This window comes from Inquilinus sp. CA228 (genome assembly GCF_052078665.1).
GTDB lineage: Bacteria > Pseudomonadota > Alphaproteobacteria > DSM-16000 > Inquilinaceae > Inquilinus.
In genome coordinates this window covers 1-93348 of sequence record NZ_JBQJIK010000025.1, presented here as the reverse complement: position 1 = coordinate 93348, position 93348 = coordinate 1, and the positions used below count along the sequence as shown (strand labels likewise).

The 93348-nt window shown below is 70.4% G+C and carries 102 protein-coding genes; 42 read left to right on the top strand and 60 right to left on the bottom strand.

Going from position 1 to position 93348, the window contains the following annotated elements; translation table 11 throughout:
- Window positions 1-1345: calcium-binding protein (locus tag ACTOWL_RS14750; RefSeq protein WP_441321998.1), on the top strand; the 1345-nt coding region annotated here is incomplete at its 5' end.
- Window positions 1346-1409: 64 nt separating this feature from the next.
- Window positions 1410-2972, top strand: coding sequence for a calcium-binding protein (locus tag ACTOWL_RS14745; RefSeq protein ID WP_441321997.1), 1563 nt, complete (start codon window positions 1410-1412; stop codon window positions 2970-2972).
- 49 nt (window positions 2973-3021) lie between these two features.
- On the opposite strand, the gene ACTOWL_RS14740 is transcribed toward ACTOWL_RS14745, so the two are convergent.
- The 10 genes from ACTOWL_RS14740 to ACTOWL_RS14695 all read right to left on the bottom strand — a co-directional run bounded on the left by ACTOWL_RS14740 (window position 3022) and on the right by ACTOWL_RS14695 (window position 12155).
- Window positions 3022-4023 (bottom strand): ABC transporter substrate-binding protein, encoded by a 1002-nt coding sequence (locus ACTOWL_RS14740; protein WP_441321996.1) that lies wholly within the window; start codon window positions 4021-4023, stop codon window positions 3022-3024.
- A 30-nt stretch (window positions 4024-4053) separates the two neighbouring features.
- The gene (locus tag ACTOWL_RS14735; protein ID WP_441321995.1) at window positions 4054-5007 is read right to left on the bottom strand and encodes an ABC transporter permease; all 954 of its coding nucleotides are present in this window, start codon (window positions 5005-5007) and stop codon (window positions 4054-4056) included.
- A complete protein-coding gene (locus tag ACTOWL_RS14730) occupies window positions 5004-5924 on the bottom strand; it encodes an ABC transporter permease (protein ID WP_441321994.1) in 921 nt (306 codons plus the stop codon). The genes ACTOWL_RS14735 and ACTOWL_RS14730 overlap by 4 nt, the downstream gene beginning before the upstream one ends.
- 13 nt (window positions 5925-5937) lie before the next feature.
- Window positions 5938-6759 carry an ABC transporter ATP-binding protein gene (locus tag ACTOWL_RS14725; RefSeq protein ID WP_441321993.1) on the bottom strand — a complete coding sequence of 274 codons (822 nt, stop codon included), beginning with the start codon at window positions 6757-6759 and terminating at the stop codon, window positions 5938-5940.
- 3 nt (window positions 6760-6762) lie between these two features.
- Window positions 6763-8013: a Zn-dependent hydrolase gene (locus ACTOWL_RS14720; protein ID WP_441321992.1), complete on the bottom strand. Its 1251-nt coding sequence runs from the start codon at window positions 8011-8013 to the stop codon at window positions 6763-6765.
- A gap of 27 nt (window positions 8014-8040) precedes the next feature.
- A complete protein-coding gene (locus ACTOWL_RS14715) occupies window positions 8041-8562 on the bottom strand; it encodes a hypothetical protein (protein WP_441321991.1) in 522 nt (173 codons plus the stop codon).
- A gap of 98 nt (window positions 8563-8660) precedes the next feature.
- Window positions 8661-9941 (bottom strand): NAD-dependent dihydropyrimidine dehydrogenase subunit PreA, encoded by a 1281-nt coding sequence (gene preA, locus ACTOWL_RS14710; RefSeq protein ID WP_441321990.1) that lies wholly within the window; start codon window positions 9939-9941, stop codon window positions 8661-8663.
- 71 nt (window positions 9942-10012) lie between these two features.
- The gene (locus ACTOWL_RS14705) at window positions 10013-10468 is read right to left on the bottom strand and encodes a PIN domain-containing protein (protein WP_441321989.1); all 456 of its coding nucleotides are present in this window, start codon (window positions 10466-10468) and stop codon (window positions 10013-10015) included.
- A complete protein-coding gene (locus ACTOWL_RS14700) occupies window positions 10465-10758 on the bottom strand; it encodes a type II toxin-antitoxin system Phd/YefM family antitoxin (RefSeq protein WP_441321988.1) in 294 nt (97 codons plus the stop codon). The genes ACTOWL_RS14705 and ACTOWL_RS14700 overlap by 4 nt, the downstream gene beginning before the upstream one ends.
- Window positions 10759-10796: 38 nt before the next feature.
- Window positions 10797-12155: an NAD(P)-dependent oxidoreductase gene (locus ACTOWL_RS14695; protein ID WP_441321987.1), complete on the bottom strand. Its 1359-nt coding sequence runs from the start codon at window positions 12153-12155 to the stop codon at window positions 10797-10799.
- 256 nt (window positions 12156-12411) lie between these two features.
- Between ACTOWL_RS14695 and ACTOWL_RS14690 the strand changes: the two genes are divergently transcribed.
- Window positions 12412-12963, top strand: coding sequence for a putative glycolipid-binding domain-containing protein (locus tag ACTOWL_RS14690; protein ID WP_441321986.1), 552 nt, complete (start codon window positions 12412-12414; stop codon window positions 12961-12963).
- 7 nt (window positions 12964-12970) lie between these two features.
- Here the strand turns inward: ACTOWL_RS14690 and ACTOWL_RS14685 are convergent, their stop codons facing one another.
- Window positions 12971-13552 (bottom strand): CGNR zinc finger domain-containing protein, encoded by a 582-nt coding sequence (locus tag ACTOWL_RS14685; protein ID WP_441321985.1) that lies wholly within the window; start codon window positions 13550-13552, stop codon window positions 12971-12973.
- A 76-nt stretch (window positions 13553-13628) separates the two neighbouring features.
- Here ACTOWL_RS14685 and ACTOWL_RS14680 point away from each other — a divergent pair, with 76 nt between their 5' ends.
- From ACTOWL_RS14680 to ACTOWL_RS14670, 3 genes are read left to right on the top strand one after another with little or no spacing between them, the layout of a single operon-like run.
- A complete protein-coding gene (locus ACTOWL_RS14680) occupies window positions 13629-14255 on the top strand; it encodes an EamA family transporter (protein WP_441321984.1) in 627 nt (208 codons plus the stop codon).
- A complete protein-coding gene (locus tag ACTOWL_RS14675; RefSeq protein WP_441321983.1) occupies window positions 14252-14515 on the top strand; it encodes an EamA family transporter in 264 nt (87 codons plus the stop codon). Before ACTOWL_RS14680 ends, ACTOWL_RS14675 begins: the two co-directional genes overlap by 4 nt.
- A gap of 39 nt (window positions 14516-14554) precedes the next feature.
- On the top strand, window positions 14555-15241 hold the full coding sequence (locus ACTOWL_RS14670) for a TetR/AcrR family transcriptional regulator (RefSeq protein ID WP_441321982.1): 687 nt from the start codon (window positions 14555-14557) through the stop codon (window positions 15239-15241).
- On the opposite strand, the gene ACTOWL_RS14665 is transcribed toward ACTOWL_RS14670, so the two are convergent.
- Complete coding sequence (locus ACTOWL_RS14665; protein WP_441321981.1) at window positions 15242-15487, bottom strand: hypothetical protein; 246 nt, start codon at window positions 15485-15487, stop codon at window positions 15242-15244. It lies immediately after the preceding gene.
- Between the two features lie 95 nt (window positions 15488-15582).
- On the opposite strand from ACTOWL_RS14665, the gene ACTOWL_RS14660 reads away from it, so the two are divergent.
- Window positions 15583-16188, top strand: coding sequence for a hypothetical protein (locus ACTOWL_RS14660; RefSeq protein WP_441321980.1), 606 nt, complete (start codon window positions 15583-15585; stop codon window positions 16186-16188).
- A gap of 6 nt (window positions 16189-16194) precedes the next feature.
- Here the strand turns inward: ACTOWL_RS14660 and ACTOWL_RS14655 are convergent, their stop codons facing one another.
- Window positions 16195-17214, bottom strand: a complete 1020-nt coding sequence (locus ACTOWL_RS14655; protein ID WP_441321979.1) for a S1C family serine protease — start codon at window positions 17212-17214, stop codon at window positions 16195-16197.
- 181 nt (window positions 17215-17395) lie between these two features.
- Between ACTOWL_RS14655 and ACTOWL_RS14650 the strand changes: the two genes are divergently transcribed.
- From ACTOWL_RS14650 to ACTOWL_RS14635, 4 genes are all read left to right on the top strand, one after another.
- On the top strand, window positions 17396-17875 hold the full coding sequence (locus tag ACTOWL_RS14650) for an Lrp/AsnC family transcriptional regulator (protein ID WP_441321978.1): 480 nt from the start codon (window positions 17396-17398) through the stop codon (window positions 17873-17875).
- Window positions 17876-17959: 84 nt separating this feature from the next.
- Complete coding sequence (locus ACTOWL_RS14645) at window positions 17960-18199, top strand: type II toxin-antitoxin system VapB family antitoxin (protein ID WP_441321977.1); 240 nt, start codon at window positions 17960-17962, stop codon at window positions 18197-18199.
- Window positions 18199-18594: a type II toxin-antitoxin system VapC family toxin gene (locus tag ACTOWL_RS14640; protein ID WP_441321976.1), complete on the top strand. Its 396-nt coding sequence runs from the start codon at window positions 18199-18201 to the stop codon at window positions 18592-18594. The genes ACTOWL_RS14645 and ACTOWL_RS14640 overlap by 1 nt, the downstream gene beginning before the upstream one ends.
- 141 nt (window positions 18595-18735) lie before the next feature.
- The gene (locus ACTOWL_RS14635; protein ID WP_441321975.1) at window positions 18736-19224 is read left to right on the top strand and encodes a peptidylprolyl isomerase; all 489 of its coding nucleotides are present in this window, start codon (window positions 18736-18738) and stop codon (window positions 19222-19224) included.
- Window positions 19225-19297: 73 nt separating this feature from the next.
- On the opposite strand, the gene ACTOWL_RS14630 is transcribed toward ACTOWL_RS14635, so the two are convergent.
- The 5 genes from ACTOWL_RS14630 to ACTOWL_RS14610 form a co-directional block, all read right to left on the bottom strand.
- Complete coding sequence (locus ACTOWL_RS14630) at window positions 19298-20002, bottom strand: hypothetical protein (protein ID WP_441321974.1); 705 nt, start codon at window positions 20000-20002, stop codon at window positions 19298-19300.
- 77 nt (window positions 20003-20079) lie between these two features.
- Window positions 20080-21048, bottom strand: a complete 969-nt coding sequence (dmeF, locus tag ACTOWL_RS14625) for a CDF family Co(II)/Ni(II) efflux transporter DmeF (RefSeq protein ID WP_441321973.1) — start codon at window positions 21046-21048, stop codon at window positions 20080-20082.
- 17 nt (window positions 21049-21065) lie between these two features.
- Window positions 21066-21251 (bottom strand): hypothetical protein, encoded by a 186-nt coding sequence (locus tag ACTOWL_RS14620; protein ID WP_441321972.1) that lies wholly within the window; start codon window positions 21249-21251, stop codon window positions 21066-21068.
- 16 nt (window positions 21252-21267) lie between these two features.
- Window positions 21268-21531 carry a metal-sensing transcriptional repressor gene (locus ACTOWL_RS14615; protein WP_088153075.1) on the bottom strand — a complete coding sequence of 88 codons (264 nt, stop codon included), beginning with the start codon at window positions 21529-21531 and terminating at the stop codon, window positions 21268-21270.
- A gap of 119 nt (window positions 21532-21650) precedes the next feature.
- A complete protein-coding gene (locus tag ACTOWL_RS14610; RefSeq protein WP_441321971.1) occupies window positions 21651-22577 on the bottom strand; it encodes a TauD/TfdA dioxygenase family protein in 927 nt (308 codons plus the stop codon).
- Window positions 22578-22760: 183 nt separating this feature from the next.
- On the opposite strand from ACTOWL_RS14610, the gene ACTOWL_RS14605 reads away from it, so the two are divergent.
- Window positions 22761-23450 (top strand): phosphatase PAP2 family protein, encoded by a 690-nt coding sequence (locus tag ACTOWL_RS14605; protein ID WP_441321970.1) that lies wholly within the window; start codon window positions 22761-22763, stop codon window positions 23448-23450.
- Window positions 23447-24334 carry an AEC family transporter gene (locus tag ACTOWL_RS14600; protein ID WP_441321969.1) on the top strand — a complete coding sequence of 296 codons (888 nt, stop codon included), beginning with the start codon at window positions 23447-23449 and terminating at the stop codon, window positions 24332-24334. The genes ACTOWL_RS14605 and ACTOWL_RS14600 overlap by 4 nt, the downstream gene beginning before the upstream one ends.
- 42 nt (window positions 24335-24376) lie before the next feature.
- Here the strand turns inward: ACTOWL_RS14600 and ACTOWL_RS14595 are convergent, their stop codons facing one another.
- Window positions 24377-24550 carry a hypothetical protein gene (locus tag ACTOWL_RS14595; RefSeq protein ID WP_441321968.1) on the bottom strand — a complete coding sequence of 58 codons (174 nt, stop codon included), beginning with the start codon at window positions 24548-24550 and terminating at the stop codon, window positions 24377-24379.
- 95 nt (window positions 24551-24645) lie between these two features.
- Between ACTOWL_RS14595 and ACTOWL_RS14590 the strand changes: the two genes are divergently transcribed.
- From ACTOWL_RS14590 to ACTOWL_RS14555, 8 genes are all read left to right on the top strand, one after another.
- Complete coding sequence (locus ACTOWL_RS14590) at window positions 24646-25242, top strand: SCO family protein (RefSeq protein ID WP_441321967.1); 597 nt, start codon at window positions 24646-24648, stop codon at window positions 25240-25242.
- Between the two features lie 80 nt (window positions 25243-25322).
- The gene (locus ACTOWL_RS14585; RefSeq protein ID WP_441321966.1) at window positions 25323-25805 is read left to right on the top strand and encodes a hypothetical protein; all 483 of its coding nucleotides are present in this window, start codon (window positions 25323-25325) and stop codon (window positions 25803-25805) included.
- A 171-nt stretch (window positions 25806-25976) separates the two neighbouring features.
- Window positions 25977-26726, top strand: a complete 750-nt coding sequence (locus tag ACTOWL_RS14580) for an electron transfer flavoprotein subunit beta/FixA family protein (protein WP_441321965.1) — start codon at window positions 25977-25979, stop codon at window positions 26724-26726.
- Between the two features lie 17 nt (window positions 26727-26743).
- Complete coding sequence (locus ACTOWL_RS14575) at window positions 26744-27682, top strand: electron transfer flavoprotein subunit alpha/FixB family protein (protein WP_441321964.1); 939 nt, start codon at window positions 26744-26746, stop codon at window positions 27680-27682.
- Window positions 27683-27952: 270 nt separating this feature from the next.
- Complete coding sequence (locus ACTOWL_RS14570) at window positions 27953-28729, top strand: GNAT family N-acetyltransferase (protein ID WP_441321963.1); 777 nt, start codon at window positions 27953-27955, stop codon at window positions 28727-28729.
- A complete protein-coding gene (locus tag ACTOWL_RS14565; protein WP_441321962.1) occupies window positions 28726-29991 on the top strand; it encodes an aldo/keto reductase in 1266 nt (421 codons plus the stop codon). The genes ACTOWL_RS14570 and ACTOWL_RS14565 overlap by 4 nt, the downstream gene beginning before the upstream one ends.
- Window positions 29988-30749, top strand: coding sequence for a cytidylyltransferase domain-containing protein (locus tag ACTOWL_RS14560; RefSeq protein ID WP_441321961.1), 762 nt, complete (start codon window positions 29988-29990; stop codon window positions 30747-30749). Before ACTOWL_RS14565 ends, ACTOWL_RS14560 begins: the two co-directional genes overlap by 4 nt.
- Window positions 30750-30757: 8 nt before the next feature.
- Window positions 30758-32041 (top strand): aminotransferase class III-fold pyridoxal phosphate-dependent enzyme, encoded by a 1284-nt coding sequence (locus ACTOWL_RS14555; RefSeq protein ID WP_441321960.1) that lies wholly within the window; start codon window positions 30758-30760, stop codon window positions 32039-32041.
- 103 nt (window positions 32042-32144) lie between these two features.
- Here ACTOWL_RS14555 and ACTOWL_RS14550 read toward each other — a convergent pair whose 3' ends face one another.
- The 8 genes from ACTOWL_RS14550 to ACTOWL_RS14515 form a co-directional block, all read right to left on the bottom strand.
- Window positions 32145-32651, bottom strand: a complete 507-nt coding sequence (locus ACTOWL_RS14550; RefSeq protein ID WP_441321959.1) for a PRC-barrel domain-containing protein — start codon at window positions 32649-32651, stop codon at window positions 32145-32147.
- Window positions 32652-32770: 119 nt separating this feature from the next.
- Window positions 32771-33931, bottom strand: coding sequence for a DUF4167 domain-containing protein (locus ACTOWL_RS14545; RefSeq protein WP_441321958.1), 1161 nt, complete (start codon window positions 33929-33931; stop codon window positions 32771-32773).
- A 148-nt stretch (window positions 33932-34079) separates the two neighbouring features.
- Entirely contained in the window at window positions 34080-34970 is an 891-nt protein-coding gene (prmC, locus tag ACTOWL_RS14540; RefSeq protein WP_441321957.1) for a peptide chain release factor N(5)-glutamine methyltransferase, read from the bottom strand.
- Window positions 34967-36046, bottom strand: a complete 1080-nt coding sequence (gene prfA / locus ACTOWL_RS14535; RefSeq protein WP_441321956.1) for a peptide chain release factor 1 — start codon at window positions 36044-36046, stop codon at window positions 34967-34969. The genes prmC and prfA overlap by 4 nt, the downstream gene beginning before the upstream one ends.
- A gap of 77 nt (window positions 36047-36123) precedes the next feature.
- Window positions 36124-37263: a flavodoxin-dependent (E)-4-hydroxy-3-methylbut-2-enyl-diphosphate synthase gene (ispG, locus tag ACTOWL_RS14530; RefSeq protein ID WP_441321955.1), complete on the bottom strand. Its 1140-nt coding sequence runs from the start codon at window positions 37261-37263 to the stop codon at window positions 36124-36126.
- A 106-nt stretch (window positions 37264-37369) separates the two neighbouring features.
- Complete coding sequence (locus tag ACTOWL_RS14525) at window positions 37370-38521, bottom strand: helix-turn-helix domain-containing protein (protein WP_441321954.1); 1152 nt, start codon at window positions 38519-38521, stop codon at window positions 37370-37372.
- 158 nt (window positions 38522-38679) lie between these two features.
- A complete protein-coding gene (gene ptsP, locus ACTOWL_RS14520; RefSeq protein ID WP_441321953.1) occupies window positions 38680-40962 on the bottom strand; it encodes a phosphoenolpyruvate--protein phosphotransferase in 2283 nt (760 codons plus the stop codon).
- A gap of 13 nt (window positions 40963-40975) precedes the next feature.
- The gene (locus ACTOWL_RS14515; RefSeq protein WP_441321952.1) at window positions 40976-42196 is read right to left on the bottom strand and encodes an aspartate kinase; all 1221 of its coding nucleotides are present in this window, start codon (window positions 42194-42196) and stop codon (window positions 40976-40978) included.
- 161 nt (window positions 42197-42357) lie between these two features.
- Here ACTOWL_RS14515 and ubiG point away from each other — a divergent pair, with 161 nt between their 5' ends.
- The 4 genes from ubiG to ACTOWL_RS14495 are packed head-to-tail and all read left to right on the top strand — an operon-like array spanning window position 42358 to window position 46241.
- Window positions 42358-43107, top strand: a complete 750-nt coding sequence (ubiG, locus tag ACTOWL_RS14510; RefSeq protein WP_441321951.1) for a bifunctional 2-polyprenyl-6-hydroxyphenol methylase/3-demethylubiquinol 3-O-methyltransferase UbiG — start codon at window positions 42358-42360, stop codon at window positions 43105-43107.
- Window positions 43104-43991 (top strand): NAD-dependent epimerase/dehydratase family protein, encoded by an 888-nt coding sequence (locus ACTOWL_RS14505; RefSeq protein WP_441321950.1) that lies wholly within the window; start codon window positions 43104-43106, stop codon window positions 43989-43991. Before ubiG ends, ACTOWL_RS14505 begins: the two co-directional genes overlap by 4 nt.
- A complete protein-coding gene (locus ACTOWL_RS14500; RefSeq protein ID WP_441321949.1) occupies window positions 43897-45255 on the top strand; it encodes a glycosyltransferase family 4 protein in 1359 nt (452 codons plus the stop codon). Before ACTOWL_RS14505 ends, ACTOWL_RS14500 begins: the two co-directional genes overlap by 95 nt.
- Window positions 45243-46241, top strand: coding sequence for an NAD-dependent epimerase/dehydratase family protein (locus tag ACTOWL_RS14495; RefSeq protein ID WP_441321948.1), 999 nt, complete (start codon window positions 45243-45245; stop codon window positions 46239-46241). The genes ACTOWL_RS14500 and ACTOWL_RS14495 overlap by 13 nt, the downstream gene beginning before the upstream one ends.
- On the opposite strand, the gene ACTOWL_RS14490 is transcribed toward ACTOWL_RS14495, so the two are convergent.
- From ACTOWL_RS14490 to ACTOWL_RS14480, 3 genes are all read right to left on the bottom strand, one after another.
- The gene (locus tag ACTOWL_RS14490; RefSeq protein WP_441321947.1) at window positions 46211-47167 is read right to left on the bottom strand and encodes a Wzz/FepE/Etk N-terminal domain-containing protein; all 957 of its coding nucleotides are present in this window, start codon (window positions 47165-47167) and stop codon (window positions 46211-46213) included. The genes ACTOWL_RS14495 and ACTOWL_RS14490 overlap by 31 nt on opposite strands.
- Window positions 47164-48546, bottom strand: coding sequence for a hypothetical protein (locus ACTOWL_RS14485; protein ID WP_441321946.1), 1383 nt, complete (start codon window positions 48544-48546; stop codon window positions 47164-47166). The genes ACTOWL_RS14490 and ACTOWL_RS14485 overlap by 4 nt, the downstream gene beginning before the upstream one ends.
- Before the next feature lie 218 nt (window positions 48547-48764).
- Window positions 48765-49199 (bottom strand): DUF1178 family protein, encoded by a 435-nt coding sequence (locus ACTOWL_RS14480; RefSeq protein ID WP_441321945.1) that lies wholly within the window; start codon window positions 49197-49199, stop codon window positions 48765-48767.
- Window positions 49200-49293: 94 nt separating this feature from the next.
- Between ACTOWL_RS14480 and ACTOWL_RS14475 the strand changes: the two genes are divergently transcribed.
- The 3 genes from ACTOWL_RS14475 (at window position 49294) to ACTOWL_RS14465 (ending at window position 51624) form a co-directional block, all read left to right on the top strand.
- Window positions 49294-49848: a class I SAM-dependent methyltransferase gene (locus ACTOWL_RS14475; protein WP_441321944.1), complete on the top strand. Its 555-nt coding sequence runs from the start codon at window positions 49294-49296 to the stop codon at window positions 49846-49848.
- An 82-nt stretch (window positions 49849-49930) separates the two neighbouring features.
- Window positions 49931-50935 (top strand): Gfo/Idh/MocA family protein, encoded by a 1005-nt coding sequence (locus ACTOWL_RS14470; protein WP_441321943.1) that lies wholly within the window; start codon window positions 49931-49933, stop codon window positions 50933-50935.
- Window positions 50932-51624 carry a gamma-glutamylcyclotransferase gene (locus ACTOWL_RS14465; protein ID WP_441321942.1) on the top strand — a complete coding sequence of 231 codons (693 nt, stop codon included), beginning with the start codon at window positions 50932-50934 and terminating at the stop codon, window positions 51622-51624. The genes ACTOWL_RS14470 and ACTOWL_RS14465 overlap by 4 nt, the downstream gene beginning before the upstream one ends.
- Before the next feature lie 5 nt (window positions 51625-51629).
- Here ACTOWL_RS14465 and ACTOWL_RS14460 read toward each other — a convergent pair whose 3' ends face one another.
- Window positions 51630-52073 carry a hypothetical protein gene (locus tag ACTOWL_RS14460; RefSeq protein WP_441321941.1) on the bottom strand — a complete coding sequence of 148 codons (444 nt, stop codon included), beginning with the start codon at window positions 52071-52073 and terminating at the stop codon, window positions 51630-51632.
- A 186-nt stretch (window positions 52074-52259) separates the two neighbouring features.
- On the opposite strand from ACTOWL_RS14460, the gene ACTOWL_RS14455 reads away from it, so the two are divergent.
- Window positions 52260-52820, top strand: a complete 561-nt coding sequence (locus ACTOWL_RS14455) for a methyltransferase family protein (protein ID WP_441321940.1) — start codon at window positions 52260-52262, stop codon at window positions 52818-52820.
- 33 nt (window positions 52821-52853) lie between these two features.
- Here ACTOWL_RS14455 and ACTOWL_RS14450 read toward each other — a convergent pair whose 3' ends face one another.
- The 8 genes from ACTOWL_RS14450 to ACTOWL_RS14415 all read right to left on the bottom strand — a co-directional run bounded on the left by ACTOWL_RS14450 (window position 52854) and on the right by ACTOWL_RS14415 (window position 61746).
- A complete protein-coding gene (locus ACTOWL_RS14450) occupies window positions 52854-54086 on the bottom strand; it encodes a calcium-binding protein (RefSeq protein ID WP_441321939.1) in 1233 nt (410 codons plus the stop codon).
- Between the two features lie 200 nt (window positions 54087-54286).
- Window positions 54287-56041, bottom strand: a complete 1755-nt coding sequence (locus tag ACTOWL_RS14445; RefSeq protein WP_441321938.1) for an ABC transporter ATP-binding protein — start codon at window positions 56039-56041, stop codon at window positions 54287-54289.
- Window positions 56042-56314: 273 nt separating this feature from the next.
- Complete coding sequence (locus ACTOWL_RS14440) at window positions 56315-56989, bottom strand: DUF2278 family protein (RefSeq protein WP_441321937.1); 675 nt, start codon at window positions 56987-56989, stop codon at window positions 56315-56317.
- 10 nt (window positions 56990-56999) lie between these two features.
- On the bottom strand, window positions 57000-57851 hold the full coding sequence (locus ACTOWL_RS14435; RefSeq protein ID WP_441321936.1) for a carbon-nitrogen hydrolase family protein: 852 nt from the start codon (window positions 57849-57851) through the stop codon (window positions 57000-57002).
- Window positions 57852-57871: 20 nt separating this feature from the next.
- A complete protein-coding gene (gene grxC / locus ACTOWL_RS14430) occupies window positions 57872-58141 on the bottom strand; it encodes a glutaredoxin 3 (protein WP_441321935.1) in 270 nt (89 codons plus the stop codon).
- 96 nt (window positions 58142-58237) lie between these two features.
- The gene (locus ACTOWL_RS14425; RefSeq protein WP_441321934.1) at window positions 58238-59002 is read right to left on the bottom strand and encodes a double zinc ribbon domain-containing protein; all 765 of its coding nucleotides are present in this window, start codon (window positions 59000-59002) and stop codon (window positions 58238-58240) included.
- Between the two features lie 9 nt (window positions 59003-59011).
- On the bottom strand, window positions 59012-60907 hold the full coding sequence (gene ggt / locus ACTOWL_RS14420) for a gamma-glutamyltransferase (protein WP_441321933.1): 1896 nt from the start codon (window positions 60905-60907) through the stop codon (window positions 59012-59014).
- Window positions 60908-60993: 86 nt separating this feature from the next.
- Window positions 60994-61746 (bottom strand): SDR family NAD(P)-dependent oxidoreductase, encoded by a 753-nt coding sequence (locus ACTOWL_RS14415; RefSeq protein ID WP_441321932.1) that lies wholly within the window; start codon window positions 61744-61746, stop codon window positions 60994-60996.
- A gap of 78 nt (window positions 61747-61824) precedes the next feature.
- On the opposite strand from ACTOWL_RS14415, the gene ACTOWL_RS14410 reads away from it, so the two are divergent.
- From ACTOWL_RS14410 to dcd, 3 genes are all read left to right on the top strand, one after another.
- A complete protein-coding gene (locus ACTOWL_RS14410; RefSeq protein ID WP_441321931.1) occupies window positions 61825-62733 on the top strand; it encodes a methyltransferase domain-containing protein in 909 nt (302 codons plus the stop codon).
- Window positions 62734-62968: 235 nt separating this feature from the next.
- Window positions 62969-63229: a hypothetical protein gene (locus ACTOWL_RS14405; RefSeq protein WP_441321930.1), complete on the top strand. Its 261-nt coding sequence runs from the start codon at window positions 62969-62971 to the stop codon at window positions 63227-63229.
- Between the two features lie 12 nt (window positions 63230-63241).
- A complete protein-coding gene (gene dcd, locus ACTOWL_RS14400) occupies window positions 63242-63784 on the top strand; it encodes a dCTP deaminase (RefSeq protein WP_441321929.1) in 543 nt (180 codons plus the stop codon).
- 4 nt (window positions 63785-63788) lie between these two features.
- Here dcd and rimI read toward each other — a convergent pair whose 3' ends face one another.
- The gene (rimI, locus tag ACTOWL_RS14395) at window positions 63789-64238 is read right to left on the bottom strand and encodes a ribosomal protein S18-alanine N-acetyltransferase (RefSeq protein WP_441321928.1); all 450 of its coding nucleotides are present in this window, start codon (window positions 64236-64238) and stop codon (window positions 63789-63791) included.
- Window positions 64235-64906: a tRNA (adenosine(37)-N6)-threonylcarbamoyltransferase complex dimerization subunit type 1 TsaB gene (tsaB, locus tag ACTOWL_RS14390; RefSeq protein WP_441321927.1), complete on the bottom strand. Its 672-nt coding sequence runs from the start codon at window positions 64904-64906 to the stop codon at window positions 64235-64237. The genes rimI and tsaB overlap by 4 nt, the downstream gene beginning before the upstream one ends.
- Before the next feature lie 66 nt (window positions 64907-64972).
- Here tsaB and ACTOWL_RS14385 point away from each other — a divergent pair, with 66 nt between their 5' ends.
- Window positions 64973-65605 carry a hypothetical protein gene (locus ACTOWL_RS14385; RefSeq protein WP_441321926.1) on the top strand — a complete coding sequence of 211 codons (633 nt, stop codon included), beginning with the start codon at window positions 64973-64975 and terminating at the stop codon, window positions 65603-65605.
- 6 nt (window positions 65606-65611) lie between these two features.
- Window positions 65612-65887: a type II toxin-antitoxin system RelE/ParE family toxin gene (locus ACTOWL_RS14380; protein WP_441321925.1), complete on the top strand. Its 276-nt coding sequence runs from the start codon at window positions 65612-65614 to the stop codon at window positions 65885-65887.
- Between the two features lie 3 nt (window positions 65888-65890).
- On the opposite strand, the gene ACTOWL_RS14375 is transcribed toward ACTOWL_RS14380, so the two are convergent.
- From ACTOWL_RS14375 to mutY, 5 genes are all read right to left on the bottom strand, one after another.
- A complete protein-coding gene (locus ACTOWL_RS14375) occupies window positions 65891-66478 on the bottom strand; it encodes a malonic semialdehyde reductase (RefSeq protein ID WP_441321924.1) in 588 nt (195 codons plus the stop codon).
- A gap of 21 nt (window positions 66479-66499) precedes the next feature.
- A complete protein-coding gene (locus ACTOWL_RS14370) occupies window positions 66500-66640 on the bottom strand; it encodes a hypothetical protein (protein WP_441321923.1) in 141 nt (46 codons plus the stop codon).
- Window positions 66641-66642: 2 nt separating this feature from the next.
- The gene (locus ACTOWL_RS14365) at window positions 66643-67440 is read right to left on the bottom strand and encodes a glucosaminidase domain-containing protein (RefSeq protein ID WP_441321922.1); all 798 of its coding nucleotides are present in this window, start codon (window positions 67438-67440) and stop codon (window positions 66643-66645) included.
- 122 nt (window positions 67441-67562) lie between these two features.
- Window positions 67563-68114, bottom strand: coding sequence for a NifU family protein (locus ACTOWL_RS14360; RefSeq protein WP_441321921.1), 552 nt, complete (start codon window positions 68112-68114; stop codon window positions 67563-67565).
- A gap of 210 nt (window positions 68115-68324) precedes the next feature.
- Window positions 68325-69404, bottom strand: a complete 1080-nt coding sequence (gene mutY, locus ACTOWL_RS14355) for an A/G-specific adenine glycosylase (RefSeq protein WP_441321920.1) — start codon at window positions 69402-69404, stop codon at window positions 68325-68327.
- Window positions 69405-69505: 101 nt separating this feature from the next.
- On the opposite strand from mutY, the gene ACTOWL_RS14350 reads away from it, so the two are divergent.
- Genes ACTOWL_RS14350 through ACTOWL_RS14340 form a run of 3 tightly spaced genes read left to right on the top strand, consistent with a single transcriptional unit; the run spans window position 69506 to window position 74115 of the window.
- On the top strand, window positions 69506-69952 hold the full coding sequence (locus ACTOWL_RS14350) for a DUF721 domain-containing protein (RefSeq protein WP_441321919.1): 447 nt from the start codon (window positions 69506-69508) through the stop codon (window positions 69950-69952).
- A 40-nt stretch (window positions 69953-69992) separates the two neighbouring features.
- On the top strand, window positions 69993-70619 hold the full coding sequence (locus ACTOWL_RS14345) for a DsbA family protein (RefSeq protein ID WP_441321918.1): 627 nt from the start codon (window positions 69993-69995) through the stop codon (window positions 70617-70619).
- Window positions 70620-70635: 16 nt separating this feature from the next.
- Entirely contained in the window at window positions 70636-74115 is a 3480-nt protein-coding gene (locus ACTOWL_RS14340; protein WP_441321917.1) for a chromosome segregation SMC family protein, read from the top strand.
- A 66-nt stretch (window positions 74116-74181) separates the two neighbouring features.
- Here the strand turns inward: ACTOWL_RS14340 and ACTOWL_RS14335 are convergent, their stop codons facing one another.
- From ACTOWL_RS14335 to ACTOWL_RS14305, 7 genes are all read right to left on the bottom strand, one after another.
- A complete protein-coding gene (locus ACTOWL_RS14335) occupies window positions 74182-76338 on the bottom strand; it encodes a phosphocholine-specific phospholipase C (RefSeq protein ID WP_441321916.1) in 2157 nt (718 codons plus the stop codon).
- An 88-nt stretch (window positions 76339-76426) separates the two neighbouring features.
- Window positions 76427-76810, bottom strand: coding sequence for a type II toxin-antitoxin system VapC family toxin (locus ACTOWL_RS14330; RefSeq protein ID WP_441321915.1), 384 nt, complete (start codon window positions 76808-76810; stop codon window positions 76427-76429).
- Window positions 76807-77040, bottom strand: a complete 234-nt coding sequence (locus ACTOWL_RS14325) for a type II toxin-antitoxin system Phd/YefM family antitoxin (protein WP_441321914.1) — start codon at window positions 77038-77040, stop codon at window positions 76807-76809. Before ACTOWL_RS14325 ends, ACTOWL_RS14330 begins: the two co-directional genes overlap by 4 nt.
- A gap of 78 nt (window positions 77041-77118) precedes the next feature.
- Window positions 77119-78417, bottom strand: coding sequence for a hemolysin family protein (locus ACTOWL_RS14320; RefSeq protein ID WP_441321913.1), 1299 nt, complete (start codon window positions 78415-78417; stop codon window positions 77119-77121).
- 161 nt (window positions 78418-78578) lie between these two features.
- The gene (gene folE, locus ACTOWL_RS14315; protein ID WP_441321912.1) at window positions 78579-79217 is read right to left on the bottom strand and encodes a GTP cyclohydrolase I FolE; all 639 of its coding nucleotides are present in this window, start codon (window positions 79215-79217) and stop codon (window positions 78579-78581) included.
- 66 nt (window positions 79218-79283) lie between these two features.
- Window positions 79284-79676 (bottom strand): Co2+/Mg2+ efflux protein ApaG, encoded by a 393-nt coding sequence (gene apaG / locus ACTOWL_RS14310; protein ID WP_441321911.1) that lies wholly within the window; start codon window positions 79674-79676, stop codon window positions 79284-79286.
- Between the two features lie 47 nt (window positions 79677-79723).
- The gene (locus tag ACTOWL_RS14305; RefSeq protein ID WP_441321910.1) at window positions 79724-80227 is read right to left on the bottom strand and encodes an OmpA family protein; all 504 of its coding nucleotides are present in this window, start codon (window positions 80225-80227) and stop codon (window positions 79724-79726) included.
- A gap of 146 nt (window positions 80228-80373) precedes the next feature.
- On the opposite strand from ACTOWL_RS14305, the gene ACTOWL_RS14300 reads away from it, so the two are divergent.
- Window positions 80374-81762: an FAD/NAD(P)-binding protein gene (locus ACTOWL_RS14300; RefSeq protein ID WP_441321909.1), complete on the top strand. Its 1389-nt coding sequence runs from the start codon at window positions 80374-80376 to the stop codon at window positions 81760-81762.
- Between the two features lie 129 nt (window positions 81763-81891).
- Here ACTOWL_RS14300 and ACTOWL_RS14295 read toward each other — a convergent pair whose 3' ends face one another.
- From ACTOWL_RS14295 to glpD, 7 genes are all read right to left on the bottom strand, one after another.
- On the bottom strand, window positions 81892-83670 hold the full coding sequence (locus tag ACTOWL_RS14295) for an extracellular solute-binding protein (RefSeq protein ID WP_441321999.1): 1779 nt from the start codon (window positions 83668-83670) through the stop codon (window positions 81892-81894).
- 81 nt (window positions 83671-83751) lie between these two features.
- A complete protein-coding gene (locus ACTOWL_RS14290; protein WP_441321908.1) occupies window positions 83752-84030 on the bottom strand; it encodes a DUF2160 domain-containing protein in 279 nt (92 codons plus the stop codon).
- Window positions 84031-84040: 10 nt separating this feature from the next.
- Window positions 84041-84844 carry a carbohydrate ABC transporter permease gene (locus ACTOWL_RS14285; RefSeq protein WP_441321907.1) on the bottom strand — a complete coding sequence of 268 codons (804 nt, stop codon included), beginning with the start codon at window positions 84842-84844 and terminating at the stop codon, window positions 84041-84043.
- Window positions 84841-85713 (bottom strand): carbohydrate ABC transporter permease, encoded by an 873-nt coding sequence (locus ACTOWL_RS14280; RefSeq protein WP_441321906.1) that lies wholly within the window; start codon window positions 85711-85713, stop codon window positions 84841-84843. Before ACTOWL_RS14280 ends, ACTOWL_RS14285 begins: the two co-directional genes overlap by 4 nt.
- 2 nt (window positions 85714-85715) lie before the next feature.
- Window positions 85716-86801: an ABC transporter ATP-binding protein gene (locus ACTOWL_RS14275; RefSeq protein ID WP_441321905.1), complete on the bottom strand. Its 1086-nt coding sequence runs from the start codon at window positions 86799-86801 to the stop codon at window positions 85716-85718.
- A 4-nt stretch (window positions 86802-86805) separates the two neighbouring features.
- A complete protein-coding gene (locus ACTOWL_RS14270) occupies window positions 86806-87888 on the bottom strand; it encodes an ABC transporter ATP-binding protein (RefSeq protein WP_441321904.1) in 1083 nt (360 codons plus the stop codon).
- On the bottom strand, window positions 87885-89408 hold the full coding sequence (glpD, locus tag ACTOWL_RS14265) for a glycerol-3-phosphate dehydrogenase (RefSeq protein ID WP_441321903.1): 1524 nt from the start codon (window positions 89406-89408) through the stop codon (window positions 87885-87887). Before glpD ends, ACTOWL_RS14270 begins: the two co-directional genes overlap by 4 nt.
- A 298-nt stretch (window positions 89409-89706) precedes the next feature.
- Between glpD and ACTOWL_RS14260 the strand changes: the two genes are divergently transcribed.
- The 4 genes from ACTOWL_RS14260 to ACTOWL_RS14245 form a co-directional block, all read left to right on the top strand.
- On the top strand, window positions 89707-90711 hold the full coding sequence (locus ACTOWL_RS14260; RefSeq protein ID WP_441321902.1) for a sulfate ABC transporter substrate-binding protein: 1005 nt from the start codon (window positions 89707-89709) through the stop codon (window positions 90709-90711).
- Window positions 90674-91549 (top strand): sulfate ABC transporter permease subunit CysT, encoded by an 876-nt coding sequence (gene cysT / locus ACTOWL_RS14255; RefSeq protein WP_441321901.1) that lies wholly within the window; start codon window positions 90674-90676, stop codon window positions 91547-91549. Before ACTOWL_RS14260 ends, cysT begins: the two co-directional genes overlap by 38 nt.
- Window positions 91537-92427: a sulfate ABC transporter permease subunit CysW gene (gene cysW / locus ACTOWL_RS14250; RefSeq protein ID WP_441321900.1), complete on the top strand. Its 891-nt coding sequence runs from the start codon at window positions 91537-91539 to the stop codon at window positions 92425-92427. Before cysT ends, cysW begins: the two co-directional genes overlap by 13 nt.
- Window positions 92427-93348, top strand: a 922-nt coding sequence (locus ACTOWL_RS14245; protein WP_441321899.1) for a sulfate/molybdate ABC transporter ATP-binding protein, incomplete at its 3' end; no start/stop codon positions are given. The genes cysW and ACTOWL_RS14245, both read left to right, overlap by 1 nt.

The following is a 93348-nucleotide window of genomic DNA, read 5'->3' as shown; positions in this document are numbered from 1 at the left end:
CGACCTCGCCAGCCTGACGCCCTTCATGGAGCAGAGCGGCGACGACACCATCATCCGCCTCGGCTACGACAGCGACGACGAAGTCATCGTCCTCAAGAACGTCAACAAGGGCAGCCTGACCGCCGGCAACTTCGTCTTCTACACCGCGGCCACTGCGGTCACCGCCACCGGCACCGGCTACAACGACTTCCTGTTCGGCGGCAGCGTCAACGACACCCTCTCCGGCGGCAACGGCAATGACACGCTCGTCGGCGGCGCCGGCAACGACACGCTTCGCGGCGGCACCGGCGGCGACCGGTTCTTCGGCGGCACCGGCAGCGACACCGTGACCTATTCCGGCACCACCGGCCCGGTGACCGTGAACCTGCAATCCGGCGTCGGCAGCGGCGGCGAGGCGCAGGGCGACACCTATACCGGCATCGAGAACGCCATCGGCAGCCTGGGCGGCGACAGCCTGGTCGGCAACACCTTCGCCAACACGCTGCAGGGGCTGGACGGCAACGACGTGCTCCGCGGCGGCGCCGGGGCGGATGTGATCGACGGCGGCGCCGGCAACGACACCGCCAGCTATTACTACGCCACCACCGGCGTCTCGATCGATCTGGGCGCCCACACCGCCAGCGGCGGCGAAGCCCAGGGCGACGTCCTGACCGGGATCGAGAACCTCACCGGCGGCCAGGCCAACGACACCCTCGCCGGCGACGCCGGCGCCAACACGCTGGCCGGCTGGAACGGCAACGACGTGCTCCGCGGCGGCGCCGGGGCCGACAGGCTGGACGGCGGCGCCGGCACCGACACCGCCAGCTACTACAGCGGCACCGTCGGGGTCGTGGTCAGCCTTGCCAGCGGCCTCGGCGGCGGCGGCGAGGCCCAGGGCGACACCCTGACCGGCATCGAGAACCTCTCCGGCGGCCAGGGCTGGGACAGCCTGTACGGCAATGCCGGCGCCAATGTCCTGCAAGGGTGGAACGGCAACGACCTCCTCGTCGGCCGGGCCGGCCAGGACACCCTCACCGGCGGCGCCGGGGCGGACCGTTTCCAGTTCACCGCCGTCGGCGACAGCGTGGTCGGGGCCAATGCCGACCGGATCACCGATTTCAGCCATGCCCAGGGCGACCGGATCGACTTGGCGGGGATCGACGCCAACACCGGGGTTGCCGGCGACCAGGGCTTCGGCTTCATCGGCTCCGGCGCCTTCACCCATCATGCCGGCGAGCTGCGCGCCGCCGTCACCGCCCCCGGCGTCACCACCATCGCCGGCGACCTGAACGGCGACGGCGTCTCCGACTTCCACATCCAGCTCACCGGCGCCTTTGCACTGCAGGCGGCCGACTTCGTACTGTAGCGGTCAGGAAACCAGTGCCGGCCCCGCCGGCACTGGTCTTCTTCACTCAAACAGGAGAGGAAGCATGCCAAGACGCATCGACGGGGACGCCGGCAACAACATCATTCACGGATCGGACGAGGCCGAGCAGATCTATGGCTACGCGGGGCTCGACCAGCTGTACGGCTACGGGGGCGACGACCTCCTCGACGGCGGCACCGGCTTCGACAACCTCTTCGGCGGAGCCGGGAACGATAGCCTTTCCGGCGGCGACGACGACGATGACCTCTTTGGCGGAGACGGGAACGATACCCTTTCCGGCGGCGCCGGCTTCGACAGCCTCGATGGCGGAGCCGGGAACGATACACTCTCCGGCAGCACCGACACCGACCGCCTCTATGGCGGTGCCGGGACCGACAGCCTATCCGGCGGCGACGGCGACGATGACCTCTATGGCGGAGCCGGAGCCGACACGCTTGCCGGCGGTGCCGGGAACGACCTGCTCTCGTATCAGGAGAGCGGCGCAGCCGTCACGGCGACCCTCGGCGGCACCGGCTCCGGCGGCGATGCGCAAGGCGATCTCGTCGCCGATGACATCGAAAACGTGACCGGCTCGCTCTTTGCCGACATCCTCACCGGCAACGACGTGAGCAACAGGCTCTTGGGCCTGGATGGCAACGACACGCTCTCGGGCGGCGCCGGGGACGACCGGTTGGAGGGCCTGGGAGGCGACGACGCGCTTTCGGGCGGCAGCGGGAACGACCAGCTGACGGGGCTGGACGGCAACGACACGCTTTCGGGCGGCGCCGGGGACGACCTGCTGGTCGGCGGGGCCGGGGCCGACGCGTTCTCCGGCGGCGATGGGGTGGATACCCTCAGCTACGAGGGCAGCCTGGTCGGCGTGATCGTGATCATCGGCGGACCAACGTGGAGCGGCCAGGCCCAGGGCGATACCGTCGCCAACGACATCGAAATCCTGGAAGGGTCCCTGGGCGCCGACAGGCTGACCGGCGACGCCGGCGACAATGAGCTTTATGGCGGCGCCGGCTACGACATCCTTCGCGGCGAGGGCGGGGCCGACCGCCTCGATGGCGGCGACGATACCGATCTGGTCACCTATTGGGGGTCGTCCATCGCCGTCACGATCGATCTCGGGACCGGGATGGGCGGCGGCGGTGCCGCAGGCGACGTCTTCATCTCGATCGAGGACGTCAATGGCAGCATGGCCGGCGACACCCTCACCGGCTACGCCGGCGACAACAGGCTGAACGGCTTCGAGGGCGACGACGTGCTGTTCGGCGAACGCGGCCAGGACACGCTGAGCGGCGGCACCGGGGCCGATCGCTTCGTCTATTCCCACCGCATCCAGAGCGGTGTCGGAGCGGCCGACCGGATCACCGACTTCAGCCGCGCCCAGGGCGATAAAATCGACCTGTCGGCGATCGACGCCGACCCCTTCACCGCGGGCGACCAAGCCTTCACCTTCATCGGCACAGCCCTCTATTCGGGCGTGGCCGGACAGCTACGCTACCACTCGGACGGCACCGTCACCACCATCGGCGGCGACATCCAACGCGACGGCATTTCCGACTTCCACATCCAGATCACCGGCGCCATCGGCCTCGTCGCCAGCGACTTCGTGCTGTAGCGGCGGGTCGCGGCGGGGACGGTCTTCGCCGGCCCCGCCGCTGCCATGCCTACTTGGCCATCGCCTTGTCCCAGGCGGCGTGGGTCCAGGCCGCGTCGCCCGGGTCCTTGGTGATCACCGGGTCGCTCTTGCTCGACAGCAGCACCTGCACCGTGCGCTTGTACGCCTCGGGGTCGAGCCAGCCGATCTTGTCGTCCGACGCGGTGATCAGCTTGGCGATGTTCTCGGCCTGCCGGGTCTGCACCGCATCGGTGGTGGCGCCCGACGCATCGGCCTCGGCCACGATCTTGCCGGCCTCGTCCGGGTGCGCCTTGGCATAGGCCCAGCCCTTGACCGACGCCTTGATGAAGCGGCCCAGCCGGTCGACAAAGGCCGGGTCCTGGAGCTTGGAGTCGAGGGCGTACAGCCCGTCCTCCAGCGTCGCCACGCCCTGGTCCTCGTAATAGAAGGTGATCAGGTCCTTCTCCGGCACGCCGGCGTCGATCACCTGCCAGTACTCGTTGTAGATCATGGTCGAGATGCAGGCCGCCTGGTTCTGCAGCAGCGGGTCGACGTTGAAGCCCTGGCGCAGCACCTTGACGTCCGGGTTGGAGCCCGAGGTCGACAGGCCCAGCTTTCCCATCCAGGACAGGAACGGATATTCATTGCCGGCGAACCAGACGCCGAGGGTCTTGCCCTTGAAGTCGGCCGGCGAGGTGACGCCGCTGTCCTTCTTGCAGGTCAGCATCATGCCGGAGCGGTTGAAGATCTGCGCCACATTGACCAGCGGCACGCCCTTCTCGCGCGCCGCCAGCGCCGCCGGCATCCATTCGATGATGACGTCGGCGCCGCCGGCCGCGATCACCTGCGGCGGGGCGATGTCCGGCCCGCCAGGCTTGATCGTGACCTCCAGCCCCTCGTCGACGTAGTAGCCCTTCTCCGCGGCGACGTAATAGCCGCCGAACTGCGCCTGGGTGACCCATTTCAGCTGGATGGTGAAGGGGTCCGCCGCCTGTGCCGGGCCGAAACCCAGCGCTGCGATCGCGGCCAGTCCCAGAATGGTTTTTTTCATGTGAAGCCTCTCCCGTTCGTCAGATCTTGTTCAGCGTTCCGCTTCCCGCATCGAAGGGTGCCAGAAGGTGGTCGCCCGCTCCACCAAAGCGAGCAGCCCGTAGGAGGCGGAGCCGGCGACGGCCGCGACCAGGATGGTGGCCCAGACCATGTCGACATTGAGCCGCGCCACTTCGGTCGAGATGCGAAAGCCCATGCCGTAGATCGGGGTGCCGAAGAACTCGGCCACGATGGCGCCGATCAGGGCCAGGGTGGCGTTCAGCTTCAGCGCGTTGAAGATGAAGGGCAGCGCCCCCGGCAGCCGCAGCTTGCGCAGCGTCTGCCAATAGCTGGCGGCGTAGGAGCGCATCAGGTCGCGCTCCATCGCCCCGGCCGCCTCCAGCCCGGCCAGCGCGTTCACCAGCATCGGGAAGAAGGTCATGACCACGACCACGGCGGCCTTGGAGTGCCAGTCGAAGCCGAACCACATGATCATGATCGGCGCGATGCCGACGATCGGCATGGCCGAGACGGCGGAGCCGAGCGGCAGCAGGCCGCGCTGCAGGAAGGGCGACCGATCGATCGCCACCGCCGTCAGGAAGCCGGCGCCGGAGCCGATCAGGAAGCCCGGGATGGCCGAGCGGATGAAGGTCTGGACGAAGTCGACCCATAGCGTGTCGGTGCTGGCGGCGAAGCGGCCCGCGATCTGCGACGGCGCCGGCAGCAGGATCTGCGGCACCTGGAACCCGGTGACCAGCACCTGCCACAGCCACAGCAGCGCGGCGCCGAACAGGACCGGCACGGCGATGCCGGCGGCCCGGCCGGGCACCGGCGACAGGCCGTGCAGCGCTGCCCAGGACGCGGCCACCGCCGCGACGATCGGCAGGGCGATCCAGGCGGTGCCGGACGCGAACACGCCGCCGGCATCGATCCACCACAGGACGAAGCCGGCGAGGACCACCGCCAGGAGCAGCCAGCCGAAGCTGCGCAGCACCCGCGCGCTCATCCCCGGCCTCCGCGGCTGGCGATCACGGCGCGTTCGGTCAGGGTCACCGCGTAGACGCAGAGCAGGGCCAGGATCGCCGCCATCACCAGCGCCGACCACAGCTGGATCATCTGGCCGAAATAGGAGCCGGTCAGCAGCCGCGCGCCGATGCCGGCCTGGGCGCCGGTCGGCAACTCGCCGACGATGGCGCCGACCAGGGCCAGCGAGATGCCGATCTTCAGGCTGGGGAACAGGAACGGCACCGCCGCCGGCCAGCGCAGCTTCCAGAACACCTGGGCGCCCCGGGCGGAGTAGGTGCGCATCAGGTCGAGCTGCAGCGGGTCGGGCGAACGCAGCCCCTTGACCATGCCGATGGTGACCGGGAAGAAGCTGAGATAGGCTGAGATGATCGATTTCGGCACCACGCCGGTAAGGCCGATATTGCCGAGCACGACCACGATCATCGGCGCGATCGCCAGGATCGGCACGGTCTGGCTGGCAATCACCCAGGGCATCAGCGACCGGTCGAGCGTCGGCACATGGACGATACCGACGGCGAGCCCGATGCCGAGCAGCGTGCCGAGCACGAAGCCGACCAGGGTCGAGCTCATCGTCACCCAGGCGTGGTAGACGAGGCTGCGGTTGCTGGTCACCGGGCGGCCGACGGTGCTGCCCCACAGATCGGTCGCGACCTGGTCCGGCGTCGGCAGCAGCGGCCGGTCCAGCTTCCAGATCGCGTCGAAGAACTGTGCGGTGGTCCAGTCCGGCCCGGCGCGGTTCAGCCGCTCCACCGCCGCCGGCGCGTTCAGCCAGAACGAGCCGAGATACCAGAGGATCAGGAAGGCGCCGAGCACGGTCGCCAGCGGCAGCGCTCGCCCGCCCTTGAGCCGTGCCCAGGTCCCCGGCCGGGCCGGAAGCGATTCGGCGAGCGCGGTCATGGGCGCGATGCCCTCACTCGTAGGAATGCCCGGCCCGCAGGCCTTCGCGGACCTGCTGGGCGATGGCGAGGAATTCCGGCGTCTCGCGGATGTCGAGGTCGCGCTCGCGCGGCAGGTCGCTGTCGATCACGTCGAGGATCCGGCCCGGCCGCGGCGACATCACCACGATCTTGGAGGACAGGAACACCGCCTCGGGGATCGAATGGGTGACGAAAATCACGGTCAGGTTGCTGCGGTTCCACAGGTCCAGCAGGTGGACGTTGAGGTTGTCGCGGGTGATCTCGTCGAGCGCGCCGAAGGGCTCGTCCATCAGCAGCAGCTTCGGCTGGAAGCCGAGGGCGCGGGCGATCGACACGCGCTGCTGCATGCCGCCGGAGAGCTGCCAGGGGAACTTCTTCTCGAACGGACCGAGGCCGACGGTGCCGAGCGCCGCCCGCGCCCGCTCCTGCCGCTCCGCCGCCGGCACGCCCATGATCTCGAGCGGCAGCTCGACATTGCGGCGGACATTGCGCCAGGGGTACAGCGCCGGCGCCTGGAACACATAGCCATAGGCGCGGGCCAGCCGCGCCTGCTCCGGCGTCATCCCGTTCACCGTGACCGAGCCGGCGGTCGGCCGCACCAGGTCGGCCACCACCCGCATCAGCGTGGTCTTGCCGCAGCCGGACGGGCCGATCAGCGACACGAACTCGCCCTCGCCGATGGTCAGGTCGACATCCTGCAGCGCCACCACCGGCGCATCGGCGGTCTGGAAGGTCAGGCCGAGGCGCCGGGCCTCGACCACCGGCGGGGCGGCGGAATCCGTCCGCGGAGACTGTCGGACCGCCGACACCGCCATGCCTCAGGCCGCCTTCTGTTCGAGCGAGCGGTCGTAGTCGAGCACGGCGCGCAGCAGCACATTGGCCCCGGCGGCGGCGTGGTCGAACTCGATGCTCTCCTCCTCGTTGTGGCTGATGCCCTCGCGGCACGGCACGAAGATCATCGCGGTCGGCGCCACCCGGGCGATGTAGGCCGAGTCATGCCCGGGGCCGGAGACGATGCGGCGATGGGCGAAGCCGTTCGACCGGGCCGCCGCCTCGACCGCATCAATGCAGGCCGGGTCGAACTTCACCGCCGGCGAATCCCAGATCGCCTCGACCTTGACCTCGAGCTTCAACTCGGCTGCGATCCGGTCGATCGCCGCCCGCGCCGCCGCCTCCATCACCCCGATCTTCGCATCGTCGGGGTTGCGGTAGTCGATGGTGAAGAACACCTCGCCGGGGATGACGTTGCGGCTGTTCGGCCGAACCTCGACCAGGCCGACCGTGGCGACCGCATCGGCGGTGGTGTCGCCGACCGCGATCACCGCCTCGATCATCCGGGCGGCACCGCGCAGCGCGTCGCGCCGCAGCCGCATCGGGGTCGACCCGGCATGGCTCTCGCGGCCGGTCACCGTGACCTCGTACCAGCGCATGCCCTGCACGCCGGTGACGACGCCGATCACCTTCTCCTCGGCCTCGAGGATCGGCCCCTGTTCGATATGCAGCTCGAAATGCGCGCCGAGCCGGCGCTGGCCGACCGGGACCGGGCCGCGATAGCCGATCCGGTCCAGCTCGTCGCCGAAGCGCTGGCCGTCGCGGTCCTCGCGGCTATAGGCGTACTCCTTGGTGAACACCCCGGCGAACACGCCGGAGGCCAGCATCGCCGGGGCGAAGCGGGAGCCTTCCTCATTGGTCCAGTTGATCACCTCGATCGGCGCGTTGGTCTCGTAGCCGGTGTCGTGCAGCGTGCGCAGCAGCTCCAGCCCCGACAGCACGCCCAGGATGCCGTCGAACTTGCCGCCCGTCGGCTGGGTGTCGAGATGGCTGCCGACGCAGATCGGCGGCAGCGCATTGTCCCGGCCCGGCCGGCGGGCGAACATGTTGCCGACCTCGTCGACGGTGACGGTGCAGCCGACCGCCTCGCATTGCCGCCGGAACCAGTCCCGCACCTGCTTGTCCAGGTCGGTCAGGGTCAGACGCTTGACCCCGCCCTTCGCGGTCTTGCCGAACTCGGCGGTCTCCATGATCGCGTCCCAGAGGCGCTGCGGGTCGATCTGGATGTTCTGCTGCATCGTCAATTCCTTAGGCCCGATCCCCGATCAGGCCGGCTTGCGGATGAACTCGGCCTCGATGGTGGAGGCCGGCTGGCCCGCCACCTCGCGCGTGTAGGCCAGCTTCAGATGGGTGGTGTCGACCAGGGTGCGGCGATAGAGCTGGCGCTCGACCTTGCCTTCCTTGGTGGCGCCGACGACCTCGACCGTCAGGGTCGGGCCTGACAGGCTGGCGGTGGCATAGGCGCGGTCGGCCGGAACCGTGGCGGTCCAGAAGTTCGGCCGGGTCGAGGGTTGGAAGGCCAGCTCGCGCTCCCGGAACTCCAGCCCGTCGGCGCCGTCGCCGGCCTGGACATTGCGCCAGAACAGCCGGAAGCCGCCGTCGGTCCGCGGCTCGACGATCACCGCCGAGGCCCGCTGCACCTCCTCCTGGCTCGAGCCGATCCAGGAGCCGGCGAAATCGTCGATCTTCGCCTCCGCCACAGGTCCGGAGGCCGGCTCCTTGCCGGCACATCCGGCGAGCGCCGCGGCCACGATCCCCACCAGCACCGCGCGTCGCATGACAGCCATTGTACCCCTCGCTTCTTTTCGTATCGAATGATCGGAAGGGCGCCATCATGACCGATCACTTCCGAGCCGACGATGCCAAATTGCATCAAAGTAAGGGGTTATTCGGCAGCGTCCTTGCGCATCGGGTTGTTGGGGTGGTGCTGCCAGTTGAGATAGGGCCGGCCGGTGTCGACCGTCTGCATGGTGATGCAGTTGTCGACCGGGCAGACATGCATGCACAGGTTGCAGCCGACGCACTCTTCCTCGTTGATCTCGTAGCGGCGGCCGCCCTCCGGCGTGCGCAGCGCGAAGATCGACTGGTGCGAGGTGTCCTCGCAGGCGATGTAGCACTTGCCGCACTGGATGCAGGCGTCCTGGTCGATGGCGGCGATCGACTTGAAGTTGATGTTCAGATCCTGCCATTCGACGAAGTTCGGCACCGCCAGCCCCTGGAAGGCGCGGGTGTCGGCATAGCCCTTGCCGTCCATCCAGTTGGCCAGGCCGGACGACATGTCCTCGACGATCTTGAAGCCGTGGGTCATCGCCGCGGTGCAGACCTGGACGTTGGCGGCGCCGAGCGCCATGAACTCCGCCGCGTCGCGCCAGGTCGAGATGCCGCCGATCGCCGAGATCGCCATGCCCTGGCATTCCGGGTCGCGGGCGATCTGGCCGACCATGCGCAGCGCGATCGGCTTCACCGCCGGGCCGCAATAGCCGCCATGGGTGCCCAGGCCATCGACCGTCGGCGTCGGCGCCATCAGGTCCAGGTCGATCGACACGATCGACTGGATGGTGTTGATCAGCGACACCGCGTCGGCGCCGCCGCGCTTGGCCGCCCGGGCCGGCCCCAGGATGTTGGTGATGTTCGGCGTCAGCTTCACGATCACCGGCATGCGCGTGTACTGCTTGCACCAGCGCGCGACCATCTCGACATATTCCGGCACCTGGCCGACGGCGGAGCCCATGCCGCGCTCCGACATGCCGTGCGGGCAGCCGAAGTTGAGCTCGATGCCGTCGGCACCGGTGTCCTCGACCAGCGGCAGGATCGACTTCCAGCTCTGCTCCTCGCAGGGCACCATCAGCGACACGATCATCGCCCGGTCCGGCCAGTCGCGCTTGACCTGCTTGATCTCGCGCAGGTTGAGCTCGAGCGGCCGGTCGGTGATCAGCTCGATGTTGTTGAGGCCGGCGACGCGGGTGCCGTTGTAGCTGACGGCGCCGTAGCGGGACGAGACGTTGACCACCGGCGGGTCCTCGCCCAGCGTCTTCCACACCACCCCGCCCCAGCCGGCGCGGAAGGCGCGGACGACGTTGTACTCCTTGTCCGTCGGCGGCGCCGAGGCCAGCCAGTACGGGTTCGGGGAGCGGATCCCCACGAAGTCGTTGCTCAGATCGGCCATGACAGCCTCCAGCTGGTGTTCCTCGGCTCTGCGGCCGTTTGCATCTCGTCCGACCGGCGGCGCCGGTCGGGTCAAACCGTCAACAGCGTCTCGATCTCATCCGGCAGCCGGTCGCCCCGGAACGGGTTGCGCACGGTGACGCCGCCCAACGCCACGCCGTCCGCCATGTCCTCGCTCAGCAGCGTGGTGCAGCCGGCTTCGGCCACAGTTGCCACCAGCATCGCATCCCAGAACGACACCTGCCCCTGCTCGGCCAGCTGCAGGGCCTGGGGCAGCAGCTTCGGCGTCGACGAGACGATCGGGAACAGCTCCGACCATCTTTGCGTCTGGACCGACAGCAGAGACTTCTCCCGCAGCCGTCGCCGTGACGCGGAATGGAAGAACTCGCCCAGCGCCTGCAGCGAGACGACGCAATCCACCATTGCCGAGCGGCCGACCAGATCAAGCGCGCGGCCCTGTTTCACCAAGTCCCTTCCATCGATGGCGTAAAACAGGACGTTGGCGTCGAGGGAGAAGCGATGACTCATTTCTCGCCACGCCTGCGAGCCAGCTCATCCATTCGCTCGTCGTAGATCGCGTCGCGGCCCGGCCAGCCGCCGAGGTCGAACCCGCGAGCCGCCAATTCGCGGGTTCGCTCCAGTGCTTCCTGCTGGGATGGGGTCAGGACGCGCCGGCGCGACACCGGCACCACCCGCGCCACCGGCTCGCCGCGGCGGGTGATGACGAATTCCTGGCCGGATTCGACCGCGCGGATCATCTCGGCGAAGCCCTGATTGGCCTCGCGCAACGTGATGGTGGTGCTGGACCCGTCGCTCATGGCATCGCTCCTCCGAATGCACTACTTATGTAGCACATTCAGCGCCGCAGCGCCCGGTCGATCGACAGCGCCGCCAGCTTGCCGTCCTGCACGGCGCTGACGGTCAGGTCCTGGCCCGGCACGCAGTCGCCGCCGGCCCAGACGCCGGACAGCGAGGTCTGCCGCTCCTCGTTCACGGCGATGCGGTTGCCGGCCATGTCCAGCGTCTCCGCCTCGTTGGCGAAAGCAGACGGCACGAGGTACTGGCCGATGGCGGTGAAGACTTGGTCGGCCAGCACGGTGAAGCGGTCGCCGGTGCCGGTCAGGCGGCCCTGGGCGTCGAGCTGGGTGTGCTCGAACTCGACCTCCTTGACCGACGGGCCGCGTCCGTTGGCCGGCCAGCCCAGGATACGGCGCGGCTGGGCCCAATGCCGGACGGTGACGCCGTTGACCTGGGTCCAGTCCTGCTCCTTCCAGGTCGCCGACATCTGCTCGGCGCCACGGCGGTAGACCAGCGTCACCTCCTCCGCCCCCAGCTTCTTAGCCTGGGTGGCGGCGTCGATCGCGGTGTTGCCGCCGCCGATCACGATAACGCGGCGGCCGACCGGCACCGCCCGCTTGTCCGCGGCCTGGCGCAGCCGGGCAATGAAGTCGACGGCGCTTTCCACCCCGGCCATGGCCTCGCCGTCGCAGCCCAGCGCGTTGACGGCGTTGTGGCCGAGGCCGAGGAACACGGCGTCGAAGTCGCGCCGCAGCTCGCTCAAGGACACCTCGCGGCCCAGCGCCAGGCCGGTGCGGATCTCGATGCCGCCGATCTCGAGGATATAGGCCAGCTCCGCCTGGGCGAAGCCGTCCGCCATCTTGTAGGCGGCGAGACCGTATTCGTTCAGCCCGCCGCCCTTCTGCTTCGCCTCGAACACGACGACGTCGTGGCCGAGCACGGCGAGGCGGTGGGCGCAGGCAAGGCCGGCCGGGCCGGCGCCGACCACGGCGACGCGCTTGCCGGTCAGGGGCGCGCGGCTGAACAGCTGCTCGCCGCGCAGGAACACATGGTCGGTGGCGTAGCGCTGCAGGGCGCTGATCGCCACCGGCTTCTCCTCCTGGTGGTTGCGGACGCAGGCATCCTCGCACAGCTCCTCGACCGGGCAGACCCGGGCGCACATGCCGCCCATGATGTTGGCGGTCAGGATGGCCTGCGCCGCGCCCTTCACATTGTCGGTGGCGACGCCCTTGATGAAGGCCGGGATGTCGATCCCGGTCGGGCAGGCCTCGATGCAGGGCGCGTCGTAGCAGAAATAGCAGCGGCTGGATTCGATCAGCGCGGTGCGCCGGTCGAGCGGCGGATGGATCTCCGCGAAGTCCTCGGCGATGCGGTCGGCGCCGAGGCGCCCGGCCGCGATGTCGGATCCCGTCGTCATTCCCAGCCTCCGATGGCCGATCCGGCCGGCCCCTCGCCGGCCGTTCCCGGCCCTCACATCCCGGCGCCGCGCCCGGATTTCCCGGATTCCGCTGCGGCGCCGCACCTCACCTGACCGAGACGGTATCGAGAACCTGACCAAATGGTCAACTCTATTTTGAATTGAGAATCAGTATCACTCTCGTTTGTTTCCAGGACCCGAATCATGCTAGGAACGTTTCAGGAACGATCGCAAGCGAGCGCACGGGAGACGGTGCATGGATCGACATGTCCGATGGGCCCCGGCCGAAGGCATCGGCCTGGAGCATCTGCGGCTGCACCGCAGCGGCGCCTGGATCCAGGCCGACAGCGTCGTGATCGGCGGCGATGCGGGCGTGGAATGGGCGCTGAGCTACACCATGGTGATGGACGCCGAATGGCGGGTGCGGTCGGTGGCGGTGACCGACCATGCCGGGGACCGGCGGCTGCGTCTCCTGGCCGATGGCGGCGGCGCCTGGACCACCGGCGACGGCACGCCACTGCCGGCGCTGGACGGCTGCATCGATGTCGACCTGGTGGCGACGCCCTTCACCAACACCCTGCCGATCCGGCGGCTGGGGCTGCAGCCCGGCGAATCGGCCGAGATCAAGGTGGCGTATCTGCCGCTGCCGGACCTGGCTCCCTTTGCCGCGCCGCAGCGCTACACCGCCGTTGCTCTACGGCGCTGGCGCTTCGAATCGCTGGACGGCAGCGGCTTCACCGCCGAGATCAGCACCGACGCCAACGAGCTGGTGCTGGATTATCCGGGCCTGTACCGCCGAGTGGGATAGGCCGGTCTCATGCCCCCGATCGCTGCCGCTGGCGGAAGCGGCGGACCTTGTCGGTGGTGCCGCAATCGGCCATCAGGCACCAGCGGCGGCTGGCGTTCTTGCTGCGGTCGTAGAACAGCCAGCCGCAGTCGTGGCCGGCACAGCGCTTCAGCCGCGCCGGCTCGCCCTGGAGCAGCAGGTCGAGCGCATCCATCGCCAGGCGGTGCCGCACCGCCACACCGTCCGCGGGCGGCGCATCCCGCCAGGCGCTTCCGGCCGCGCTGACGGTCAGCCGGCGGCGGGAGGCCGCCTCCGCCACCTCCGCCTGCAACTGGGCCACCGCCTCTGCCGGCGGCTCGGCCCGGGTCGCCACGGCGTCGAGCACCGCATGCAGCACCCCACGCAGCCCGATCAGCCGGGTCCAGTCCGCCGCGTCGATCCGCGGCGTCTCGCCGAAGGCATGCGCGCACCAGGCGGCCAGCGCGGCGGGGTCGCCGGCCCGCTCCCGCGGCCCCGGCCCGCCCCATCCGGACAGAGTGTTGCAGAAATCCAGGCAGGCGAAGCCGCCGACCAGCTGCGGCTCGGACGGAGAGGACGGCTCAGGTGACATGAAACCAGCATAGCCCATTTGACAGGTTTCAGCGAGACCTATATCGTTACCAGCAAACTCCAGAAAGGTGGTTACGATGCGCAGGAACGCCCTCGGCCAGCTCTATGCCGGCGTCGGCCTGTCGGGGATCGGCCCGATCCTGGTCCGCACCAGCTCGGTCGACCCCGCCGCCACCGCCTTCTGGCGCCTGGTCCTCAGCTGCATCCCGGCCGCGATCCTGGCCTGGCGCTCGCCCGGCATGCCGGCGCGGGACATCGGCCTCGCCCTGCTGGCCGGGGTGATGCTGGCCGGCGACCTGGTGCTGTGGAACGCCTCGATCATGCGCACCAGCGTGCTGGAGGCGACGCTGCTGGTGATGATCTACCCGCTGCTGGTGGCGCTGCTGCCGGTGCTGTGGCGGCGCCGCCGGCCGGACGGGCGGGTGGTCGGCGGCGGCCTGGTCGCCTTCCTCGGCATCGCCATCCTGGCCGGGGCCCGCGGCGCCGCCGGCGGCGACCTGCTGGGCAACGGCATGGCGCTGCTGGCCGCCCTGTTCTACGCTGTCTGCTTCCTGATCTCGGCCGACCTGTGCCGGCGGCAGGACGCCGCCACCGTCACCTTCTGGACCCTGGTCGGCGCCGCGCTGGTCGGCGCCGCGCTGGGCGCGCTGCCGGTGGCGCTGCTGCAGGACCGGATCCTGCCGCAGGAGCGTCCGGCTGGGTGAACCTGGCGGCCCAGGCGCTGATCGCCTTCGCCTCCCAGATCCTGATCGCCAAGGCGCTGCGCACGCTCGACGCCGGCTTCTCCGCCATCGCCGGCTACGGCCAGCCGGTGGTGGCGACGGTGCTGGCCTGGCCGATCCTGGGCCAGGTGCCGCAGACCGCCGCCCTGGTCGGCAGCGTCTTCATCGTCGCCGGCATCGCGCTGGCCGGACGGGGCGAGTCTGAGCCGGCCCGGCCAGGGGCCGCGGAACCGGCACGCTGAGCTATCGACGGCGCCGGCCTTCCGGCCGATATTGCCGGCATGACCGATGCCGAGATGCTGGAATCGCCGGACGACACAGGCCTGGACACACCGCGGCCGAGCGCGGGCAGCCGCCTGCGCCGGGCCCGCGAGGCGCAGATCCTGGACGCCGCCGAGGGCGTGTTCGCCGAGGCCGGCTTCTCCGGCGCCACCATGCAGGGCATCGCCGAACGCGCCGGGCTGCCGAAGGCCAACGTGCATTACTATTTCGGCACCAAGGAGGCGCTGTACCGCGCCGTGCTGGCCCGCATCCTCGACCTGTGGGTCGATGCCTTCGACCATCTGGTGCCGGAGCGCGACCCGGCCGAGGCGCTGGCCGCCTATATCCGCGACAAGATGCGCTGGTCGCGCAGCCGGCCGCTGGCGTCGAAGGTCTTCGCCAACGAGATCATCCACGGCGCGCCGCAGGTCGCCGACTACCTGTCGGGCAAGCTGAAGCGGACGATCGACGAGAAGGCGCGGGTGATCGAGGGCTGGATCGCCGCCGGCCGGATGGCGCCCGTCGACCCGCGGCATCTGGTCTTCACCCTGTGGGCCGCGACCCAGACCTATGCCGATTTCGAGGCCCAGATCCGGGCCGTGCTGGGGCGCGAGGCGCTGGATGACGACGTCTTCCTGGTCGCCGGCCGGCACGTCACCGGGCTGATCCTGCGCGGCTGCGGCCTGAAGCCGCCACGCGGCGGCTGATCAGTCGCCGCCTCCTCCACCACCGCCGCCACCCCCCGAATCGCCACCGCAGCTGCCGGCATCGGACCCGCCCGAATCGCCGCAATGGGACGCGTGGGATCCGGTCGAGGAGCCGCCGTCGGACCCGGCCGGAACGGCGCCCGAGCCCGACCGGGCGGCCGCGACACGGCGGCGGGCCGGCGCCAGGCTGCGATAGACAAAGACGGCAATCAGCAGAAGCAGAAGGATCGGGATCGCGAGGCTCATCCGCACCACCCTGATAGGCCGACGTCCATTCTATCACAGGCCGTCGCGGCGACGCGTCCATGGCGGCGCGGACCGCTTTGCGCTAAGGATGGGCCATGCTGCTGCGCACCCTCACCCCGCTGGCCCTCCTTGTCCTCGCCGCCTGCGCCGCCGAGCCGTATCAGCCGGCGCTGCCGCCGACGGTGCTGCAGAGCGCGGCCGCCTCCGGCGAAGCCGGCTTCGACCAGAGCCGCGGCGAGGCCCTGCTGGCCCAGGCCAAGGCCGCCGAGGCCGGCAACCCCGGCGAGGCCAAGAGCCTGTACCGCCAGGCCGGGATGGCCTGGCCCGACCTGACCGATGCCTGGGACGGGCTGAAGCGGGTGTCGGCGAAGCAGAACGACGCCGCCGAGGCCAAGGCCGCCGGCTTCATGGCCGAACGGGTGAGGCTGTATCCCGGCACGGCCATCGCCTCGCAGCGCGAGGTCAATGTCGCGCTGCAGAGCTATATCCAGGCGCAGTCACAGCAGCCGACCGACGGGCCGGAGCAGCTGGCCTATGCCAAGCGGCTGGGCGAATATTATGACGCGCAGTACGCGCGCGGCGGCTTCTACACCCGCGAGAAGGACTTCGGGAACATCGAGGCGCACGATATCCCGGCGGTGGCGCTGACCGGCGGCGGCATCATCGCCTACGGCGCCAGCATGGCCACCACCTTCGAGTAAGGCCGGTCAGCTCGTCCGCTCGCGCGGCGTCACCGACACCTCCGGCACCCGGCCGTCGCGCAGCAGGCGCAGGGCGGTGGCGACGCCGACCCGGTCCACCCCGAGCAGCCGGTGCAGCGCGTCGACGCCGTCGACCGGATGGCCGTCGATCGCCAGGATCACGTCGCCGACGCGCAGCGCCGTGGCCCCGGCGCCGCCGGGCAGCAGCTCCGCCACCCGCACGCCGCCGGGGGCAGGCAGGCCGAGCGCCAGCTGCGTCGGCCGCGGCAGCCGGATGGTCTGCGCGGCGATGCCGAGCGAGGCGCGCCGCACCCGGCCATGGCGGATGATCTCCGACGCCACCACCAGGGCGGTGTCGCTGCCGATGGCGAAGCACAGGCCCTGGGCGCCGGCGATCATCGCGGTGTTGATGCCGACCACCCGGCCGAGCGCGTCGACCAGCGGGCCGCCGCTGTTGCCGGGGTTCAGCGCCGCATCGGTCTGCAGCACGCCGTCGATCAGCCGGCCGGACCGGCCGCGCAGCGACCGGCCGAGGGCGCTGACCACGCCGGCCGTCACCGTCGCCTCGAAGCCCAGCGGGTTGCCGATGGCGACCACCAGCTGGCCGACCTGCAGCGCGGCGGAGGAGCCGAGCGGCGCCCAGCCCGGTACGCTGTCGTGCAGGCGCAGCACCGCGAGGTCGGTGTCCGGGTCCTCGCCGACCGGCCAGGCGATGACGCTGCGGCCGTCGCTGAGCGTGGCGGTGATCGACGCCGCGCCATGCACCACATGGCTGTTGGTCAGGACGAAGCCGTCCGGGGTGAAGATCACGCCGGAGCCGCTGCCCTGGGGCACCAGGCCGCCGTCCGGCCCCTTGCCGGAGACACGGAGATGCACGACCGAGGGCGCGGCGGCGCGCACGGCGTCGATCACGGTGCGGGAATAGGCGTCGAGCGCATCGGCGCCTGTCGAGGCGGCGGATGGCGTCGAGGCCTCGGGCCCCGGCGCCGAGGCGTCGAGGAGGAAGCGGGTTTCGTAGCCGGGCATGGCAGAACCTTGGGAGCGGAAGGGGCGGCGCCAGCCGGCGCGTCCCGTTTCCGAAGATGTAGGCATGCTAGGGGGAGAACCCAAGGGGAACAGCGTCAGGCTGACGAGGGCGGCTGCCCGGCGTATCGTCCGGCCACGGCATGCGCGATTCGCGCACCGAACACGGCGAGGATGCCCGGAGATGGCGACGGACGCGCTGGATGGCTTCGACTGGCGGATTCTGGCGGCGCTGCAGGACGACGCCCGGATGAGCAACATCGCCCTGGCCGAACGGGTGCTGCTGTCGCCGTCGCAATGCGCCCGGCGGCTGCAGCGGCTGGAGGAGGCCGGGGTGATCCGCGGCTACGCGGCATTGCTGGACCCCGACCGCATCGGCCTGTCGGTCGCCGCCTATATCTCGATCACGCTGGAGAAGCATGGCGCCTTCACCGCGGAGGCCTTCCGCGAGGCGGTGCAGCGCCACCCCGAGATCGTCGAATGCTGCGCCGTGACCGGCGACGCCGACTACGAGCTGCGCGTGGTGGCGCCGGACCTGAAGGATCTGTCGCGCTTCATCATGGACAGCCTGATGCGGATCGACGGCGTTTCCGCCATCCGCTCGCGCATCGTGCTCGACACCATCAAGGACAGCCGCCGGCTGCCGCTGCCGCCCACGCCCTGAGCGCGCCGCGTGCGGTCGCGCAGGATCTCATTTGAAGACGCTTCTATACCGACCTATATAGAGATCTATACCAGGAGGTATGTAATGGCATTCTCCGTCAAAGATGAGGCCACGGATGCAGCCGTGCGACGCCTGGCCAAGCTCAAGCAGAAGGGCCTGACCGAGACCATCCGCGAGGCCGTCGAGAACGAATACCATCGGGCCGCCGGAACGGCGCCGCTGGTCGAGCGGCTGCGCGCCATCGGAGATCGCTATGCGCGGTATCCGAAGACTGGGCTGAAGGCCGACAAGGCGTTCTTCGACGAGGAGGGCGGCGGTTTCTGATGTTCGTCGACGCCTCGGCCATCATTGCCATCATCGCGCAGGAGGAAGGCTGGGAATCGCTCGCCTCGCGTCTGTCGCAGGCACCTCGCAGCCAGGTCTCCGCCCTGTCGGTCTGGGAGGCCGTCATCGGCCTTGCCCGGGAGGCCCAGATCCCGTTCGAGCAAGCGGAGGCGCTGGTCGAGCGATTCGTCGAGGAAACCAAGGCGGAGATGGTCGAGATCGGGGCCGCGATCGGCCGCGAAGCCCTTCGGGCGTCCCGCATCTACGGCCGCGGCCGGCATCGGGCCGCCCTCAATTTCGGCGATTGCTTCGCCTATGCCTGCGCCAGGGCCTGCGGCGCGCCACTCCTGTTCAAGGGAAACGACTTCGTCCACACCGATATCCACGTCGGATAGCTGCAGGGAGAGAGGCCGCATGCCGCACCGGGTTGTGCCGGAGCGCGACCCGTGCTTGTTTCTGGCCACCTTTCGCGACCCGTCCGGAGCGCCCAGCGCATGACGCGTTTCTTGCAACTTCTCGGGAGTCTTCTCCTCGCCATGGCCATCACCCAGGGGGCTTCGGCCCGCGATCTCGAAAACACGCTCTATCTCGACCTGACCTATGGCCGGGTGGTGATCGAGCTGCGCCCCGACCTGGCGCCCAAGCATGTCGCCCGCATCAAGGAGCTGGTGCGGCAGGGCTTCTATGACGGCATCATCTTTCACCGCGTGATCGAGGGCTTCATGGCCCAGACCGGCGACCCGGACGGCACCGGCATGGGCGGGTCCGGCCAGAAGATCGACGCCGAGTTCAGCCAGGCGCCGTTCAAGCGCGGCACCCTCGGCATGGCCCGGTCGCAGAGCCCGAACAGCGCCGACAGCCAGTTCTTCATCATGTTCGCCGAGGGCAGCTTCCTGAACGGCCAGTACACGGTCTGGGGCCAGGTCGTCGAGGGCATGGAGTTCGTCGACAAGATCAAGCGCGGCGAGCCGCCGGCCAACCCGGACACGATCGTCAAGCTGCAGGTCGCCGCCGACGTCAAGTAAGGCACGGCCACCGATCGATCGAGAGGAAGCCCGGCCCCCCTATCTTCCAAAGGGGCGGCCGGGCTTCTGCGTTTCAGCGGAAGCGGAAGGCGATCAGCGGCATCTTGTAGGTCTCGCGCACCTCGGAGATCGGCTTGCCGTCCTGGCGCAGCACGATCGCCCGGTTCTCGAACAGCGAGGCCGCCGGGTCATAGGCCGGCGCCGGAGCCGCGGCGGCCCAGCCGGCCAGCTGCGCCGACGGCATCCGCTCCCACCCCTCCGGCAGGGCCTGCCACAGCACGGTCGAGGACAGGGTGCGGCGCGAAGGCCCGAGCGGCCGGATGGCGCGGCCGAAGGGCGTGTCGGTCCCGGTCAGCACCGCGTTGATCTCCGGCGTCAGCCGGTCCGGCAGGTACCAGTTGTCGGCCTCGGACAGCACCTGGTCACCGCAGACCAGCTGGACCCGGCGATACACCACCGGCTCGGCCGCGTCGGTGATCTCCAGCTCCTGGCGCTGCTGGTCGGTCAGCGCCACCTCGCCGGGCACGCGCCGGGCGACGATCTTCGCCGTGGGCGCCAGGCCGTAGCGGCCGCACCAGTCTTCCAGGAACAGGGTGGCGCTGTCGGTGGCGCCGAGCCCGGCGCGCAACGACTGCACCAGGGCGGTCAGCGCCAGCCGGTCGGACAGGGCGGTGGCGCCGGCCTCCTGGCCGGCCGCGACCTCGGCCCGGACCAGGGCGAGCGGCGCGGTCAGCACCAGGGCGGCTGCGGCAGCGACGATCGGCAGGCGGCGCACCATCGGTCTCCTCATCTCAGGACCGGCAGGATGGCTGCAGTGCGGGCGGAAGGCGCCACGGCAATCCGCCGCAGGCCGCCTCACGCCGCTGCGTGATGCTCGCAGCGGTTCACCTCGACGGTGACATGCGACAGGCCGGGCAGGCCGCCGAGCCGGGCCTTGTACTGCGCCGGCGGCAGCGGCCGGTCGCTGACCAGGGCGACGATGGCGGCGGCGTGGCCGGGGCCGACGCGCCAGAGATGCAGGTCGGCGATGCGGTCGCCCCCGGTCTCGAGCCGGTCGCGGATCGAGTCGGCCAGGCCCGGATCGGGCACGGTGTCGAGCAGCACCGCGCCCGAATCGCGCAGCAGGCCCCAGGACCAGCGCGCGATCATGATGCCGCCGACGATCCCCATCACCGCATCCATCCAGGCCCAGCCGTAGAAGCGGCCGGCGAGCAGGCCGAGGATGGCGCCGACCGAGGTCACGGCATCGGCCAGCACGTGGAAATAGGCCGCGCGCAGATTGTGGTCGCGGTCATGGGCATGGTGCCCGTGATCGTGGTGGTGGCCGTGATCATGGGCATCGTGATGCCCGTGATCGTGTTGGTGACCGCCGTCATGCAGCAGCCAGGCGCTGGCGATGTTGACGGCGAGGCCGACGACCGCGATGGCGATCGCCTGGTCATAGGCGATGGCGACGGGGTTCAGGAGCCGGACGATCGACTCCCAGCCGATGCCGATCGAGACCACGGCCAGCACCAGGGCGCTGGCGAAGCCGGCGAGGTCGCCGAGCTTGCCGGTGCCGAAGGCGAAGCGCGGGTCGCGGGCGTGGCGGCGGGCGTAGCGATAGGCCAGCGCGGCCACGCCGAGCGCCCCGGCATGAGTCGCCATGTGCAGCCCGTCGGCCAGCAGCGCCATCGAGCCGAAGGCGAGGCCGCCGAGGAACTCGACCGCCATCATCGCCGCGGTCAGCGCCACCACCCAGCGGGTGCGGCGCTCGTTGCGGGCATGGTCGGCACCGAGGAACAGGTGGTCGTGCCGCCAGTCGTCGAGGGAATGGCTGTGCATCGCCGCCTCCCGGGAGATCAGTGGAGCAGGAGCATGGCCGGGTGGCCGGTCCAGTCGCAGACATCGCGCGTGGCCAGCGCGACCGGCACCTCCGGATGGTTGTGGCGGTACAGGGTCAGGGCGGCCTCAAAGGCCCATTCCGGCGGTTCGGCCCGGGCGCAGAGCTCGCGATAGACCCGTTCGACGGCGACGCGGCAGCACATGATGGTCTCGATGCCTTCACAGATACTTGGTGATCTCGCGCAGCGAGGCGAGGCGGGCGTCGCGGCCCTCGGCCCCGTTCGCCAGATGCGCGACGCAATGGTCGACATGGTCGAGGATCAGCATGGTCTTCGCCTTCTCCACCGCCTTGACCACGGCCTGGAGCTGCTGGGCGATGGCGAGGCCGTCCTCGCCGGCCTCGACCATGCGCAGCGTGGCGGCGAGATGCCCCTGGGCCCGCTTCAGCCGGCCGAGGATCTCGGGATTGTTGGCATGGCTCATGGAAAGAACCTATCCCCCTGGAGAGGATAGGGCAAGGGATGGCTGGTCGCAGGGCTTTAAATTGCCTCTCCCGTAAACGGGAGAGGCAAAACATCGGTCCAAACCGGGTAGATCGGAAGTCAGGCGGCCGCCGCTTCTGGTTGTGCTTCCCGCACCGCCTTCACCCGGGTGGTGCTGCGGCGGCCGTCGATGGCGGCCGGGATGTCGCCGGCGATGGTGGCGCGGCGCACCACGCGGCGCCGGTCGCCATAGTCGTTGACCGCGTAGTGCTGGGTGGCGCGGTTGTCCCAGATCGCCACGTCGCCCGCCCGCCATTGCCAGCGCACCGTGTTCTCCGGCCGGGTCACATAGGCCTGCAGCGTGGTGAACAGCTGGGCCGATTCATTGGCCGAGAGGCCGAGGAAGCGGCGCACGAAATGGCCCAGCACCAGGGTGCGCTCGCCGGTCGCCGGATGCACCCGCACCACCGGATGCTCGGTCTCGTACACGGTCGAGGCGAACACCTCGCGGTGGTAGCGCAGCCGCTCCGGCGTCGCCTCGGGATGCGAGGCGGCGTAGTCGTAGTCGTTGCTATGCAGGGCCCAGAGCTGGTCGGCCAGGCCGCGCAGCGGCGCCGGCAGGTCGAGATAGGCGGTGGCGGTGTTGGCCCAGATGGTGTCGCCGCCGAATTCCGGCACCACCACCGCGCGCAGGATCGAGGCCTGGGGGTAGGCGTCGACGAAGGTGACGTCGGTGTGCCAGGAGTTGGCGCGCTGGCCGCGGGCCGAATCGAGCTCGAGCAGGAAGTCGGCGCCGATCGCCACCGGCTGGGTCGGATGCGCCACCGGGTCGCCGAGCGCCCGGGCGAAGGCCTCCTGCCCGGCATCGTCGAGATCCTGGCCGCGCAGGAAGATCACCTTGTGCCGGTGCAGCGCCGCGCGCAGCCCATCGAGGGCGGCCGGATCGAGGTCGCCGGAGAGTCGGAGGCCGTGGATCTCGGCGCCGATGCGGCCGGCGATCGGCCGGAGGTCGAGGCCGGCCGTGCCGTCCCGATGATGGTCGCCCATGCTGTGCTCCTGTTCATTCACGTCGCGGCGTCGGGTATCATTTAGATATACATTTTCATTGAGATCAATGTCTGTATTTCACATCAGACTTCAGAGGTTACAGAACCGGGACCCTCGGATGCCCGGAATGCCGTTTCTGGAAGCGGCGGTTTGTCGTAAACGACGGACGCATCCGGAGGGGCAGTGGGTCGATCGGAGAACATCGCGGCGAGACGCAGCGATTTGGCGGCGCGGCCGCTGCTGGCCAGCGGCATTGCCGTCGCCGTGCTGTGCGCCCTGCTGGTCGCCTTCGTCGACCGGCCGGCGGCGCTGTGGTTCGAGGCCCGTCGCGGCTCCGGCGTCATCGCCGCGGTCAAGGTCTTCACCGATATCGGCCTGGGCGTGTGGTGGTACGCGCTGGCGATCCTGGGCTGGCTCGGCTGGCGTTTCGCCGCCTTCCTGGCCGCCTATGGCGACGTCCGGGCGCGGCGGCTGCAGCGGGCCCGCGGCTTCGGCTTCATGTTGGTGGCGCTGGTGGCGACGACCCTGACCAACTGGCTGCTGAAGGCGGCGATCGGCCGGCCGCGGCCGCGCCACCTGTTCCGCCAGGACGCCTTCGCGCCGCACCCCTTCGGCTGGGACCTGTTCTCGAACAGCTTCCCGTCCGGCCACGCCCAGACCATGGCCACGGCGATGGCCGCGCTGTGGATCCTGTTCCCGCGCTGGGGCTGGGCCTTCGCCCTGCTGGGCGGGCTGGTGGCGCTGAGCCGGGTCGTCGTGACCTCGCACTACCCGGCCGACATCGTCGCCGGCGCCTGGCTGGGCGTGGTGGTGGCGCTGGCCGTGCGCCGCTGCCTGGAGACGACCGGCGGCCCGGCCGCCGTCATCCGATGATCGACCTCATCGCCGCCCTGGTCCCGGTGCTGGCGCCGGTGGTGGCCGCGGCCGGGGTCGGCTATGTCTGGGCCCGGTCGCGCCATCCCTTCGACCTCGGCTTCGTCACCCGGCTGGTGACCTATGTCGGCTCGCCCTGCCTGGTGTTCTCGACCCTGACCCGGTTCCACATCCCGGCCGGCGAGATCATCGGCCAAGCCGGGCTGGCGCTGCTGGCGGTGTTCGCCTGCGGCCTGGTCGGCGGGCTGGCGCTGTACGCCACCGGCCGGACGGTGCGGCCGCTGCTGCCGACGGTGATGCTGCCGAATGCCGGCAATCTCGGCCTGCCGATCGCCTATTTCGCCTTCGGCGACGAGGGGCTGGCCCTGGCCCTGCCCTTCTCCGCCGCCATGACCCTGCTGCAGTTCACCGTCGGCGTCTCCTGCGCCTCCGGCCACGCCCGCTGGACCGAGATCCTCAGGACGCCGACGATCTACGCCATCCTGCTGGCCATCGCCTTCGCCGCCGGCGACATCGACACGCCGCGCTGGCTGGCCAATGCGACCGAGCTGCTGGGCGGCGTCACCCTGCCCTTGATGCTGATCGCGCTCGGCGTGTCGCTGGCCAGCCTGCGCATCGCCAATCTGGGCCATGCGCTGTGGCTGGCCGGGCTGCGCCTCGGGCTCGGCCTCGCCGCCGGATACGGCGTGGTCTGGCTGTTCGCGATCCCGCACCCGACCGCGGCGATCCTGATCCTGCAATCGGCGATGCCGCCCGCGGTGTTCAACTACCTGTTCGCCGCCCGCTACGGCGGCCCGGTGGAGGAGGTGGCCGGCGCCGTCGTCGTCGGCACCATCATCAGCCTGCTGACCCTGCCGGTGCTGCTGGCCGTGCTGATGGCGTAGGCTGCTGCTCGATGCTGTTGGGTTCGCGGACGCGAACCCAACCTACGATTCCTCGATCTCCCGCTTCCGCACCTCGTAGGTGGCCGGGTCGATCAGGCGGCGCCGGCGCATCACCTCCAGCGCCACCAGGGCCCGGCCGCGGTTGTCGTCGCCGACCGAGCCGCTTTCCGCATCCGCATCGCCGCCGGCCGCGCCCGGCTGTGTCCTGTCCGCCATGATATCGTCCGTTCTGCGACGCCGCGCGCGCTTCCGTTGGAAGGACGCAGGGCCTATGACGGAGGACAATGACTCACGGGGGAAGGCCGGTCGAGATGTGGACGAAACGGATCCTGCGGATCCTGGCGCTGGCGGTGCCCGCCATCGCCATCGCCGCGGCCGTGGCCTTCTGGCTCGGCCCCCCCGGCAGCGGCGGCGTCGTCGGCCAGGGCTTCGGCTCGGTCGGCGGCCCGATCGCGCTGGTCGACCAGGCCGGCAAGCCGGTCACCGAGAAGGATTTCGCCGGCAAGGACGCGCTGGTCTTCTTCGGCTTCACCAACTGCCCCGATGTCTGCCCGACCGAGCTGTCGACCATGGCGGCGGCGCTGGACACGCTGGGGCCGAAGGCCGAGGGGGTGGTGCCGGTGTTCGTCACCGTCGACCCGGAGCGCGACACGCCCGAGGTGGTCGGGCAGTACGCCCAGGCCTTCCACCCCCGCATGGTCGGACTGACCGGCTCGGCCGACCAGATCGCCCAGGCGGCCAAGGCCTTCCGCGTCTACTACAAGAAGGCGCCGCAGCAGGACGGCGCCTATTCGATGGACCATTCCGCCTTCGTCTACATGATGGGGCCGGACTGGCAGGTGCTGGACATCCTGCCGCCGCAGCTGTCGCCGCAGGACATGGCGCAGAGAATCTCGAAGCAACTCTGACGAGGCCACGAACGGGGTTGCGATCCTGCCCGGCGTGCTATCGTGGCCGCAACCTGTCGTTGGTTCTCGGGAGTTGCCTCATGACCCTTCGCCACGCCGTCCTGGCCGGGATCGCCTTCCTCGTCCTCAACGGCTGTTCCGAGCGCGAGGCCCGGCAGCAGCAGGCGCTGACGGCCCAGAACGACCTTGTCGGGCTGAGCGAGGCCCGCCTCCTGTCCTGTGCCGGCACGCCGTCCCGCAGCCGCAGCGACGGCAACACCCACTACCTGACCTATCAGAGCGCCGGGATGGCCGCGGACGAGGCTGCCAGCATCGGCGCCTTCGGCGGCTCGGCCGGAAGCGGCATGGGCATCGAGCCGGTCAATGCCGGCGTCGGCCAGAAGATCGGCACCAGCGCGCTGGACCCGAACTACTGCGAGGCGACCTTCACCCTGGTCGACGGCCGGGTCGCCGAGGTCCGCTACCGCACCTCGGGCGGCTATCTCCGCACCGCCCAATGCTCCGACATCGTCGCGCCCTGCATGGGCGGTCCGACCTTCGACCCCGGCCAGCCGAAGCCGTAACCGCATCGCCGTCGGCGGCGGAGCACAAACCGTCGCGGATCGGATGGACCCCGGGCCCGGAAATCGGGCCTCTGTTCGCTATCCGCCCCAGGGCGGTTGCCGATCCCGCTTGCGGGCTCTAAAAGCGTCTTTCTGCAGCGCGAAAAGCGCCGTCCGATGGAGTGCGAGCCGATGAAGATCCTGGTCCCGGTCAAACGGGTGATCGACTTCAACGTCAAGGTCCGGGTCAAGGCCGACGGGTCGGGCGTCGACATGGCCAACGTCAAGATGTCGATGAACCCCTTCGACGAGATCTCGGTCGAGGAGGCGATCCGCGCCAAGGAAGCCGGCAAGGCGACCGAGGTCGTGGCCGTCTCGGTCGGCCCGCAGCAGGCGCAGGAGACGATCCGCACCGCGCTGGCGATGGGCGCCGACCGCGGCATCCTGGTGCAGACCGATGTCGAGCTGCAGCCGCTGGCCGTGGCCAAGATCCTGAAGGCGCTGGTCGACAAGGAGCAGCCGCAGCTGGTGATCCTGGGCAAGCAGGCGATCGACGACGACGCCAACCAGACCGGCCAGGCGCTGGCCGCCCTGCTGGGCTGGGGCCAGGCGACCTTCGCCTCGAAGCTGGTGCTGGAGGACGGCGCCGCGCTGGTCACCCGCGAGGTCGATGGCGGGCTGGAGACCATCCGGGTCAAGCTGCCGGCGATCATCACCACCGATCTGCGCCTGAACGAGCCGCGCTACGCGTCGCTGCCGAACATCATGAAGGCGAAGAAGAAGCAGCTGGACATCGTCAGCCCGGCCGATCTCGGCGTCGACCCGGCGCCGCGGCTGAAGACGCTGAAGGTGGTCGAGCCGGCGAAGCGCAAGGGCGGCGTCAAGGTCGCCAGCGTGCAGGAGCTGGTGGCCAAGCTGAAGACCGAAGCACGCGTGATCTGAGGGCGGGGGACCAAGACATGTCGATCCTGATCGTTGCCGACCACGACAACGCCACGCTGAAAGCCGCCACCCTGCATGCCGTCACCGCGGCGCAGAAGATCGGCGGCGACGTCCACATCCTGGTCGCCGGATCCGGCGCCCGGCCGGCGGCCGACGCCGCGGCCAAGGTGGCCGGCGTCGCCAAGGTGCTGCTGGCCGAGGCCCCGGCGCTGGAGCACCAGCTGGCCGAGGCCGTGGCGCCGCTGGTGGTGGACCTGGCCAAGGGCTACAGCCACGTTCTCGCCACCGCGACCAGCGCCGGCAAGAACCTGCTGCCGCGCGTCGCCGCCCTGCTCGACGTGCAGCAGATCTCCGAGATCACCGCGGTCGATTCGCCCGACACCTTCGAGCGGCCGATCTATGCCGGCAATGCCATCGCCACGGTGCAGTCGAGCGACCCGATCAAGGTGATCACGGTGCGCAGCACCGCCTTCGAGGCCGCGGCCGCCGAGGGCGGCTCGGCTGCGGTCGAATCGATCGAGGCCAAGGCCGATGCCGGCCTGTCGAGCTTCGTCGGCCAGGAGCTGAGCAAGTCCGAGCGGCCGGAGCTGACCTCGGCCCGGATCATCATCTCCGGCGGCCGCGCCATGGGCTCGTCCGAGAACTTCAAGATCCTCGAGGGCATCGCCGACCATCTCGGCGCCGCCATCGGCGCCAGCCGTGCCGCGGTCGACGCCGGCTACGTGCCGAACGACTACCAGGTCGGCCAGACCGGCAAGGTGGTGGCGCCGGACCTGTACATCGCCGTCGGCATCTCCGGCGCGATCCAGCACCTGGCGGGCATGAAGGACAGCAAGGTCATCGTCGCCATCAACAAGGACGAGGAGGCGCCGATCTTCCAGGTCGCCGATTACGGCCTGGTCGGCGACCTGTTCAAGCTGATCCCGGAGCTTGAGGCCGAACTCAAGAAGGGCTGAGGCGACACTTCGGTCCACCGTTCAAGACGCGGAAAGGCGCATCCTCCGGGATGCGCCTTTTTGCTGCCGGGCCGGTCCTATCCGGCTATGGCGGACGGCGTCTTGTTCCGCTTGACAGGACGGGCCGGTTGTCCGCCGATAGGGCGTTTTCGACCACCGATTGCGGATCGCCGATTTTGCACATCGAGCTGCGCCACAGCGAAGGGACGTCCGGCAGGCGCCGGGCCGAATCGTGCGCGCGACCGCAGGGCAGCAGAGGGATTCGCCCGTATGGCGGATGAGACGCCGCGCTATTCCGTCTTCATCGAGGGCGAGACCCTCGACCTCTGCGTCCCGTCCGAGCAGGCGATCACCGACGGCTGGGCCGACTGGTTCAACGACGCGAAGACGACGCGCTGGCTGTCCCAGGGCATCTACCCGAACCACATCGAGGACCAGCGCAGCTTCCTCGAATCGATCCGCAAGCGCGACCGCTTCGCCGTGCTGATCTGCGGCAAGGGCGGCGGGCCGCTCTACGGCATCATCTCGCTGTCGGCGATCGACTGGGTCGCCCGCTCGGCCCAGATCTCGCTGGTGGTCGGCGAGCCGCTGCCGGGCCGCCAGCTGATCCAGCTCGAGGCGATGGCCCGGGTGACCGATCATGCCTTCCAGCGCATGGGGCTGGACCGGGTCTGGGCCGGCCAGGCCCATCCCGGCCTGGCGCGCTGGAACCAGTGGCTGGAGCTGCTGGGCTACTTCACCGACGGGATCATGCGCCGCGGCTTCGTCAAGGGGCGCGAGACCGTCAGCAACGCCGTCATGATCTGCTGCCTGCACGAGGACTATGCGGCGCTGAAGGCCCGGCGCGGCGGGCAGCTGTGGCCCGGCAACGACGTCATGCTGCGGCTGATCGCCGGGCTGCCGCGGCAGGGCTTCGCCACCCGGCTGGGCGAGTTCCTCGACCGCGAGCTGCCGCTCTACAAGGCCGAGATCGAGGCGTTCGAGCGCGGCGTCCTGGAGGGCGATGGGGCCGAGGCCACGCCGAGACGCCGCCTGGCCGGATCTTGAGCGCCGCACCGCTCGCCTCGCCACCTTGGCGTGGCGCCGCGGCGCTCGGCCTCGGCACCGCCCAGTTCGGGCTCGACTACGGCATCGCCAACGACCGCGGCATCTGCCCGCCCGAGGATGTGGCGGCGATCCTGGAGGCGGCGGCCGCTGCCGGCATCGGCGTGCTCGACACCGCCCCGGCCTACGGCACCGCCGAGCAGGTGCTGGGCGCGGTGCTGCCGGCGGCGCACCGCTTCCGCATCGTCACCAAGACGCCGCATCTGGGCGGGTTGCGCGACGACGGCGACATCCGGCGCGCCGTGCTGGACGCCTTCGCGGCGTCGCGGACGAAGCTGCGCCGTGACCGGCTGGCCGGCCTGCTGACCCACAACGCCAACGACCTGCTGCGGCCCGGCGGCCCGGCGCTGTGGGCGGCGATGGAAGATCTGCAGCGGGCCGGCGAGGTCGAGCGCATCGGCGCCTCGATCTACAGCGCCGGGCAGCTCGACGCCGTGCTGGCGCGCTATCCGCTCGACATCGTGCAACTGCCCTGGAACGCGGTGGACGGGCGGATCGGCCCGCCGCGTCTGGCGGCGCTGGCGGATCGGGGGATCGAGCTGCACGCCCGGTCGGTCTTCCTGCAGGGGCTGCTGCTGGCCCCACCCGGCCGTGCCGCCGGCGTCTCGCCGCAGGCCGCGGCGCTGATCGGGCGCTGGCGCGACGCCGTCGCCGCAGCGGGCGCCGACCCGCTGGCCGCGGCGCTGGGCGCGGTGATCGGGCGGCCGGAGATCGGCACCGCCCGGGTCGGCGTGACCCGGCCGGAGGAGCTGGCCGGCATCCTGCAGGCCGCGGCCGCGGCCCCGCCGGCGGTGGCGCCGGTGCGATCGATCGACGACCTGGTGCTGAATCCGGCGCTGTGGCCCTCCGGCAACCGCCCGGCCGCGATCCTGACCGGGATCGCCGTGGCGCTGCGGCCGGCGGCCTCCGGCGAGACCACGGTGCTGGCGGTACAGCCGAAGGAGGGCGGCGATTCCCGCGGTGCTGTCCGGATCGGCCCGGTCGACCGGGCCTCGGGCGAGGCCGTCCTCGCCCTGCAGGACGCGGGAGAAATGCCTGCCGACTGGCAGGACGAGGCGGTGGCGCTGGCGATGCGGCTGGCCTTCGAGCAGCTCGGGCTGCGCCGCCTGACCGCGGCGGAAGCGGATCCCTTCGCGCGCGCCGGCTGGACCCGGGCCGGAGGCCGCTTCATCCTGGACGACACGACCTATTGGGAGCGGGCATGACGGTGCTGGCGATCCTGCAGGCGCGGATGTCCTCGTCGCGGCTGCCCGGCAAGGTGATGGCCGACCTGCTCGGCGAGCCGATGCTGGCACGGCAGGTCGAGCGGCTGCGGCGCTGCCGGACGATCGACCGGCTGGTGCTGGCGACCAGCACCGACGCCGCCGATGACGCGCTGGCCGAGCTGGCCGCCCGGATCAGCGTCGAGTGCTTCCGCGGCAGCCTGGACGATGTGCTGGACCGCTTCCACGCCGCCGCGGCCGGAAGCGGTGCCGGCCAGATCGTGCGCCTGACCGGCGACTGCCCGCTGATCGACCCGGAGCTGATCGACCGGCTGGTCGAGCTGCATGTCGCCGGCGGCTACGACCATTCCTGCAACACGCTGACGCCGCGCTGGCCCGACGGGCTGGACGCCGAGGTGATGCGCGCCGAGGTGCTGGAGGCGGCGTGGCGCGAGGCGACGCTGCCGTCGGAGCGCGAGCACGTCACCCGCTTCATCTACACCCGGCCGGAGCGGTTCCGCCTCGGCAGCCTGGTCGGCGACACCGACCTGTCCGACCAGCGCTGGACCGTCGACACGCCGGAGGACCTGGCGATGGTGCGGGCGGTCTACGCCGCGCTGTACCCGGCGAATCCCGCCTTCGGCACCGACGAGATCCTGGCTTTCCTGGCGGTGCATCCGGAGATCGCCGCGCTCAACCGCGCCCACCGGCGGAACGAGGGCCTGGAGCGCTCGCTCGCTCAGGACGCCGCCAAACCGTGAGGACCACAGTGGCAGAACGTTATGCGGCATCCGAGGCGATGCTCGACCGGGCCCGGCAGACCATCCCGCTGGGCGCCCAGACCTTCAGCAAGAGCATCACGCAGTATCCGCTCGGCGTGTCGCCCTATTTCGCCGCCCGCGGCCAGGGCAGCCGGCTGTGGGACGTCGACGGCAACGAGTACATCGACTTCATCAACGGCCTGGCGTCGGTGACGCTGGGCTACAACGACCCGGACGTCACCGCCGCGGTCAAGGCGCAGGTCGAGCACGGCACCATCTTCAGCCTGTCGAGCCCGCTGGAGGCCGAGGTGGCCGAGCGGCTGGTGGCGATCGTGCCGTCGGCCGAGATGGTGCGGTTCGGCAAGAACGGGTCGGACGCCACCGCCGGGGCGGTCCGGGTGGCGCGGGCTTACACCGGCCGCGACCATGTGCTGGTCTGCGGCTATCACGGCTGGCAGGACTGGTATATCGGCGCCACCGCCCGCAACCGCGGCGTGCCGGAGTCGACCCGCGCCCTGACCCACATCTTCCCCTACAACGACCTGGCGGCGCTGGACCGGCTGCTGGACGAGCATTCCGTGGCCGCGATCGTGATGGAGCCGATGAACGTCGCCTTCCCGGCCGCGGGCTATCTGGAAGGGGTGCGCGAGCGGGCGACCAGGCACGGCACGGTGCTGGTGTTCGACGAGACCATCACCGGCTTCCGCGTCGCCAATGGCGGGGCGCAGGAGCTGTTCGGCGTCATCCCCGACCTGACCACTCTGGGCAAGGGCATCGCCAACGGCTATCCGCTGTCGGCGGTGTGCGGCCGGCGCGACCTGATGATGGAGATGGAGGAGATCTTCTTCTCCTTCACCATGGGCGGCGAGACGCTGTCGCTGGCCGCCGCCCGGGCGACGCTGGACAAGGTGGTGCGCGAGCCGGTGACCCGGCACATGGCCGAGCTGGGCACGACCCTGCGCGACGGCACCGCGGCGCTGATCGAGCGGCACAAGCTGGGCGAGGTGCTGTCGCTGTCCGGCCACCCGTCCTGGACCTTCCTGGCGATCAAGGACCACCCGGACGCCAGCGCCTTCGAGATCAAGACGCTGTGGCTGCAGGAGATCTTCGCCCGCGGCCTGCTCTCGCTCGGCAGCCACAATATGAGCTATGCCCACAGCCGGGCCGATGTCGACCGCGTGCTGACGATCTATGACGAGGTGTTCGCCCTGCTCTCGGCGGCGATCGGCCAGCAGCGGGTGCGGGCGGAGCTGCGCTGCGAACCGTTGGTGCCGCTGTTCCGCGTACGGTAGGAACACCACTCAAAACGAGTCCACCCCGCCGGCCCGGGATTGCTCCCGGTCCGACGGGGTGGCTCTTTCACCGCCCCTGCCGGCGGCGAAGCAGCCGGGCGTGCTAGCCGCCCGAACCGGTGGTGGTCCCGCCCGTCGTGCCGGTGGCCGGAGCCGCGGGCTCTTCGGCCTTGCGGCCCTCGAAGGCGGGCAGCGCTTCCAGCTGCTCCTTGGTCATGGCCGTTTTCACGCCCTCATCGGGCCGGGCGCCGATGGTCAGCTTGTCGAGCGGAATGGCCACGGATTTCGAGCCGATGCCGAGGAAGCCCCCGACATCGATGACCACGGCATCCACCGTCTTGCTGTCCTTGCCGACCAGCACGTCCGAGGTCTCGCCGATCGATTCGCCATTGGCGTTGCTGACGCTAGCACCGATCAGATCCGAGCCAAGCATATGCGTGTCGGGAAGCTGCTGCTGACCCTCTGCAACCGTGCCGGCGGGAGCCGCCGCAGATGGGGCGGCCGTGGCGGGGGCGGTGGTGTCGGCGGGAGGCTGCGTCGTCGTCTGCGCCAGTGCCGGCAGGGCCAGCAGGGCGACGGCGGAAGCAGTTGCCATCAAGGTCTTGCGCATGATCGGTCCTCCTCGAGGATCTCATGGAGATACCTGAGCAACGGGAGGTCCGGCGGCGCGGTTCCCCCGAAACGACGAAAGCCCGGCGGAGCGCCGGGCTTTCGGTTCGGATCGGAAATCTACTCGCCGCCGGACGGCTCGGCGGGGGTGTCCTCCACCTTCACCTTGCGCGGCCGGCCGGGCCGGCGCTTCGCCGGGGCGGCCTCCTCCGCCGCGACGCCGGGCAGGCCCGGCTGCGCAGCGGCTTCCGGCTGGACCGGCTGAGGTGCCGCGGCCACCGGAACGGCGGGAGCCGACTGATCCGACGGCACGGATTCGACCGGGGCCGGCGTCCGCGGCGGACGGCCGCGGCGGGGCCGGGCGACGATCGAGGCCGGCAGAGCGAGCTCGGTGTCGAGGCCGCTGTCCTCCTGGTCCCGCGGGTCGGCGCCGAAGCTGGCCGAAGCCGGATTGTCGATCGGCTCCGGATCGAGCGGGCTCGGGATGTGCGGCTGCGGCGCGTTCAGATCCGGCGGCTGTGGCCGGTCGCCACGATAGTCCGGACGGCCGTCGCGCGGGCCGCGGAAACGGTCGCGCTGCCCTTCATCACGGCCCTGCCCCTGATCGCGATTCTGGTCGCGGAAGCCCTGGTCGCGGTCGCGCGGTGGACGGTTCTCGCGGAACCCCTGCTCCCGATTCCGGAAGCCCTGGTCGCGGTTCTGACGGTCACCGCCGTCGCCGCGGCCCTCGAACTCGCGGCGCTGCGGCCGGTCGCCCTCGTTGCGCGGCTCGAAGTCACGGCCCTGCTGACGGTCACCGCCGTCGTTGCGCGGCTCGAAGTCCCGCCGCTGCTGCCGGTCGCCACCGTCGTTGCGCGCCTCGAACTCGCGGCGCTGCTGCTGCGGCGGCGGGCTGGTCAGCGGATCGTAGTCGGCATCGACGCCCGGCTGGTCGCGGTTGCTGTCCTGGCTCGGCTGGTGCTGCGGCGCACCGTAGGCCTCGTTCATGGCGTTGATGATGCGGACATAGTGCTCCGCATGCTGCTGGTAGTTCTCCGCCATGACGCGGTCGCCCGACGCCTGAGCATCGCGGGCCAGCCCCATGTACTTGTCATAGACCTGGAAGACATTGCCGCGGATGCGGATGTCCGGTCCATTGCTGTCGATGGTCTGGTTGCGGTTGGGCAGTGCGTTCGGCCGGCGCTGCTGGCCACCGCCACCACCGCCACCGGGGCTCCCGCCGCCGCCACCACCGCCGCCGTTCCTGCCGCGCGCACGCCGCGAATTCGGTCCTGGTCTCATCAGCCTTGCTTCTGCAGATCGCTGTTTGCCGCGCTGCCGTCCCTCGCCGCCGCCTGATGCGGCCGGGCCCAGCGTCATCGCCGCTTCCAGCGCCGGAATGGCGGCCGCCTCAAGCGGTCAAGCCCGGAAATGACGGAATAAGGGGACCCTAACGGCAATCCGGCGTCGGGCCAAATGCTTTTTTCGTCCCCAACGTTGCAACCAGACAACGCGGTATGCCTGCCAGATCGTGCGGCGTGCCGGCGATGTCAAGCCCCGCACCGCGGAACAGCGCCGCCACATCCGCCGCCTGGCCGATGCCGAGCTCGACCACCGCCGCGCCGCCGGGCGCCAGCAGATCCGGCAGCGCCGCCGCCAAAGCGCGGTAGGCGTCGAGCCCGTCGGCCCCGCCGGACAGGGCCAGGCGCGGGTCGTGCTCGCGCACCTCGGGCTCCAGCGCCGCGATGTCGGAATCGGGGATATAGGGCGGGTTGGACAGGACGAGGTCGAAGCGGCCGGCCAGCGCCGTCGCCCAGTCGCCGACCAGGAAGCCGGCGCGATCCGCCAGGCCCAGGGCGCGCGCATTGTCCCGCGCCACCCGGGCCGCGGCCTCGCTGTGGTCGACGCCGATGCCGAAGGCGGCAGGCCGGTCGTGCAGCACGGCGAGCAGCAGGCAGCCGGTGCCGGTGCCGAGGTCGAGCACGCGCAGCGGCCGGTCCGGGGCGGCGGCCAGCGCTGCCTCGACCAGCGTCTCGCTGTCCGGCCGCGGGTCCAGCGTCGCCGGGCCGAGCGCGAAATCGAGGCTCCAGAACTCGCGCCGTCCGAGGATGCGCGACACCGGCTCGCGCGTCGCCCGGCGGGCCAGGGATGCGGCGTAGCGCTCGGCGGCCTCCTGCGGCAGCGGCTCGGCGGCGCGCGACAGCAGGCCGGTGCGGTCGATGTCGAGGGCGTGCATCAGCAGCAGCCGGGCGTCGGACAGGGCGCTGTCGATGCCGGCGCCGGCCAGCCGCGCGGTGCCGTCGCGGAGGGCTTCGGCGATCTTTGGGGCGCGGAGGCTCACGGCTGGTCGGCGAGGGCGGCGAGGCGGGCGGCCTCGTCCTCGGCGATCAGCGCCTCGACCAACTCGTCCAGCGCCTCGCCCGCCAGCACCCGCTCGATCTTGTACAGCGTCAGGTTGATGCGGTGGTCGGTCACCCGCCCCTGCGGGAAGTTGTAGGTGCGGATCCGCTCCGACCGGTCGCCGCTGCCGACCTGGCTCTTGCGGTCGGCGGCGCGCACCGCGTCCTTGGCCGCCCGCTCGGCCTCGTACAGCCGGGCGCGCAGGATCTTCATCGCCTTGGCGCGGTTCTTGTGCTGCGACTTCTCGTCCTGCATCACCACCACGATGCCGGTCGCCAGATGGGTGATGCGGACCGCGCTCTCGGTCTTGTTGACGTGCTGGCCGCCGGCACCCTGGGCCCGGAACACGTCGACCCGCAGATCCTTGTCGTCGATCTGGATGTCGACCTCCTCCGCCTCCGGCAGCACCGCGACGGTGGCGGCGGAGGTGTGGATGCGGCCCTGGGTCTCGGTCTCCGGCACGCGCTGGACGCGGTGGGCGCCGCTCTCGAACTTCAGCCGGGCGAAGACGCCGCGGCCACTGATCTCGGCCGAGGCCTCCTTGTAGCCGCCGAGCGGCGTGTCGGCGATGTCCATCACCTCGAAGCGCCAGCCGCGGATCGCGGCGTAGCGCTGGTACATCCGGAACAGGTCGGCGGCGAACAGCGCCGCCTCGTCGCCGCCAGTGCCGGCGCGGACCTCGAGGATGGCGTTGCGGTCGTCGGCCTCGTCCTTCGGCAGCAGCTGCACCTGCACCCGCCGCTCCAGCGCCGGCAGGCTGTCGCGGAGGGCGAACAGCTCCTCCTGCGCCAGGGCCTTCATCTCCGGATCGGTCTCGGCCGCGGCCATGGCCTCGAGCTCGGCCAGCTCGGCCCGGCCGCGATGCAGCGCCGCGATCTCCTCGGCGAGCGGCTCGAGCTCGGAATATTCCTTGGAATAGGCGGTGAACTGGTCCGGCGTCAGCTTGCCGGTGCCCATGCCGTCGCGCAGCTCGGCCACGCGGGACAGGACGCGGTTCAGGTTTTCGTCGAGTTGCACGGAAGGCTCAAATCAAGGGAACGGGCCGGTCGGACGGACAGAGCAACCGGAAGCCCGCTAGCGGCCGGACTGGCGGATCATTCCGCCGCCTGGGCCGAGGCCGCCTCGGCGGCGGCGCGCTCGGCCTCGATCTGCTTGGCCTTGTCCTCGACCAGGGACACCAGGTGGTCGACGATGCCCTCGTCCTTCAGCCGGTGGTTCGGCAGGCCGTTGATGTAGACCTGATGCGTGCCCTTGCCGCCGCCGGTGAAGCCGATATCGGTCATCGTCGCCTCGCCCGGGCCGTTGACCACGCAGCCGATCACCGAGACGGTCATCGGCGTGGTGATGTGGGCCAGGCGCTGCTCCAGCACCTCGACGGTCTTGATCACGTCGAACTGCTGCCGGGCGCAGGACGGGCAGGAGATGATGTTGACGCCGCGGTGGCGCAGGCCGAGCGACTTCAAGAGGTCGAAGCCGACCTTGACCTCCTCCACCGGATCGGCGGAGAGCGAGACGCGGACCGTGTCGCCGATGCCGGACCACAGCAGCATGCCGAGACCGACCGACGACTTCACCGTGCCGCTGCGCAGGCCGCCGGCCTCGGTGACGCCGACGTGCAGCGGGTAGTCACAGGCCTCGGCCAGCGCCTGGTAGGCGGCGACGGCCAAGAACACATCCGACGCCTTGCACGAGATCTTGAAGTTGAAGAAGTCGTGGTCCTCGAGGATGCGGATGTGGTTGAGCGCCGACTCGACCATCGCCTCCGGGCAGGGCTCGCCGTACTTCTCCAGCAACTCGCGCTCCAGCGAGCCGGCATTGACGCCGATCCGCATCGAGCAGCCATGGTCCTTGGCCGCCCGCACCACCTCGGCCACCCGCTCCTTCGAGCCGATGTTGCCGGGGTTGATGCGCAGGCAGGCGGCGCCGTTCTGGGCCGCCTCGATGCCGCGCTTGTAGTGGAAATGGATGTCCGCGACGATCGGCACGGTCACTTCCGGCACGATGTGCTTCAGCGCCGCGCTCGACTCCTCGTCCGGGCAGGACACGCGGACGATGTCGGCGCCGGCGATCTCGAGCGCCCGGATCTGGTCGATCGTGCCCTGGATGTCCGTGGTCCGGGTGTTGGTCATCGACTGGACGGTGATCGGCGAATCGCCGCCGACCGGAACCTTGCCGACATGGATCAGGCGGGACTTCCGGCGTTGAATCTGGCGATAGGCGCGGACGGCGCTCATGACGGGACCTTAGGTGATGCGGCGTTCGTTGCGCGACAACATGGCCCTTTCACGCCGATCCCGCAATCCGGCAGGCGGCAATGCGACCATGTGCAGCCGGCCCCGCTCAATTGGCTGCGGCCGGCGCGCCCCGCAGCTTCTGCGGGTCGAGCGCGATGTTGCGCACGACCTGGCCGGGGCCGCCGAGCGACGCCACCGGCTGGCCGTCGACCTCGACCTGCAGCCCGCCGGCATTGCCGGTGGTCAGGCGCTGGCCGTCCTGCGGCGGCACGGCGTAGGTCTCGCCCGCCGCCATCACCCGGGTCATCACCAGCCCGCCCTGGCGGTCGCGGATCTGGACCCAGCTGTCGGCGCTGGCGCGCAGCATGATGCGGCTGTCGCCGGGGCCCGGGATCTGCGGCGCCGGCGGCTCGTTCGCCAAGGCGGCGCCGAGCGGGCGGTCGGCCAAGGCCATGGCGGCCGGCAGCTGGGTCGCTGGCGCCGCGATCTGCGGTGCGGTTGCGGCAGGGACGGCGGGCGGAGCCGCCGCGATCTGGGCCGGGGTTTCCGGCAGCGGCAGCGCCGGGGTGCCGGCCGGCGCGGTCGGGCCCGGCACGATCGGGCCGGCGGTCATGCGCTCGCCGGGGCCGGGTTCGGCCGCGGGGGCGGCCGCCTGCATGCTGGGACCGCTGTTCGGGGCGGCCGGCTGCACCACCGGGCCGGGATTCGGCTCGGTCGGGGTGCCGCCGTCGAGCAGCGCCGCGAAGCGCGCCGGCAGGGCCGCGATCTCCGCCGCCACGTCGCGGTTGGCCGAGGACAGGTAGTACCAGCCGGCATAGGCCAAGCCGCCGATCAGGACTGCGATCATCAGGATCGCGCCGCCGGGGATGCGGCTGCCTTCCGGCACCGGCGCCGGGAAGATCAGGTCGGGCTTCTTCTCGACCGCGGTGGATTCGCGCTTGAAGCGGGCCACCACCTGATCGCCGTCGAAGCCGAGGAACTCGGCATAGGTGCGGACGAAGCCGATGGCGTAGACCGGACCGGGCAGGTCCTGGTGCCGCCCGTCCTCGATCGCCTGCAGCAGCCCGTGCCGGATGCGCAGCGCCGCGGCCACGTCGTACAGGCTGTAGCCGGAGATCTCGCGCGCCTGGGCGAGGATCCGGCCGACCGGTGCGTTCATGTCGATCACGTGATCCACCGCCCCGGCATCGACAGGGTTGTCTGGGGAGTCCGCGGCCTCATGGACCACGGCGAGATGTTTCCGATTGCTCTGGGCCATGTCGTTTCGAGCCGCTTTGTGCTGAGCGAAATTGTTACAGATGAAAGCCGGCACGTCGCCCTGTCATGATGTCGAGGCCCACTCCCCCACGACCGAGACGACAATCTTTATTAAGACGATTCCGGCGGCACAGCAAAACGAATCCGAGACTCGCCGCACTATATTGCGACGTCATGGTCGAGGGCGTAGGCGCGGATGGCGGGGCGCAGCGAACCGCGAGCATTGGCGCGGACCCGGGACAACCAGCGCGAGAAATGGCCGAGATCCAGGCTGCGGACCATAGTCCTGACCGCGCCGATCGACGTCGCCGGCATCGACAGGGTGCGGAATCCCAGGCCCAGCAGAGTCATCGCCTCGATCGGCCGCGACGCCATCTCGCCGCACAGGCTGATTCGCCGCCCGGCGGCATCGCAGCGCGCCACCGCTTCGGCCAGGGCGGCGATCAGCCCCGGCGACAGCGTGTCGAAGCGCTGCGCCACCCGGGTGTTGGTGCGGTCGGCGGCGTAGAGATACTGCATCAGGTCGTTCGAGCCGACGGCGACGAAATCGGCCGCGCGCAGCACCTGGTCGAGCTGCCACAGCAGCGACGGCACCTCGAGCATCACCCCGACGGTGATCTCGTCCGACACCGGCGCGCCCTGGGCCGCGGCCCGCGCCACCTCGCGGTCGAACAGCGCCCGGGCGGCGTCCAGCTCGGTGATCTCGGACACCATCGGGAACATCACCCCGAAGGGACGCCCGGCGGCGCCCTGGATCAGGGCGCGCAGCTGCTGGCGCAGCATCGCCGGCCGGTCGAGGCCGATGCGGATGGCGCGCCAGCCCAGCGCCGGATTGTCCTCGTCGATCTCGGCGAAATAGGGCAGCCGCTTGTCGCCGCCGACATCGAGGGTGCGGAACACCACCGGCCGGCCCTCGGCCAGGTCCATCACCCGGGCGTAGAGGTCGGTCTGGGTGGCGACGCTGGGATATTCCGACCGCACCATGAACGGGATCTCGGTGCGGTACAGGCCGATGCCGTCGGCGCCGACCGCGTCAAGATGCGGCATGTCGGACAGCAGGCCGGCGTTCAGCATCAGCGACACGGCGGTGCCGTCGCGCGTCACCGCCGGCAGCCGCGCCTCCTCGGCATAGACCTTGCGCTGCCCGGCCTGGACCTGGATCGCCTTGGTGATGGTCTCGATCACGTCCTCGGACGGGCGGACGAAGACGTTGCCGTGGTCGCCGTCGACCACGATCGGGTCCAGCGGCTCGATCAGCCGCATCGCCTCGACGCAGCGGCCGACCACCGGGATGTCGAGGGCGCGGGCGATGATCGCGACATGGCTGGTCGCAGACCCTTCCTCCAGCACCAGGCCGCGCAGCTTGCGCCGGTCGTAGTCGAGCAGCTCGGCCGGGCCGATGGCGCGGGCGATCAGCACCATGTCGTCCGGCAGGGTGCCGAGCGCCGCGGCCGAGGTGTGGCCGGCCAGATGCAGCAGCAGGCGGTTGGCGAGGTCGTCGAAATCGACCAGGCGCTCGCGCAGATAGGGGTCGGTGACCCGGGCCATGCGCGCCGCCATGTCGTTCTGCACGCGCTGCACCGCCGCCTCGGCCGACAGGCCGGTGTCGATCGCCTCGTGGATCCGGCTGAGCCAGCCGCGATCCTCGGCGAACATGCGGTAGGTCTCGAGGATCTCGCCGCCCTCGCCGATGCCGACGGCGCGGTGGTCGGCCACCAGGTCGTCGATCGAGCGGTGCATGTGCTCGACCGCCTGGCGGAAGCGCTCCAGCTCCACCACCGGGTCGTCGGCCACCATCTGGCGGACGGTGATCTGGGTCCGGTGCAGCACCGCGAGGCCCTGGGCCAGGCCGCCGCTGAGGGCGATGCCGTGCAGCCGGGCCGGCAGCGACACCGCGGTCGGGCTCGCCACCTCGCCCGGCCGCGCGATCTCGCCGCCGACGATCAGCTCGGCCACCACCATGGCGATGGTCTCGAGCGTCTCGACCTCGTCCTCGGAGTAGTTGCGCTTCATCTGGTTCTGGATGACCAGCACGCCGCGCACCTTGCCGCCACGCAGGATCGGCACGCCCATCAGCGATTCGTAGGGGTCTTCGCCGGTCTCCGGGCGGTAGGCGAATTTCGGATGGGTCGGCGCGTTGGCGATGGCCACCGGCCGGGCCGTCGCCGCGATCTCGCCGACCAGGCCCTCGCCGACCCTGAGGCGGGTGCGGTGCACCGCGTCGGGGTTGAGGCCGATGGTGGCGAACAGCTCCAGCACGTCGCCCGGGCGGGCGACGTAGCAGGAGCAGACCTCGGCCACCACCTCGGCGGCGATCAGCTTGACGATCTTGTCGAGCCGCGACTGCGCGGTCCCCGACCCCGCCATGACGTCGCGCAGGCGGGCGAGGAGGCGACGCGACGGCCCGATGCCCGGGGCGGGCCCGCCCGCCGGCCGGGTCATCAGGCCCTCTCCATCAGGCCTTGTCCAGGCCGTAGGCGGTGTGCAGGGCGCGGACCGCCAGCTCGGTGTACTGCTCGGCCACCAGCACGCTGATCTTGATCTCCGAGGTCGAGATCACCTGGATGTTGATGCCGTTCTCGGCCAGCGCCTTGAACATGCGCTGGGCGACGCCGGCATGGCTGCGCATGCCGACGCCGATCACCGAGATCTTGACCACGTTCTCGTCCGGGATCAGGTGGCTGTAGCCCAGCGTCTCCTTGTGCTGGGACAGCACCTTGACCGCGCGCTCCAGATCCGCCTTGCCGACGGTGAAGGTCAGGTCCGTCGCCTGGCCGTCCTCGGAGATGTTCTGGACGATCATGTCGACATTGATGTTGGCATCGGTCAGCGGCCCGAAGATCGCCGCCGCCACGCCGGGCCGGTCCGGCACGCGGACCACGGTGATCTTCGCCTCGTCCCGGCTGTACGCGATCCCGCTGACGACCTCTTTCTCCACGATCTCGTCCTCGTCCACCACCAGGGTTCCCGGCACATCTTCGAAGCTGGACAGCACCTGCACCCGGACCCGATGGTTCATCGCCATCTCGACCGAGCGGGTCTGCAGCACCTTGGCGCCGAGCGATGCCATCTCCAGCATCTCTTCATACGTGATCTTATCGAGCTTGCGCGCCTTGCGCACGATCCGTGGATCGCAGGTGTAGACGCCGTCGACATCGGTGTAGATGTCGCAGCGGTCCGCCTTCAGCGCGGCGGCCAGCGCCACCGCCGAGGTGTCGGAGCCGCCGCGGCCCAGCGTGGTGATGCGGCCGGCGTCGGAGACGCCCTGGAAGCCGGCGATCACCGGCACCTCGCCGCGCGCCAGCGACTCTTCGAGCAGCCGGGCGTCGATGTCGAGGATGCGGGCCTTGGCGTGCGAGCCGTCGGTGTGCACCGCCACCTGCCAGCCCTGGAACGACCGCGCCGGCAGGCCGATCTCCTGCAGCGCCAGGGCCAGGAGGCCGGAGGTGACCTGCTCGCCCGAGGCCACGACCGCGTCGTATTCGCGCGGATCATGCAGCGGCGAGATGTCGTTGCAGTACTTCACCAGCTGGTTGGTGACGCCGGACATCGCCGACACCACGACCGAGACCTGGTTGCCGCGCGCGACCTCCGCCTGCACCCGACGGGCGACGTTCTTGATCCGCTCGACATCGGCGACCGACGTGCCGCCAAACTTCTGAACAATGCGCGCCATCGGCCGCCGCGGGTTTGAAGTGACAGGGGCGCCGCGGGCCGGAATGCCGGCATTGCGGCCGCGAGGCCCGCTACCCATACTGCGTCGCCGAGACCGACGCAACGTCCCCCGTGTTGCGTCGCCGTCGGCGATGCAAGGTTTAAAGACGAGGACCCTTCTTCATGGCGCAAAGCCCGGCGGCGACGATCGATTCCGCCGAGATCGCCCGCTTCGAGTCGATGGCGGCGGACTGGTGGGACCCGGACGGCAAGTTCCGCCCGCTGCACCGGATGAATCCGCTGCGCATCGGCTACATCCGCGACCGGATCTGCGCCCGGCTGGGCCGAGACCCGCTGGCGCCGAAGCCGCTGTCCGGCCTCAGGATCCTCGACATCGGCTGCGGCGGCGGCCTGCTGTCCGAGCCGATGGCCCGGCTGGGCGCCACGGTCACCGGGGTCGATGCCGGGGCCGAGGCGATCGGCGTCGCCCGCGCCCATGCCGCCGAATCCGGCCTCGCCATCGACTATCGCTGCAGCAGCGCCGAGGATCTCGCCGCCTCCGGCATCCGCTTCGACGCGGTGCTGGCGCTGGAGATCGTCGAGCATGTCGCCGATGTCGACGCCTTCTGCCAGGCCCTGGGGGCGCTGCTGCGGCCGGGCGGGACGCTGGTGATGTCGACCCTGAACCGTACCCGCCGCAGCTGGGCCGTCGCCATCCTCGGCGCCGAGCACCTGCTGCGGATCATCCCGCGCGGCACCCATGAGTGGCGCAAGTTCCTGAAGCCGCACGAACTGGCGGCGGCGCTGCGCCGGGCCGGGCTGGAGGTCGGCGACATCGCCGGCATGGTGCCCGACCCGCGCGGCGGCGGCTGGCGGCTGGCGCCGCACCATCTGGCGGTGAACTACATCCTGACGGCGGCCAAGCCGGGATGATCGTCGTCACGGGCAGCGCCGGCTATCTCGGCTCCCGCATCGTCACCTCGCTGCTGTGCACGGGCCCGGTGGCGGGGGTCGACCGGGCCGAGGCGCCGACCGTAACCCACCGCGCCGACATCCTCGACGGGGTCACCCGGCGCCGGGCCTTCCGCGGCGCCCGCGCCGTGATCCACACGGCCGGGCTGAACGGCGGCCCGGCCGGGCCGTCCGCGGCCGGGGAGATCCGGCGGATCAATGTCGGCGGCACCGAGGCGGTGATCGCCGCGGCGCGCGACGCCGGGATACGGCGGCTGGTGCTGACCAGCACCACCGCGCTGTATGGCGGCGCGATCCGCGATGCCGACGCCGCGGTCTGGGTGACCGAGAGCCTGCCGGCGGCGCCGGAGACGCCCTATGAGGAGAGCAAGCGCGATGCCGAGGCCCTGGTCCTGGCGGCCGCCGGATCCTTCCCGGACGGCTGCCTGATCCTGCGCTGCGGCCGGTTCTTCCCGGCACCGCCGAACGAGACGGTGAACGACCGGCTGTACCGCGGCGTCGACCCGCGGGACGTCGCGGCCGCCCATCTCCTGGCGGCGGAGCGGCCGGGCGGCGAGACCGCAGTGCTGAACATCGCCGCCGCCAGCCCGTTCACGGCGGAGGATTGCGGGCAGCTGCGCCGGGACCCGCTGCCGGCGCTGCGCCGGCACCACCCCTTCGTCGAAGGCGCCTACCGGCAGCTCGGCTGGCGGCTGCCGGCCACGATCGACCGGGTCTACGCCATCGACGCGGCGCGACAGACGATCGGCTATGCCCCGCAGCATAATTTCCGCGAGGCGCTGGCCGAGCAGCTGTGGCTCGACGCCTGGCCGCGCCGGTCCGAAGCGGCGCCGAAAGGAGGCTGACGGCATCTCTGCCGTGGAATTTTGTTCTTGCCGCCAGTCCACCCTGTGTTATCTAATTCTTGCTAATGAGTTCAATAAAATTAGCGCATGCTATATTGTGCGCGTCCGCTGGTGGGCCGGGATGAATATCGGGATTTTCACCGAATTGTATCCTCCGAGCATTGGCGGGCAGGAAATTCGCTTTGCCGAACTCGCGCAAGTCTTTCGGGAACGCGGCCACGATGTCTCGGTATATTGCATCGCGCACAGGCGAGATCTGCTGGAACGGGAAACTCTGGGTGGTATCGAAGTCCATCGCTTTCCCGTGGATGAGCACTATCGCCGGCCGCAATCCCGTGTATTGCCTCGGAATCCGGTCACCATACTAAAATATGCAACCTGGGTGCGAGGCGTTCTCAAGGCGCGCAGCTTCGACCTCAGCCTGTTCAACCAATGGCCCCTGGCCCATATCGCCTTCGCGCCGCGCAGCGCCCGGAAGCACGCCGTTGTCGACTGGTGCGAGGTGCGCGACGCCCGCTTCTACCGGCTCATGCAATGGATGCTGCCGCGCCTGAGCGGGCAGAACATGGGCGTCGGCCCGGCGGTGTGCGACCGCATCGGCGCCGTCTCCGGCCGGCCGGTGTTCTACCTGCCGAGCGGCATCCGCCGGTCCGCCTATCGCAGCCTGCCGGCCGCGGAGCGCCGCGACATCCTGTATCTCGGCCGCATCACCGCGCACAAGAACCTGACCTTCCTGATCGACGCCTTCGCCCGGCTGAAGACGGCCGGCCACAACCGGGTCGGGCCGCTGGGCGGCGACGCGCTGGTGATCGCCGGGGACGGCCCCGAGCTGCCGGCGCTGCGCGCCCATGCGGCGGCCTCGCCGGCCGCGGGGCAGATCCGGATCCTGGGCCCGGTCAGCGAGCAGCAGAAGATCGACCTGCTGGGCGGGGCCAGGCTGCTGGCGATCTCGAGCCGGCGCGAGGGCTTTCCCCGCGTCGTCGCCGAGGCCATGGCCAGCGGCCTGCCGACGGTGACCGCGCGCTTCCCGGAGAACGGCACCAGCGACGTCGTCGACCATTACGGCTGCGGCATCGTCACCGAGCCGGAGATCGAGGCCTTCACCGGCGGGCTGATCAGCGCCGCCGACCGATGGGAGGAACTGTCCCAGCGCGGGCTGGATCGCGCCGACGAGCTGGATTGGCAGGCGCTCGCGGAACGGATCGAGAGCCGTGCCGTGGCCGGAATTTCAAAGGTGAAGGTTCAGGATTCATGCGCATTCTGATCACGGGTGCGGCCGGATTCATCGGCAGCCAGATCACCCGGCGCCTGGCGCGCGACGGCCACGAGATCCTGGCCGTCGACAACCTGTCCTTCGGCCTCGAGAGCTCGCTGCCCGAGGCGGCGGTGTTCAAGCGCCTCAACCTCGGCACCTGCAGCAGCGCCGAGCTGATGGAGGTGGCCGAGGAGTTCCAGCCGGACGGCGCCGTCCATTTCGCCGCGATCCATTTCATCCCCTATTGCATGAACCACCCGGACGAAACCTTCGCCACCAATGTCCGGGGCACCGAGCTGGTGCTGCGCGCGCTCGAGCGCACCCCGGCGCGCAAGGTCGTCTTCGCCTCGACCATGGATGTCTACGCCGCGGTCGACCGGGTCCATCGCGAGACCGACCAGCCCGCCCCGGTCAACGCCTACGGCCTGTCGAAGCTGCTGGGCGAGGATCTGCTGGCCTATGCCACCCGCACCAACGGCCGGCTGTCCGGCGTGGCCCTGCGCTTCGCCAACGCCTTCGGCCCGGGCGAGACCAACCCGCATCTGATCCCCGACGCCCTGGCGCGCATGCGCGACCGGTCGCAGCCGGAGATCCGCATGGGCTATCTCGGCGCCACCCGCGACTTCATCCACATCGCCGACATCGCCGACGCCGCCATCGCCGCGCTGTTCCAGGACACCGGCCGGTTCGAGGTGTTCAACGTCGCCTCATCGGTGCCGACGCCGGTGCGCGACGTGGTCGAGATCCTCCGGCGCCTGGTCGGCGACCCCCGGCCGGTGGTCGAGGACCAGAAGCAGTTCCGCAAGTTCGACCGCCCGTCGCTCTCCGCCGACACCAGCAAGATCCGCTCGGCGCTGGGCTGGACCCCGAAATGGTCGCTCGAGGAGGGGCTGCGCGACCTGGTGCAGCGGACCCTCGGAGCCGAACTCCGCCCGGTCAGCCAGACCGCCTACGCCGTCCGGCCTCAGCCCCGGCGCCTGCGGTCGAGGCGATAGGCGAAGAAGGTGCCGAGCGCGAGGCCGAGCAGCCCGGCCACGGCTAGGATGCGGGCCTTCTTCGGCGAGGTCGGCTCCGACAGCACCTCCGGCGGTTCCAGCGCCTCGGCGGCGAAGGGCAGGTTCGGCTGGATCAGCATCAGGATCTTCTCCTGGTCCAGGATCAGGCCGATCAGGGTCTGCCGATAGTCGTTGACGGTGACGCTCTGCAGCCGCCGCTGCAGGTATTCGAGCTTGCTCTGAGTCTGCTGATAGATCGCCTGCTTGATCCGATCGTCGCTGTACTGGTGCAGATAGCCCAGGGTCCGGCGCGCCACCTCGGCGTCGGTGGCGTCGAGCGACAGGGTGGTGATCGGCGAATCCCGGTCCTGCTCCTGGTTGAGATTCTTGCGCAGGAACTCGGCGACCGCCTGGGCGCTGGTGTCGACGTCGGTGTCGAGGCCGACATAAGCCTTGGCCGGGGTCAGGAACGAATCGCTCTCCCAGAACTTCTTCTGGTCGTTCCAGCGCAGATTCATCAGGCTCTCGATCAGCCCGGCATGCTCCTTCAGCGCCGACGCCGTGTTCACCGAGGTGAGCTGCTTGGAGAAGCGGTCGAAATAGGTGATCTGCTCGTTACCGGTCAGGCTGGTGAGGGAATTGGCGATCACCGAGGAGCCGGCGTTGCGCAGCAGGTCGGACAGCTGCTGCGACGCCTCGGTCGGCATGACGACGAGCCGCGAGGTGAAGCGCGTCGGCGCCACCACGATCCAGGCCACGCCGAGGCCGATCACCACCAGCGTGATAAAAGCGACCAACCATTTATGACGCCAGGCCGAACCGATCAGCTCCTGAGCGATGGTCTCGGTCGGGCGCTCGCGGTCGGGCGCGATGTCGGCGGTGCTGGGCACGGGGCTGAGGCGATGATGGTCGCTGGCGAAGGTCATGCCGCGCTCGCATCCAGTTGCCGACGCGCCTCGACGGTCCGGAGCAGCGTCATGAAGCCATCGACCACGATCGCGACGTTCTCCTCGGTCATGCTGCCGGGGTCGTGGACCGGATCCCCGACCCGGCCGGGGAAGGACTGGGCGTAGAGCCAGCCCAGGAAGGCGGCCGGCTCGACCCGGCCGTCGCGGTCGTCGCGCTGCAGCAGCCGCTCGAAGCCGGCGCGGGTCAGTGCCGACAGGTCGATCGTGCCCGGCGACATCACCGGCGCGAAGTACATCGGCGCGAAAGTCCCGGCCTTGAGGCCGAGCAGGCCGGCCTCGAGGCAGACCGTGCCGGAGGGCGACAGCACCAGCTTCGCCGCCTCCATCAGCCGGAAGGTGTCGGCATGGGGATCGACCAGGCGGACGCCCGGGATCCGCCGCAGCTCGTCATAATAGCGCGGCGGGCGGAAGCCGAGCGCGTTCGAGTGCTCCTTGACGTAGATCTCCCAGCCATGCGGGATCACCCGCGACAGGGCCCGGACATTCTCGATCTGGTTCGCCTTGCGGTGGACGACGACGTCGATCGACGCCTCCGGCTGCATGTGCATCGTCACCAGCACGAAGGGTCGCGTGCCCGGGATGCCGTCGCGCTCGAACGGCTTCTGCCAGCGGACCCGGTAGGTGTTGACGATCCGGCTGAAGCGCCAGCGCGAGCGGTGCGCCAGGGTCGGCAGGGTCTCGTCGCCGTCCGTCACCTTGGAGAAGGTCTGCACCACGGATTCGCCGAGCCAGTGGCGGCGGAGGAACCGGATCTTGTTGTTGATGTGGAAGTAGTAGGGCCGGTAGGTGCGGCCGCGCAGCGCCTCGAGGATGGCGTCGGCGGCCTCGCGGTCCGACCGGTCCGGCTTGCGGACCTCGTAGATCCCGGTCTGGCTGTGGTCGGTGAAGAAGCCGAAGCGGTCGGACGGCACCCGCACCGTGGCCGGGACGAAATAGCCCCGCCCCTGGGCCTTGCACAGCAGCGCCGTGGCCAGCTCGAAGGCCCAGGTCTGCTCGCCGAACGCGGCCCGGATGTCGTGGGCCTGCAGGAAGCGCGAGATTTCCCGCGTGGCCACGACCAGATAGGCCTTGCCATAGGGCCGCTTGCACAGCTCCCGGTCCATCAGCACGACTTCGTTGGCGGCCAGCCCGCCGGCCTCGAGCTCGGTCAGCCCGGCATCGTCCGGGTCCGCCGGCGGCGCCGCGCGCCATTCATCCTTGAAATCGGCGAGGCAGAGGATCCGGTCGCGGCGCCAGCCCTTTTGGATCAGCGCATCCGCCCACCGCCGGCTGGCCGCGATCCAGAAGATCCCAACCCCCTTCCGCTCGAGGCCGCGCCCGATCCTCTCGAAGAACATCGTCCGGTAATTATTGGACAAAAGACATATATTCATTAGCCCGCGCCATAGGATCAGGGGCACGCCGTGGAGACTCGACGGCATGAACCGACGGCCCCCAGCATACACCCCACTAACCCGTAAGGAGAGGCGGTGACAAGAGACGACGCACGGAACGCGAGCAGAAACCGCGGCTCCGATCAAATCAAGGTGGTGGCGGGCCGGACCGGCCGGCGCGATCAGGAATCGGTGCGCGACACCCAGGGTATGCGGGCGACGCCGATGCCTTCTTCCTCGAGCTCGCGCGCCTCGGCCTCGGTCGCCTCGCCGTAGATGTCGCGGTGCCCGGTTTCTTCGTGGTGGATCTTGCGCGCTTCCTCGGCGAAGCGGTCGCCGACATACTCGCAGTTTTCCTCGATCCGGCGGCGCAGGCCCTCCAGCTCGCGGCGGGCCTCGGCCATGGTGGTGTGGGTCCGGTGCCCGTCTTCCGACGAACGCTTGGCCGATGACCGCTTGGCGATCGCCGGCGCCATCAGCGCCTTCTCGACCGAGCCGCTGCCGCAGATCGGGCAATTGACCTCGCCCGCCGCGACCTGCGCGTCATAGGTGTCGCTGTTGCGGAACCAGGCCTCGAATCCGTGGCCGCCCTCACATCGCAATTCGTACAGGATCATCGCATTCCATGCTCCGCTTTTGTCATACGATGGTCTGTCCCGGGCCGCAAAGAAAATGACGCCTCACATCCCGCCGATGCCGCATATCCCCCCTGTGTCCGCATGGGTCGCGCGCTTCGCGCCGCTGGTGCCGAAGACCGCTCCGGTGCTCGATCTCGCCTGCGGCAGCGGTCGCCATCTGCGAGATTTCCGGGCCCGCGGCCATGCCGTGGCCGGCGTCGACATCGAGCTGCAGGGCGTGGCGGACCTGGCCGGTGCGGAGGGGGTCGAGATCGTGCAGGCCGACATCGAGGCCGGCCCCTGGCCCTTCGCCGGGCGCCGCTTCGCCGGCATCGTCGTCGCCAACTACCTGCACCGGCCGCTGCTGCCGGTGATCGTCGAGGCGCTGGCCCCCGGCGGGGTGCTGATCTACGAGACCTTCGCCCAGGGCAACCAGCGCTTCGGCCGACCGTCCACCCCGGCCTATCTGCTCAAGGCCGGGGAGCTCTTGGAGGCGGTGGCCGGGCGGCTGCAGGTCGTGGCCTATGAGCATGGCGAGGTCGCCTCGCCCCGCGCCGCGGTGGTGCAGCGGATCTGCGCCGTTGCCGACCGGACGCCGGTGCCGGCGCTGGACGGGTCGCCCGAACCGCATCCCCTGCCCGCGCCCTGAGCGCTCCTCACCCGCATCGGGAGCCGGTAGGATCGGCTGGATTTGCGAAAACGTCAGGCATTTGCAGTCGAAGGAGACAGGCGTGGCCGAAGGAACGATCGTCTGGGGCGTGCTGGGCGCCGCCAAGATCAACGACAAGGTCGTCCCGCCGATGACCACGGCCCGGCACTGCCGGGTCAAGGCGATCGCCTCGCGCTCGGCGGAGAAATCCGCGGCCGCGGCGGCGAAATACGGGCTGCCGGTGGCCTATGACAGCTACGAGGCGCTGCTGGCCGACCCGGAGATCGACGCGGTCTACATCCCGCTGCCGAACCACCTGCATGTCGAATGGACCATCAAGGCGGCCGAGGCCGGCAAGCATGTGCTGTGCGAGAAGCCGATCGGGCTGAACGCCGAGGAGGCGCGGCGGCTGATCGCGGCGCGCGACAAGAGCGGCCGGCGCATCCAGGAAGCCTTCATGGTGCGCACCCACCCGCAATGGCTGAAGCTGCGCGAGCTGGTGCAGGAGGGCGCGATCGGCGAGCTGCGCGCCGTCACCGGCACCTTCACCTATCGCAACATCGACCCCAACAACATCCGCAACAAGGCCGACATCGGCGGCGGCGGCCTCCTGGACATCGGCTGCTATCCGATCACCACCTCGCGCTTCATCACCGGTCGCGAGCCGCGCCGGGTGGTGTCGCTGCTGGACCGCGACCCGGTGTTCAAAGTCGACCGGCTGGGCAGCATCCTCTTGGACTATGACGGGATCCAGGCCAGCTTCGTCTATTCGACCCAGCTTCCCGGCTACCAGCGCATGCAGTTCCTGGGCACCAAGGGGCGGATCGAGGTGGAGATCCCGTTCAACGCCCCGAGCGACCGGCCCTGCCGGCTGCTGCTGGACGACGGGTCCAGCCTGGTCGGCGACGGCATCAAGCCGATCGAGATCCCGGCCTGCGACCAGTACGGCGTCGCCGCCGCCGCCTTCGCCGAGGCGATCCTGAAGGGCGGCGAGCAGCCGGTGCCGCTGGAGAACACCCTGGCCAACATGCAGGTCATCGACGCGGTCTTCCGCTCCGCCCACACCGGCCGGTGGGAGACGCCGTGAGCGAAGTGCCGACGGTCGCCGAGCCGACCGCCATCACCCGTGAATCGCTGAAGAGCGGCGTGCTGCAGCGCATGATCGCGGTCGGCGACCCGACCGCGGAGGTGCTGTCCTTCGAGGCGCTGGCCGAATCGCGCCGGGCGACGCTGGCGGCGGAGCAGGCCGCCGGCGGCGACGTCTGGGTGTTCGCCTATGGCTCGCTGATCTGGAACCCGGCCTTCCACTTCGTCGAGCGGCGCACCGGGCTGATCCATGGCTGGCACCGCCGTTTCTGCCTGTGGACCGCGCTGGGCCGCGGCACGCCGGACCGGCCGGGGCTGGTGCTGGGCCTCGACCGCGGCGGCACCTGCCGCGGCGTGGTGTTCCGCATCGCCGCCGCGGCGGTGGAGGAGGAGCTGGACCTGATCTGGCGGCGCGAGATGGTGACCGCGTCCTACACCCCGCGCTGGGTCACGGCGGCGACGCCGGAGGGCCCGGTACGGGCGATCGCCTTCACCATCAACCGCACCCAGCCGCGCTATGCCGGCCGGCTGAGCGAGGAGGAGACGGCGCGGGTGCTGGCCCGGGCCTGCGGCCAGCTTGGCAGCTGCCAGGAGTATTTCCGCTCGACCCACGACCATCTGCTGGCGCTCGGCATCCGCGACCACGGGCTGGAGGCGCTGCGGCGCCGGATCGCGGCGCTGGGCCTCTAGGCCGTTCAGTCGTCGCGGTAGCCGAGGTAGCGCCCGTCGGCATCGTAGCGGTTGATGCGGTTGCCGCTGCGCTCTTCGTAGCCCAGATAGCGGCCATCCGAATCATAGCGGTTTACGCGACCGCTGCCGCTGCGCTCCTCATAGCCGAGGTAGCGGCCCGAGCCGTCATACTGCACCTCGCGGCCGCCGGGCTGGTCCTCGCGGTAGCCGAGATAGGTGCCGCCCGCGTCGTAGCGTTGGATCCGGCCGCCGCTTTGCTCCTCATAGCCGAGATAGCGGCCATCCGCATCGTAGCGGTTCAGGCGGTTGCCGCTGCGCTCCTGATAGCCGAGGTAGCGGCCCGAACCATCGTAGAGGTTCTGGCGCTGGGCCAGGGCGGTGCCGAAGCTCAGCAACAGCAGCACGGCCAGGAGCGGGGCGAGGCCGTGCCGAATCCATCGAATCTCCATTCATCCCTCCCATCGACAATGCCGGCCCGGATGGTGCGGCAACGACGGGCCCACGCCCGAGGATGGCGGCGGATCGCGGCTTTTCCGGGTCCCGGGCGGGTCGGAAGGGCGGCATCCCGCCCGCTCGACCGGCCCGCGCCGCCCCGCTAGCATGGCCGGGGCAGGGGGATGACGGCGGAGGACGCAATGGCGTTCGTCATCATCGGTCTATGGGTGGCCTGGTGGATCTACTGGCACCTTGCCGCCTTCGGCACCAAGCCGACCCGGCGCACCGAATCCGTGGCCTCGCGCCTGTCGCACATCCTGCCGCTGGTCCTGGCCGTGGTGCTGTTCATCCGGCCGGGGATGGCCGGCCCGGCCCTGGGCGCGCCGATCCTGGCATACCAGCCCGGCTTCGACATCGCCGGCGCCCTGCTGGTCGCGGCCGGCCTCGGCTTCGCCGTCTGGGCCCGGCTGCACCTGGCCGGCAACTGGAGCGGCACGGTGACGCTGAAGCAGGACCACGAGCTGGTGCGCAGCGGCCCCTATGCCCTGGTGCGGCACCCGATCTACACCGGCCTGCTGCTGGCCGCGGTCGGCACCGTCGTCGCCATCGACAGGTGGAGCGCCGTGCTGGCCCTGGCGCTGATGGCCGCCGCCTTCCTGCGCAAGATCGTGATCGAGGAGCGCTTCATGGCCGACGCCTTCGGCCCGGCCTATGCCGCCTACAGCCGCGCCACCGCCCGGCTGGTGCCGTTTCTGTGGTGAGGTGAGGCCGGGGCCGCAGCCCCGCCGCACCCGTCAAAGGCCGAAGTCGCCGGCCGTGAGCGCGATCTGCCCGGTCAGCCGGATGTGGAAGTCGGACACGCCGTCGCCGTCGACGTCGCCGGCGACAACGGAAAGGCCCGGGGCGCCGAAGGACAGGCGCAGCTGGCCGGCGACCCCGGTGTAGAGGCCCGTGCCGATGAAGGTGAAGGCCTGGTCGCCGGCGGCCGCCCGGTTCGCATCGATCTGCGACAGGTCGATGCGATCGCCCTGGGCGCGGCTGAAGTCGGTGATCACATCGGCATTCGCGTTGAGGACGCTGTCGGACGGGACGGTGAAGACGAAGCGGTCGGCACCGGCGCCGCCGGTGAGCGTGTCCTTGCCGCCCAGACCCTCGAGGGTGTTGGCGGCAGCGTTGCCGGTGAGCTGATTGGCCGCGGCGTTGCCCGACAGCCGGAAAGCCTGGACGCCGGTGACGACACCGGTCTCGACATTGACCGGCAAGGTGTAGCTGGTGAGCAGGCCGGAATCCGCGGAGACCTGCACGGTGTCGAGGCCGGCGCCGGCGCCTTCGGACACGGCGTCGAAGGACCAATGGTACATCACCCATTGGCCATCCCCGATGACGTTGACGTCGAGCAGCGAGTAGACGTCGTTGCCGGCGCCGCCTTCGAGCGTGTCATAGCCGGCGCTCCCGTTCAGCCGATCGTCGCCGGCCTCGCCCAAGAGACGATCGGCGCCGGTGCCGCCGGTCAGCACATTGGCGGATTCATTGCCCAGGAGGGTGAAGGCCTGGCCGCCCAGGACCAGCCCGTTCTCGACATTGGCCGGCAGGAAGTAGCCGGATTTGAAGCCGGTCTCCGAGGAGACCTGGATGGTGTCCGTGCCCTCGCCCGCCCCCTCGACCACCTCGTCGAACGCCCAATGGTACATGACCCATTGGCCATCCCCGAGGATCGAGACATCCTCCAGGCGGTAGGTGTCGTCCCCGAAGCCGCCGAACAGGTTGTCGTATCCGGTCCCACCGTCCAGGAAGTCGCTGCCGCCGTCGGGAACGTTGGGGTCGGCGGGATCGAGGCCGTCAACGTAGCCGAACAGCCGGTCGTTTCCGGCGCCACCATAGAGCCGGTCGTCGCCAATCTGGCCGAACAGAACATCATTCCCGCCAAAGCCAGAGAGAATATCGCCGCCGCCGTAACCCCAGATGACATCGTCCTCGGACGTGCCCGCCAGCCAGTCGGCTTGGTCGGTTCCGTTAATCCACACCATGACCATTCTCCTCTCCGCTGTGTCCCGCCGCCCCGTGGGGCGTCCCCGCTTGCGGCAGCGTCAGCTTGCGCCGTGACTGCCGTCCGTGGCGTCATCCGAACGTCTAATGCTCGATCGGCCCTGGAGGACTATCCTATCCACCGGCGCGGAGTCCGCGGCAGCGGACCCCGCGCCGGTGGAGCGTTCGGCGGTGGCACCTTTCAGAAGCTGGCCTGCACCCGGTAGAGGGCGGCATAGGCGCCGCCGGCGACCAGCAGCTGCTCATGCGTGCCCTGCTCGGCGATGCCCTGGTCGGTCAGGACCAGGATGCGGTCGGCGTGGCGCACCGTCGACAGCCGGTGGGCGATCACCAGCGTGGTGCGGTCCCGCGCCAGGTCCAGCAGCGCCTCCTGCACCGCGCGCTCGCTCTCGTTGTCGAGCGCGCTGGTGGCCTCGTCGAAGATCAGCACCGCCGGGTCCTTCAGGAAGGCCCGGGCGATGGTCAGGCGCTGCTTCTGCCCGCCGGACAGCTTGACGCCACGCTGGCCGACATCGCTGTCGTAGCCGTCCGGCAGCGCCATGATGAAGTCATGCGCATTGGCCGCCCGGGCGGCCGCCACGATCTCCGCCTCGGTCGCGTCCGGCCTTCCGTAGCGGAGGTTCTCCGCCACCGTCCCGGCGAACAGGTAGACGTCCTGCTGCACCACGCCGACGGCGCGCCGCAGCGACGCGAGGGTGACGTCGCGGATGTCGGTGCCGTCGATCAGGATCCGGCCCTCGGTCGCCTCGTAGAAGCGCGGGATCAGGGCGCAGAGCGTGCTCTTGCCGGCACCCGAGGCCCCGACCAGGGCGACGAACTCGCCCGGCCGGATGTCGAGCGACAGGTCGCGGAACACATGCGGCCGGTCGTCCTCGTAGCGGAAGCCTACGTCCCGGAAGCTGATCGCGCCGCGCGGCCGGGCCAGGTCGACGGCGCCGGGCCGGTCGCGGATGTCCGGCTCGACCTCCAGGATCTCCATCATCCGGGTAAAGCCGGTGTAGCCCTCCTGCCAGAGCCGGGCCAGGTTCGCCAGCCGCTTCACCGGGTCGACCAGCGCCGCGACGCACAGCAGGAAGGTCAGCATGTCGGCGACGGCGAGCTGCCCCTGGGCGACCCGGACCGCGCCGGCGACGATGATGACCACCGTGATCAGCTGCGGGAAGGTCTCCGTCCCCATCGAGAAGAAGGCCTCGCTGCGGTAGCCGGCGCGGCGGCTGTCCAGGAAGGCGGCGTTCTGCGCCTCGAAGCGGCGATTCTCGACCGCCTCGTTGGCGAAGGACTGCACCACACGGATGCCGGCCAGCGAATCCTCCACCCGCTCATTGACCGCCGCGATCCGCTGCTTGCTGAGCAGGAGCGCCCGGTTCATGCGGCGGTTGAAGTGCAGCGCATAGGCGACGGCGAAGGGCAGCACCGCCAGGATCATCAGCGCGAGCGGCAGGTCGAGCCAGGCGAGGATGGCGATCGCCCCGGCGAATTTCAGCACCGCGATCGCCAAGTCCTCGGGTCCGTGATGGTACAGCTCGCCCAGGTAGAACAGGTCGTTGGTGATCCGGCTCATCAGCTGGCCGGTGCGCTCGCGGTCGTAGAAGCTGAAGGACAGCTTCTGCAGATGCCCGAACAGCTCGCGGCGCAGGGCGCTTTCCATCTTCGCGCCCATGATATGGCCCTGATAGTCGACGAACAGGTTGCTGAGTGCCTGCAGCAGGACCACGGCGAGCATGGCCGCGCCGAGGACATAGACCTCGCCGAGCGCCCCGGGGACGTCGCCCAGGCCGGTCAGCCGCTTGGTGACGATGTTGGCGCCGAGCGGCAGGATCAGCGCCGTGGCGGAGACGACGACGGCGCAGAACAGATCGGCCGCCAGCAGCGGGAGGTGCGGCCGGTAGGCGGACAGGAACTTGCGCAGCCGCGCCCGGGCCACGGCGCGCGGCACGTCGCGTGAGGTCGGCGGGGAAGCGGGCTGGACGCTGGAAGCGTCGACCGCGGCAGCCGGGCTGCGCGGTCGGAGAGCGAGGCGGCTAGGTGCGGCGTCTCGAGGCGCCGGCGACCTCCGAATTCGGGACAACATGAAGCGTCATGTCCTTGCGAGGGGCGGGAACTCCTTTCTGCTGGGACATGAACGTCGTCATCTTGCTCTCCTGGGATCGGTCGGCCGCGCACCATACGGCAGCCGCGGCTGTCGGGCAACCCGGCGTGCCGCCGAGGGTCAGGCCTGCATCCGCCGCCGCCGCGCCTGCACCGGCTGGCGGGGATGGCCGGTGGCGTCGTCGGTGTGCCAGGCCTGGGACTGGAATTTCAGGAACAGGGCGGCCCAGCGCCCCTGCGGGAAGGCGATCAGCAGGGCGCCGTCCTGGCCGACGGCGTTGTCGCCGCGGAACCGCTCCTCCGGGCTGCCCTGGTTCATGTGGATGTTGTGCATGCCGCGCGACGGGGCGAAGCCGAAGCCGTGATCGGCCACCGGGTCCGGCCCGAAGGGCTCGCCGAAGGCGTAGAGCATGGCGTCCGGCTGATTGATCGCCCGGGCGACGATGCGGTCGATCTTCTCGTTCAGGTCGTTGTCCGGCCCCGGCCGGGTGGCCGGCAGCGGCCGCATATGGGAGCGGTCGAACAGCCCGTCGCGGACATAGTCCAGCCCCTGCCCTCTGGGGATCGCGGTCAGGCCCGGCGGCAGCGCCGCCAGCCGCACGGTCACCGGATGGTCGAAATCGGGGTCGAGCACATATTCCACCAGCGACGGCCAGGCCGAGCCCTGGACATTGACCGCCGCCCGGTGGTCGCGGCCGCCGTCGTCGACGCGGATCTGGTAATGGGTCGAACCCTCGGCGGCGAGGCGGCGGTCGGTCGGGCGCCCCTTGAGCACCGCGTAGCGCTCGAGCGCCATGCTCCGCGGGCTATTCCCCGGCCGCGCGCAGCGGCGGGCCGGGTGGGACGACGCGGCGGTCGTGGCGCAGCGCCGGCACGGCGTTGCGCGCCTCCTCCACCCGCGCCAGGTCGATCTCGGCGGTGACGATGCCGACCTCCTCGCCGGCATCGGCCAGGATCTCGCCCCAGGGCGCCACGATCAGCGAGTGGCCATAGGTCTGGCGGCCCTGGTCGTGGGTGCCGGTCTGGGCCGGGGCGATGACGAAGCTGCCGGTCTCGATCGCCCGGGCGCGCTGCAGCACGTGCCAATGCGCCTGGCCGGTCTTGCGGGTGAAGGCGGCCGGCACGCTGAGGATGTCGGCCCCGGCCTGGGCCAGAGCCCGGTACAGATAGGCGAAGCGCAGGTCGTAGCAGACGGTCAGGCCCAGCACGCCGCCGGTGGGCAGCGGCGCCACCACCGCCTGGTCGCCCGGCCCGAAGGTGGCGCTCTCGCGGTAGCGCTCGCCGCCGGCCAGGTCGACGTCGAACATGTGGATCTTGTCGTAGCGCGCCAGGATCTCGCCCGACGGCGCGAACAGGTAGGAGCGGTTGGCGGCTTTGCCATCAGGAAGCCCGATCGACAGCGACCCGATCAGCAGCGTCGCCCCGGTCTCGCGCGCCAGCTCGGCGAAGTAGGGCAGGCCGGGATGCCGCTCCTCCGGCAGGGCGCGCGCGAGCACGGCCTCGCGGCCCTGGACGATGAAGCCGGTGTTCTCGGGCGTGGCGATCAGCGTCGCCCCGGCGTCGCGGGCCTGCCGGATCAGTGCCCCCGCCATCTGCAGGTTCGGCTCGATCTCGGTGCCGACATTGAGCTGGACGCAGGCGGCGGTGAAGCGGGTCATGCTGTCGCCCCGGGAAAGGATCAGGCCGGTGCGGATTCGGCCAGCAGCGGATCGAGCCTGCCGGCGCGCTCCAGCGCCTGGAGGTCGTCATTGCCGCCGACATGGGTGGCGCCGATGAAGATCTGCGGCACGGTGTTGCGGCCATTGGCGCGCTGCCGCATTTCGTCCCGCCGCGACGGCTCGGCCACCACATCGACCTCCTCGAAGCCGACGCCCTTCTGGGTCAGCAGCTTCTTGGCCATGTAGCAATAGGGGCAGAACGGGCTGGAGTAGACGGTGACGGATGGCATGCAGATCCTCCGAAGAGTTCCTCGAATATGAGGTCATTCGCCTGACGATGCCAGGGGTCTGCGTCCGGCGAATGGCGCCCATGTCCTGGGCGCGCCTCAGCTTCCCGGCAGCGGCACCCGGGCCAGGGTGACGACGTCGACCCCGACCGCGCCTTTGCGCCGCAGCGCCCGGGCGCATTCGTCGATGGTGGCGCCGGTGGTCAGCACGTCGTCGACCAGCAGGACACGGCGGCCCTCGACCAGCCCCTCGCGGCCCGGCCGCACCGCGAAGGCGCCGGCGACGTTGCGGCGGCGCGCCCGGCGGTCCTGGCCGCCCTGGCTGGGCGTCGGCCGGCGCCGCACCAGCAGGTCGGGCGCCACCGGCCGGCCGGCTTCGCGGCCGAGCGCGAGCGCCAGCAGCGCCGCCTGGTTGTAGCGCCGGCGCAGCAGGCGCCAGCGGTGCAGCGGCACCGGCGCGATCACGTCGGCCTCGGCCAGGAACGGCGCCGCCGCCCGCTGCAGCATGCGGCCGAAGGCCGGCGCCGCATGGGTCTGGTCGCCATGCTTGAAGGCCAGGATCAGCTTGCGGCTGAGATCGTCGTAGAGGAAGGCGGCGCGGGCCCGGTCCCACAGCGGCGGAAAGGCAAGGCAGTTGCCGCAGACCGGGTCGTCGCCCGCGCCTTCCGCCGCCGCATGGTCGAAGGGCAGGCCGCAGCGCCGGCATTGCGGCGGGCCGAGGAAGGCCAGCTGCCCCCAGCAGGCGGCGCACAGCGCCCCCGGCGCCACGATCTCGGCGCCGCAGGACAGGCAGCGCTGCGGCAGCACGGCGTCGAGCAGGGCGGTGCCGGCGCGGCCGAGCCAGGGGGAGAGGTCCGGGCGCATCGCAGCCACCTACCGGCCGACGGCGACGCCCCCGCGCCGCGGATCGGAGCCGCCGACCAGCCCGTCCGGGCCGATCTGGATGCCCTGCAGCCCGCTGGGCTGCTCCATCACCACCACGTCGTGGCCGCGCGCCGCCAGGACGTCCTTCAGCCCTTCGGCGGCCGTGCCCGCCTCCAGCTCGGTCCGGCCGTTGAGGTTGACCACATGGCCCAGATCGATCGCCTGCTGCACGTCCAGCCCCCAGTCCAGCACGCCGATGATAGCCTGGGCGACATAGGGGATGATACGGGCGCCGCCGGGCGACCCGATCACCAGCACCGGCCGGCCGGCCCGGTCCAGCACGATGGTCGGGGCCATCGAGCTGCGCGGCCGCTTGCCGGGCTCGACCCGGTTCGCCACCGAGCGGCCGCCCGCATAGGGCATGAAGGAGAAGTCGGCCAGCCCGTTGTTGAGCAGGAAGCCGCGCACCATCAGATGCGAGCCGAAGGCGCCCTCGATCGAGCTGGTCAGCGACACCACGCTGCCATCGGCGTCGACGATGGAGACATGGCTGGTGTTGGACGGCTCGGACGAGGAATTGACGCTCCGCTCCTGTCCCACGCGCCGCGGCGGGTTGCCCGGCGGGGCCGGCACGGGCGCCGCCCGGTCGGCCAAGATCATCCGCGCCCGCGCGGTCGTGTAGCTGCTGTCGATCAGGCTCGTTGTCGGGACCAGGACGAAATCCGGATCGGCGACATAGCGGTCGCGATCGGCCGTGGCCAGCTTGCCGGCTTCGGCGAACAGGTGCCAGGCATCGCCCGCGCCGGGGTCGATCGTGGGCATCTTCACGTGCTCGAGCATGCCGAGGATCTGGCCGACCCCGATACCGCCGGCGCTCGGCGGCCCCATGCCGCAGACCCGCCAGGCGCGGTAGGGGACGCAGACGGGCTGGCGTTCGACCACCCGGTAGACCACCAGGTCGATCGGCGCCAGCCGGCCGGCATCGCCGGACGCGCCCTGGGCCGCGGCGACGATGTCGGCGCCGATCGGGCCGAGATAGAAGGGTGCGTCGCCATCGCTGAGGATGAAGCGCAGAGTGTCGACGAAGGCCGGGTTGCGCAGGGTCTGGCCGGCCTGCAGCGCCTGGCCGCCGGGAAAGAAATAGTCGCGCGCCCTGGGATCCCGCTTCAGCCGCTCCGCCGTGTCGCCGGTCAGGAGGCCGGCCAGCTGCGGCGACACGGTGAAGCCCTTCTCGGCCAGGTCGAGCGCCGGCCGGAACAGCCGGGCCAGCGGCAGCCGGCCCCAGCGCTTGTGCGCCTCGAGCAGCAGCCGCAGCGTGCCGGGGGCGCCGACCGAGCGGCCGCCGGCGGTCGCGGCGGCAAACGACATCGGCTGGCCGTCCGGGCCGAGGAACATGCTGCCATCGGCATCCCGCGGCGCGGTCTCCAGCCCGTCGAGCGAGGTCAGCCGGCCCGACCGCCCGTCGAAATGCAGCAGCAGCGCCCCGCCGCCGATGCCGCCCGACTGCGGCTCGACCAGGTTGAGCACCAGCTGCACCGCGATCATGGCGTCGACCGCGGTGCCGTTCTCCGCCAGCACGTCGTAGCCGGCCCAGGCCGCCACCGGATCGCCGGCCGCCACCATGAACCGCTTGGCGCGGATGGCGGGTTCGGCGGGACGGACGGCCGCAGCCTGGCTGACGAGGACAAGGGCCGCGCCGGCCGGCGGCGGCGAGTCCGATCGGACGGCGGGTTCGGCGGGGCGGCTGGCCGCATCCTGGCTCGCGACGACGGGGGCCGCCCCGGCAGCGGGGGCCGCCCCGGCCGGCGGCGACGAATCCGACCACACCGCGTCGGAGACCGCGAACAGCAGGCCGGCGCCGACCGCGCCGCACAAAAGCAGGGCCCACCAGCCGGTCCGCCGCATCCTCTCCCTCGCAAATCGGATCAAATATGCATAAGGGAGTATTCCACGACTGCGGCCGGTTCCCAATCCCTGTCTGGGGCAGCCGGTCAGGTCAGGCTGAGGCCGCCATCCAGCATCACGATCTCGCCGGTCACGTAGTCCGAGCGGATCAGGGCGAAGACGATCTCCGCCACATCCGCCGGCTGCGCCGGGCGCCGCAGCGGCGCCGTGGTGGCCCAGAGGCGCTGCGCCTCGGTCCAGGTCGCGGTCATCGGCGTGTCGACCAGCCCGGGGGCGACGGCGTTGACCCGGATCGCCGGCGCCAGCGACTTGGCCAGCAGGCGGGTGACATGATGCAGCGCCGCCTTGGAGGCGGCATAGGGCACCGAGGCGCCGCGCGGCCGGGCGCCGGCATGGGAGCCGATATTGACCACCGCCGCCGGCCGGCCCCGCACCGCCGCCGACCGCCGCAGCGCGTCCTCGGCCTCGGCCACCAGCAGCCAGGGCGCAATGACGTTGACCTGGTGCAGCCGGCGCCAGAGCTCGGGCGTCGCCCCTTTGAGGTCGGAGTGCGGCACCGTGGCGGTGATGCCGGCGCTGTTGACCAGCGCGTCGATCCGGCCGTGCCGCGCCAGCACCGCCCGCACCAGGGCCGGCGGCCCGTCATCGGTCGCCAGATCCGCGGCGGTGTAGCCGGCGCCGCCGCCGAGCGCCGCCGCCAACGCCTCGCCGGCCGCGATCGAGGCGCGCGAATGCAGCGCCACGGCCCAGCCTTCGGCGGCCAGCCGCCGGGCGACGGCCGCGCCGATCCCTGAGGTCGATCCCGTCACCAGCGCCACCGGCTGGTCCGCTGCGGTCATGATCCGGTCCTTCGCTGTCGTCCTTCGCGTCAGCAAAGGCCGGTGCGACGGCCATCGGCAACCCCTATAGTGCGCGCCATGACGCAGTCCGACGACATGATGGTGTTCGACCGGGCGCTGGTGCGCCGGCGGCGCGACCGCGCGGCGCCGGGCCTGGCAGGGCACGGCTTCCTGTTCGAGCATGTGGCGGCGATGCTGGCCGACCGGCTGCTCGACGTCACCCGCCGCTTCCCGGTGGCGCTCGACCTCGGCTGCCATGACGGCGCCGTGGCCCGGGCGCTGGCGGGGACGGACCGGATCGACACGCTGGTCCAGGCCGACCTGTCCCCGGCCCTGGCCCGTCGCGCCGCCGCGAACGGCCGGCCGACCCTGGCCTGCGACGAGGAGCTGCTGCCCTTCGGCGAGGGCACGCTGGACCTGGTGCTGAGCACCCTGTCGCTGCACTGGGTCAACGACCTGCCGGGCGCGCTCTTGCAGATCCGCCGGGTGCTGCGGCCGGACGGGCTGTTCCTGGCGGCGATGCTGGGCGCCGGCACGCTGGCCGAGCTGCGCACCGCCCTGGTCGAGGCGGAGACCGAGCTGATCGGCGGCGCCAGCGCGCGCCTGTCGCCCTTCGCCGATCTGCGCGACGCCGCCGGCCTCTTGCAGCGCGCCGGCTTCGCCCTGCCAGTGGCCGATGCCGAGACGGTGAGGGTGGCCTATGAGGACGCCTTTCGCCTGTTCGCCGATCTGCGCGGCATGGGCGAGACCAATGCCGGGCTGAACCGCAACCCGGCGCCGCCGCCGCGCGCCTTCTGGCCGACCGTCGCCGCCCGCTATGCCGAGCGCTTCGCCGAGCCGGACGGCCGCATCCCGGCCAGCTTCGAGGTGCTGTTCCTGGCCGGCTGGGCGCCGCATGACAGCCAGCAGAAGCCGCGCCCGCGCGGCAGCGCCACCCGCTCGCTGGCCGAGGCACTCGGAACCGTGGAACGGCCGGTGCGGCAATAACGGTCTCTTAGCCCGCGCCGGCCAACTCCCGCTTTATGACGATGGCGTCGACCCCAGGGCCTTGGTGGGGACTTAGCTAGGGAACAAAACCGGATATGAGACCAGAATGCCGAGTCGTTTCAATGGGTTAGGTAACCCTTTGATATTCCTAACAAAAAATTTGATTTGCCTCTTCATGAGGAGTATTATAGTTGATATATGTTCATTTTTTGTTCTCCTCGAAAGGACCACAACTATGATGCGGGTTAAGGTCGAGACGATTCGGCAAGGGCAGCATCCGAGCGAGTTGGTTGTTGCGCTGACCACCGCGGACGGCCATCGGGAGGAGTTGATTGTGGATCAGCGCTCAATTAAGAATGACACCTTGGGTGTTGGGTATCCCATTGGTAAAGAGAAGAATCGTTTGCTGATTGAGTTGCCCAGGGAGACGTTGCGCGGCCTCTGGCGTGTGTGGGTTTCGTCTGACACAATTGTTAATCAAGAAGCAGTGGCGTGATTCTAACGGACCGTGAAAATAAAAATAGCGATTTCCAGAGGATCGATAATGATCGACCCTCCTCCGCTGGAGAATGCTTTCAGTTCTACTAGCGTTGACCTAACACTAGATCCCATCATTAGTGAATTCAAACCGAAGACTGCTGGAATTGAAACTTCAGTGGACCCGGCAAGTGCCGATTTTAATGGAGAAGCTGTTCTAAAGGAATTAACGATCCAGAGAACTATAGATGAAAATGGATATCTTTTAAAACCAAATTATTTAGTTCTCGCTTGGACTGTAGAATATGTGAACTTAAAATATGACGCCAGGTTAGCAGCACGAGTAGAGGGCAAAAGTTCACTAGCTCGTCTCGGCCTAGCTGTTCATATGACAGCTCCTACGATTCACGCGGGATTTGAAGGCAGGATAAGACTCGAAGTTGTCAATCACGGCCTTCTCCCAATTCGCCTGCGATCAGGTATGAGATTTTGTCAGCTCATATTTGAGCAGACTCTCGGGACTCCCGAGAGGGGCTACCATGGAAGATTCTCCGGACAAACGGTAGTTTCTTAAGTACTTAACATAGCGTCCGCTTCATGACGATGGCGTCGACCATGGCGGCGCCGACCTTGTAGTAGCCCCTGCGGCGACCCGCCTCGTGGAAGCCGGCGCCGCGGTAGAGCGCCAGCGCCGCCGCATTGTCGGTCGCCACCTCGAGGAACAGCGCCCCGGCGCCGGCCGCCACGCAGCGGCCGATCAGCGCGTCGAGCAGCCGGCGCCCGCCGCCCCTGCGCCGCCGGCCCGGCAAGAGCGCGATCGACAGCAGCTCTGCCTCGTCCGCCGCCACCCGGCCGAGGGCGTAGCCGACCGGCGCCCCGGCGTCGTCCAGGGCGATCAGCGCGAACACGCCGGGGCCGGCCAGCAGCTGCGCCAGCTGGTCCGGCGCCCAGGCCTCGCCGAAGGCGGATTCGTAGAGGGCCGACAGCACCGCCGCCGCGGCCGGGCCGGCCTCGACGATGCGCGTCACGGCTTCGGCGCCCGCTCGGCCAGCGGCACCGCGTCGGGCGGGCGGACATAGAGCGGCGGCGGCGGGCCCTCGCGCGCCTCGCCGGCCCGTTCTTCAGCCAGCCGGGCCACGGTGGCCGGGTCGATCGCGGCAGGACCGGCGCGGCGGACATCCGTCCGCCCGGCCAGGGCCGGCAGCACCAGATGGGCGCCGTCGCCCGCCAGGGTCAGGGGGCCGGATGGGATCAGCGCGACGAGATCGGCCGCGGGCAGGCACAGCGGCTTGCTGAGCGGGATGCCGGCGGCGTCGAACAGCCGGGCGAAGGGCTCGGCCCGGCGGCCGTCCAGCGCCACCAGGACGGTGCCCGCGGCGACCGGGCCGAGATCGGCCAGCACGGCGTCGAGGCTGGGAATGCCGACGATCGTCTTGCCGGCGCCGAGCGCCAGGCCGCCAACCGCGGCAAGGCCGACGCGCAGCCCGGTGAAGGAGCCGGGGCCGGTGGTGACGCCGAACAGATCGATCTCGCCGGGCGCGATCCCGGCCTCGGCCAGTACCTCCAGCACCAGCGGCATCAGCCGCACGGCATGGCCCTGGGCCATCGCCTCGGTCCGCGCGGCCAGCAGCCGCCCGTCGCGCCGCACCGCCACGCCGCAGCCGGCGCCGGCCGCATCGAGGCCGAGCACGATCATGCGCCGGCTCCCATACCGCGTGGCGGTGCGGCCGACCCATCATTCGCTGCTGCCCTCGGATCCATCATGGTGCTCTTAAACTCCAGGCGAACCCGCCGAGCACACCATCTACCGCCCGAGGGCTATGCTCACCACTCCCAACGGCGAAGGGCTGGACGGCTTTGCAGAATTATTAGATATTTCTGCATCGAACTTCTGATCTGGAGCAAACCAGCGATGGGAAGCACCGCGGCCCTGCCGGACATCGTCGATGGAAGGACGGCGGAACGCCTCGCCGAGGGCCAGGCTATCCAGGCCGCGACCATCCTTGGGCGGCCGGGCGGCTGGGCCGTCCGCATCCGCTACGGCAGCACGGAGCGTGTGATCGCCGCGCAGCGGTCGCGGCGCCCCCGGCTGTGGCGCAACCTGAATACCGCCGCGGCCTATGTCCGGGACACCCTCGGCATGGCCCGCTTCGACGTCGATGCAACAGCACACGATCCCGGCGCGGTCGATCGCAGCCGTCCCGATACAGCGGAACGGCAGCGGCGCGCCCATGAAGCGGCCGAGCATGACCGCTGGTTCCGTGCCGAGGTGCAGAAGACCCTGGACGGCATCGCCGACGGCTCGGTCCGGTTGATCGAGGAGGAAGAGTGGCGGCGTATCGCCGAAGCCCGGCGGGCCGAGCTACTGCGATCCATCGCCGAGCGGCCGCGCTGAGCTGGAATGCGGCTGCATCGCAGCGACGACTATCGTGCCGACCTCACCGGCATCGCCGAATACATCGCCCAGAGCAATCCGGCCGCGGCGTTGGCGATGTGGGATACCATCGAAAGGCGGGTCGAGCGGCTGGTCGACCATCCCCGATCCGGGCGCGCGGGCCGTGTCCCCGAGACCCGCGAATTGGTCGTCGCCGGCACTCCCTACATCGTCGTCTACCGTATCGGCCGCACCGTGGAATTGCTGCGCATCTTACAGGGCGCCCGCCGGTGGCCGCCCTGACGCTCACACGATCCGGCAGGCTTCCTCGAAGGCCAGGCGCGGGCGGCGGGGGAATTCCTTGCTGCGGTCGACATAGCCGATATCGACCAGGAGGCTGGAGCGCCAGCGGGTGCCGGAGAGGAAGGCGGCGTCGACCTTGCCGCGGTCGAACTCGCCCACCAGCCAGCAGCCGAGGCCGAGGCCGCGCGCCGCCATGATCAGATAGGCCGCCTGCATCGCCGCGTCGCGATGCGCCGTCTCCTGCGCCAGCTCGGGCCGGGCGGCGAAGCGGATCGCCATCTCCGGCTCGTCCGGCAGCAGCTTCGGCAGATGCTCGTGGAAGGCCGAGTCATAGGCCACGATCGCGGTCACCGGCGCCTGCAGCGTCGCGCCCAGAACCTCGGGGTCGACCGACGGCCGCAGCGCCGCCTTGCCGGGCTCGGAGGTGACGAAGACGATCCGCGCCGGACAGGAATTGGCGCTGGTCGGCCCCCGCTTCATCAGATCATAGACCGCGCGGAGCGTCGCCTCCGGGATCGCCTCGTCGAGGAAGGCACATCGGTTGCGCGCCTCCCGGAACAGCGTGTCGAGCGCGATCTTGTCGAGCGCCATGGCCGTCTGCCGCAGAAAATCTCAGCTCGCGGCAGGTAAGCTCAACCCGCGATCCGCGGCAAGCCGCGCGGAATCGAGCTCGACGAGATCGTTCCCACGGATCATGGCCCGGACATCGCGGATATAGGCCGTTCCGCGCGTCGAATAGCGCGTGAGGGTCAACGTCAGATCATAGCCGTCAAGCTCCAGCCGCGCAGCTCCGCGCGGCGGGCGCGGAAGCCGGCATAGGCCGGATGGGTGTTGAGGTTGCGGGCGTAGGAGGCGACGCCGTCGATCAGCCGGTCGAAGGCGGCGTAGCGCACCGCCGACCCCGCGGTCTGGCCGAACAGGGCGTTGCGGCGCTGGGCGCTGTAGGAGGTGCCCCAGCCCGATTCGACCGCGGCCTGGGCCAGGGCCAGGGAGGGCGGCACCACGTCGACCCGCAGCAGCAGCGCATCGATGTCGCCGTCGGCGACGTCGTAGCGCTCGCTCAGCTCGGCCAGCCAGGCCCGCGACTCCGCCGATGGCCCCAGGCCGAGATGCTGCAGCCCCTGCAGCGCCAAGAGCCGGTCGCGGTCGTGGCGGATGTCCTCGTTCACCCGCAGCACCAGCGGCAGCAGGGCGTTGAAGAACACGTCCTTGCGCAGATCGGTCGAATCGAGCCGGCGCAGGTCGGCCGGCATCGCCTCGACCAGCAGGCGCGGGACCTCGGCCCCGCCGCCCCGCACATCGGCCAGGGCGTAGTCGGCGCTGTCGAAGATCTCGCTGAGTTTGCCGGCGCTGTCGACCTTGAGGACGAGGTCCGAGGTCTTGTCGATCGGCGGCACCGCCGAGGCCGGCAGGGCCAGTTCTTGCGGCGGCAGGTCGGCGACCTGCAGCTCGGGTTGATCGGTGGGGGCCGCCGGCTCAGCCAGGGCGGCAAGGGGCACGATCAGCAAAAGGCCGGCCAAGGCGGCGGCCGGTCGAAACACACGGAACTGCATGGACCTCGTTCTTGGTTGCGCCCGGGCCAGCGATCCCGGGCGCCCCGCCTATCGGCACGACCGGGTCCGCGGACGCCCCTCGTCTTCAAGGGGGGCGCCGCCGGGGGGAGCGCAGCCCGCCGTCAGGCGACGGCGCGCACCTCCGTCACTTCGGGGATGTAGTGGCGCAGCATGTTCTCGATGCCGGCCTTCAGCGTCATGGTCGAGCTGGGGCAGCCGGAGCAGGAGCCCTGCATGTGCAGGTACACCACGCCCTGGTCGTAGCCCTGGAAGATGATGTCGCCGCCGTCCTGGGCCACGGCGGGCCGGACGCGGGTGTCGATCAGCTCCCGGATCTGGGCTTCGATCTCGGACTCCTCGGCCGACTGCGAGCCCGCCGCCGCCGTCTCGGCCAGGATGACCGGCCGGCCCGCGGTGAAATGCTCCATGATCACGCCGAGGATCGAAGGCTTCAGCACGTACCAGTCGAGGGTGTCCGCCTTGCTCACCGTCACGAAATCGGTGCCGAGAAACACGCCGGTGACGCCCTCGACCTCGAACAGGTGCTGCGCCAAAGGCGACCGCGCCGCCGTGTCCGGCGACGGGAAGTTGGCGGTGCCCGCATCCATCACCGCACGGCCCGGCAGGAACTTCAGGCTCGCCGGGTTGGGTGTCTGCTCGGTCTGGATGAACATGGACACGGTTCCTTCGATATGCCCGGCCGCGTGGCCCGGCGCCGGCAGGGTGAAGACCACGGCCCGGAAGATCAAGACGAAAGCGGGCGCCACAGAGTCGCACGCCAATCGCCGCTGACCGTCCCGGACCGGCTACTTGCGCAACCTCACCGTCCCGACGAGGTCGGAGTGGGGGCGGTGATTAGGGCTGATTTGAGGCGCCGGGCCCGGTCATTCAAGATGTCGCAGGGCATGGCGGGCGATCTTCCACATCGCCGTCGGCAGCCCGGCCTCGCCCAACTGGTCCGGCGAGACCAGGATTCCGCCCTCCACCGGCCCCTTGAGGCGGCCGGCCGCGACCGTCAGCTCGAAGTCGAAATGGGTGAAGCCGTGCCGCACCAGGCCAGGCAGCAGGCGCCAGCCGGTGCCGCCCGGCGCCTCGGCCAGCACCGCGGCGAGGTCCGGCATCGGCTGCTCGATCCAGGCCGAGGACGGGAACTCCATCATGCCGCCCAGCATCCCCTTGGGCGGCCGGCGGCGCAGCAGCACATGGCCGCGCCCATCGGTCAGCCAGAAGGCGACGGCCCGGCGGGTCGGCTTGGGCGCCTTGGCCAGCTTGGCCGGCAGGTCCTCGGCGATGCCGCGCTTGCGGGCCCGGCAGGGTGTGGACCAGGGGCACAGGATGCATTTCGGGCTGCGCGGCGTGCAGATGGTGGCGCCGAGATCCATCACCGCCTGGGCGTAGTCGCCCGGCCGCCGCCGCGGGGTCAGGGCGGTCGCATGGGTCTTCAGGATGGGCTTGGCCGGCGGCAGCGGCGTCGCCACCGCGAAGATCCGGGCCATCACCCGCTCGACATTGCCGTCCATCACCGCGGCCTGCCGGTCGAAGGCGATCGCCGCGATCGCCGCCGCGGTGTAGTCGCCGACCCCCGGCAGCTGCCGCAATTCCGCCTCCTCGGAGGGGAACACTCCGCCATGGCGTTCCACCACCAGGACGGCGCAGCGATGCATGTTCCGGGCCCGGGCGTAGTAGCCGAGCCCCGCCCAGGCGCGCAGGACCTCCTCCACCGGCGTCGCGGCCAGGTCGGTCACGGCCGGCCAGCGCCGGGTGAAGTCGAGGAAATAGTCCTTCACCGCCGCCACGGTGGTCTGCTGCAGCATGATCTCGCTGAGCCAGACCCGGTACGGGTCCGCCCGCTGCCCCGGCGGCGCCCGCCACGGCAGGACGCGGCGGTGCCGGTCGTACCAGGCCAGCAGCGCCGGCGCGAAGTCGGCAGGGGCAAATTCGGCGGACGTGGCTGTATCGGGCATGGCTCGCGTTGCCGCTCGGGGGTGCATTGCGCCACTATAGGGATCCGAGTCCCGCAATTCGATCATGCAGTCGCGTCCCGCCGATGAGCTATCCGAGATCCATGGCCGCCCTGGTCCCCGCCCTCGCCCGCAAGGCGCTGGGCGGCGGGCGCAGCGCCATCGGCAGCCTGTTCGCGGACTGGCCGGCGGTGGTCGGCGACCACTGGGCCGACAAGGCGGTGCCGGAGAAGCTGAGCTTCCCGGCCGGCAAGCGCGACGGCGGCACGCTGGCGCTGCGGGTCGACCCGGCCGATGCCATCCTGCTGCAGCACGACCAGGACCGGCTGATCGAGCGGATCAACGGCCATTTCGGCTATGCCGCGATCGTCCGGATCAAGCTGCTGCAGGCGCCGCTGGCCCGCCGCCCCGCGACACCGCGCCGCCGTTCCCTGACCCCTGCCGAAGAGGCGATGCTGGAGGCGCCGCTCGAATCGGTCGACGACCCCGAGTGGAAATCCCGACTTGCGGCCTTCGGCCGGGCGCTCTATGCCCGGACGCCACCGCGATGACACTTGGGGGCACGAGGCCCGGACCCATGGAGACCATCGGATGCTGAAGACCCTGCTCGCCGGCCTGGCCCTGGCCGCCGCGACGTTCATGAGCGGATCGGCCTCGGCCCAGGCCTGGGACCCGAAGATCACCGACACCGACTACGTGCTCGGCAAGGCCGATGCGCCGGTGACGATGCTGGAATTCGCCTCCTTCACCTGCCCGCATTGCGCCGCCTTCACCAACGACGTGCTGCCGCAGCTCGAGAAGGCCTATGTCGACAGCGGCAAGGTCAAGATCGTGTTCCGCCAGTTCCCGCTGAACGGGCTGGACCTGCGAGCCGGGATGATGGCGCGCTGCGCCCCGCGCGAGCAGTATTTCAACATCGCCAAGGTGCTGTTCCAGACGCAGCAGAGCTGGGCCACCGCCGGCGACCCGATCGGCGCCCTGGCGCAGATCGGCGGCATGGCCGGGCTGCCGAAGGACAAGTTCGACGCCTGCCTGGCCGACAACACCGTCGCCGACGCCATCATCAAGCTGGGCCAGGAGGCGCAGGCCGACTACAAGGTCAACGCCACCCCGACCTTCGTGGTCGAGGGCGAGAAGCTCGAGGGCGAGGCCAGCTTCGACACCTTCAAGGCGCTCTTCGACAAGAAGCTCGCCGAGAAGGGCGTCGCCACCAACTGACCGGGAGCGCGCCGCCGTGCATTTCGCCCGGCTCCGCCTGTCGGGCTTCAAATCCTTCGTCGATGCGACCGACGTGGCCATCGAGCCCGGCCTGACCGGCGTGGTCGGGCCGAATGGCTGCGGCAAGTCGAACCTGGTCGAGGCACTGCGCTGGGCGATGGGCGAGAACTCCGCCCGGCGCATGCGCGGCCAGGAGATGGACGACGTCATCTTCGGCGGCACCACCGGCCGGGCGGCGCGCAACCTGGCCGAGGTGACGATCACGCTGGACAACAGCGACCGCACCGCCCCCGGCTGGGACCACGCCGACATCATCGAGATCGTCCGCCGGATCGAGCGCGGCACCGGCTCCGAATACCGCGTCAACGGCAAGCCGGTGCGCGCCCGCGACGTGCAGCTGCTGTTCCAGGACAACGCCTCCGGCCCCGCCTCGCCCGCCTTGGTCAGCCAGGGCCGGATCGCGGCGATGATCTCCGCCCGGCCGGCGGAGCGGCGGCAGATCCTGGAGGAGGCGGCCGGCATCACCGGCCTGCACAGCCGCCGGCACGAGGCCGAGCTGCGGCTGCGCTCGGCCGACGAGAACCTGGTCCGCCTGGACGACGTGCTGGTGCAGCTCGACGCCCAGATGGGCGGCTTGCGCAAGCAGGCGCGGCAGGCGGCGCGCTACCGCACCATCTCGGAGCAGATCCGCCAGGTCGAGGCGACGCTGCTGCACCTGCAATGGAGCGCGGCAGGCATGGCCCTGGCCGAGGCCGGGCGCGCCTATGACGCCAATGAGCAGGTGGTGCGCGAGCGCATGATCGCGGCGACCCGCGGCACCACCGAGCAGACTGAGGCCGCGGCCGCCCTGCCCGCCCTGCGCAAGGCCGACAGCGACTCGGCCGTGGCGCTGCAGCGCTTCCTGGTCGAGCGCGAGACGCTGGAGGCCGAGGCCGGCCGGCTGAGCCAGTCGATCCTCGACACCAATCGCCGGCTGGAGCAGGTGACGGGCGACCTGGTGCGCGAGCGCTCGCTGGGCGCCGACGCCGCCCAGGCCCTGGCCAAGCTGCAGGAGGAGCGCGAGCGGATCGAGCGCCAGAGCGCCGGCGAGGCCGATGCCGAGGACCAGGCGCGGCAGCTGATCGAAACCCAGCGGGGCATTGTCGACGAGTTGGACGGCCGCCTGACCGCGCTGACCGAGGCCGCGGCCGGCGACGAGGCCCGGCGCCAGAGTCTGGCCAAGCGCCAGCGCGAGCTGGAAGGCCGCCTGCTGGACCTGGCCCGCCGGCACGAGGATGCGCTGCGCCAGATCGCCCAGCTCGAAGCCGAGCTGGCCGGTGCCGACGGCGCCGAGGCGGCCGCCCTGGTCCTGGCCGAGGCCGTGGCCCGGCTGGAGGCGGTGCAGGAGGCGGTCGAGACGGCGGAGAGCCGCCGCCAGGCCGCCGATTCGGCCTTTTCCAGTGCCCGCGAGGCCGCCCAGGCCGCCGAAGGCACCGCCACCCGGCTGAAGGCCGAGGCCGACGGCCTGCGCGCCGCGCTCGGCAGCGGCAAGGGCGATGCCGCCCGCGCCCCGATCCTCGACCAGCTGCGGGTCGCGCCCGGCTGGGAGGCGGCGCTGGGCGCCGCGCTCGGCGACGAGGCCTCGGTGCCGGCCGACCGCTCGGCGCCGCTGCATTGGGCCGAGCTGCCCGGCTATGATGACGCCGCGCCGCTGCCGGTCGGCGCCGAGCCCCTGGCCGGCCATGTCACCGCCCCCGCGGCCCTGGCCCGCCGGCTGGCCCACATCGGCGTGGTCGCCGACGCGGCGGCGGCCGAGGCGCTGCAGCCGGCGCTCAGGCCCGGCCAGGCGCTGGTGACCAGGGCCGGCGGCCGCTGGCGCTGGGACGGGCTGGTGGCCCGGCCGGGCGCGCCCTCCCCCGCCGCGGCCCGGCTGCAGCAGCGCAACCGGCTGGAGCAGCTGGAGGCGCAGCTGGCCACCGCCGCCGAGGCCGCCGAGACGGCGCGGCGGGCGGCCGACGCAGCGCGCCAGGCGGCCCAGGCGGCCCAGGATGCCGACCGGGCGGCGCGGCGCAGTCAGCAGGATTCGGTGGCCGCGGTCGGACGCGCCCGCGAGGCGCAGAGCAAGGCGGCCCAGGCCGAGGCGGCGCGGCGCAGCCGGCTGGCGGCGCTGGCCGCCCAAAGCGAGCGGCTGGCCGCCGACCGCGACGATTCGCTGCGCGAGCGCGAGGAGCTGGCCACCGAGCGTGCCGCCCTGCCCGATGGCGCGGCCCAGCGCCGCGCCGTGGGCGAGATCCGCTCGGCCGTGGCCGAGGCACGGTCGGGGCTGGGCGCCCGGCAATCGGCGCTGGAGCGGCTGCAGCGCGAGGCCGGCGGCCGGCGCGGCCGGCTGCGCGCGATCGAGAGCGAGGTTCAGGGCTGGGACAGCCGCGCGAGAGGCAGCGCCGACCGGCTGGCCGAGCTGGAGGCGCGGCTGGCGGAGAGCCAGGCGACGCTGTTGGAGCTGGACGCCCGGCCGGCCGAGATCGCCGTCCGGCGCGAGACCCTGATCGGCCGGATCGACGAGGCGGAGCGCCGCCGCCGCATGGCCGCCGACGCGCTGGCGGTGGGCGAGCAGCGCCAGGAGGCTGCGGACCGGGCCCTGCGCGCCGCCGAATCGGCCCTGGCCGAATCGCGTGAGGCCCGGGTGCGCGGCGAGGCGGCGGTGGTCGCGGCCCAGACCGCGGTCGAGGGGCTGCGCAGCCGCATCGCCGAGCGGCTCGACTGCGCGCCCGAGGCGGCGGCCAGCCTGGCCGGGCTGGCCCCGGAGGCGCCGCTGCCGGACGCCGAGGACATCGCCCGCAAGCTCGACCGGCTGAATCGCGAGCGCGAGGGCATGGGCCCGGTCAACCTGCGGGCCGAGGTCGAGATCGTCGAGATCGAATCTCAGCACACCCGGCTGTCGGCTGAGAAGGAGGACCTGACCGCCGCCATCGCCAAGCTGCGCCAGGGCATCGCCTCGCTGAACCGCGAGGCGCGGGAGCGGCTGGTGGCCAGCTTCGACGTGGTCGACGGCCATTTCCGGGCGCTGTTCACCCGCCTGTTCGGCGGCGGCAAGGCGCAGCTGGCCCTGACCGACACCGCGGACCCGCTGGAGGCGGGGCTGGAGATCTTCGCCAGCCCGCCGGGCAAGAAGCTGCAGCATCTGTCGCTGCTGTCGGGCGGCGAGCAGGCGCTGACGGCAGCGGCGCTGATCTTCGCCGTGTTCCTGACCAACCCGGCGCCGATCTGCGTGCTGGACGAGGTCGACGCGCCGCTCGACGACGCCAATGTCGACCGCCTGTGCACCCTCTTGACCGAGCTGGCGGAGAGCGGCCGCACCCGCTTCCTGATCATCACCCACCACCGCATGACCATGGCGCGGGTGAACCGGCTCTACGGCGTCACCATGATCGAGCGCGGGGTGAGCCAGCTGGTCTCGGTCGACCTCGAGCAAGCCATCCGCCACGCCCAGCCGCACCAGCAGGAGTTGGCGGTCTGAGGTCGAGGGCCCCGCTGTCCCTCGCTTCGTTTCGCGATGACGAGTCAGTACTTCCGAGCGCGGGCCTCAGCTCGCCAGGTGCAGGGCCATAGCCGGGTCGCTGACGCTCGCACGGCCGGTCTCCAGCCGGCCGGCGAAGCGGCGCTCGAAGCCGTCGGCGGCGAGGGTGAGGTCGTACCAGCCACCGCTCTCTGCCAGGCTCCAGCGTCGGTTCTCGATGGCGCCGGGCACCACGGTCAACGTGCCCTGGTCGGCCTCGGCATAGGCGTTGGCGGTGACCCGCAGCGCGGCCGGCGCCGTCCCCCGGTTCCGAACCGAGGCAACGATTGCTGAATCGGCCGGGACATAGACGACCTCAAGCTCGATCTCCGCGGCCGCGACGGTCCCGGCGAAGCTGCGCACGAAGCCGTTCGGGCCGTAGACCCAGAGGTCGTAGCGCCCGGCATCGGCCGGGGCCCAGAGATCGTCCAGCCGCTGGCCGGCCTCGACCGTGTAGCGGCGCGGGATGCGGTCGAGATGCAGCCTGTCGTAGACATGGAACGCCGCGCCCTGCCGGCCGCTGTTGGCGAAGGTCAGGATCGTGCCCTCCGGTGCGACCCTGGCGCTCGCATGCAGCTCATAGGGCAGCGCCCGGGACGGGCGCGTCCCGGTCTCCTGGAACAGCGGCTGCGGCGCGTCCGGCGGCGCGGCCTTGGGCAGCAGCTTCGACGCCGCCTCGATCGCGGCGTAGCCGCTCATGTCCGGCAGGGCCGGGACCGCCTGGTCGTTCGGGGTCTCGAAGTCGAAGGCCGCGGTCAGGTCGCCGCTGACCGCCCGGGCCCAGGGGCTGATCGCCGGGATGGTGACGCCGAACCGCGCCTCGATGAAGCGGCCGACCGAGGTGTGGTCGAACACCTGGGAGCAGACCCAGCCGCCGCGGGTCCAGGGCGAGACGACATACATCGGCACGCGCGGGCCCATGCCCCAGGGCCGCCGCTTGCCGCTGACCATGTCGCGCGGGTCGAGCATCGGATAGGCCTTGCCGGACAGCTCGTCCTGATAGTCCACGCCCGGATCGGCGTAGTACATGCCGGCGAGATCCACCGTGGACTTGCCGGCCGGGCTGCCGTCGGGGTTCAGCGACGGCACCGCCGGCGGCGGCACATGGTCGAAGAAGCCGTCATTCTCGTCGAAGGTGACGAACAGCACGGTCCGGCTCCAGTTCTCCGGGCTCGCCGTCAGCGCCGCCAGCACCTGATGCGTGAAGTCGCCGCCATGGGCCGAGCTGGACGGGCCGCTCGGATGCTCCGATTGCAGCCGCGACGGCAGCACCCAGCTGACCGCCGGCAGGGTATCGGCGACCACATCCTTCCGCAGGTCGTCGAGCGTCCAGTGCGACATCCCGTTGACGGCGACCGGCGATCCCGGCAGCGCGCTGCGGAAGCTGTCGAAGGCCAGGCAGCCATGCATGGCGCCGGTCCAGTTGTCGTTCGGGTCCTGGTAGATGCGCCAGCCGATCCCCGCCGCCTGCAGCACGTCCGGGATGGTCGGCCAGGTCAGGGCCGAGCCGCGATAGCCGTAGCCCGGCGTCGGGTGGGTGCCGGTGACCCAGCAGCGCAGATTCACCGCCTCGGCGGTGGCATGGTCGCTGTCCAGCCCCTGCTCGCGCCGCTTCGGGTCGAAGTTCGAGCCGGACCAGAACACGATCCGGTTCGGGTCGGTGCCGGTCTGCACCGAGCAGTGATAGGCGTCGCAGAGGGTGAAGGCTTCGGCCAGCGCGTATTGGAACGGTGCCTCGTCGCGCTTGTAGTAACCCATCGCGCTGTCGGTCTTGTACAGCGGCCAATGGCCGAACCTGCCCTGAGCCCAGGCCGCCTGGGCGTCCGGCATGTTGTGCGGCACCGCCGCCATCAGCGCCGCGTCCATGGTGGCCTTGTCGACATGGAAGGGCAGGATCTCGCGCGTCCCGTCCGACTGGTGCCAGACCGGCTTGCCGCCTTCGAGCGGAACCGGGAAGCGGTCGCCGAAGCCGCGCACCCCGCGCAGCACGCCGAAATAATGGTCGAAGGACCGGTTCTCCTGCATCAGGATCACGATGTGCTGGACATCGGCGATCGACTTCGTCCGGTCGTCGGCCGGCACGGCGAGCGCGGTGCGGATCGCCGGCGGCAGCACCGACAGGGCCGAGGCGGCGCCGAGCGCGGCGGCCGACTGGCGCAGGAAGTCGCGGCGATTCTGGCTCATGGGGCTGACCTCCGGGTGAAGCGGCGGGCAGCATCCTAGGCGGCGAAGATGACAGGCGCGCGAAGCCGGCCGGAGCCGGCCGCCGGCCTCACCAGAGGCGCGTCACCACGCCGTCGAACACCGAATCGGCCGAGATCAGCGGCAGGTGGTGATGGGCGGCGCTGGCTGCCAGCAGGCGGTCGAAGGGATCGCGATGCGGCCAATCCATCGTGGCTGCCTGCAGGCAGATGGTCGGAGTCAGCTCGACGACACTGCCGCCCTGCTCTTCCAGGATTCCGGGAAGCTTGGATACGAACGGCTCCATGGCCGGCCATTTTCCGAGCCGCACCTTCTGCCCGATCTCGAAGAACGAGATCGGGCTCAGCAACACGGTCTGGGTCTGTCCGATCGTCGCCCGGGCCTTGGCCGACAGCCGTTCGTCATCGGTCAAGATCCAGGCCCAGACATGGGTGTCGAGCAGGACAGCCCTCACCGGCCGCCTTCCCAGGCGGTCAGGTCGTCCTCGTCCAGCGGCTCGAAGAAGTCCGGCGTCGGGCCGTCCAGTTGCCCTTTGAGGATGCCGATTTTGAACGGTGTTTGCGGAATCGCGACCAGCTTGACCACGGGCTTGCGGCCCTTGGCGATGACCACCTCCTCGCCCGACAGCGCGGCGTCGATCAGCTTGGAGAGGTGGGTCTTGGCGACGTGGATGGTGACCTGCATGGCTTCCTCCGGGAACATGGCTAACTTAGCCAACCTTCGTATGTTGGTCAAGTTAGCCAACCCGCTGCGCCTGCCCCGTTACGGCTCCGTCTGGTCCACCTTGACCAGCACCTTGTCGATGCGGTTGCCGTCGAGGTCGATGACCTCGTAGCGCACGCCGTTCTCGACGAAGCTCTCCGCCACCTTCGGCAGGTGGCCGAGGTGCCAGAGCACGAAGCCGGCCAAGGTCTGGTAGTCGCCGTCCTCCGAGCGCAGGCCGCGCAGGCGCAGCAGCCGCTCGACCTCGTCGATCGGCGTCATCGCGTCGACCAGCCAGCTGCCGTCGTCACGGCGCACGATCGAATAGCCGGCGGTATCGATGGTCAGGTCGCCGACCTCGCCGGCGATCGCCGACAGGATGTCGGTCGGCGTCACCAGCCCTTCGACGCTGCCGTATTCGTCGACCACCACGGCGAGGTGAATGGCCGAGCTGCGGAAGGTCTGCAGCAGCTTCAGCGCCGGCGTGCCGTCCGGCACCACCAGCGGCGGCCGCATGGTCTCGGCCACGTCGAACGGGCCGCCCTGCAGCATGCGGTCGAGCAGGTCCTTGGTCTGGATCACGCCCTCGAGCTCGTCGAGCTCGCCGCGCGCCACCGGGAAGCGGCTGCAGCCGGCCTCGGCGATGGTCTTGCGGATCTCGTCCGGGCTGTCCTCGAGATCGATCCAGACCATCTCGTGCCGCGGCGTCATGATCGACCGCACCGACCGGTCGGCCAGGCGCAGCACGCCGTCGATCATCTCGCGCTCGGCCTCGACGAAGACGCCGGCCTCGGTGCCCTCGGCGATCAGCGTCTTCAGCTCCTCCTCCGTCACCGTCTGGGCGGGAACGGCGGAGACGCCGAGCAGGCGCAGCACCAGCTCGGTCGAGCGCTGCAGCAGCCAGACGATGGGGGCGCCGACCGCCGCGACCGTCTGCATCGGCCGGGCGACGCGGGCGGCGATGCCCTCGGCGTGGTTCAGCGCGATCCGCTTCGGCACCAGCTCGCCGATGATCAGCGAGAAATAGGTGATGGCGACCACCACCAGGGCGAAGGACAGGCCGTCGGCCCAGGGGCCGACCACCGGCAGGGGCTCAAGCCACTCGCGCACCGGCACCGACAGGGTGGCGCCGCCGAAGGCGCCGGCGAAGATGCCGACCAAAGTGATGCCGACCTGGACGGTGGACAGGAGGCGGTTCGGATCCGCGGCCAAAGCGAGGGCGGCGCGGGCGCCGCGATGGCCCTGTTCGGCCATGCCCTGCAGCCGGGCGCGGCGGGCGGAGACCAAGGCCAGTTCCGACATCGCGAAAAAGGCGTTGATCAGGATGAGAAGCACGACGATGACGAGTTCGACGATCATCGGCGGCCGCTAGACGGAGGTTCGTCCGTCTCTTCGCTGTGGGAAGCTGGCATAATGCCGGCTGAGATACCCGGTCCGGCGCCCCCGCGTCCACCGTCATGCCGAGAGTATTCGGCGGAGCGGCGGCCAGCGGGGGGAAAATCTGCCCGGATCAGAGCCGGTTACACCGGCATCCCGATCATCATCTGGAACTCGCGGCGCAGCTGCGGCTCGTCGCGGAAGGCGCCGATCATGCAGCTGGTCACCATCTGGGTGCCGTGCTTGTGCACGCCGCGCGTGGTCATGCAGTGGTGCTGCGACGACACCATCACCGCCACGCCGCGCGGCTTCAGCACCTGGTCGATCGCCGAGGCGATCTGCGCGGTCAGCCGCTCCTGGATCTGCAGCCGCTTGGCATAGGCGTCGACCACCCGCGCCAGCTTGGAGATGCCGACCACCCGCCGGTCCGGCAGATAGGCCACATGCGCCTTGCCGATGATCGGCACCATGTGGTGCTCGCAATGCGACTCGAAGTCGATGTCGCGCAGCAGCACCATCTCGTCGTAGCCCTCGACCTCCTCGAAGGTGCGGGACAGCAGCTCGACCGGGTCCTGGGCGTAGCCGCGGAAAAACTCCTCATACGCCTTCACCACCCGCTTCGGCGTGTCGCGCAGGCCCTCGCGCGCGATGTCCTCGCCGGCCCAGCGCAGCAGCACGCGCACCGCGTCCTCGGCCTCGGACCGGCTCGGGCGATGCTCAGGCCCGCGCACAGGCTGCGCCAGGACATTGGCCGCCACGGGGGTGAAGGGGTTGCGGGTCATGATGCCGGCTTCTCCGGGCGGTTGTCGTTGTCGGTTCTGGTCCAACCAGGACTCTGGTCTGTCACGTCAGTTCAATCGGATCGTACGATGCGGGCTGTCCAGCGAAAAGGCGGGGATCGCCACGTCGAAGCGCTCGCCCGACGGGGTCTCCATCTGATAGGTGCCGACCATGATGCCCGACGGCGTCGCGATCGGCGCGCCGCTGGTGTACTGGAACGCCTTGCCCGGCTCGATCACCGGCTCGACCCCGACCACGCCGGGGCCGCGGACCTCTTGCACCCGGCCGAACTCGTCGGTGATCCGCCAGTAGCGGCTGCGCAGCTGCACCCGCTCGCGCCCGTGATTGACGATGCGGACATGATAGGCCCAGACGTAGTGATTCTCGTCGGGCGAGGATTGGTCCTCGAGATAGGTCGGTTCGACCGACACCTCGATCGCCCGGGTTTCCGCAGTGTACATGTCGTCGATCCGCTGGCGGGCGCGTCGGCGCCGTGGTCTCGATCAGACTATATGGGACGCTGCGGCGTCGCGTCCAATTGCGACGCGACCGGGGATTCGAATCCGATCTCGACCCGGTCATTGGCCGGCTCCGCCTGGCCCGGCGGGGCGGGCCGCCGCGGATCGGCCGCGCCGGCGCCGGCGACCGTGATTCGCCCCGGCGCGATCCCGGCCGCCCGCAGCCGCGCCGCCACCAGCCTGGCCCGCCGCAGCGACAGGCGCTGGGCGGCTGCCGGGTCGCCGCCGGCATCGGCATGGCCGGTGACGATCAGGCGCGGCACCGGCCCCTTGGCCCGGCGCCGGGCGTCCTCGACCACCGCGGCGGCGACCGCGGCGGCGCCGTCCGGCGCCATCCCGGTCTTGCCGGGCAGGAAGAAGACGTAGCGGATTTCGGCCGAAAGCGCCCGGTCCACCGGCACCGACTCGGGCAGCTCGATCCGGTCGCGCGACGGCACGCACCCCGCCGCCAGGCCTGCCAGGGCCCCCCACACCAGCACCGCAACGATCCGCATCGGTCTCCGCCGTCCCGTCTCCGTCCCACGGGCAGCATAGGGCGACGTGATGGCGGCGGCGAGGCGGCATCGCCGGCTCGCTTCGATCGGACGGTTGGCCGGAGCGGACCGAGGTGGCTACCATGCCCGCCGTCGAAGCAGCGCCAATGAGGATCATGCGCATCGCCATCATCGGGGCCGGGTTCACCGGCTGCCTGCTCGCGGTCCAGCTCCTGCGCCGCTCGGCCGGGGCGGCGAAGGTCGTGCTGATCGAGCGCGGCGGCCCGCCCGGCCGCGGCTTGGCCTATGGCACGCCGCACCCGGCGCATCTGCTGAACGTCCTCACCGCCAACATGAGCGACTTCCCGGACCAGCCGGATGATTTCCAGAGCTGGGCCCGGGCGCATGGCGCCGGCGACCAGCCCTATCTGCCGCGCCGCTTCTATGGCGACTATCTCGGCGAGACGCTGGCCGCCGCCGGGCGCGACTTTCCCGGCGGGCTGACCATGCTGGCGGACGCCGCGGTGGGGCTGGACCGCGACGCCAACGGGGTGACGGTGCGCCTCGCCTCCGGCCGCACCGAGCCGGCCGACATCGCGGCGCTGTGCACCGGCAACGCAGCGCCCTCGGCCCCGGTGCCGCTGCCGGATGCGCCCGGGCGGATCCTGGTCGGGCCGGAAGATGCCTGCCTGCCCTCGATCCTGCCGGACGAGACCGTGCTGATCCTCGGCACCGGCCTGACCATGATCGACATCGCCGCCGGCCTGGCGGCGCAGGACCATCGCGGCCGCGTCCTGGCGCTGTCGCGGCGCGGGCTCCTGCCCCGGCCGCATCGCGACGTCGCCAGCAAGCCGGCGGCGCTGGACGCGGCGGAGTTCGTCGGCCTGCCGGCGCTGGCGGTGCTGCGCCGGCTCCGCGCCCTGAGCCGCGAGGCGGAGCAGGCGGGCGGTGATTGGCGCGCCGTGATCGACGGGCTGCGGCCCTTCACCCAGCGGCTGTGGCAGGCCTGGGACGAGGCGGAGGCGGGGCGCTTCCTGCGCCATCTGCGGCCCTGGTGGGACGTGCATCGGCACCGGGTGGCGCCGGCCATCGCCGACCGGGTCGGGGCGATGATCGCCTCGGGCCAGCTGCAGGTGCTGGCCGGGCGGCTGCGCAATGTGGCGCCGACGGAGGACGGGCTGACGGTGACACTGCGCCGCCGCGGCGCCGCGGCCGACGAGACCCGGACGATCTGCCGCCTTGTCCTGGCCAGCGGACCGGAGACCGATCCGGGTCGGACCGCCGATCCGCTGCTGCGGTCGCTGCTCGCCGGCGGCGCGGCGCGGCCGGTCCGGCTGCGCCTCGGCCTCGACGTCGATGCCGGGGGCCGGCTGATCGGCCATGACGGCCAGCCCTCGCCGCGGCTCTACGCGCTGGGCCCGCCGACCCGCGGCGCCTTCTGGGAGATCACGGCGGTGCCCGACATCCGCAAGCAATGCGCCGAGGTGGCGGCGGCGATACTGAAGGGCGACGTCGTCCCGCCCCCCGCCAAGCCCGGATTCGATCCGGTGATTTAGCGGGAGGGGAATGGGGTTCGAGACCCATTCCCGGTCCCCCAAACTGTCAAGCCCGGCAATGACAGGAAAAGGGAAGAGTTGGAGCAAGGCTGGGTTCGGTGCACGAACCCAGCCTGCGCCCCTCGGTCCTTACCGCACTTTCCCTTCCTTCCAGGCCTGCAGCAGGCTGTCATAGGCCACGGTCTGGCCCTTCTCCTTCTCGTTCTCCAGCTTCGGCTTCGGCGCGCCGGGGGCGTCGAACCACTCCTGGGCGGTCTTCTCCTCGTTCAGCTTCGGCCCGCAATCGCCGAGATTGCCGGCCCGCTCCAGCCGCGCCAGCACCTGGTCCTGCTGCTTGGCCAGGTTGTCCATCGCCTGCTGCGGCGTGACCTCGCCGGTCACCGCCTCGGCCACGTTCTGCCACCACAGCTGCGCCAGCCGCGGATAGTCGGGGACATTGGTGCCGGTCGGGGTCCAGGCGACGCGCGCCGGGCTGCGGTAGAACTCGACCAGCCCGCCCAGCTTCGGCGCCATCTCGTCCATCGCCTTGGAGCGGATGTCGCTGTCGCGGATCGGGGTCAGGCCGACCTGCAGCTTCTTCAGCGAGGTCGATTTGCAGATGCAGAACTGGGCGTACAGCCAGGCCGCCTGCTGCCGCTCCTTCGGGGTGCTCTTCATCAGGGTCCAGGAGCCGCAATCCTGGTAGCCCAGCTTCATCCCCTCTTCCCAATACGGGCCGTGCGGCGAGGGCGCCATGCGCCATTTCGGCGTGCCGTCCTCGTTCACCACCGGCAGGCCGGGCTTGGACAGGTCGGCGGTGAAGGCGGTGTACCAGAAGATCTGCTGGGCGATGTTGCCCTGGCCCGGCACCGGCCCGGCCTCGGAGAAGGTCATGCCGGCCGCCTCGGGCGGGGCGTACGCCTTCAGCCACTCGATGTACTTGGTCAAGGCGTACACCGCGGCCGGGCCGTTGGTGTCGCCGCCGCGGGTGACGCTGGAGCCGGCCGGGCGGCAGCCCTCGACCCGGATGCCCCATTCGTCGACCGGCAGGCCGTTCGGGATGCCCTTGTCGCCGGCGCCGGCCATCGACAGCCAGGCATCGGTGAAGCGCCAGCCCAGCGACGGGTCCTTCTTGCCGTAATCCATATGGCCCCAGACGCGGACGCCGTTGATCTCCTTCACCTTGTTGGTGAAGAAGTCGGCGATGTCCTCATAGGCCGACCAGTTCACCGGCACGCCCAAATCGTAGCCGTACGCCGCCTTGAACTGCTCCTGCAGCTTCGGGTCGGTGAACCAGTCGTAGCGGAACCAGTACAGGTTCGCGAACTGCTGGTCCGGGATCTGGTACAGCTTGCCGTCCGGGCCGGTGGTGAAGCTCTTGCCCATGAAGTCGTCGACGTCGAGCGTCGGCAGGGTGAAATCCTTGCCGTCGCCGGCCATGAAATCGGACAGCGGCACGGCCTGGCCGTAACGGAAATGCGTGCCGATCAGGTCGCTGTCGTTGACGTACGCGTCGTAGATGTTCTGGCCGGACTGCATCTGGGTCTGCAGCTTCTCGATCACGTCGCCTTCCTGAATCAGGTCGTGCTTCAGGTTGATGCCGGTGATCTCGGAGAAGGCGCGGGCCAGCGTCTTGGCCTCGTATTCATGGGTGGTGATCGTCTCCGACACCACGTTGATGTCCATGCCGCGGAACGGCTCGGCCGCCTTGATGAAGAACTCCATCTCCTTCAGCTGCTCGTCCTTGGACAGCGTCGAAGGCTGGAACTCGGTGTCGATCCACTTCCTGGCGTTGGCCGTCAGCTGTTCGGCGCCCTGGGCGAAGGCGCGGCGGGCGAAGCCCGGCACCGCGATGGCGGCGCCGAGCGCGGAGGCGCCGCGCAGCAGGTCCCGGCGGTGGACCGGGAACCCGCCCGGCCCGTGCAGCATCTTGGTCATGATCTCTCCCCGTCTTCAGATGTTGAAACCAGCACGCCCCGTTGGCCGGGGCCGGTCCGGACCTGCGTCAGCTCATCCGAACCGCATCACCGCGATCATCCACGCCACGGCGATCGCGAAGCCGTACCAGAGGCTGCCCGAGGCCAGCCCGACCCAGGCGAGGTGGATGTAGGCGGCGCCGAGCAGGCCGATGAACAGCCGGTCGCCGCGGGTGGTCGTCAGCGGCAGGAAGCCCCTCCGGGGCACCGAGGGCGAGGCCAGCTGCCACGCCGTCATGGCGACGAGCAGCGCCGCGATGCCGCAGAAGAACCAGGCTGTCGGCGGCGTCCACACCATCCAGTCGAGGGTCATGGCTGTCTCCTCACACCCGGCCCAGGGCGAAGCCCTTGGCGATGTAGTTGCGGACGAACCAGATCACGATCGCGCCGGGCACGATGGTCAGCACGCCGGCGGCGGCCAGCAGCGACCAGTCCATGCCGGACGCGCTGACCGTCCGGGTCATGGTGGCGGCGATCGGCTTGGCGTTGACCGAGGTCAGGGTGCGGGCCAGGAGCAGCTCGACCCAGGAGAACATGAAGCAGAAGAAGGCGGTGACGCCGATGCCGCCGCGGATCAGCGGCACGAAGATGGTCAGGAAGAAGCGCGGGAAGGAGTAGCCGTCGATATAGGCGGTCTCGTCGATCTCCTTCGGCACGCCGGACATGAAGCCCTCCAGGATCCACACCGCCAGCGGCACGTTGAACAGGCAGTGCGCCAGGGCGACGGCGTAGGTCGTGTCGGTCAGGCCGATCGCGGAATAGAGCTGGAAGAAGGGCAGCAGGAACACCGCCGGCGGCGACATCCGGTTCGACAGCAGCCAGAAGAACATGTGGGTGTCGCCGAGGAAGCGGTACCGGCTGAAGGCGTAGGCCGCCGGCAGCGCCACCAGCACCGAGAGCACCATGTTCATCAGCACATAGCTGATCGAGTTGAGGTAGCCCCAGTACCAGGACGGGTCGGTCAGGATCCTGGCGTAGTTGGCGACGGTCACCTTGTGCGGGAACAGGGTGAAGCCGGACAGGATCTCCTGGTTCTCCTTCAGCGACATGCTGACCAGCCAGTAGATCGGCAGCAGCAGGAACAGCATGTACAGGATCAGGATGACGGCGCGGGTGCGCGGGCTCATGACGCGTCGCCTTTCCCGAGATTGGTGATGACCGTGTAGAACAGCCAGGAGAACAAGAGGATGATCAGGAAGTAGATGATCGAGAACGCCGCCGCCGGCCCGAGGTCGAACTGGCCGACCGCCATCTTGGTCAGCTCCTGGCTCAGGAAGGTGGTGGCGTTGCCAGGCCCGCCGCCGGTCAGGACGAAGGGCTCGGTGTAGATCATGAAGCTGTCCATGAAGCGCAGCAGCACCGCGATCAGCAGCACGCCCGTCATCTTCGGCAGCTGGATATAGCGGAACACCGCCCAGCGCGAGGCGCCGTCGATCCGCGCCGCCTGGTAGAAGGCGTCCGGGATCGAGCGCAGCCCGGCATAGCCGAGCAGGGCGACCAAGGACGTCCAGTGCCAGATGTCCATCACCAGCACCGTGATCCAGGCGTCGAACGGGTCGCCGGTGTAGTTGTAGTCGAGGCCGAGGCGGTTGATCAGCACGCCGGCCAGGCCGATGTCGGGCCGGGCGAAGATCTGCCAGATGGTGCCGACCACGTTCCAGGGAATGAGGAGCGGCAGCGCCAGCACCACCAGCGTGACCGAGACGGCCCAGCCGCGCGCCGGCATGCACAGCGCCACAAGCACGCCGAGCGGGATCTCGATTGCCAGCACGCAGAAGCTGAAGATCAGCTGCCGGCCGAGCGCCGCCTGCAGCCGGTCGTCCTGCAGCACCTGCTCGAACCATTCGGTGCCGACGAAGACGCCCTGGCCGGGGCCGAAGATGTCCTGCACCGAATAGTTCACGACCGTCATGAGCGGGATGATGGCGCTGAACGCGACCAGCAGCACCACCGGGACGACCAGGAACCAGGCGGCGTTGTTCGGGGTCTTGTCCATGATCAGCCCACCAGCCTGCCGTCGGCATAGAGAAGGGTGCGCTCCGGCGGGAAGCGCAGATGCGCGGTGTCGGCCGGGACGCCGCGGCCCTCGGCCAGCTTGGCCTTCACCGTCGCGGCGCCGAGCCGGAGCGTGACGATCAGATGGGTGCCGAGGTCCTCGACCCCGGTCACCGTGGCCGGGATGCCGTTGTCGGCGATCTCCAGGAACTCCGGCCGGATGCCGAGCTCGAGCGTGCCGGCGCCGCCGGCCAGGAAGGCTTCGGCGCCGCGGCGGGCCGAATTGGACAGCGGCACCCGGCCGCCCTCGATCACGGCATCGCCCTGGTCGACGATGCAGGGCAGGAGGTTGATGCCGGGGCTGCCGATGAAGTAGCCGACGAAGGTGTGAGCCGGCCGCTCGAACAGCTCCTGCGGGGTGCCCAGCTGCACCACCTGGCCGTCATACATCACGATCACCTCATCGGCGAAGGTCAGCGCCTCGAGCTGGTCGTGGGTGACGTAGATCAGGCTGGTCCGCACCTGCTCGTGCACCTCCTTCAGCTTGCGCCGGAGCTGCCACTTGAGATGCGGGTCGATCACCGTCAGCGGCTCGTCGAACAGGATGGCGGCGACGTCCTTGCGCACCAGGCCGCGGCCGAGCGAGATCTTCTGCTTCTCGTCGGCGTCCAGGCCGCGGGCGCGGCGCTTCAGCACCGGCGTCAGCTCCAGCATCTCGGCGACCTCGGCGACGCGGGCGTCGATCTCGGGCCGGGGCAGCTTGCGGTTGCGCAGCGGGAAGGCCAGGTTCTCGGCCACCGTCATGGTGTCGTAGACCACCGGGAACTGGAACACCTGGGCGATGTTGCGCTGCTCCGGCGACGCCTGGGTAACGTCGCGGCCGTCGAACAGGATCTGGCCCTGGCTGGGCGTCACCAGGCCGGAGATGATGTTGAGCAGCGTGGTCTTGCCGCAGCCGGACGGGCCGAGCAGGGCGTAGGCGCGGCCGCTCTGCCAGACCATGTCCATCGGCCGCAGCGCGTAGTCCGCCGGGTCGGTCGGGTTCGGCTTGTAGCTGTGCGCCAGGGACTTGAGCTCGATGCGGGCCATGCTGTCACCTGGTCCGGGCCGGGGCGGCGGCGAGCCGGCCGGCCGGGTCGAAGACGTAGATCCGGGCGGGATCGATCGCGACCGTCAGCGGCTCGCCCAGCGGGTGCTTGTGCACCCCGGTCTGCTGCGCCACCCAGGGCCGGTCGCCGAAATGGAAATGGACATAGGTCTCGGAGCCGCTGATCTCGGCCAGCTCGACCCGGGTCGAGACCGAGGCCTCACCCGGGCCGCCGGCGCCGAGGCGGAGATGGCCCGGCCGCACGCCGACGGTGCAGGGCCCGGCCGTCAGCCCGGCCAGGTGACCGGCCAGCGGCACCGAAACGCCGTCGGCCAGGCGCAGCGCGCCGTCCGCGACCTCGGCCGGGCCGATGTTCATCGGCGGGTCGCTGAACACCTCGGCCACCTTGGTCGAGGCCGGGCGCTGGAACACCTCGACCGTCGGCCCGATCTGCAGCAGCCGGCCTTCGTCCAGCACCGCGGTGCGGCCACCCAGGATCAGCGCCTCGGCCGGCTCGGTGGTGGCGTAGACCACGATCGCCTTGCCGCGCCGGAAGATCTCCGACAGCTCGGCCCGCAGCTCCTCGCGCAGCTTGTAGTCGAGATTGACCAGCGGCTCGTCCAGCAGCAGCAGCCCGGCATCCTTGACCAGCGCCCGGGCGATCGCGGTGCGCTGCTGCTGGCCGCCCGACAGCTCGCCCGGCAGCCGGGTCAGGAACCGGTCGATCCGCAGCATCGCCGCGGTCTCGCGCACCCGGCGGTCGACCTCGGCCCGGCCGAGGCCCTTGAGGCGCAGCGGCGAGGCGATGTTGTCGTAGACCGTCTTCGACGGGTAGTTGATGAACTGCTGGTAGACCATGGCGACGTCGCGGTTGCGCACCGAGGTGCCGGTGACGTCGCGGCCATCGACCAGGACCCGGCCGCGGCTCGGCCGCTCCAGCCCCGCCATCAGCCGCATCAGCGTGGTCTTGCCGGCCTGGGTGCGGCCCAGCAGCACGGTCAGCGTGCCGGGCTCGAGCGTCAGGTCGAGCGGATGGATGTGGGCCTCCGCGCCGACGTCCCGGGTCACGCTTTCGAGCACGAGCGTCACGATGCGGCCCTTTCCTCGGGACGGGAATTGCGGGCCCCGAGCCAGTCGTCGATCAGGCCATGCGCCTCGGCCGGGATGTGCAGCCCGAGCTTGGACCGGCGCCACAGCACATCGTCGGCGGTGCGCGCCCATTCCTGGTCGGCCAGGTAGTCCAGCTCGGCCTCGGTCAGCCCGGCGCCGAAGTCGCGGCCGAGATCCTCCAGGCTTTTCGCCGATCCCAGCAGCCGGTCGACCCTGGTGCCGTAGGCGCGGGCCAGGCGGCGGGCCAGCGGCTCCGGCAGCCAGGGCCGGGCGGCGCGCAGCTTCACCAGGAAGCCCTCGAAATCGGCATCCGGGATGTCGCCGCCGGGCAGCGGCGCCGCGGCGGTCCAGGGGGCGCCCTTGATGGCCAGCACCGGCGCCAGCTTCTCCAGCGCATGCTCGGACAGGCGGCGGAAGGTGGTGATCTTGCCGCCGAACACCGACAGCGCCGGCGCCTGGCCCTCCGGCGCATCCAGCTCCAGCACGTAGTCGCGGGTGGCCTCGGAGGCGCTGGACGAGCCGTCATCATAGAGCGGCCGCACGCCGGCATAGCTCCAGACCACGTCGTCCGGCGTTGGGCCGGCGGTGAAGCAGCGGCCGACCGCCTCGCACAGATAGGCCGTCTCCTCCGGCGTGATGCCGACGCCTGCCGGGTCGCCCTGGTAGTCCAGGTCGGTGGTGCCGACCAGCGAGAACTTGCCCTCATAGGGGATGACGAAGACGATGCGCCGGTCGGCATTCTGCAGGATGAAGGCTTCGGGCCCGTCATAGAGCCGCGGCACCACGATGTGGCTGCCCTTGACCAGCCGCACGCGGGAAGCGCCCGGCAGGCCGACCGTGTCGTTCAGCACATGCTTGACCCAGGGGCCGCCGGCATTGACCAGGCCGCGGGCCGAAACCTGCCGCTCGCTGCCGTCGGCGCCGCGCAGCGTGGCCGTCCAGCGGCCGTTCTCGCGCTTCGCCTGGACGCATTCGGTGCGGGTCAGGATCTCGGCGCCGCGCTCCTTCGCGTCCAGCGCCGCCAGCGCCACCATGCGGGCGTCGTCGACCGAGCAGTCGGAATATTCGAAACCGCGCGTCAGATGCGGCTTCAGCACCCGGCCGATGGCGCCGCCGCGCAGCCGCAGCCCGCGGCTGGCCGGCAGGATCTTGCGGCCGCCGAGATGGTCGTACAGGAACAGCCCGATCCGCACCATCCAGGCCGGCCGCATCGACCGGTCGTGCGGCAGCACGAATCGCAGCGGGCGGATGATGTGCGGCGCCGCGCGCAGCAGCACCTCGCGCTCCATCAGCGCCTCGCGGACCAGGCGGAACTCGTAATATTCGAGATAGCGCAGCCCGCCATGGATCAGCTTGGTCGAGGCCGAGGACGTGGCGCCGGCCAGGTCGGCCTTCTCGCACAGCAGGACGGACAGGCCGCGCCCGGCCGCGTCACGGGCGATGCCGACGCCGTTGACGCCGCCGCCGATGACCAGGAGGTCGTACAGCACCTCAGCCACGTTTCCTGCCTTTGTTTGCGGCTGCGCCGCTTTCGATATTCGCAAACGAAAATCTGCATCGGCGATCGATGCGATGCAATCGGAATTCGCGCCGAATGCGCAGTATTTTGTCCCGCCAGGCGTTCGCATGTGCGAAAGCGAAGGCAGATGCACATTCTATTGTCTACTTTTTGTATGTAAAATTACAGATGATCGATGGAATTTTATGTGAAATAGAGATTGCGTTCGTCGCGGTTCCCCGCCTTACTGTCCCCGACGCCGCCACACCACCAACCAACCGAACATCGGAGGTCGAGTCATGCGGTTCATGACCACTCGGCTGCTGGCCGCGGCGGCCATCGCGCTGGCTGCGGCCACGGCGCATGCGGCCGACATCAAGCTGCTCAACGTCTCCTACGACCCGACGCGCGAGCTGTACAAGCAGGTCAATGCCGCCTTCGCCGAGCAGTGGAAGGCGAAGTCCGGCGACACCGTCACCATCGAGGCCTCGCATGGCGGCTCGGGCGCCCAGGCGCGCTCGGTGATCGACGGGCTGCAGGCCGATGTCGTCACCCTGGCGCTGGCCTATGACGTCGACGCCATCGCCAGCAGAGGGCTGATCGACAAGGCCTGGCAGACACGGCTGCCGGACAACAGCGCGCCCTACACCTCGACCATCGTGTTCCTGGTGCGCAAGGGCAACCCGAAGGGGATCAAGGACTGGCCCGATTTGGCCAAGGAGGGGGTCCAGGTGATCACCCCGAACCCGAAGACCTCGGGCGGGGCGCGCTGGAACTACCTCGCCGCCTGGGGCTATGCGCTGAAGCAGCCCGGCGGCAACGACCAGACGGCGCAGGAGCTCGTGCGGAAGATCTTCGCCAATGTGCCGGTGCTCGACACCGGCGCCCGCGGCTCGACCACCACCTTCGTCCAGCGCGGCATCGGCGACGTGCTGCTGGCCTGGGAGAACGAGGCCTTCCTGGCGGTCAAGGAGCTCGGGCCTGACGAGTTCGACATCGTCGTGCCGTCGGTCTCGATCCTGGCCGAGCCCACGGTCGCGGTGGTCGACAAGGTGGTCGACGCCCGCGGCACCCGCGCCGTGGCCCAGGCCTATCTCGAATTCCTGTACTCGCCCGAAGGGCAGGAGCTTGCGGCCAAGAATTTCTACCGGCCACGGTCGCCGGAGGTGGCGGCGCGCTATAAGGACAACTTTCCGGCCGTAAACCTGTTCACCATCGACGATCTCTTCGGTGGCTGGCAGAAGGCGCAACAGGCACACTTCTCGGATGGCGGCACCTTCGATCAGATCTACCGAAAGGGCTAGGGAAAGCCCGCCCCCGGCAGCGCGCCATGTCGGCGTGCTGCCGGGATTCGGGCTGACCCTCGGCTTCTCCCTCACCTATCTCGCGCTCCTGGTCCTGCTGCCGCTGGCGGCGCTGGTGATCCGACCCTGGGAGCTCGGGGTCGAGGGCGTCTGGCGGGTGGTGTCGTCGGAGCGCACCCTGGCGGCGCTCAAGGTCAGCTTCGGCCTGGCGCTGGCGGCGGCGGCGGTGAACGTGGTGTTCGGCACCATGGTCGCCTGGGTGGTGACGCGCTACCGCTTCTGGGGCCGGCCCTTGATGAACGCGCTGATCGACCTGCCCTTCGCCCTGCCGACGGCGGTGGCGGGCATCGCGCTGGCCGCGCTGTACTCGCCCAAGGGCTGGCTCGGCGGGCCCTTGATGCAGGTCGGCATCAAGGCCGCCTTCGGCCCGCCCGGCATCTTCATCGCGCTCGTGTTCATCGGCCTGCCCTTCGTGGTGCGCACGGTCGAGCCGGTGCTGGAGGACCTCGACCGCGAGATCGAGGAGGCCGCCGCCACCCTCGGCGCCCGGCGCTGGCAGGTGGTGTGGCGGGTGGTGCTGCCGCTGCTGTCGCCGGCGATCCTGACCGGCTTCATCCTGGCCTTCGCCCGGGCGGTCGGCGAATACGGATCGGTCATCTTCATCGCCGGCAACATCCCGGGCGTGTCGGAGATCGCGCCGCTGCTGATCGTGATCCGGCTGGAGGAGTACGACTATGCCGGCGCCGCCACGATCGGCGCGGTGATGCTGGCCGCTTCCTTCGTCATCATCCTGGTCGTCAACCTGTTGCAGCGCTGGAGCCGCAAATGGGCGGACTGACCCGCACCCTGGCGGCGGCGCGCACCCGGCTGAAGCCCGCCGAGAGGCCGTGGGAGGAGCCGTTCGGCATCCGCCTGGCGCTGATCACGATCGCCGTGATCTTCCTCGGCGTGTTCCTGGTGCTGCCGCTGGCCGTGGTGCTGACCGAGGCGATGCGCAAGGGCATCGACGCCTATCTCGAGGGCATCGGCAGCGAGGATTCGCTGGCCGCGATCCGCCTGACCCTGACCGTCGCCGCCATCGCCGTGCCGCTGAATACCGTGTTCGGCCTGGCCACCGCCTGGGCGATCGCCAAATTCGAGTTCCCGGGCAAGAGCCTGCTGACCACCTTCGTCGACCTGCCCTTCTCGGTCTCGCCGGTGATCTCGGGCCTGATCTATGTGCTGCTGTTCGGGGCGAATGGCTGGTTCGGGCCGTTCCTCGAGGCGCACGGCATCCGGGTGATCTTCACCGTTACCGGGCTGGTGATCGCCACCATCTTCGTCACCCTGCCCTTCGTTGCGCGCGAGCTGATCCCGCTGATGCAGGAGCAGGGCACGGACGAGGAGGAGGCGGCGGTGCTGCTGGGCGCCAGCGGCTGGCAGACCTTCTTCCGGGTGACGCTGCCCAACGTCAAATGGGCGCTCTTGTACGGCGTGCTGCTGTGCAACGCCCGGGCGATGGGCGAGTTCGGCGCCGTCTCGGTCGTCTCCGGCCATATCCGCGGCCAGACCAACACCATGCCGCTGCAGGTCGAGATCCTCTACAACGAGTATAATTTCGTCGGCGCCTTCGCCGTCGCCTCGCTGCTGGCCGGCCTCGCTTTGGTGACGCTGGTGCTGAAGACCCTGCTCGAATGGCGGTTCCGCTCGGACCGCTTCGACTCCGCGGAGAGCTGATGCCGATCGCCATCCAAGGCCTGACCAAGCGCTTCGGCCCGGTCTATGCGCTCAACGGCATCGAGCTGGAGGTGCCGGACCGCGCCTTCGTCGCCCTGCTCGGCCCCTCGGGCTCTGGCAAGACCACGCTCTTGCGCATCGTGGCCGGGCTGGAGCGCGCGGATGCCGGGCAGATCCTGGTCGACGGCGCCGACATCGCCGCGGTCAAGCCCCGCCAGCGCCGCATCGGCTTCGTGTTCCAGCACTACGCCCTGTTTCGGCACATGACCGTGTTCGGCAACATCGCCTTCGGCCTGCAGGTGCGGCCCGGCGCCACCCGCCCGCCCAAGGCCGAGATCGCGCGAAGGGTCGAGGAGCTGCTGGAGCTGGTGCAGCTGCCCGGGCTGGGGCGGCGCTTTCCGCGCCAGCTGTCGGGCGGCCAGCGCCAGCGCGTCGCCCTGGCCCGGGCCCTGGCGATCGAGCCCAAGCTGCTGCTGCTGGACGAGCCGTTCGGCGCGCTCGACGCCAAGGTGCGGAAGGAGCTGCGGGTGTGGCTGCGCGAACTGCACGACCGCACCGGCCTGACCAGCCTGTTCGTTACCCACGACCAGGAGGAGGCGCTGGAGCTGGCCGACCGGGTGGTGGTGCTGCGCGACGGGCGGATCGAGCAGCAGGGCGACCCGGCGGCGCTGGTCGACGCCCCGGCCACCGCCTTCGTCTCCAGCTTCCTCGGCGACGTCAACCGGCTGCCCTGCACGGTGACGGAAGCCAATGTGGTGGAGGTCGCCGGCCTGCGCCTGCCGGCCGACACCAGCGGCCTCGCGGTCGGCAGCAGGGCCGTCGCCGACATCCGGCCGCGTGCCATCCGGCTGCTGCCGGGCGGAGCGTCAGGCGACGGGCTGGTGCCCGGCACCGCCCGGCGGGTGCTGCACAGCGCCACCA

Coding starts and splice junctions, on each gene's coding strand:
- ACTOWL_RS14455 (WP_441321940.1), top strand. CDS start 52,260: ATGGCGTTCGTCATCATCGGTCTATGGGTGGCCTGGTGGATCTACTGG.
- ACTOWL_RS14550 (WP_441321959.1), bottom strand. CDS start 32,651: ATGCGCAAGACCTTGATGGCAACTGCTTCCGCCGTCGCCCTGCTGGCC.
- ACTOWL_RS14715 (WP_441321991.1), bottom strand. CDS start 8,562: ATGGCTGTCATGCGACGCGCGGTGCTGGTGGGGATCGTGGCCGCGGCG.
- ACTOWL_RS14570 (WP_441321963.1), top strand. CDS start 27,953: ATGGCGGATGAGACGCCGCGCTATTCCGTCTTCATCGAGGGCGAGACC.
- grxC (WP_441321935.1), bottom strand. CDS start 58,141: ATGCCATCCGTCACCGTCTACTCCAGCCCGTTCTGCCCCTATTGCTAC.
- ACTOWL_RS14545 (WP_441321958.1), bottom strand. CDS start 33,931: ATGAGACCAGGACCGAATTCGCGGCGTGCGCGCGGCAGGAACGGCGGC.
- ACTOWL_RS14325 (WP_441321914.1), bottom strand. CDS start 77,040: ATGCAGGTCACCATCCACGTCGCCAAGACCCACCTCTCCAAGCTGATC.
- ACTOWL_RS14635 (WP_441321975.1), top strand. CDS start 18,736: ATGGCCATCACCCAGGGGGCTTCGGCCCGCGATCTCGAAAACACGCTC.
- ACTOWL_RS14505 (WP_441321950.1), top strand. CDS start 43,104: ATGATCGTCGTCACGGGCAGCGCCGGCTATCTCGGCTCCCGCATCGTC.
- ispG (WP_441321955.1), bottom strand. CDS start 37,263: ATGAGCGCCGTCCGCGCCTATCGCCAGATTCAACGCCGGAAGTCCCGC.
- ACTOWL_RS14300 (WP_441321909.1), top strand. CDS start 80,374: ATGAGGATCATGCGCATCGCCATCATCGGGGCCGGGTTCACCGGCTGC.
- ACTOWL_RS14610 (WP_441321971.1), bottom strand. CDS start 22,577: ATGGGCGACCATCATCGGGACGGCACGGCCGGCCTCGACCTCCGGCCG.
- ACTOWL_RS14670 (WP_441321982.1), top strand. CDS start 14,555: ATGACCGATGCCGAGATGCTGGAATCGCCGGACGACACAGGCCTGGAC.
- ACTOWL_RS14665 (WP_441321981.1), bottom strand. CDS start 15,487: ATGAGCCTCGCGATCCCGATCCTTCTGCTTCTGCTGATTGCCGTCTTT.
- ACTOWL_RS14435 (WP_441321936.1), bottom strand. CDS start 57,851: ATGACCCGCTTCACCGCCGCCTGCGTCCAGCTCAATGTCGGCACCGAG.
- ACTOWL_RS14425 (WP_441321934.1), bottom strand. CDS start 59,002: ATGCGCCCGGACCTCTCCCCCTGGCTCGGCCGCGCCGGCACCGCCCTG.
- ACTOWL_RS14480 (WP_441321945.1), bottom strand. CDS start 49,199: ATGATCCTGTACGAATTGCGATGTGAGGGCGGCCACGGATTCGAGGCC.
- folE (WP_441321912.1), bottom strand. CDS start 79,217: ATGACCCGCAACCCCTTCACCCCCGTGGCGGCCAATGTCCTGGCGCAG.
- ACTOWL_RS14415 (WP_441321932.1), bottom strand. CDS start 61,746: ATGACCGCAGCGGACCAGCCGGTGGCGCTGGTGACGGGATCGACCTCA.
- ACTOWL_RS14700 (WP_441321988.1), bottom strand. CDS start 10,758: ATGAGCGACGGGTCCAGCACCACCATCACGTTGCGCGAGGCCAATCAG.
- ACTOWL_RS14575 (WP_441321964.1), top strand. CDS start 26,744: ATGTCGATCCTGATCGTTGCCGACCACGACAACGCCACGCTGAAAGCC.
- ACTOWL_RS14615 (WP_088153075.1), bottom strand. CDS start 21,531: ATGAGCCATGCCAACAATCCCGAGATCCTCGGCCGGCTGAAGCGGGCC.
- ACTOWL_RS14690 (WP_441321986.1), top strand. CDS start 12,412: ATGGATCGACATGTCCGATGGGCCCCGGCCGAAGGCATCGGCCTGGAG.
- ACTOWL_RS14705 (WP_441321989.1), bottom strand. CDS start 10,468: ATGAGTCATCGCTTCTCCCTCGACGCCAACGTCCTGTTTTACGCCATC.
- ACTOWL_RS14500 (WP_441321949.1), top strand. CDS start 43,897: ATGCCCCGCAGCATAATTTCCGCGAGGCGCTGGCCGAGCAGCTGTGGC.
- ACTOWL_RS14490 (WP_441321947.1), bottom strand. CDS start 47,167: ATGACCTTCGCCAGCGACCATCATCGCCTCAGCCCCGTGCCCAGCACC.
- ACTOWL_RS14320 (WP_441321913.1), bottom strand. CDS start 78,417: ATGATCGTCGAACTCGTCATCGTCGTGCTTCTCATCCTGATCAACGCC.
- ptsP (WP_441321953.1), bottom strand. CDS start 40,962: ATGACCCGGCCGGCGGGCGGGCCCGCCCCGGGCATCGGGCCGTCGCGT.
- mutY (WP_441321920.1), bottom strand. CDS start 69,404: ATGCCCGATACAGCCACGTCCGCCGAATTTGCCCCTGCCGACTTCGCG.
- ACTOWL_RS14620 (WP_441321972.1), bottom strand. CDS start 21,251: ATGTGCTGCCGCGTCGCCGTCGAACGGGTCTATCGCGAGCTCTGCGCC.
- ACTOWL_RS14735 (WP_441321995.1), bottom strand. CDS start 5,007: ATGAGCGCGCGGGTGCTGCGCAGCTTCGGCTGGCTGCTCCTGGCGGTG.
- ACTOWL_RS14660 (WP_441321980.1), top strand. CDS start 15,583: ATGCTGCTGCGCACCCTCACCCCGCTGGCCCTCCTTGTCCTCGCCGCC.
- ACTOWL_RS14585 (WP_441321966.1), top strand. CDS start 25,323: ATGACCCTTCGCCACGCCGTCCTGGCCGGGATCGCCTTCCTCGTCCTC.
- ACTOWL_RS14290 (WP_441321908.1), bottom strand. CDS start 84,030: ATGACCCTCGACTGGATGGTGTGGACGCCGCCGACAGCCTGGTTCTTC.
- ACTOWL_RS14640 (WP_441321976.1), top strand. CDS start 18,199: ATGTTCGTCGACGCCTCGGCCATCATTGCCATCATCGCGCAGGAGGAA.
- ACTOWL_RS14525 (WP_441321954.1), bottom strand. CDS start 38,521: ATGGCCCAGAGCAATCGGAAACATCTCGCCGTGGTCCATGAGGCCGCG.
- ACTOWL_RS14260 (WP_441321902.1), top strand. CDS start 89,707: ATGCGGTTCATGACCACTCGGCTGCTGGCCGCGGCGGCCATCGCGCTG.
- ACTOWL_RS14365 (WP_441321922.1), bottom strand. CDS start 67,440: ATGCAGTTCCGTGTGTTTCGACCGGCCGCCGCCTTGGCCGGCCTTTTG.
- ACTOWL_RS14580 (WP_441321965.1), top strand. CDS start 25,977: ATGAAGATCCTGGTCCCGGTCAAACGGGTGATCGACTTCAACGTCAAG.
- ACTOWL_RS14680 (WP_441321984.1), top strand. CDS start 13,629: ATGCGCAGGAACGCCCTCGGCCAGCTCTATGCCGGCGTCGGCCTGTCG.
- ACTOWL_RS14375 (WP_441321924.1), bottom strand. CDS start 66,478: ATGGCGCTCGACAAGATCGCGCTCGACACGCTGTTCCGGGAGGCGCGC.
- ACTOWL_RS14720 (WP_441321992.1), bottom strand. CDS start 8,013: ATGCAGCAGAACATCCAGATCGACCCGCAGCGCCTCTGGGACGCGATC.
- ACTOWL_RS14405 (WP_441321930.1), top strand. CDS start 62,969: ATGATGCGGGTTAAGGTCGAGACGATTCGGCAAGGGCAGCATCCGAGC.
- ACTOWL_RS14655 (WP_441321979.1), bottom strand. CDS start 17,214: ATGCCCGGCTACGAAACCCGCTTCCTCCTCGACGCCTCGGCGCCGGGG.
- ACTOWL_RS14630 (WP_441321974.1), bottom strand. CDS start 20,002: ATGGTGCGCCGCCTGCCGATCGTCGCTGCCGCAGCCGCCCTGGTGCTG.
- ACTOWL_RS14450 (WP_441321939.1), bottom strand. CDS start 54,086: ATGGTGTGGATTAACGGAACCGACCAAGCCGACTGGCTGGCGGGCACG.
- ACTOWL_RS14285 (WP_441321907.1), bottom strand. CDS start 84,844: ATGAGCCCGCGCACCCGCGCCGTCATCCTGATCCTGTACATGCTGTTC.
- ACTOWL_RS14275 (WP_441321905.1), bottom strand. CDS start 86,801: ATGGCCCGCATCGAGCTCAAGTCCCTGGCGCACAGCTACAAGCCGAAC.
- ACTOWL_RS14305 (WP_441321910.1), bottom strand. CDS start 80,227: ATGCGGATCGTTGCGGTGCTGGTGTGGGGGGCCCTGGCAGGCCTGGCG.
- ACTOWL_RS14345 (WP_441321918.1), top strand. CDS start 69,993: ATGCTGAAGACCCTGCTCGCCGGCCTGGCCCTGGCCGCCGCGACGTTC.
- ACTOWL_RS14360 (WP_441321921.1), bottom strand. CDS start 68,114: ATGTTCATCCAGACCGAGCAGACACCCAACCCGGCGAGCCTGAAGTTC.
- ACTOWL_RS14650 (WP_441321978.1), top strand. CDS start 17,396: ATGGCGACGGACGCGCTGGATGGCTTCGACTGGCGGATTCTGGCGGCG.
- ACTOWL_RS14380 (WP_441321925.1), top strand. CDS start 65,612: ATGCGGCTGCATCGCAGCGACGACTATCGTGCCGACCTCACCGGCATC.
- ACTOWL_RS14350 (WP_441321919.1), top strand. CDS start 69,506: ATGGCCGCCCTGGTCCCCGCCCTCGCCCGCAAGGCGCTGGGCGGCGGG.
- ACTOWL_RS14280 (WP_441321906.1), bottom strand. CDS start 85,713: ATGGACAAGACCCCGAACAACGCCGCCTGGTTCCTGGTCGTCCCGGTG.
- ACTOWL_RS14725 (WP_441321993.1), bottom strand. CDS start 6,759: ATGGCGGTGTCGGCGGTCCGACAGTCTCCGCGGACGGATTCCGCCGCC.
- dmeF (WP_441321973.1), bottom strand. CDS start 21,048: ATGCACAGCCATTCCCTCGACGACTGGCGGCACGACCACCTGTTCCTC.
- apaG (WP_441321911.1), bottom strand. CDS start 79,676: ATGTACACTGCGGAAACCCGGGCGATCGAGGTGTCGGTCGAACCGACC.
- ACTOWL_RS14595 (WP_441321968.1), bottom strand. CDS start 24,550: ATGGCGGACAGGACACAGCCGGGCGCGGCCGGCGGCGATGCGGATGCG.
- ACTOWL_RS14495 (WP_441321948.1), top strand. CDS start 45,243: ATGCGCATTCTGATCACGGGTGCGGCCGGATTCATCGGCAGCCAGATC.
- ACTOWL_RS14730 (WP_441321994.1), bottom strand. CDS start 5,924: ATGACCGCGCTCGCCGAATCGCTTCCGGCCCGGCCGGGGACCTGGGCA.
- cysT (WP_441321901.1), top strand. CDS start 90,674: ATGGCGGCACCTTCGATCAGATCTACCGAAAGGGCTAGGGAAAGCCCG.
- ACTOWL_RS14740 (WP_441321996.1), bottom strand. CDS start 4,023: ATGAAAAAAACCATTCTGGGACTGGCCGCGATCGCAGCGCTGGGTTTC.
- preA (WP_441321990.1), bottom strand. CDS start 9,941: ATGGCCGATCTGAGCAACGACTTCGTGGGGATCCGCTCCCCGAACCCG.
- ACTOWL_RS14485 (WP_441321946.1), bottom strand. CDS start 48,546: ATGTTCTTCGAGAGGATCGGGCGCGGCCTCGAGCGGAAGGGGGTTGGG.
- ACTOWL_RS14460 (WP_441321941.1), bottom strand. CDS start 52,073: ATGGAGATTCGATGGATTCGGCACGGCCTCGCCCCGCTCCTGGCCGTG.
- ACTOWL_RS14685 (WP_441321985.1), bottom strand. CDS start 13,552: ATGTCACCTGAGCCGTCCTCTCCGTCCGAGCCGCAGCTGGTCGGCGGC.
- ACTOWL_RS14335 (WP_441321916.1), bottom strand. CDS start 76,338: ATGAGCCAGAATCGCCGCGACTTCCTGCGCCAGTCGGCCGCCGCGCTC.
- ACTOWL_RS14385 (WP_441321926.1), top strand. CDS start 64,973: ATGGTGCTCTTAAACTCCAGGCGAACCCGCCGAGCACACCATCTACCG.
- ACTOWL_RS14410 (WP_441321931.1), top strand. CDS start 61,825: ATGACGCAGTCCGACGACATGATGGTGTTCGACCGGGCGCTGGTGCGC.
- ggt (WP_441321933.1), bottom strand. CDS start 60,907: ATGCGGCGGACCGGCTGGTGGGCCCTGCTTTTGTGCGGCGCGGTCGGC.
- tsaB (WP_441321927.1), bottom strand. CDS start 64,906: ATGATCGTGCTCGGCCTCGATGCGGCCGGCGCCGGCTGCGGCGTGGCG.
- ACTOWL_RS14295 (WP_441321999.1), bottom strand. CDS start 83,670: ATGCTGCACGGGCCGGGCGGGTTCCCGGTCCACCGCCGGGACCTGCTG.
- ACTOWL_RS14560 (WP_441321961.1), top strand. CDS start 29,988: ATGACGGTGCTGGCGATCCTGCAGGCGCGGATGTCCTCGTCGCGGCTG.
- ACTOWL_RS14645 (WP_441321977.1), top strand. CDS start 17,960: ATGGCATTCTCCGTCAAAGATGAGGCCACGGATGCAGCCGTGCGACGC.
- ACTOWL_RS14590 (WP_441321967.1), top strand. CDS start 24,646: ATGTGGACGAAACGGATCCTGCGGATCCTGGCGCTGGCGGTGCCCGCC.
- ubiG (WP_441321951.1), top strand. CDS start 42,358: ATGGCGCAAAGCCCGGCGGCGACGATCGATTCCGCCGAGATCGCCCGC.
- ACTOWL_RS14515 (WP_441321952.1), bottom strand. CDS start 42,196: ATGGCGCGCATTGTTCAGAAGTTTGGCGGCACGTCGGTCGCCGATGTC.
- ACTOWL_RS14600 (WP_441321969.1), top strand. CDS start 23,447: ATGATCGACCTCATCGCCGCCCTGGTCCCGGTGCTGGCGCCGGTGGTG.
- ACTOWL_RS14440 (WP_441321937.1), bottom strand. CDS start 56,989: ATGGCGCTCGAGCGCTACGCGGTGCTCAAGGGGCGCCCGACCGACCGC.
- ACTOWL_RS14695 (WP_441321987.1), bottom strand. CDS start 12,155: ATGACGACGGGATCCGACATCGCGGCCGGGCGCCTCGGCGCCGACCGC.
- ACTOWL_RS14745 (WP_441321997.1), top strand. CDS start 1,410: ATGCCAAGACGCATCGACGGGGACGCCGGCAACAACATCATTCACGGA.
- cysW (WP_441321900.1), top strand. CDS start 91,537: ATGGGCGGACTGACCCGCACCCTGGCGGCGGCGCGCACCCGGCTGAAG.